The organism is Rhizobium sp. CC-YZS058 (genome assembly GCF_034720595.1).
Classification (GTDB): Bacteria; Pseudomonadota; Alphaproteobacteria; order Rhizobiales; family Rhizobiaceae; genus Ferranicluibacter.
The window spans coordinates 59,191-169,438 of record NZ_JAYESJ010000001.1 but is presented as its reverse complement, the minus strand read 5'-3'; the positions used below and the strand labels follow the sequence as shown (position 1 = coordinate 169,438).

Genomic DNA, 110,248 nt, shown 5'->3' with positions numbered 1-110,248 from the left:
GCGGCAGGCGGACGACGGCATTGGCAAGCTCGGTCATCGCCTCGGGCCGGGCCTCGTCGGTGATGAAGCCGTCGACGATGCCGTCCTTCGGCCAGGCCATCCAGCGCAGAGCATCGGCGGTGATCCGCGATCCGACCGAGAGGCTCTTGGCGGCGACGAGAACGTTCAGCGTCGGCTCACGCTCGACCACCGGCCGATCCGCCTGAACCACGGTCGTGCCGGTCAGGTTGAGTGCCAGGAGGCCCGCGAGCCCGGCCGAGACCACGGCCACCGTCAGAATGAGAACGCGCGCCGGCTTCATCGTCTTTCCCGCATCCTTGCCTTGCTGTTGTTGAGGCGAGAATGAGGCGCAAAGGTATAATTAAGGTTAACGAGGCACTAACGGACGACCTTAAAAATCAATAAATTTACGGATTGCGGAGGATGCGTCCTGTAACGCAGCCGTGCCGAAACCTGCACAGAGCCCGAGCAGGTGGGTTGGATCGACGGTTGCGCGGCGTCTGTCAGCCGAGCGCCAGATGCATGAGCGGCGACTCGGGGAAAGCCAGGAAGCCGCCGGAGGCGATGGCCAGCGCATAGGGCACCTTGCGTGTCTGCAGGAGCACGAAGGGAACGGGCAGGCGATAGGCGACGATCAGATCGCTTTTCGAGCGCAGAAACAGGATGGCGAAGACCAGGATCCCGCCGAAGAACGACACGGCAACCAGAAACAGAAGAAGCGAGGTGTTGAGGCCGAACCAGACGGCGCTTGCGGTCAAGAGCTTCGCATCGCCGCCGCCCATCGTGTTCGTGGCGAACAGCACGAAGCAGACGGCAAAGACAGCGAGCCCCGCCGCCAGGTGCTCCCCGATGGTGATCCAGTCCATGCCCGCCAGCGGCGCGATGACGAGGAAGCTCGCGATCAAGATCGCCGAGACGCGGTTCGGGATCGTCATCGTCAGGAAATCCGTGCAGGCGGCCAGCGCCATGCAGAGCGGAAAGATGACGAAGATGGCAGCCTGGATCATCGCGAAACTCCCTTGGACTCCGGCAAGCCTAACGCAGGCCTGTTAAGGAAAGGCGAAGCCGGTGTCGCCAGCGACGGTGCGGTTCACATCAAAAGAGCCGCCTCCCGTCGGGAAGCGGCTCCTTTATTGGTCGAACGAAGCGAAGGGGTTCAGGGCTTCGGCGTGCTGTTCGAGAGCTTGGTGGAGATGGCGTTGAAGGTGTTGCCGATCTGGTTGCCGAGGGCAGATGCGCCGCCGATGATGGCAACGGCGATCAGCGAGGCGATCAGACCGTATTCGATGGCGGTCGCGCCGGACTCATCCTTCATGAAGCGAGCGAGGATCGTAGTCATGGTGTCTCTCCTAGTTAAAGACCTGTGAGGTGTTCAGCATCACCGCGGCGTGTTCCCGTCCATCGGTTGACGCGAAACTAAACGGCCCTCCATTTCAATCCGCTTAAAGGTTTGAGTTACCGCGAACTTAATGACCGTCCGCTTCTGGGATGGTGATCAGTGACTTAAAGCATTGGCTAGATTCGACTCTACTCCGGCTTGCCAGGACGGATTTAACGCTTCATTCACCAAAACCGTGCACTGTCGGCCATCGGCTTACGAGGTCCTGTCATCATGTCGCTATCGAAACTCCCGAGCATGGCTCTCAAGCCCGCCTTGCTGGTGCTTTCGGCTTCGTGCCTCCTTACGGTCTTCGGCCTGGCTGCGCCGGCCGCAGCGCAGGAGGAGGAAGACCTGATGCATGTCTATCTCAACCACGCGCGGGTGCTGAGGCTCGACCGGCCGATCAGCAAGGTCATCGTCGGCAGCGCCGAAGTGGCGGACGCCACCGTGGCGGACCAGAAGACGATCGTGCTCACTGGCCGTAAGCTCGGAACGACCAATCTTGTCATTCTGGATAGCCAGGACAATCCGATCCTCGACCAGCGCATTCTCGTCTCCACCGATGAAGGCCGGACGCTCAGGGTCTTCCGCTCGACCTCCCGCGCCATCCTGACCTGCACGCCGGACTGCGAAACCCATGCCGACTGAGGCTTGGGCCGACTGAGGCTTGGGCCGACTGAGGCTTGAGGCCAACTGAGGCTTGAGGCCGAAGACGGCGAAGCACACTCACGAAATCTAAACCGTTGCCAGCATAGGCTTACGCATCGACAATCACTCGGTGCCATGATGGCTGACGACCTTCCCCGCTCTTCCCCTTCGCCCGTCCTGCCAGACCGGGGCGAGACGCGTACCCGTCGTCCGCAGCTGCTGCTGCGGCGGTTCCTCCGCGCGCGCCAGGGCGGAACGGCGATCGAGTTCGCGCTGCTCGTCCTGCCCTTCCTCACCGTCATCTTCGCCTCGATCGAAACCTTCGTGGCCTTTACCGGCGAGCAGCTGCTCGCCAATGCCACGGAAACCATGGCACGGCGGATCCGCACCGGCGAGGTGATGACCAAGGCGCAGTTCCGCCAGCAGTTCTGCAACGAGATCTCGGTGATGATGCCCTGCTCGGCGGCCGAACTCTCGACACCGAGCAAGCTCTATCTCGATGTCCGCTCCTTCACGAGTTTCGCCGATATTCCGGTCGCCGTCCCACGCAAGACCTCGGCCTCGAGTTCGGATCTCGACACTAGCGGATTTGCCTATGCACCGGGCGGCGCGGGCACCATCAATGTGGTGCGTGCCTATTACCGCTGGACGGTGATTACCGATCTGGTGCGGCCCTATGTCACCAATCTCCGTCCCGCCGGTTCGTCCATGCCGTCGGACTTCCTGATGGTCTCGACGACCACCTTCCGCAACGAGCAGTTCTAGGATCCGCATGATGGAGAGGACAGGGATCGCTTTCACGCGGCACTGGCGCCGGTTACGGGCCGACACGAAGGGCGTTGCCGCCATCGAATTCGCCATGCTGGCGCCGATCCTGTTGATGATCTATCTCGGCGCCTTCAATCTTTCGATCGGCTTCGATCTCGATCGGCGCACGGCACGGGCCGCGAGCACGGTGGCCGATCTGCTGACCCAGCGCGACCAGACCGACAAGGCGACGCTGGACAGCATGAAGACGGTGACCGAGAGCATCCTGGCGCCCTTCACCGTTACCAACTACACGCTGAAGATGACCGCCATCAAGGTGACGGCGGCCGGCGTCGGCACCGTGCTCTGGTCGCGCGACCAGGCGGGCAACAAGCCCTATGCCAAGGGCGCGATCGTGGTGGTGCCGACCGACCTGTCCACCATCAACAGTGTCCTCGTTCATTCCGAGCTGACTGTCCCCTACCAGCTGTCCCTGTTCACCCCCATGCCCTCGGCTGCCAATTCGGTCAGCATCATCAATCTGTCCAAGGACTACTACTTCCGCCAGCGTGTCGGCGACGACATCAAATGCCCGGATTGCTGACGCGGTGCTGAAACGGCGCGATTGCCGATTTGCAAAAAGCCCGCGTCGGCCATAATCAGAGCAGACAACCAGCCTCCGGGAGTGCACCGTCCATCGTGAGAGCCATTCTCTTCGTTCTCGACTCCTTCGGCATCGGCGGCGCGCCGGATGCGCAGGCCTATCAGGATCTGGGCGCGGATACGCTCGGTCACATCGCCGAGTTCTGCGCGGCCGGCGCGGCGGAGCGGGAGGGTGTGCGGTCCGGCCCCCTTCATCTGCCGAATATGAGCATGCTGGGGCTTCTGGAAGCCGCGCGCCTTGCCAGCGGCCGCCTGCCGCCGGGCATGGCGCAGCCGGATCGCCTGACCGGCCTCTATGGCGCCGCGACCGAGATTTCGGCAGGCAAGGACACGCCTTCCGGCCACTGGGAACTGGCCGGCACGCCGGTTCTGTTCGATTGGGGTTACTTCCCCGCTGAGGGCGACGCCTTCCCGCCTGCGTTGGTCGAGGCCATCTGCCGGGAGGGCGCGGTGCCGGGCATTCTCGGCAATTGCCATGCCTCGGGCACCGAGATCATCGCCCGCCTCGGCGAGGAGCATATGCGCAGCGGCAAGCCGATCTGCTACACCTCCACCGACTCCGTCTTCCAGATCGCGGCGCATGAGGAGACCTTCGGCCTCGAGCGCCTGCTGGAGCTCTGCCGCACCGTCCGCCGCCTGCTCGACGAGGCCAATATCGGCCGCGTCATCGCCAGGCCCTTCCTCGGAACCTCCCCTTCGACCTTTGCCCGCACCGGCAACCGCCGCGACTTTTCCGTGCTGCCTCCGGAGCCGACCTTGCTCGACCGGCTGAGCGAAGCCGGCGGGCAGGTGCATGCGGTCGGCAAGATTGCCGACATCTTCGCCCACCAGGGCATCGGTCGCATGATCAAGGCCAATGGCAATGAAGCGCTGTTCGACGCCAGCCTCACCGCCATCCGCGAGGCGGAGGATGGCGACCTCGTCTTCACGAACTTCGTCGATTTCGACCAGCTCTACGGTCATCGCCGCGATGTGGCGGGCTATGCCGCCGCGCTGGAGGCCTTCGACCGACGCCTGCCGGAGCTCGATCCCCTGTTGCGGCCGGGCGACCTCGTCATCCTCACCGCCGATCATGGCTGCGACCCCACCTGGCGGGGAACGGACCATACGCGCGAGCGCGTACCGGTTCTGGCCTTCGGCCCTCGTCTGTCGCCGCGGCCGCTCGGCCACCTGCAGGGCTTTGCCGCGGTCGGCGAGACGATTGCGGCGCATCTCGGCCTCAGGCCGGGTCCGCATGGACGGAGCTTCCTATGACCCGCCACCTGAAGAAGGCCGAACTGCACTGCCATATCGAAGGCGCGGCGCCTCCGGCGCTCGCCCTCGCCCAGGCGCGGAAATACAATGTCGATGTCGGCGGCCTGATCGAAGACGGCGCCTATGTCTGGACGGCCTTCTCCGATTTCCTCCTCTGCTACGACCGCATTGCCGGCCTGTTTCGCAGCGAAGAGGATTACGCCGCCTTGGCCGAGGCCTATCTGGTCGCGCTTGCCGAGGCCGGAACGATCTATAGCGAGATCATCGTCTCGCCCGATCATGGAAACACGATCGGTCTTGGCGCGGATGCCTATCTGCGCGGGCTCGGCGCCGGCATCGAGGCAGCCAGGGCGCGCACCGGCATCGAAGGGCGGATGATCATCACCCTCATCCGGCACCTTGGTCCCGAACAGGCCGAACGCACGGCGCTCTATGCCGCCACCCGACCGCACCCGCTGGTCACCGGCATCAACCTTGCCGGCGAGGAGCGCATGCACCGTGTCGCGGATTTTGCCCGCGCCTATGACATTGCGCGTGACGCCGCTCTCGGCATCACCATTCATGCCGGTGAGATGGCCGGTGCGGACAGCGTGCGCGATGCGCTGACCATCGTCCGGCCGAGCCGCATCAGCCATGGCGTGCGCGCAATCGAGGATCCTGGGCTGGTGGCCCAGCTGGCCGAGGCCGGGGTCGTGCTCGAGACCTGCCCAGGCTCCAACATCGCGCTTGGCGTCTTTCCGAGCTTCGACGCCCATCCGCTGCGGGCGCTGCGCGATGCCGGCTGCCGCGTGACGCTGAATTCCGACGATCCGCCCTTCTTTAACACCTCGCTCGCCCAGGAATATGAGATCGCCAGCGCGGTCATGGGCTTTGCCGATGCGGAGATCGACGCCATGACCCGAACGGCGATCGACGCCGCCTTCGTGGACGAGACGACACGCGCCCGTCTGTTCGCCGCACTCGACGCCTGAGATGGGGACCGGGCCCTGCCCGGCCTTGCGGGACGTGACGGAACTGTGAAACAAGGAGGTCTCACTTTCCTTACGCGCAAGGAGCCCCGCATGGACGGCGTCACTGTCATCAACCACCCGCTCGTTCAGCACAAGCTGACGATCATGCGCAAGAAGGACACCTCGACTGCCGGCTTCCGGCGGTTGCTGCGCGAGATCTCCGTCCTGCTCTGTTACGAGGTGACGCGTGATCTGGAGCTGACCAAGGAACGGATCGAAACGCCGCTGGAAGAGATCGAGGCGCCGGTGCTGGAAGGCAAGAAGCTGGTCTTCGCCTCGATCCTGCGCGCTGGCAACGGCCTTCTGGAAGGCATGCTGGAGCTCGTGCCCTCCGCCCGCGTCTCGCATGTCGGTGTCTACCGCGATCATGACACGCTGGAAGCGGTCGAATATTTCTTCAAGGCGCCGGAAAACATGGCCGAGCGCCTGGTGATCGTCGTCGATCCCATGCTCGCCACCGGCAATTCCGCCATTGCCGCCATCGACAAGCTGAAGGAACGCGGCGCCAAGTCGCTGCGCTTCCTCTGCCTGCTCGCCGCGCCCGAAGGCATCCGCAATTTCCAGCATGCCCATCCGGATGTGCCGATCTTTACGGCCTCGATCGACCGGCATCTGAACGAGAAAGGCTATATCGTGCCCGGACTTGGGGACGCCGGCGACCGGATGTACGGCACCAAGTAAGAGGGACTCTCGCTGACAGGAACCGACAGGTCTCGACCAGCGAGGTACCGTATCAGCGCACCGACCATTAACCGAACCTCGAGAAAGCGCGCCCTGTCGGCGCGCTTTTTGCTGTTCCTTCAGCCCTTCTGCGGCATGTCTTGGGCAACGCCGACCAAGACCGGAGCCGATCGGGTGCACCGCTTTCTGTTTCTCGCCGCCGTGCTCGGCCTGCTTGCCATGGCCATGCCCTCGCTGACGCAGACCATGCTCACCCGGGTTGACCAATCATCCACGCCATCCGCGCCGCGTCCGGCCAAAGCCTCCGGCCGTGAAGTGGTCGTTCCCGCCGCGGCCGACGGTCATTTCTACGCACGGTTCGAAATGAACGGCCGGCCGGTCGAAGGGCTGGTCGATACCGGCGCCTCGACGGTGGCACTCAATGACAGCACCGCCCGGCGCCTCGGCATCCTGCCCGGCAGCCTGACCTACAGCCAGAGCGTGACGACCGCGAACGGCGTGGTGATGGCGGCCCCGGTGACGCTGGAGCGCGTCAAGCTCGGCAGCATCGCGGTCGACAGCGTCGAGGCGCTGATCCTGCCGGATACGGCGCTCTCCGGCGCCCTGATCGGCATGAGCTTTCTCTCCAAATTGAAGAGCTATGGCGTGGAGCAGGGCGCGCTGCGGCTCAGGCGGTAAGCCGCGAGACGATGACAGGCGCGGGCGCAAGGCTCTCGGGGCCGATCCGGTAGCAGGCCTGGAAAGCGCTGATCCCCGCCTCCGCCTGCGCCTCGTCCGCCGCGTGGATCCTTGCCATGGGCGTCCCCTCCTCCACCCGGCTTCCGAGCGGCAGGATCGCGGAAAAACCGACGCGGGGATCGACCGCATCCGTTGCGCGCAGGCGCCCGCCCCCGAGCGCGATCACGGCAAGGCCGATACCGCGGGCATCGCAGGCGACAAGCTTCCCTCCGACCAGTGCCGGAACATCGCGGATGACTGGTGCCTGCGGCAGGCTGTCTTTCGCCCATGCGGTAATGTCGGCCGGTCCGCCGAGGCCGGCGACCATGCGCGCAAAGCGCTCCAGTGCCGCGCCGCTTTCCAGTGCACGACGCGCCTTGTCCTGCGATTCCATCGGCCCGGAGGTGAGTCCTGCCACCAGCAGGTTCTCTGCCGCCAGGGCCATGACCACCTGTTCGAGCCGCGACCCGGCCTTTTCCCCGCGCAGGAAAGCAAGGCAGGCTGCAACCTCGACGGCATTGCCGACCGCATCGGCGAGCGGCTCGTTCATATCCGTCACCAGCGCCGTCGTCTTCAGCCCGGCGCCGTTGGCGACATCGACGAGGGTGCGCGCCAGACCCTCGGCTTCCGTCTGGCTCTGCATGAAGGCGCCGCTGCCGAACTTGACGTCGAGCACCAGCGACTGCAGCCCGGCGGCCAGCTTCTTGGAAAGGATCGAGGCCGTGATCAGCGGGACGCTGTCGACCGTCGCGGTGATATCGCGAATGGCGTAGAGGCGCCGATCGGCGGGCGCGAGATCATCCGTCTGACCGATGATGGCGCAGCCTGCTTCGGCGATGGTTCGGCGAAGTCTCTCCGCCGACGGAGCGATCTGATAGCCGGCAATCGATTCCAGCTTGTCCAGCGTGCCGCCGGTGTGACCGAGGCCGCGACCGGAGATCATCGGCACTGCCAGGCCGCAGGCGGCAAGTATCGGTGCGAGCATCAGCGAGACATTGTCCCCGATACCCCCGGTGGAATGCTTGTCGGCCACGGGGCGGCCGAGCGACCTCCAGTCGAGCACGGTGCCGCTGTCGCGCATGGCCAGCGTCAGGGCCACGGTCTCCTCGCGGCTCATGCCGGAAAACCAGGTGGCCATGGCGAAGGCGGCGACCTGCGCCTCGGCCAGGCTGCCGTCGGCGATGCCGGACACGATCGCGCGGATCTCCGCCGAAGACAGCGCCTCGCCATCCCGTTTGCGGCGGATGATCTCCTGCGGCAGCATGCTCAATAGGCCGCGGCAGGGGTGGCGGATTCGCGCCCGTCCAGCGTCGCGAGAATATCGCCGAGCAGGCCGGAGGCACCGAACCGGAAGGTCGAGGGCATGGGCCAGTCCGGCCCGAGAATGGTGGCGGCAAGGTTCAGATAGAGCCTCGCTTCGGGCACGGTCCGCACGCCGCCGGCCGGCTTGAACCCGACCCGCTTGCCGCTGCCGCGGATCGTGGTCAGCATGACGTCGGCCGCCTCGAGCGTGGCATTGACGGTCACCTTGCCGGTCGAGGTCTTGATGAAATCGGCGCCTTCCTCGATGGCGATTTCGCAGGCGCGGCGGATCAGCGCCTTGTCCTGCAACTGCCCGGTTTCGAGAATGGTTTTCAAAAGCGCCGGCGCCGGGCAGGCGGCGCGCACGGCGCGGATCATGCTGCGCACCGCGGCCTCATCCCCCGCCTTGAAGGCCTTGTAGGGAATGACAAGGTCGATCTCGTCGGCGCCATCGGCAAGAGCTGCCTGCGTTTCCCCGACCACTTGCTCCACAGGCAGATCGCCGGAGGGGAAATTGACGACGGTGGCGATGCGAACCGGGCTCTGGGTCCCCAGGATTCCGCGCGCCTGGCGCACGAAGCGCGGCCAGATGCAGATGGCGGCGACAGGGCCATGGCTCGTTCGCGCCTTGGCGCACAGCGCCTCGATCGCTTCCGGCGTGCAATCGTCTGTCAGGTCGGTGAGGTCGAGCAGCGACAGGGCAAGAGAGGCGATCTGTCGGTTGTTGGCTTCCAGCGTCATGAGCGTCCCTCTTGCAGCTTCCGGCGGCGGTCTTTGCCTTTGCCCCTTGGCCTTGGGTGTAGCGGTTTGCGCGGCCTCTGCAAAGGCGAACCTAATCGGGCAGTCCGCTGCGGATCAACTCGGTCAGGATGGCGGCCAGGCGCTTGCCGCCAATCGGCGCCATGTCCTTGGTTTCCGCGTGGCTGAGCTCGCCCCCTGTCATGCCCGCACCGAAATTGGTGATCACCGAAGCGGCCGCCACCCTCAGCCCGGCATGGCGGGCCAGGATGACCTCCGGCACGGTGGACATGCCGACCGCATCGGCGCCGAGGATCCGGGCCATGCGGATTTCGGCCGGCGTTTCGAAATTGGGGCCGGAGAACCACATGTAGACCCCTGCGCCGAGGGGCACCCCTGCACGCCCGGCCGCGGCTGTCATGGCCGCGCGCAGGCCAGCATCATAAGCAGTGGTCAGGCCGACGAAGCGGCTGTCGCTGTCAACGCCGATCAGCGGGCTGGTGCCGGCATAGTTGATATGGTCGGTGATCAACATCACCGAGCCGGGCGGCAGATCCTCGCGCAGCGATCCGGCGGAGTTGGTCAGGAAGAGGTCCGTAATGCCGAGCGCCTTCAGGGTTTCGATCGGCGCCTGCATCGCCTTTGCATCGCCCCGCTCGTAATAATGCACGCGGCCGGACAGCATGACGACCGGTACGCCGGCGAGCCTTCCGGCCACCAGCTCTCCCGCATGGCCGGAGACGGCGCTGACGGGGAAGCCGGGGATATCGGCATAGGACCGCCGGAACACCGGCTCGACGGCATCGACCAGCGTGCCGAGCCCGGAGCCGAGCACGATGGCGAGCCTCGGCGCGAGCGTGCCGAGCCCCTCGCGCAGCATGGCCTGCGCCGCGCTCATCCGATCACATCCGTCGCAAAACTGTGCGGCAGGATCTCGGCGATCGTCATGGTCTTCTTCACGCCCGTTTCGTCACAGAGATAGAGCTTCGTGCCCGCATCGGAAAATTCCGCGAGCCGCTGACGGCAGCCGCCGCAGGGCGGGCAGAGCGCCAGCTTCTCGGCAATGACGGCGACCTCGACGATCCTTTTCGCGCCGCCCATGATCATATGGCTGATCGCCGTCGTCTCGGCGCACCAGCCCTCGGGGAAAGAGAGGTTCTCGATGTTGGCGCCGGCATAGATCGCCCCATCCTCGGCGCGGATCGCCGCGCCGACCGGGAACTTCGAATAGGGCGCATGCGCCCTGGCCATGGCGCCGCGGGCGGCTTCGAACAGATCCTGCATGGGATCAGCGCTCCTTCACATAAGGGATGCCGCCGGCCTTGGGCGGGATGGCCTTGCCGATGAAGCCGGCAAGCAGGATGACGGTGAGGATATAGGGCAGCGCCTGCATGAGCTGCACCGGCACCTGGCCGATCAGCGGCAGGGGATTGCCCTGCAGGCGGATGGCGAGCGCATCGAGAAAGCCGAACAGCAGGCAGGCCAGCATGACATTGACCGGCTTCCACTTGGCGAAGATCAGCGCGGCGAGCGCGATATAGCCCTTGCCTGCCGTCATGCCCTTCACGAAGCCGGCGGTCATGGCGAGCGACAGATAGGCGCCGGCCAGCCCCGTGAGGATGCCGCAGCAGATGACGGCGCGATAGCGCAGCCAGATCACCGAGATGCCGGCCGTATCCACGGCACCCGGATTCTCCCCGACAGCGCGCAGGCGCAGGCCAAAACGGGTGCGGTACAGGATCCACCAGCTGAAGGGCACCATGGCGAAGGCCAGGTAGGTCAGCAGGAAGTGGCCGGAGAGAATGTCGGCATAGATCGGCCCGATGATCGGGATCGGCCGGATCTCGGCGGCGAAGGGGAACTCGATGACCTGAAAGCGCGCGCCCGCGCTCAAGGCCGGCGTCCGCCCGCCCTGGCGGAACCAGGCTTCCCCCAGGATGACCGTGGCACCGGCCACGATGAAGTTGATCGCAACACCCGAAACGATCTGGCTGCCGCGCTGGGTGATCGAGGCATAGCCGTGGACGAGCGAGAGAGCGACCGAGATGAGGATGGCGGCCAAAAGCCCCATCCAGACCGAACCGGTGACGGCTGCGACTGCGCCGGCTGCGAAGGCGCCGGCCAGCATCTTGCCTTCAAGCCCGATATCGAAGACGCCCGCGCGCTCGGTGAAGAGCCCTGCCAGTGCCGCGAAAATGAGCGGCACGGAGACGCGGATGGTCGATTCCAGAAGCGCGATCAGCGTTTGGAACAGGTCCATGGCTCAGGCTCCCTTGGTTTGGGCAGAGGCCGCGCCATCGCGGCGGGAAAAACGGGCAAAGGCCTGGCCGATCGCCGGGCGGAACATGTTTTCCAGCGCGCCGGCAAACAGGATGACGAGGCCTTGGATGATGACGATCATGTCGCGCGAGATCGTCGGCATTTCGAAGGCGATTTCCGCCCCGCCCTGGTAGAGCATGCCGAACAGGATGGCGGCCGGAATGATGCCGGCCGGATGCGAACGCCCCATCAGCGCCACGGCGATGCCGACGAAGCCTGCACCCTGAACGAAGTCGAGCTGCATGCGGAACTGCTCGCCCATGATCGGGTTCAGCGCCATCATGCCGGCCAGCGCGCCCGAAATCATCATGGCGATCACGGTGATGCGCTGGTCGCGGATGCCGGCATAGCGCGCCGCGGAGGGGCTGTGGCCCATGACGCGCATCTCGTAGCCGAGCCGGGTTCGCCAGATCAGCAGCCAGCAGCCGAAGGCGGCGACGAGCGCCAGCAGGAAGGAAATGTTGAACGGCGCGTTGCCGACATCGAGACCGAAAAGGGCGAGCAGCCAGTCGAGCTTCGGCAGTTGCCCGCCGGCCTCGAAGGTCCGCGTCTGCGGCGCCATGGAGCCGAGCGGCTTCAAGACCCGGGTCAGGAGATAGACCATCAGGCTCGAGGCGATGAAATTGAACATGATGGTGGTGATGACGATGTGGCTGCCGCGCTTGGCCTGCAGCCAGCCGGGCAGGAAGGCCCAGAGCGCGCCGAACAGCGCCGAGCCGAGAATCGCCAGCGGAAAGACCACGAACCAGGGCAGCGTGCGGTCGAACCAGAGACAGACGAGCGCCACGCCGATGCCCCCGATATAGGCCTGCCCCTCGCCGCCGATGTTGAACAGGCCGGCATGGAAGGCAACGGCAACGGCAAGCCCGGTGAAGATGAAGGTCGTCGCGTAATAGAGCGTGAAGCCGATATATTCGCCGCGACCGAACGCGCCGTTGACCATGTGATAGGCGGCGTTCAGCGGATTTTCACCGACGAGCAGCACCACGAGGCCGGCAACAAGGAAAGCGACCACCAGATTGATGAAGGGGATGAGCCCATATTCGGCCCATCCCGGCAGCTTGGCATAAGGGTTGCTCACTCGGCCGCCTCCATGCGGTTTTCGATGCCGGCCATCAACAGGCCGAGGTCGCCTTCACCGGCATCCGCGCCGCGCTCGCCGACGATCCGGCCGGCGAACATGACGAGGATCCGGTCGGACAGGGCGCGGATCTCGTCGAGCTCGACGGAGACGAGCAGCACGGCCTTGCCCTGGTCGCGCATTTCGATGATGCGCTTGTGAATGAACTCGATGGCGCCGACATCGACGCCGCGCGTCGGCTGGCCGATGATGAGCACCTCCGGCCCGCGCTCCATTTCCCGCGCCAGAACGATCTTCTGCTGGTTGCCGCCGGAGAAATTGGCGGTCTTCAGCCGCGGGTTTGGCGGGCGGATATCGTAGCGGCCAATCTTCTCTTCGGCATCGCGGCGAATGGCGCCGACATCCAAGAGCGCCCCCTTGGAAAAGCGCGGATCCCGGTGATAGCCGAGGATCGCGTTCTCGCTTTCCTCGAATTTCAGCACGAGGCCCACATGGTGGCGGTCTTCCGGCACGTGGGCGAGCCCGCGCTGGCGCAGCTCGGCCGGATCGGCATGGCCGGTGACATCGACCGCACTGCCGTTCAGCGTCACGGTTCCGGCGCTCGCCCGGCGGATGCCGGCAATGGTTTCGAGCAGCTCCGACTGTCCGTTGCCCGCCACGCCGGCAATGCCGACGATCTCGCCGGCACGGATCTCGAAGGAGACGTTGTCGACCATCGTCACCCCACGCGCATCCTTGACGGTCAGTCCATCCACCTTCAGCTTGACGGCGCCGGGATGCGCCTCGCCCTTTTCCACCCGCAGGAGAACACGGCGGCCGACCATGAGCTCGGCCAGTTCCTCGACGGAGGTTTCCTTCGTCACCCGCGTCGCCACCATCTCGCCACGGCGCATGACGGACACGTCGTCGGTGATCGCCATGATCTCGCGCAGCTTGTGGGTGATGAGAATGATGGTTTTGCCCTGCGCCTTCAGCTGCTCGAGAATGCGGAACAGGTGGTCGGCCTCGGGTGGGGTCAAGACGCCGGTCGGTTCGTCCAGGATGAGGATATCGGCGCGGCGGTAGAGCGCCTTGAGGATCTCCACACGCTGCTGCAGGCCGACCGGCAGATCCTCGATCAACGCATCGGGATTGACCTCCAGCGCATATTCGCGCTCCAGCCGCTTGAGCTCGACACGCGCCTTCGAGATGGAAGCAGTGAGGATCTGGCTGTCCTCGGCGCCGAGCATGACATTCTCAAGCACGGTAAAGTTCTCGACCAGCATGAAGTGCTGGTGGACCATGCCGATGCCGGCGGCAATGGCCGCGTTCGGATCCTTGATCGTCTGGACCTTGCCGTCGATCAGAATCTCGCCTCGGTCTGCCTGGTAGAAGCCGTAGAGGATCGACATCAGGGTCGATTTTCCGGCTCCGTTCTCGCCGATAATGCCGTGAATGGTGCCCTTTCGGACCTTCAAGTTGATGGCCTTGTTGGCGTGGACAAGGCCGAAGCTCTTGTCGATGCCGCGAAGCTCGATGGCAAAATCGCTCATGACGGCGCGTCCTGCTCCCTTCGCCCTGCCGGACCAGTCCGCAGGGCCTGCCTCTTTCCTGTTCGGGCAATCACCCGAACGGCCTTGTCATTTCAGCTCGGCAATCTGCGACCGGGCCAAGCATTCCTTCAAGGAACCACAGACGGATCCGTCGCCATGCCCTTAACTTTCGCCTCTCTTTGCCTCTATAGCAGGGAAATGAGCGAGCAGAAGGGCAAAGACATGACCAGCAGCGAGGCCGAGCGCATTATCCGGCTGGAGGAAACGGTGGCCCATCAGGCGCGCATCATCGAGGATCTGTCCGCTGAACTTGCCAAGCAGTGGACGAGCGTGGCGCAGATGCGCGCCAAGCTCGACCGCCTCACCGAACGATTCCTGACGCTCGAGGAACAGACGCTCGACGCGCCGGCCATCACGCGACCACCGCATTACTGATCGAGGACCCGGCGCTTTTCGCATCGGGCCCTCGAACGCGGGAGCCGGCAAGGGCCCCCGCGTTGCGCGATCAGTAGGGGCAGGCTTCGTCGGCCATGTAATCATGCACCTGGAGGGTCCCGGCGATGATATCGGCCTTCGCCTTATCGACGGCGGCCTGCATGTCCGGCGTGATCAGCGCCTTGTTGTTGTCGTCCAAGGCGAAGCCGACGCCGTCTTCCTTCAAGCCCAGATTGGAGACGCCGAAGGCGAACGTGTCGTTCTTGGCGCTCATGAAGCTTTCGTAGACGGCCACATCCACGCGCTTGAGCATCGAGGTCAGCACCTTGCCCGGCTGCAGGCCGTTCTGGTTGCTGTCGACGCCGATGCCGAGCTTGCCTGCATCGGCCGCCGCCTGCAGAACGCCGACACCCGTGCCGCCGGCTGCGTGGTAGACGACATCCGAGCCCTGGTCGAACTGCGACTTGGCGATTTCGCCGCCCTTGACCGGATCGTTCCAGGCTTCCGGCGTGGTGCCGGTGAAGGCTTCGAGAACCTTCACATCCGCCCCGGTGGACTTGGCGCCACCGGCGTATCCACAGGCAAACTTATGGATGAGCGGGATATCCATGCCGCCGATGAAGGAGACGGTCTTGGACTTGGACGCCATGCCGGCCAGGACGCCGACCAGGTAGGAGCCTTCCTGTTCCTTGAAGACGATCGACTTCACATTCGGCTTTTCGACGACCATGTCGATGATGGCGAACTTGGTGTCCGGATACTCCGCGGAGACCTTTTCCAGCGCCGCCGCCCAGTTGAAGCCGGCCATGACGATCGGGTTGTTGCCATCGCCAGCGAAACGGCGGAGCGCCTGCTCGCGCTGGGAATCATTGGCGATTTCGAAATCGCGGTAGGCAATGCCAGTCTCTGACTTGAACTTTTCCGCCCCGTTGAAGGCGGCTTCGTTGAACGACTTATCGAATTTGCCGCCCAGATCGTAGATGAGTGCCGGCTTGACATCGGCCGCCAGCGCCGTCGCCGACATCATCGAAAAGGCCAGGAGACCAAGGAGAGTTTTCTTCATTGTGCAGCCCTATTTGTTGCCACGGATTGTTCTAGGTCCTCCCGCACGCTCCGTTCTTCGGGAGCATGTCTGCGGGCCCGGCCGTCCGCACAGGCGTGGCCGGGCTGGGCCGCATCCTTGCACGCCAATTTGAAAAGTACACCCGAAATTTTTCTCAACTGGTAAATTTTTGAGGGGGCGAAGGTCGGCCAAGCCCTTGGATCGTAAGGCTTTGCCGACACAAAGCCTAGAATGTCTTGCTCAGCTTCAGCGTCACGGTTCGCCCTGCGCCGTAGCCGCAGGTAAATTCTCCTTGGCAACCTTGAACATAGTCCTTGTCGAACAGGTTGGCGACATTGAGCGCCGCACCCCAGCCGTCCTTCTCATAGCGGATAGCGGCGTCGGCGAGCACCGCGTCCGGAACCTTCAGCGTGTTGAGAGTGTCGGCATAGGACGAACCCTGATAGCGCACACCGCCGCCGATGCTCATGCCCTCGAGGCGGCCTTCCGTCAGCGTGTAGTCCACCCAGAGCGCTGCCTGGCTCTTCGGAATGAGGTAGGGCCGCTTGCCGATCAGCGCGGAATTGAGATCCTCGGTGATTTCGAGGTCGGTATAGGAGTAGGAGGCAAGGAGCTTCCAGTTTTCCGTCAGATTGACCTTGCCCTCGAGCTCGAAGCCGGTCGAGGTCACCTCACCCAGTTGCTCCTGCAGAAAGTCCGGCCGCGTCAGCGCCACGTTCTGCTTGACGATCCGGAAGACCGAGGCGGTGAGGAGGGCATCGAAACCGGTGGGGGCATATTTGACGCCGCCTTCCAGCTGGTGGCCTTCTTCCGGCTCCAGCGCCCCGCCATTGGCGGCAGTGCCGATCAGCGGGTTGAAGAACGTCGCAACGCTGACATAGGGCGTCACCCCATTGTCGAATTCATAGCCAAGCCCCGCACGGCCGCTGGCCGCGCCATCGCTGTCCGAATAGCTGGTGCCGATCCTTGCATCGCTGTCGGTATGCACCCAGTCGTACCGGCCGTTCAGCGTCACCAGCCAGCCTTCCCCGAAGCGCAGTTGATCCTGTGCATAAAGGCCGAGCTGCTGCAGGGTCAGGACCTGGTCGCTGTAGACGCCGTCGATCGGCGGTTGCGGCAGGCCATAGAGAGGATCGGTCGGCGAGATGGGCGTTGCCGTGGCCGGAAAGCGCGGCACCGCCTGCACCTGGTCCAGCCTGTAGTGCTTGTAGTCCAGGCCGACCAGCGCCTGATGGGCGACCGGCCCCGTGTCGAACGTGGCCTCGGCCCGGTTGTCGACCGCAAAGCTGTTGACGGCCGTGGTGTGCTCGAAGCCGATCCGGTTCAGCGCATAATAATTCGGCGCGGCAGGATCGGTCGTGTTGACATAGCCATAGGGGTAGAAGAGCACCTCGTGCTTGTCGAGATGGCTGTAGCGCAGCGTCTGAGAGAGCTTGATGCCGCTGTCGAGGCGATGCTCCAGCTCGTAGCCCACCATCTGCTGATCGGAGCGGCCGGTGTCGAGATCCGGCTCGGAAAAGAAGCCGTCGCGATCGATCTTGCCGTAGGGTGCATCGACGACCGTGCCGACATAGGGCAGGAACCCATTGCCCGTATGCCGCTGGTCGAGCCCCGAAGCGATGGCATAGACTGTCAGGCTGGTGGCGTCATCGGGCTTGAAGCGCACCTGCGGCATGAGGAAGCCGCGGAAATCATTGGTATAGTCGGTCTCGGCCTCGCCACCGGCGATCTTGCCGGTGATCCGTGTTGTCACTGCCTCGCTGAGCGGCGTGTTGACGTCGAAACCGGCAAAGGCATTGCCGAAGCTGTTGATGCCGATCTCCACCGTGCGCGACGCGTCGTCCTGCGGGCGCTTGCGGATCAGGTCCACGATGCCGCCGGGATTGGCGCCGCCATAGAGCACCGAAGCCGGGCCTTTCAGCACCTCGACCCGCTCCAGCATGAAGGCATCCGCCTGAAATCCGCCGAAGCCGTAGGAGTAGAGGTTGAGCCCATCCAGAAAGACACCGTTCTGGGTGGCGTCGAAGCCGCGAATATAGAACCAGTCCGTATCCGGATCGGCACCGAAGGGTTCGGTGGAGACACCCGCCGTATAGCGCAACGCCTCGTCGATCTTGCTCACCACGCCCCGATCGTCGAGCTCGGCACGGCCAAGGACCGAGACGGATTGGGGGACGGCTGTCACCGGCAAGGCTGCCTTGGAGCCGGTGGCCGTGTCGCGCGCGACATAGCCTTCGACAGGGCCGGTTGCCGACTGGCTGTCGCCGCCGCCATCCACCGTCAAGGCTTCGAGCTGGGTGGGAGATGCGGCATCCTGGGCCGAAGCGAGGCCCGCCATGCCGGATAGCACGGCCGTGCCGGCCAACCACGCCATCATCCGCGCCGTGCAAACTCTCTTCATCCCGATCCCCTGTCTCTCATAGGCCGTCGCTATAAGATGACCCGATAAATCAAGTTTAACGCCGAGGCTTGTCTCTTCCTGCGCTTTTTGAAGATTTTTCCGCTCCCGCCATGAAAGCAGGTCCGGTGCGGCACTCCGGCAACGCCTGCCCCATCGCCGCGCAGGATCAACCGCGCTCCTGACGCAGCCACTGCCCGGGTGCCAGACCGACCCGCTGGCGGAAGACACGGGTGAAATGCGGTTGATCGGCAAAGCCACATTCGGTCGCGACATCCGACAGGCTGAACCTGCCGGTGGCGAGCAGGCGCTTGGCGCGCTCGATACGCGCAACCAGTTGATAGCGATGCGGCGGCAGCCCGGTGGCGCTCTTGAACGCCTGACTGAAGTGCGAGGGCGAAAGCCCCACAAGCGCCGCCAGCTCGTCCAGGCGAATGGCTCGCTGGCATTCCGCCTCCAGAAACGCGGTCACCCGCCGCACTTGCCACGGCGCCAGCGCGCCGGCCTTGGGCGGCTCGACCCTCGGCAGTTCGAGCACGGCGGCAAGCAGGGCATGGGCCAGCCCCTCAGCGTAGAGATCATGCAATGGCGCCGGGCCCGCGCAGTCGGCGGCGAGCAGGTCCGCAAGCTGCAGCAGACGCGGCTCCATTCGGCAGAAGCGCGGCACTTCGAGTTCCGCCGGATCGAGTGCGGAGCCGAGACGGCGCGAGAGTGCGGCTGCATCGATATGCAGATCGAGATGGCGAAGCGCGCGCACGCCGTTCAGCTCGAGATCGAGCGTCATGCCGGCGGGAATGAAGGACATATGGCGAAGCACGGCCTGGGGTGGCGACCGCCGCCGACCGTGCGGGCTGAGCGCCATATGCCGCCCGCTCTCGCCGGCACTTTCGAGAACGATGAACAGGCGGGGGTCGGAGGCGACATACTGCCCGCCAGCGAGCGGCGAACAGGAGACATCCCACAAATCCGCCACCACCCCACCGAGCGCGCGCCGCGTCCAATGGCCGATCCGCTCGAAGCCGGAAATGCTGTTCGTCATGCGTGGTTGGAAGGTCATGGCCGGCCCGGCGCCAAGCGGCGCAAGAGAAACTTGTATCTAAGAGTTATGTTTCATAGAGGCGGACCGCCGACACGGCAAGGGCCGCCGACGGCACACCATCGACGGCCCAAAAAGTTCTGTACCGGAGGGGATCGCTCAGGAGGCGATGCGGTTCGGCACAGGGCAGGAAACGCCGGTGCCACGCAGCCCGCAATAGCCGCCGGGGTTCTTTTCCAGATATTGCTGGTGCTCGGCCTCCGCAAAGTAGAAGGGTCCGGCAGGTGCGATCTCGGTGGTGATCGGCGCAGCATGGCCGGCCCGCTTCAGCGCGGTCTGGAACGCATCGCGCGCAGCCTCGACCTCGGCAAGATCGGCCTCGTCGGTCACATAGATCGCAGAGCGATAGGTCGTGCCGACATCATTGCCCTGGCGCATGCCCTGGGTCGGGTCGTGCTCTTCGAAGAACACCTTGAGCAGCGTTGCGAGACTGACGACCTTCGGATCATAGACGACCAGTACCACCTCGGTATGGCCGGTCAGCCCCGTGGTGGTTTCGCGATAGGTGGGATTGGGCGTGAAGCCGCCGGAATAGCCGACGGCCGTGACATAGACCCCATCCATCTGCCAGAACAGCCGCTCGGCACCCCAGAAACAGCCCATGCCGAAGAGCACGGTCTTCATGCCTTCAGGATAAGGTCCTTTGAGGGCATGGCCGTTGACGGCGTGGTGGGTGGACGTGGCGAGCGGCGTCTCACGGCCGGGCAGCGCATCGGCCGGCGACGGCATCGTGGTCTTCTTGCCGAAAAGCTCGGTCAGGAACATGGGCAATCTCCTTAAAGGACGGCGAGATGCAAGGACGAAAGGTCCGCCCGGCTTGCCGCTGGATGGGCCAATGCGACTGTCTCGCCTCTCTCCTGTCCAAAGATGGTTGCTCCAGGCCGCAACGCCAAGGGGCATGCCATGCCAGGGCCTCACAATTGCGCGAGCGCCGCGCAAAAGAGCGACCCTTGCCGGCGGCGATGCCGCACCAACTCAGGCAAAACGGTTGGTGGAGCCGCGGCGATAGCCGATCATCCAGAACAGCAGGGCCATCATCAGAAAGATCGCAAAGGCCGGCTGGGAGAGAACCCAGCGTGCCACCGGGGCAAAGGCGGCCCAGCTACCATCCGGGCTCTCCAGCTTTTCCATCGCCTCGAAAGCCGAAACGCTGAAGGACGCGACCGCCGTGCCGAGCGGGGTCAGCACCGGCGTCGATTCCGAAATCGAGCGAATACTATCGACCGTACCAGCCACGATGGCCGCCACGAGCGCAATGAAGCTGGCAAAACGCACCAGGAATCCCATGCTCCGACCCTCCCTGCAACAGCCGGTCGAGGCCCTGGTTCCCAAGGCCGCTCGCCGGGCTTTTCTTATCGAGAAAGGTAGGCCTCAGCTGACCGAAACTCAAGGACAGCGGCCGGTCGTCCCGGTGAATCTTTCGCGGTTCGGTAAACCGCGGAAGGAGCCTCTGTCGGCGCGGCTGCAGCCCACACACCTGCCTGGTTTGAACGACCAAACGAGCGCCTCTGCGAAAAAATGCGCCAGCCCAGTTGATCCGGCAAAGCGCATCGGTATATATCGCGCCGTCCGACCGATCGCGCCGGACGCGGCTCGCGCCGCCTCACCGCTTCAAACCATCGGTGAAGACTTTTTAGGACAGGTGGCCGAGTGGTTTAAGGCGCACGCCTGGAACGCGTGTGTACGTGAAAGCGTACCGAGGGTTCGAATCCCTCCCTGTCCGCCATTAAATTGGCTTAACGCTTTGTTTACGCATCAAAATTCGAAGTCAATTCCCTCGTCTCCCCATTTTCTTCCCCACTTCATATTCTGGTGACGTGCGAATTTGTGCGAACAGCAGTGAATTTCGACCGGACGAAAACCTATCAAGGACCATCCTAGGCTGCAGGGACTAGTGTTGGGGAAAACGTGGTTCTTGCTGAGGCTGATCCCCACTCATTCCTCTAGCTTCAGCAATGGCTTGCAGAGCTGACTTGTCCACTCGGGCGTGCGTACTGCTATGATAACCCTACCTCTTGAGCGCCGAGTCAAAAGATGCGGACACCGCACTCAGCTCTCATGATCAGCGCGCTCTACAGAAGCCAAGCTATCAAAGCCCGACGGATCGTCAGGATTGGTGCGGTACCGGTCACGAATCCTCGCGATTGCCGCCCGAACACACGTGCGGCATTCCTCAACCCATCGCAAATCAGCAGCAGTGTCGTGCGTCCTGCGTCGGTCGAATGGGTCTATCGGAATGCGCAAATTCTTCTTCGACTTCGAGGTTGGTAACGTACTCTTTCGGGATTGGCACGGGGTCGTGTTGCCGGGAGATGCTGAAGCGTCGGCGGCGGCAGCCACTTCCCTCCGCAACCTTGCCAGCGCCTACGCAGATGAGGGGAAGTCCTTTGCCATTACCTCCGTTCGCATCAGGGATAACACTCGGCAGCATGTTGGCGAGGTGTGCTTTCAAAGAGCAGTAAGTCGATAAAGCCGAGCAGATGGACTGCCTACAGTGCCGAAATATTATTTCGATCTTATTTCAGATAATGACCATTTGCTGGACGTCGAAGGCACCGAGTGTGTTGATGACGACGCGGCCCATGCGAAGGCGAAAATTGACCTTCGTTGCATGGTAGGGGAAATCCTGAAATCTGGAGAGGTTGTCGACATAGTCGGCGTGAGATTACACTCCGAGGATAAGCGCGACATAGGCTCCGTTGATGTGGAGGCGGCAATCTCCCCGTATTTTGCCCAAGCATTTTTCGCGGTAAGGAAGAAGGACTGGTAACCAAGTGCTGGTTGTTTGATTGCCGAAATAGCTACGGCTTCATCCGCCGATCGAGCCCTGCCATTCGGGCGCTGAAGAGCCGGTCCACCGCGTCCCGATAGCAATTGACGCCCTTTTCGCAGGCTTTAGCACGCTGCTCCTGATCGTATGGTTGCGTTAGTGCTATTTGGAACAGGAAAGTCGCCGTTCGAAAGTCGGCAACTAGGCTCATTGCGATGGGCAATCTGAAGTCGTCGCCCTCAGCCACGGCGGTATCCGCAACAGACGACAGCCATTCGATCTGCAGCTCGGCACGTTGTTTGAAATCGCGCGCCAACTGCAACAGGGGATCGTCGGACATAAACTACTCACCCCTAAATTCGAAAACTCTGATATAGCATTGGGCGGTCGCTCGTGGCCGCAGTCGTTAACGAGGAACGCTGTCGTATACCTGTCAAATTTAGTTCTGATCATGATTCGAGTCTAATAATCTAATTGAGACTATGATTCGGAACTGTCGGGCTGGATGGATGGAAAGACGTGAAGTTTCACAGATGCTGATCGATGAGTACCTGATCGCGGCCAGGGCGCTGCTCGATGAAGTGCGACGGCAGCAGCGAAGTGCACTGGATGACCTCAGCACGAATTCATACGTCCACTTGCTGCGAGCACTAGCAGACCTGTCGAAGGCCGTCGGCGACTTCGAAGCCTTGGCAGCAAAGGGAGTGCCGGCTAATGAGGTTGCAGGTCGGTTTATCGCAGCGTGCCGTTGTTACGAAAAGGGGCGTGTCAGGCTGTTTGGGAGCGAAGGAGGTAGAGAGGGTGTCACGCTGCATTGAACGATACAACAGCGGAGCCGTTCATATTGGCAAAAGCCGCGCGGTGGCATCGATCGACACTCACCACACGGCAGGGGAATATTCACGGTCAACGTGAGGTTTTGTTAGGTCGACTCTGGCGATAGTGCCGCTCGTAGTCGTCCATCATCCTTTCTGCCTTGACGAAGATCCACTTGGACAGGAGGAGGAGCTGATGGGCGGTGTAGATTTGCAGCAGCCTCATGGGCGAACCTCCTGCATAATCCGATCCGTTCGGGCCTGATGGCGTTCTGCGACCGTGGCGACTGTCACTACGAAAGCAAAGGCGGTGAGGCTGGCGAGCGTAGCCAGGGCGATGCGTGACGCCCTGGCATGAGCTGCAGCGATGGCGGCAGCGTTGCGCATCATTCGCCCCCCTCGCTGATAGTCTGCGAGATCAAGAGCCTCTTTCATCAAGTCCGCGTCGATTTCGAATGCATCGGCCGTTGTGCTAACGATGACTTTCATCGCGAAGTCACGCGCCGTGACGGCAGGCATCTTTAGGAGGCGTTGCCCAACCTCGTAGGCCGCATCGGAGGCCGTGTTCACCGCCGCCTCGTCGGCAGCATCTGCCATGGCGACGGCAGCGCGGTGCTGCTTCCAAATCCCGAATAGTTCAGCAATCGAAGGGGCGGGCTCGGCCGCATCATCAGAGCCGCCGTTGACCAGACGAGCGCCAAGCATCGCGTGTTCGTTCACAGCGCGAAGGAAGCCAAGCATAAGCCCGTTTTTCGGTGCGCCCATGTCCTGAACGATGCAGCCCAGCAACGTTGCATTGAAGGTCGTGGAATGCCGGCCAATGTAGGCGAGGTATTCGGAGCCGAGCCGAGCGCCGCGTTTCCAGTCCTCGACATAATCGCCGGCCGTGGTCACGTCCCAATGGTCGATCCCCTGCCCCCTGCCTTTGCGGCGCATGAAAGACAGGTCGAGTGCGGGATGAGGTGCCTTGATCATCGTACTTCCTCCAAAGCAATGCCGGCGTGGGAAAGGCGCTCGTCAGCGGAGAGCCAGGGATTGAGGTGCTGGTATTCGAAGCCGATAGCTTCCGGCTGGAAGGCGCAAACGCTGCGCAGGTAGTCGATGACGGAGAACGCCAGCCGGTTTGCGGCGCGAATGTCCTCATCGAATTGGCGCTGCTGGTCGCGGTCGTTGCCGTACTCGCCAAGGCGAATGAAGCTATCAATCAATAGGCAGGCTTGGACCAAAGCCCCTTCCGCGGTGCAGGCCTTGTGCTGAGACAATGCGGTCTCAAGCGCTGCGTGCTTGTCGCCAGCTTGCTCCATTCCTTCCGCATAGTAGCGGCCGGCTGCATTCTTCTCGTGCTTGGCCGCGAGGTGGCAGAGGCGGTCATATTCGGACACCGCTTTTCTCATGTCCTGAGCGAGGCGCACAACGGTGTCAGTCTCCGCGAGGCGGGCGATAGCGGCCATAGCTTCGACATTGGCCGGAACGGTATCGTTCGACATGGGTCATTCTCCAGTGGTGTTGCGAGGTGTGAAAGGGGCGGTCAGCCCCCGGAGTGTCAGGCTGTTGCGGGGCCGAGACTGCGAAGATTGGCAATGTCGGTCAGGATCGCGTGAGGCTCCTGCAATGCCAGATGCGCGCGGGCCTTCACGGCAAGGTCGTCGATCGACGCGACCGGATGGCGGGCAATCTCCAGCGCCAGCTCTTCAAGGTCCATCTTCAGGCTATCGGCCGTGCGGATCGCAGCGCCGCAGGTGGCAAAGCGTCTGCAGCTCCAGGCCGTCGAGCCGTACGCGATGCCGGCCTGCTCAATCTCCTTTTCGCTCTGAGCAATGAGAGCGGAGCAATGGGCGGAGGCGTGGTCATACTCTGCCGAGAGCTGGTCGAACTGCTGTCCGAGGCTGGCGAGCGACGGAAGGACCGTCGAGGCGTGCAGTGCCATGTTCATGCTGCTTCTCCGATGAGTTGATTGATTGCCTGTTCGATGCGGGCGCGCTCGTCACCCTGGCTGAAGCGGAAGGAGAGGTAATTGCTGGACTCCAGAGCGTTGAGGAGGCCGTGGAGGCGTTCGCCGTTGGCAGTGGTCAGCATCGCGTCAATGCGAGCCTGACGGGCCTTTGCGGCTGCCTGCTTTTTGGCAACGCGCCAGGCGATGACGAGGCAGGCCGAGAACGAACCATCCACAAAGCCGCGCTCAATCTGCTTAGCCGAGTACCGCACGCGAATGTCACGGTAGCGCGCCCATGCGTCCTTCATGATTTCAGAGCGGTTGAACATCTCAAATGTCCCTTGGCATTAACCACGTTGTACGTTAGGTATAATGGCCGTATTGCTAGGTGTCAACCGCCAGGATACGGAGGATGTACAAAAAGTGACATGAAGGATATGATCAGGTGATCGACGCAAACCAAATGAAGGCCGCAAGGGCGCTCGTCGGTATGACGCAGGAGGATCTGGCGAAGGCTACTGGCCTCTCCGCTCAGACAATCAAGCGCATGGAGAGCATTGGAACGGAGCGCAGCGCGGCCGGCAATGTGGACGCAATCAAACGAGCGTTGGAAGCCGCAGGGGTTGTCTTCATTCCAGAGAATGGGGGCGGTGCTGGGGTGCGACTGGCGAAGCCGAAGGCCAAGGGTGATTAATGGCGAAACACAACGCGACCGGGCGAACTGTTGGCGACGGTCACTATATCCAGATGCATGAATGGTTCTTCAAATGCGCCGCTTGGCAGGCTGCGTCTGTCTATGAGCAGGCGCTCTATATCGCCATCAAGCGCCGATACAACGGCCGGAACAATGGCGACATTCCCGTGTCACATCGCTAGGCCGAGCGGCTCCTGAACTGCAGCAACAAGCCCGTTGCGGCTGCCTTCACTGGCCTGCAGGAGAAAGGCTTTATAAAGCCAGGGGTCAAAGGCTCTTTCGATTGGAAGGTCGCGAAGCAGGGCAGCAACTACGGTCGCTCGACACGTTGGGAGCTGACCGATCTGCCGCGCGATTTGCCGCTCCGAGTGCTGACCGGAGGCACGAAAGAGTTCATGAACTGGAGGCCTGAAGAAGAAAACCCGGCATGCCCAGAGCATACCAATGGTGTGCCTAGGGCATACGATAAACAGAGCATGGTACGCCCAGAGCATACCATAGACCGCCAAGTGTATGTCCAGGGCATACGATAGAGCCTGTTTTTAGACTCTGAGTGTATGCTCTAGGCATACAGTTATAGTTACCATGTATATGGCTACCGGAGGCCCCGCCGTGCCCCATGCTAATCTAAACCACTGCCTCAGTCACTTCGAGTGTTCTTTCATCGCGTCCTCGCTCGCAAAAAAGGACCGCCGGTGACCGTCACCCCATTCCCAGCTAGTCGCCGCCATGGTCATGCCCTGCGGATCGCCTTGCGCCTCAAGGCAGCCAGGACGCAGCGAGAGGCCGAACACATCATTAGGCAGACCGGCCAGACCGCACGAAAGCAATTGACCGCGGCCGGCTTATCGGAGGAGATCATCAGCCGCGAAGAAAAGGCCTTTCTCGTCCTCGTCCGCATGGCTTGCTATGCCTGTGGCTCTCGATGGGCTCCGGAGCCGTCGACCGCTCGTCAGGAAGGCTGACAGCAGCTTCAATAGAGGAACGAGTTTTGCTGCTCCACCACATGGTCACGCAGGGATTTTTCCGCAACCAGGTAGGAGTTAACCGCTCTCACCAGCGGCTTGGCATCAAGAGGACCGGTTACCTTATCGGACTCATGCTTGAGTTCAACGGTAGCCAATCGATAGCCGGCAATCACTCTCTCGTCCGCCTTCAGGCGGCGCTGCAGATCCTCTGCGGCACTCACGGCAGCAATTAAGCGATTCTGAATAGTGTTCACGTCCTCGTCAGACTTCTTCGTTTCACCACTGGCGATGTCTGCAAATCGGATCAGGGATTCCTGGACCGCCGATGCAGCGGTATCGAAGCGCTCATAATTCTCGCCAAGGCTTTCCTTGTATGCTGTGCGATAATCCATCCACTGACTACCCAGCCAGCCACCAACACTGCCCACCAGCACCAGGATGCCGTTGCGCAACCATTCAGGTAGACTTGAAAACCATCTAAACATTAGTTTTCGACACCGACTGAAGTTGATATCCCGGTTCGTTCCGAGGCAGCACGGGCGACTTCGCAGGCTTCGGCCCACCGATCGTACCCGAGAAGTTGTAGTTGAGTAATGACTTGCTGGCTGACTTCCAATGTGCACGCATCATTAGCTGGTGCTTGCGAGTTGCCGAAAAGGATCATGCCAGCTTCAGCTTGGGCATATGCCTCGGGTCCCACAACTATCGCCAGGGTGAGCATCACCGAGATTACAATAGGCGTGATTATGCTGGATTTCAACGAGAGACCGCCGGGAGAGTTAACGTTCGTATAGAGCTCAGGGGGAATGCGGGAGCTTGCAAACGCGGCATCCTTCAGCGGAAGGACCCGGCCTGCACCGTCAGCGACCAGCTCTGTGTTCTTCGTAACGAAGCTAAAGAACGCTTGTATTCTGAAGTCATCGACTGTTTGGAAGCCGTCCGAGGTGATTTCGAACCGGGCGGCATACTCGTTCGGCATCGAGTACGAGCCGTATGCACGCCGGAAAATTGACGGCCAAGCCTCTCTCGTTACCAAGAAAAGTGGTGAGGGTTTCTGCAGCGCGTCGAGGGTTTGGGCCGGCAGCTTATTTTTCTCAATATCAGCCCGCCATACCACATTCCGCCCATCGAGCGGCTTACCGTCATACTCGACCGGTCTGACGCTGGCGACTTCGTTTGGCAGGCCGGTAAGTTCTCCAATCATCGCGCGGCCACGAAAAGCTGCCGGCGGGACAATAACTAGGTCGCCGGCTTTCATTGTCCGGAAGTACGCTCGAACGACGCCTAGTAGCTGAGATATAGCGCGGTTGTTCGGGCGGTCACGATAATATTCAAGTTCTTCTACCGGCGGATCGATGTCCCGCTCGCCACGGAAGATGTACTTTCTCGTATCGTAGGATCGTTTAACTCGCTCCTCCAAGTCTTCAACCTCTGAGAGGTCAGCGAAGTGCGGGAGCGCAAGCCCGGGCAAGTCCGGTCCAACAAAATTTCGTTCCACGAATAATTCGAAGAATCGATACTTTCCACCGGGCCGAGCTACGAAAACTTTCGTTTCTGGCGATATCTGACGAGTGTGAATGTCAATCCGAATCATATGGCCTCCCTAGGTTATGTTTGGACACCATGTTCTAGCTTTTGGCGAGTCAGACTTAGATGCAAACATCAATCCGCAGGATTGAAAGACTTGTGCTCTTCAGGTGCTAAGGGTGACCCTACGGTCTGTATGAGCAGAAAGGCGAAGTGGTATGAACGACGCGCCGGAAACCCGACAAAATTGGCAGTTTCCAGAACTGATCACGCCGGAAGCACTTGTGGAGAGATTCGCCGCGAACGGCATCATTATCTCGGAGCGGACCCTTCGTGACATAGCCAGACGTCTCGGAGCATTCCGAGTCATCGGGAAGTCGATGTTCTTCATGCCAGAGGATCTGGAGGCCATTCTAGAAGATGCCCGCCCCAAGCCGAGAGGCCAACAAAAAAGCCAAGCTTCAGACCTTCACTCCGATCTATCTAGCAAGCGTGCAAACATGGGCTCTGAAGCGAGACCGCTAAAACCGGTCTATGACGAGGCCAGGAAGGTATTCACGCCCGCCATGGTCGCGAAGCGCTGGGGGTGCTCTGAGCGCCACGTTCGCAATCTTATAGAAAGTGGCAAACTTCCCTCCTTTCGGCTTGGCGGTAAGCTCATTCGCATCAGGGCAGTAGACGTTGAAACTGTCGAGAAGCTGCTTGAAGACTCGCATTTGGCAGAAGCCGATGCTGATGCCTCAACGACGGGCCAGGCTGCAATCTCAACTGTCCAGACTGCAGCGAAGAGGCCTAGAGCTAAGAGGCTCGATCGATGACAGCACAGGCACGGGTGCGATGCGCGCGGGTGTTCCCAGGGTAGCAGGCGCAGTAAACGCGGCATTGTATCTTCATCGACGAACACGACTGCTTCGGCAGGGCAAAGGCTAACTTCGGAGATTTCTTATGCGCAACCTTAAAGTTGCAGCACTGGTTATAGCGCAGGCGCTTCTATATGGGTGCCAAGGGGCAATGCCGCCGAGTGCCCAGGTACAGAAGCTTACAGCGGCCGACTACAGAAATGCTAAGCCGGCCACGGCGGAGGAAGAAGCAAGGTTTCTGGCGGCGGGCGAACGCCAGAGCAAGATGGCTCCAGCTTACGTGGCGTCATCGCTTGATCCAACAGGTCTGTCTCAGAACGCAGTTCAGGCCGCCTCCCAGCCCGATATGCAGGAAATGCAGCGACTTATGCCTGCTGTGATGGCGAAGAACAGGCAAAGGACTGCTGAGTTCTGCAGCAAGCGCCCCGAAATGACTGAGTGCAAGGATTATGCGCGGCTGATGAATGACGCGAGACAGAAGGGACTCGTAGACTAACAGCTAGCGGCAAGCTTTGTTTTGCTTCGAGGCACCATCCTGCCGATTACTCTCCTAAGAAAAGCTCGCGACGGAGCTTGTGAGGAGAGTGCAAAGGTGTAGGCTGCCAAAAGTTCGGTGGGAGGGGAGAAACCATGCCGAGTCGTTTAGCCGTAACGCTTCTGACCGCTATGACACTACTTGCTGGTCCGGCAGCGCTCGCACAAGACGCACCTAAGATAGTTGAGCTGCAGCCTGGCGTAAGTGCCCGGGTCATAGACCTCAAGCGTGTCCCGGGACAGGAAATCGTCCAGCTCGACTACGAGGTAACGAACAACAGCAGCGCGGCGGTCAATCTGGCGGAAATTGGCATCGGTCGCGCTGCCTACGGCCTAAACGAAATCACGCTCTACGACTTTCCCAACAAAATCAGCTTCAGGATTGGTGTGGCAAGTGAATGCTTGTGCACTCAGCCGCCAGAAGCGCCGCTCAATCCAGGCGAGACGTTCAAGGCTTGGGCTTGGTTTGCTCCACCCGTCACCAACCCTGGACCGTTCGCTGTCAGGTTCGGTTCTACACTGCCCGTAATGGACGTACCTGTCGAATGATTGGCCGTCTCGTACTTGGGAGTGCACTTGCGATGTCAATGGCGGTCGGCGCTATCGCACAAGAAGCGCCGTCAGCCGTTCCGCCAGGTTTCTCGGCGTCGTCGCCAAGCATCAGTTTCTCATCGCCGTCGATCGGCTTCGTGTCGCCGCGGATTGAGTTTACGTCTCCAGCGATGACGGAGGAGGAATTAGCGTTAGGGCCGAAGACGGCTCCGCCGCCACCACCTGCAGTGAAAGGTCTTGATGTTCAGGAGGTCGAAGGTGGCGTGCGATATACGCTTTCAGCCGATATCCTCTTCGACTTCGATAAGGCGATTCTCCGCCCCAAGGCGACACAGGCCCTCGAAGCCATGTCCAAGGATGTTCGAGAGCGGTTCGACAAGGCTCGCTTCTTGGTTGATGGATATACCGACAGCAAAGGCAGTGACGGCTACAATCTCAAGCTCTCCTTTCGTCGCGCCGATGCGGTGAAGGACTTTCTGACAAAGAAAGAGAGTTTCGAAGCCGCGTTAATTGATACCGAAGGACGCGGCGAAGGTAATCCGGTCGCACCAAACGAAACGCCAGAGGGAAAAGACGATCCAGATGGCAGGCAAAAAAACCGTCGTGTTGAGATCCTTGTTCGGCCAGCGGAATGAGCGAAAGAACACGAAGCGTCATGATCAAAGACTGCCGGCACAATTTAATTGTGTTCGCTAGAATGGTAAGTGACTCGGCGTCTCACGAGGCCTCAGCGAGAGAGCGTGGGCTTCTGCCTCCTCTAGTGTTTCAAAGTCACCGCCGACTGGATGGTCGTAGTCGTAGACCTGCCACAACATAGCTTTTTCGGTTCCGAAGATGTCGTAACCATTTACCCTATAGCTCTGAAGTTCCTGCGTCATCTCACACTTGCTCCTACTTAAGGTGTAAAGAAGCTAGCGGCTTCACTGGTGCTTTCAAGAAGCACGTGACGATATAGATGACGCCAGAGGGTTGCGAGGCTGTTCGGAGCGGCGCATATGTGACGCTAGCAAGAAAACCGAAATTGCTCAATTACCATCTTCTTCCTCAACATAATGGTCAGGTATGCCCGGTACAGCTGCGACAGGCATACTAAAGGCAGCACTTATGATCATTTCAGGCATCTCTATCGCAGGCACTCCCCAATCGACGGCACCCTCCTCTTCGGGATCGAGCGCGGCCTCTTCGCCCAGCTCTTCTACCACTCAGACCACCTCTTCGGAGCAGCCAGCACAGTCAGCGCCGCCACCATCTGCTGTGTCCGCTGAAGAGCAATCTCCGGCTGGGCCAGAGCGGACGTACGAGCCAAGCGGTCAGCCAACACCCTCCAACTCTTCGACCGTGAACGGAAGTTCAGGTTCGACGTCCCAGTCGAATGCCGCAGTCGAGCCACAGCAATCCACGCCGGTTGAGAACTCAACCGACCAACCAGCCGCCAAACAAGAGCAGCAAAGACCTGAGCCTGCTAGCAGCGCAATGCCAGCCAGCTCGCAAAAGGCGGAGACCGCGCAGAAAGGGCCCAGCCAAGAATCAACTCAGATTGCGGGCCATAGCGAGCAATCGTCCCTTTCTAACGAGGACGACTTATCCGACCTAGATCGTTCTCGGGCCACCGCCAAGGCAATGCGATACGAGTATGTTTCCAGGAGGTCGAAGGCGGAAAAGAGTACAAGTGATGGACTAAGTTCGGCCGCCGGACCGAAGGACGCGGCTGCACTGGAGCGAGACCGCGCTTTCGCAACCTCACGCGAGACCCGGTCACTTGCTCTCCTGTCGGCTCTATTTAAATCGCCGACCCCCGACATTTTCGGTGCATCAGGCCTTGTCGAAGCGGAAGAACCGAAGAACCTGGTTTCGATCTTATACAAACAGTTCTAGCGCCTTGAACTAGAGGAGAGCCAGTTTCCGATCACCAAAGCTGGCTCTTCATTCATTGCACTAGGGGGGGGGGCCGGGGAGCCCTTGAGCAAGCGCGTCTTTAGACTGGTACAAAAGAAGAGTGGTCCAGTCAGGTTGCCGAGTTCGCAGCTATGACTCCTACTGAAACCATCTCGCCACTGGTCGGGATGCCCCCAATTCTTACTTGATCACGCCCTCCTGCCTTCGCGCGATAGAGCTCGCGGTCAGCATCTTCGATCAGGTCAGTGATGCGGCGGCCTTGTCGGCGGCTCATCATCGCGACGCCAACGCTTGCCGTGACGATGCCTTTTTCGCTTGTCTCATGCACGAGACCAGCCGACCGGATGGCAGTGCAGATCCGTTCACCTGCGCGCAATGCGCCGTCCGCATCCAAATTCGGCAAAATGACAGCGATTTCCTCGCCACCGTAGCGCGCAACATGCGCTTTCGGAAAGGCCGCCGCGACGTTCTTCACGCATGATGCAACGCTCTGCAGGCACACGTCGCCGGCTTGATGCCCATAGGTGTCGTTATAGGCTTTGAAGCAATCCACGTCGATGAGGAGCAAGGCGACATCGTGCCCTCCTCTGCCCGACTCAAGAGTATTCTCAATGAGAGCCTCGTCAAATGCACGACGATTGGCCAAGCCTGTTAATGCGTCGGTTGCGGCTAGCCTCGTGAGAATTGAGTTCTGCAACTGCAGCTTTGTCTCGGCATCCTTGATGTGGGTGATGTCGGTGAACACGACCAGCGCACCGTTCTCAGCTGTTTGACGCGTCCTGGTCTCGATCCATCGACCATCCGCCAATTGCATCTCGCGAACACCTACCGTGAGAAGTGCGGCGAACGTTCGCTCGATCATCGTGTCTTCACAGCCATGAACCATCGGGTCCTCACCGCGAACGATTGCAGCCTTGATTATAGTTCTAAGCGATACGCCCACTTGCCTGACATCGGCTGTGAGGGGAAACATCTCCAGATACTGACGGTTACAGAACGCGAGTTTGCCTTCAGCATCGAACATTGCAAGGCCGTTCGCCATCGTGGAAACGGCTTCCTTTAGCCGCTGCTGAGCAAGGGCCAACTGTGCTTCAACCTGCTTCTGAGCTGTAATCTCGCGGTTGTGGGTGACAATGCCGACGACGGCGCCTGCTTCGTCCCGAATGGGTGCTTTCAGTGTCGACAACCAGGTTTCGTTTCCGCTCGGAAGAGTGAATCTCTGCTCGATCGTTATCGGCTCAGCGCGTTTCAGAAACTCAAGCTCCACATTTCGAAATTCACGCGCGGTGTCCGGCGGGTAGAAATCAACGTCGGTCTTACCGAGTAAGTGCGTGATAGTGTCAGCGTGCATAAGCTCTGCAGTTGCTGGGTTTGCTGCTATAAAACGACCGTTCAGGTCCTTCGCGTTGAGGCAGTCCGGGAGCGCTTCAATAATTGCACGATAGATCAGATTCTCATTCGTGACCGCGCGGCGCCGACGCTCCTGCACGATGGCAAGGGACGAGATAAGGGTCGAGACCATCAGGGCTACGGCGACCGGGGCGACCACTGATTCGAAGACGACTGGCCAACGCTGTGGAGCGATCATGTATGCAAAACCGACAGTGCCGCTGAAAGGCACGGTGATGGTGAGAGCAAACAACCCATGTTCAAGCGAACGCCGTTTGCTGAACAGGGAGCGGATCGTCAGGACGCTGACGGCAGTCAGCAGGATATGGAAAACCCCGATCCACAGACCTGTTCCACCGATGTAGTAGCGAGTAACGAGCGCAGCCACTACAGGCATCGCAATTGCGAGCGGCCCTCCAAAATACCCCGCTACTGCAATGAACGTGTAGCGCAGATCGAGATAGACGCCAGGCTGCAGCTCAAACGGCATCAGCATGACGGCAACAGAACCGAGAGCCATGAAAAGGCTTAGCAGCACTGTCGATAATGATGACGACCGCCGAGCTGCCCATTGGTTGCAGAACGTCCACAAGGACGTCCCAATAGCGACTACAGCAAGGTTGCCGAGGAGATCATTCCAGAGATTCATCGCACGTGTCCAAAAGCAGAAGGCTTCTTTTAGCGCACAAAGGATCAAGGAATCCTTGAAGGCATCTAGGTGTCAGCGACAAGTCTCCAACGACGATCCAAGGCCGAAAACTAAATCCGTCCGATTGCCGGCTGAGCTAATTGTCCCTACGCTCCAGTCATGTCTGTTCGGGAGATTTAGATGGCCCAAACCCGCCTTAACGGCTTCATCGTCGTGCTCATCGCAACTGTGCTTTGGAGTACAGCGGGCTTGTTCGTGCGGTTAGCAGCTCTTGATACATGGTCAATCGTCGCGTGGCGTTCTTTGTTCGCGTTCATCACGCTCGGGCTTTTTTGGTTGGTCGTGGAGAGAGACAAGCCCGCCGCCATCAAAGCTACATTTTCGCCTCCAGGCTTCCTTGCAGTCGCGATTGGCGTTGTGTCCGGTATCAGCTACGTCGTGTCGCTACAGCTGACCACTGTCGCAAACGTCATGACGGTATACGCTGCGCTACCGTTCATCGCGGCGATTATAGCATTCTTCGCTTTCAACGAACGCGCTACCTATCGCTTTGTCATCTGCGGTTTGGTGGCTTCAGTCGGGGTGGCCGTCATGATGATGGGCGTTATGACCACTCAGGATTCTATCGGAATATTGGCTGCCTTCGTGATGACTGCTGGTTTCGCAGCGTCCCTCGTGCAAGCCAAGCGATACCCGGAACTGGATATGACGCTCGTGACGGTGGCAGCCGCCGGCGTTAGCGCAATGATAGCGTTTCCGCTCACATCGTCGGCAGCGCCACCAAATGCATCTCAGCTTCTCGCCTGCGCACTATTGGGCGCGCTAACCACCGGGGTGGCAAACGTGATGTCGATGGTTGGTGGACGCATGATCCGCTCTGGTGAAGCTGGCTTGATCTCCCTGCTCGATGTTCCCCTTGGTCCGTTGTGGGTGTGGCTCTTCTTCTCAGAAAGCGTTGAGACGAACACGATCATCGGCGGCAGTATCGTGCTAGCTGCGGTCGTATCGTACCTGGCACGAGCACGTCGTGACTATCAGTTGCTCGGGGCGGACCCTAGAGCCTGACCGCCACATCATCATTCGATGTGGTCATCTACTAGATGCCGTCGTCTGGAACGGTTGTCCACACTTGTCAGAGAGCGAGCGTCTCGGCACATACCCGTTTCTCGTGCGAATTGGATTGCATGCCCATGAGAAACTCCGAAATCGTTTCCCTGCTCGCGACGCATGTACCCTTCGTTCAAGTCGAGCTTGGCTCCGAAAGTGAGCCGTACCTTCCGTTCGAAGACGCCGCAGCCGACGAGCGGATCGTGGCATCCTTGCTTGGTCACCCTGACCGCTTCGAGGAGAGTCTCACTCCTAAAGCCAGAGGTGCTCATGCTGTGGCTATCCTTAGTTTTCAACTCGCAAAGGTTCTTGCAATCCTGGCTTTGGCGAACAAATGCGAACCGCCTTTGGACACCTACGTAGCATCGATCGAATGGCGTAACTGCAACAGCGCTGACGGGCCGCATATCAAACTTCATTTAGCCATGCTCATCCCAATCGTCGAACCCAGCAACGCTGCTCTGATACTGAACGGATGGATGCAACCGTTCGTATTCTCCATAGCGGAGACAACCGGCCTAGAACCGACCATGCAGTGGCGGCTTGTTGCGGACAGCGTCGCTTTGGCGTTTCAGCAGATGGGTGATGCCGTGGGGCGTGGGTATGAAGGTCGGAAGGCGGGGTTGGCCATCGTAAGGGACGAGCGGGCCCTGTTTCACTCGCTTGACACGGACTTCATCTGTATGAGCAGGTCAGGCAGCGAGCAAGACCGCTATTTTCTTCGGAGGGCAGGATGTTGTCTCGCTTACCAGGCTCCCGGCGGCACCGTATGCGATAACTGCGGGTTGTTTCCGACTGCCGTTCAGAGGAAAAGACTGGCGGCTTTCGTCGATGCGCTGCCGCCAGCGTAGTCGTTGCCCTAGGCTGCTTTGCCGTAGCGGACGTTAATCCAACCACTGACAAGGCCGAGCACCAGCCAGAAAGCCAGAGTCGTTCCGAGGGCTGCTACTGCGAACTCCGCCCCAAGAACAGCCGGCACTGGGCTAGCAATATCACTTGGCTGGGGCGCGCCCCAAAGGTGTGGTAGAACGATAAGCAGTAGACCACCAACCTGCAGGCCTGACTCTCGCCGAAGCGCCAACATGCCTAAACCTACGGCTGAGATGAACACAGTTGCGATCCACCAAATTTGGCGGGCCGTCAGATCCGCTGCAGGGAAGCCCGGCAGTTCGGGTGGTAGTCCTAGGGACGGCAGAAGATGGACTGCCAACCAGCCAAGCGATCCCCAGATCAAGCCGTTGGCAGCTGTCAAAGGGTGACCAATAACGACGCTAACGCCCGCCATCAGCAAGCCAAACCCAGCCCCAGCCACAAGGTTGGCAAGAAGGGTGCCAGAGAACCGATCAAGGCCAAACAGCGTTCCGCCGGCTTCTTCCTCAGCATTGTCACTGTGGGCGTGAGCCGGCGTCACGAGCAGATACTGCGCAAGGGCTTCGACAGGGTGTTGGAAGACAGCTGCATGGTCTTCATGAGGACCGGAAGCGCCTTCGTAAGTCTCAGCTTCCAGGATGAGCGGGACGAGCCGCAGTTGTTGCAGGCCAGTCATAAAGACGCCTGCTATAAGCCCGGCCACGAGTGCGACCAGTAGAGTTCTTACAATCATATTTTGATCCTCTGCCCTCTGCAGCGCAAGCCAAAGCGCGTCCGCCACTGCTGAGGTGGCGGGCTGGGTTATCGCTGAAGAGGGACGCTGTCGTTAGTGGCAGGGAAACCCGAAGGAATGGCGAACATCATGCGCTGTGTCGTGCAGCGTCGATGAATTGGCCAATCCTGCCGCGAAGATGAGGGCAGCGCCGAGAAATAGGGAGAATACGCCGGCGATAAGACGGTCGCTCAGCGGCAAAGCCGCAGCGTTGGAACGAGAATGAGCCATAACAACCTCCGTGATGGCGCGTACGGGGATGAACCCCGGTCGGAGCACGACGCTCCTATCGCTCGGCAGGTTTCCTGGCTCATGGCGTCGGGCGATATGCATTCGCCTTCGGAATACTCTCGTCTTCCCGCGTATCTGAGGCCTTCGCCGTTCCAACGCAGTGACTTTAGCCGGGGTGCCGGCTCGATAATTCCTCGCCACTCTACAGTCGCGGGGTCGGCCGTGATATGGGCGCCGAATATTGGTCCGCCCGTCACGTTCCCATTTACACCTCGAAGGCGTCTGCCTCTCTCGGTACCGATCGATGCCTAGACGTAGGCTCGCCCAGGACGTGTTGTCAATCCACAAGGCCTACTGATGCAGGATGCAACGCGGACGCTAGACTTGTTCGTGCTCTGACGTGCACCCAATCTCCCCACAATGATCTGATAGGGCCACGCGCGGTGCTGGCGGCCTACGCCAGTAATGCTTTGAGCATGGGGAATAGGACGATCCCATACACCAAGATGCTGACAATCGCGCCGAGGATGTAGCCAGCGCGATCAGCGGTTCTGTAGCTTGCGTCATTGGTCATGATGGTCTCCGGGTCGTGTCTGACAGGCTCTTCCAAGCGCCATCGGTAGTCAAGATGTGGGGCCGCTGCGTTTCGCGGTTGAGCTATGTAACGCTGTTCATCCTGGACAAATGCGACGCTGCTCCTACCAAAGCGGCATCTACGTATCTTTGAGCAGCTAGGGTTGGCAGCGGGAGCACCTGGCGGAGGGCAACACTTGAAGCTGCAAAACGACGACGGAAGGCGTCTAGCTCGCTCGTCGTGGTGAGGGAGTGAACTTCCCCAGCAAGAGCGCGGAACGCCTCAGCATGCGTCACCTTCAACGCTTGGAGCTCTTCGATCGATTTGGCGGGCCGGATCACATGATAGCCCTGAACCATGCCAAGTGCGGACGTTTCTTCCACCAGCTGGATCTCGATCGCAAACGCGTTCACAGCCTGCTTGAGTTCGTCCAGCATATCGAGAATCCTTGACACGAGGAGCTGCAGTTCGCATCCACGACTGTGGGTGTATGTCCCATACCGCGCAAAAGCTAGTGGCGGCCACGACTGAATCTATTGTGGTCAACCCTGCTGGATGAGGCCGCGTCGTCCCGTTCTTGTATTTCGGTCCTATATCGACAAAGCCGAGCCGCGGAAGGAGTAGGGCAAATCGCCATCGTCTTGTGCAACGAAAAGCGCGTGGCGCGCACTGGCCATTCTCATCTGCGCTGCCTGCCATACAGCGTTTTCGTTCACATCAGCCTGACCAAGCGAGCGTAGTTTTGCGAGAAGGATAAGGGCAGATGCCAGCTCGAAAGATATGGGAGTAACCACCGCGACAGTCTTGCGACGTGTCTCAAGGGTAGCCTCGTCCACGAGCTGATGGACCGCTTCCAGAGCTTGCGTGCATTGTGAGATACGATGATAGAGCTGGCTCGGGAAATCTGCACATCGGGGATGAGTGGAGTTTCTGCCTGACTTCGGCTTAGATGCCGGGAACAGGAGAGACCATGACGAGACGACTGCGCCGGAACCATAGCCCGGCTTTCAAGGCGAAGGTGGCACTTGCCGCCATCCGAGGTGAGCAGACGCTGGTGGAGTTGTCCCAGCAGTTCGATGTGCACGCCAACCAGATCAAGCAATGGAAAGACCAGCTCCTTGAGGGGGCGACGGGTGTGTTCGGCGATGAAACGAAGGCGGAGCCGTCGGGTCCGACCATCGATGTCAAAACGCTGCACGCGAAAATCGGCGAACTGACACTGGAGAACGATTTTTTATCCGGTGCGCTCGGCAAGGCGGGATTGCTGGGCGGAAAGAAATGATCGACCGCGAGCACAAGCTATCCGTCGTGCGCCAGGCGAAGCTTCTCGGCTTCAGCCGTGGCAGCGTCTACTATTCTCCACGTCCGGTGTCTGACGGCGATCTGGCCCTTATGCGCCGGATTGACGAACTGCATCTCGACTACCCCTTTGCCGGAAGTCGGATGTTGCAGGGGCTCTTGAGAGGAGAAGGTCTGGAGACCGGGCGACTACACGTCGCCACGCTGATGAAGAAGATGGGCATCGAGGCGATCTACCGCCGCCCGAACACCTCGAAACCGGCGCCAGGGCACAAGATTTATCCCTACCTCCTACGAAAGCTGGCAGTCACCCGGCCCAATCAGGTCTGGGCAATGGACCTGACCTACATCCCCATGGCGCGGGGATTTGTCTATCTGTGCGCCGTCGTGGACTGGTTCAGCCGGAAGGTCTTGTCATGGCGCTTGTCGATCACGATGGAAGCAGCCTTCTGCATCGAGGCGGTGGAGGAGGCACTTGCCCGTCATGGCAAGCCGGAAATCTTCAATACCGACCAGGGATCGCAGTTCACCTCCATCGACTTCACCGCCGTGCTGAAGAGGTCGCAGATCGCCGTCTCGATGGATGGCAAGGGTGCCTGGCGAGACAATGTCTTCGTCGAGCGGCTCTGGCGTTCGATCAAATACGAGGAAGTCTACCTCCATGCCTACAAGACTGTGTCCGAGGCACGCGCTGGCATCGGCCGATATCTGAACTTCTACAACACCAGACGCCCACATTCATCCCTTGGCCGGCAGACGCCGGATCAGGCCTACTTTAACGCGCTGGCACCGATGATGGTGGCGGCATAATCGAGGCGGAAATCCACTTAGCAAAACGCCCGAAACTGTTCAGACAAACCGAACCACCTCTTTCGGAACGCATTCTGTTACGGCTAAGGCTCCAACGAACTATAGCTCGCTGATGGTCCCGAAGGCATTGTGAAGATTAGTTGCTTAGGCTGTCGCCAACTCGAATGACGCAACTCCCTTGCGTCATCAGTCGCTGATTGAAGGGCTCGCACTTCACTGAGTTGGAATCTTCAGGCGACTATCTCGAAATCTAGCGCCGACAACGTCAGATTCTTACTCATCTGCGCAATCTGAACGGCGCTCGCTGCTCCGTTGCCGTCTTGATCGTACCATAGCGTACCAGACTTTTTGTCATAGACGATGCGGTCGTTCGCATCATGCGCTTTTGCGCCTGTCCAGAATGCTGAGGAAGCGAGGTCGCCAATTTTGCCGACTTTTTTGAATATGTCGTCGTCAAGCTGGATAGAGTCGCTACGGACAGTGAAATCCGTTATCTTATCAATGTTCGTTGAACCCAGCTTCGCATTGAAGACAAACGTGTCCTTTCCGCTGCCGCCGGTTAGAACATCAGAATTAAGACCACCAATCAGTCTGTCATTCCCCGCCCCTCCCAAAAGTTTATCGTTCCCCTTACCACCGGACAGCACGTCACTTTCAGAAGTGCCCCTGAGGACATCATTCTTTGATGAACCGCTAAGCGTCAGACCCGATTTGTCTTTCACAAGCACACTCAGGTCCTGCTGATCACTCTTCGCCCCATTGCTAGCGATGACCGTCACGTTGTAAATGTTATCTCGTCCGCCGTCGCGTGGCGTCTCGAAATCAGTTGTCCTTTTAAATGCGAGCACTCCAGTTACAGAATCGATTGTAAACAATGCCGCATCGTCACTGCTGGAAAGGGAAAAGCTAAGCTTACCTTGCTCTGCTCTAGCTTGAACCTTCGTCACGGAAGTTCCACCCTCCACTAGTCTGATGAGTGCAGTGGCACCGCCACCATTCGAGGTAATCACGGGTGCCACGTTGACGAACGTGTTCAGGTCGATTGTGCCATCAGAAAACGCGAGCTTTTCGATCGAAGAAAGGGTGTCGGTGCCATCTTCGGCGCGTTCGCCTATGCCGCGGACTGTCACACTACCATTCGCGTCCTGCGTCACGACGTAGTTAGCTTGGTTACCTAAATAGACCGCTGTGTCGATGCCGGCGCCACCTATCAATGTATCCGCTCCACCCGCCCCCTCTAGCCGGTCGTTGCCATCTGCGCCGTCCAGGAAATCCTTTCCCTCGCTACCGTACAGTGCGTTATCGAGACTGTTGCCGCGCGCCTTTCCTGCAGAAACACCCATAAGTATCAGATCTTCTACGTTTTCGAATATCTGAAATACGCCGGTCAAATCGTTTATGAAATCCTCGGTAAGGATTACCGTATCGACCCCCTCACCTGCGTACTCGATTGCGTTGTAGAGGCCTGTCAGCGGACCTCCGATCCCGCGGACCGTGCCTCGATCCAGAATGAAGGTGTCGTCGCCAGCTCCCCCGAAAACAAGACCACCCATGTATCCGCCATTGTTGCGGAAAATATCGTTGCCCGCGCCGAAGCGGACGTCGTCGGCGATAATGTGGTTGTTGATAATTATCTCTGCTGCACTGCTCCCTTCAAACGCATTGAGTTTGGTTGAAGAACCCGAGTTATTAAAACCTCCCCATTCCCCATCGTTCACCACAGTAGTCAGATTGCTGGTTCGGAACGTCCCATCCATCACCGTGACCTGGCCTAGTTGGCCGTTGTTAGCTATGCTCATTTCAACACTCATCTCGATTTTCGACATGAGGCCGAAATTTGAAACTAGATTCCCTGGGCCGCTAATGCGGATATCCTCGCGGTAATCAAGATTGGCGTAATTGCTTATGAAGTTATTGGAGCCGTTGACGAATATCGCTCCGGTCTCAACGTTTGGGTTGTCTTCGGAGAACCCAAAGCTAGTTCCGACATTGAGTGCGTTTCCATTCCCACTCACTTGGACACCGTACGAGCGTGCATAGGTGTCGCTAATTGCAACAAATCCGTCGAGATTTAATGTTAGGTTCGTGACCGAACTCGCAAGAATGCCTGCACCGCGGCTCGCATTTATGACCGCTCCACTGAGAAAGTTCACTGTCTCGTTCGATATGTTGCGAAGCTGATATGTGCCTGATCGGGTGCCGGAAATATCAACAGCCATTTTGAAACCAATCTATATTATAACATGTTAAATCTGAAGGGCGCTAGGATGAAGCACTCTTTCTTGTCTCTCTAGCATGAGCACCCCAAACGGCGAATCACGTGTCAATCTGCCTGCTCCACGGGCGAACTTTCGGCTACTCGGAAGCGAGCAGGTTTCGGACTCAAACCTTTGAGAGCATTGCACGGGTTATTTCGCCCGTTGGCCCCCAAGTAAAGACATACGAGCCGTTCTGCGACAGGGTAAATGTACTGCCGTTCGTACCTACGGTCGCGGAAACCCGGGAGCTCGTGATCATCACGTTCTGGAGCGTCTGTATTCGGCCTTTGAAATAGTAGCTCACTCCCCCTGCATCAGTGACCACGACGCGAACGGGCGTCCCACTTGGAAGCTTGCCGTCCCAAGTACCTGCGAAGGAGCGTTCAGAGGTAGATAGCGCAGCGCCGCCATTTGCCGGAGTGCCCCCACCTGGCACACATGCGGAAAGAGACGCGATAGTCAGGAATAATACGATCAGCTTTTTCAAGTTTGCCCCCTGTAATGAATTAGGGATCATTGGCATACGGCGAAAGCTACAAGTCTTCCCCAATGTTGGGGAGGAGGAGGGTTTATGCGCCTGCCGTACCTGCTCGTACTACCAAAGGTGGGCTTGAAAATTGCGGTTCGCTTAGGGGCGATCCATTCAGGGAGCTGCTGAACGCAGTCCTATTCTGGTCTAAGTGAGTAGGTGAGGTTTTGCACCTTCTGAATTTATTGCGAATCGATCAGCATGTGGCATGCTGCGCTTTTTTTCAAATTTAAGTGACCAGTATGCTTGAACACGACGCTGATCTCGTAAATCGCATCTATACCGCCGCGCTCATTCCAGATGAGTGGAGCGGTGTTATCGACAGGTTCTCGGATCACATGAACGCGCGCGGGGGGTCGCTTTTCATTTTAGCAGACGGCGAGCTGTTCTGGGACGCACCGTTTGCAACGCGCGAAATAATGGAGGAGTACACTGCAGGGGGATGGAATAAACGGAATCCGCGGCTAGAGGATCTTATTAGACGTGCTCACCCTGGATTCATACAAGACAGCGATGTGTATGCCGGCGATTACGATAGTTTACCAATTGTCACGGACTTTTTGCGCCCCCGTAATATCTTCTATACAGCAGCTACGGTGATTAACGGCGCCCGAGAGGACCTTGCCGTCTTTTCAGTAGATCGCGGCCAAATGGCAGGCAGCTTTACGCCGCATGAGATTGCTTGGTTAGACTACTACCGACCACACCTCGCGCGTTCGATTGCACTCTCTAGCCGATTGAAAATGAAGCAGGCGTCAACTGCGACGGCAGCACTTGGTATGGTGGGCATTCCCGCTGCAGTGATTGCTAGGAACCACTCCGTTGTCGCAACCAACGGGCTCTTCGACAGACTTTCCGGATCAGTTTTCCTACCTTCAGCCTTTGGAGGGGTTGTGCTCGCGGATCCGCGTGCGAATCGTTTTTTGAAGGAAGCATTATCACCCGTGGCGAGGACTAGTCCGAAGGTTCGTTCGATACCGTTGTCTGGTGCAGATGGCATCGTAGGTGTCCTCCACGCGATTCCAGCCTGCTTCCATGCGCGCGATATCTTGGGCGACGGCGGCACGCTTTTGGCTCTGGCACAACCAAAAGAGAGTGCAGTAATAGAACCGGAATGGCTTCGTTGGCTGTACGACCTTTCCCCCGTGGAAGCTCACGTCGCAGTTCTGCTCGCAAAGGGAGATACGGTTGAGGATATCGCGATACGACGTCGCACTTCAATTTCAAGTGTTCGTAGCCATGTCAAAAGCTTGCTAAGAAAGACCGGGCTGAATCGTCAAGTTGATTTCGTCCGGTCGGTTGCCAGCATCGCCGCTATAAGGCCGGCTATTTAGGTGCCTAAACAAAGCTGGAATAGGGTCCCGATAGTGCGAGCTATTCAGCTCTGAACCTGGAAGCCTCCGAAAGTCGGCTTCGGTAGGTCCTCCAAACCATCACGTAGAAGCATGCGAACCCAGCAGACATTCCCCAAAAACACCACGTCACTAGAGGCACTAACTGAAATTGCCATTTCCTGACTCACAGGAGGCCGTGGACGGGGTTCCTGACTTTGCCGCTGTCTTGTTGCTCAACGCCGTAGATCCTTCTCCTTGGCCTTCCCTGAGTCATCCTGAGCCCGCTTAGCTCTTCAACAAGCTGGTGACTGCGGCGAGTGCTTGGGTCTCCGTGAAGTCCTCAATCCTCATCACCACGCCAGCGGACCTCAAAATCGCCACCGAGGGCGACAACTGCCCGCCGGATGGCTTTGAAATTCGGATACCGACCATCGCTTCCACGCGTCTGAAAGTAGCGCTTGGTGCGGGCTTCCTCGTCTAGATCCCGCATGATCCATCTCATTTCAAAGCATCGCGAACGGACCTGATCCAACGCCGCTACGCCGGTAATCTTATATGGCTTCCGGTCGCGCCTGTACCCGTATCGTTGCGCTGCAGAGCAGATGCTGAGCCAAGAGACACCGGGGAAAGCCGCGCATAGCTCTTCTCTTGTAGAGGAAGGATAGAGCCGCCGCAGCTTCTGCCTCTCGACAGCGGGCCATGATGCATACTTGCGCACGAGACCCAGCTTTGCACACCTGTGTCTGACAGCCACCCGGGAACGGTGCGGCAGAAGCCTGCCGAGAGCGAAATAGTCGGGATAGAAGAGCCGGCAGGCAAGATCCTCTTCCTCGGACCAGACCTTATGCCCGCTGGGGGTAATCCCCTCACGCAACATCCTTGCACGTGCACGTGCAGCAGACTGCGCGTTTTTAGTTAGCGTCCTGAGGTCCATCGCTGACAAGACGAGCGATGTTTAGCCTTCGGCTTTTCGAACTCTCATAACCCGATAGGCATTGAAAGTTCCAGCCTTGTCAGTGAACAGGTCCACCAGTGGCCGAGGAAGTGCATCGACAGCACGCAGCTTCGTTGCCAGTTCAGCGAACTGGACTTTCAGACCCTCTAAAGCCTCGGCTTTGACCTGCACAATTTTCGCGTCGAGTTCGGCTCTTTGACGAAGCAACTCATCCAGTTCAGTCATTCTCGCCTCCTTGTGATCGAACGCATTGATATGACTCACAAATGACAGGCCGGTGACAAGTCGCTTCGCAGGGGACTGCTGCAGCCCACCTGGGGCTTTCTCAGCCACCCTTTTTCGCGCACAATGCGCTGCCTAATGGGAGCACCTCACGGCATGAATGAGCATCAGCTGAAGCTAGACATTGCCCGGGCACAACTCGGCACAGCGACCGAGCTATTCATCAGAGACAGAGACCCGATTTCGGTTCAAGTGCTGGCCTGCGGCGCCTGCGAGCTCCTAGAGAGTGTCGGCCAAATGCGAAACGCAGACATTCTTTCAGCGCTCATCAAGAGGCTGCATCCGGATCTCAAACCGTCAGGTATCCCCCATCTGAGAAACAAGTTTTGGAACGCGATGAAGCATTTCTACAATGCTGACAAAAAAACCGTGAGGGAGGATACGGAACTGCTGGCAGCGTTTTCAGACGCCCAGAACGACGTGGTTCTTTGGGAGGGCTGGCACGACTATATGGCGCTTGGAATGCCGCTACCGATCGAAGCGCAGGTTCTGCAGGTTTGGTATTTTACGGTGAACGAGGACAAGCTGGCTCCTGACGTTGATCGCGAGTCATATCGTAAGTTCTTCCCCAATATCCGAGCAGCTGAACGTACTGAGCAGAAGCGTCGCTTACGTCGCGCAGTCGAGAAGTTCCGGAAGGATCGCGTCCTGATGGCCGACCCCAAGACAGAAGCGCGGCCATTGATGAACAGGCGGCCCTGACTAGCGTCACAGCCTCTAGCTCGCTCCCGGCACCTTGTCCTGCTCCGAAGCGCCTACTGGCTGTCTCCGCTTCATTACGCGGTGAAAAGAACCACGGGCCATTCGGCAGAGAATGGCGAACACGACCGTCATCACACAAAATGCGGCCCACCGCTCAGATGGCGTCATCTCTTCTCGTTCGCCTCTTCATCTTGCCGAATGGCCAATGTCTGCACACCGAACCTCATGCAAGCGTTCGTTCTAGCCCATCGCGCTTTGAAGCTCTCGAAACAGCTTGATCAACGACCGGGTCTCTGCGGCGCTTTCCTTCGCTTCGACGGTTGATCCGCCGTGTCGGTAATTGCCATTCCTCTGCCCCTTCGGTGCCCCGCCTCGGGCCCCGTGCATTCGGCAGACGGCGAAGCCGGTCACGGCCGGAGACTGGCACTTGAGCCCACTCCTCTTCGAACGAGCGGTGCAGCGTGGCGACTTGTGCATTGCCAGCGATCCGTTGCATGAGGTTGAACCGGTCAATTCACTCACCCCCCTTACCCCTCCCCTGGACATTACCGACGATGGCCTGGCCGCCCTCGTGCACATGGACGTGCTTCACCTTGACCGTTTGCTTGCCTCCCGTCCGATAGCGCTTCAGCGCCTCGGTCTGCGCTGCGAACGTCCTCATGAGCTGGTTCGTCTGCCGGTGGTAGACCTCGGACTTCGGGATGTTCTCGGAGCGCTTCGCACGCATCGCAACAGTCATGGTCAGCTGATGAACTGCTGCCATTTGGGTGGCGAGGAGCATCTCGATGTGGTCGCGAGGAGCAACCGCCATCACCGTTTGTGTGAGGAAGTCGAGCTCCTTCTCGCTCACGATGTTGCCCGAGTTTCCAGCAAATGTTGCCAGTTGCACCGCGATGTATTCTGCGGCCTCCACCTTGTCGGTGCCAATCGACTCCATCCAGGCCGGATGGGAAATCTGCAGCCCACCGTCAGCCGAGCAATGCACTGGCTTCTCCTTAGAGACCTTCGCCCGTTCGCTCGTTTGGAGCTTCAAGGTCGTGACCTTCTCTGCGTTTGAGGCAAGTGCTGTCACAGGCGCCTCCTACTTTTCGGACGATTGGTCAGTGGTTGTCACGGCTGCACCGGCCACCACAGCGTTTCGGTAGTTCCGGGCCATGATTTCCGAGATTGCGCCTTGATTGGCAGGCGTGGCTTTCTGCAGGAGGATGCGGGCTCGTGCTGGATTGAGTAGAGCGTCCGCAACAATATCGTTCACCGTTTCCAGCCCATATTCCCGCATGGCTGATGCCGCCTTTGCCCCGACGATCCCTAAGAATCCTCCCGTTGCTCCATTCGCTGCAAAGCCTCCTGTGGCAGCTGCACCCATGGCGATGCGGCCGAGCATGGTCGCAGGAGCGTCACCCGCCTGGATCTTGTAGACATCCTGAGCGGTGTTCGATTGGCCGGGAAAACGAACTGCCGTCAGGGAGCGGTTTGCCCGCTGCAGGTCTTCGGCAACCGCGGTCATGTTCTTCACCTCATCGGCGGAGAAACCGGCTACGCGGAGCGCGTTGGCATTGTCACGGATGAAGGTTTGGAACTGGTTTGACTTGATGGCTCCTTGCCCGCTCGTGCCTACTTCCGTGTTCGAGACGAGACGGCCGGCGATATGATCGACGATTGCCTTGCGCAGCCCCTGCTTCGCCTCCGGGTCTTTGCCGGCGACAGAGGCGAGCTTTGCCATTTGCTGCATGCGGTCCTGGCGCTGGAATATCGAGCCCACGACGCGCGTCACGTCTGAGGGGTCGCTCAGCTCTAACAAAGCACCCAAACGGCTCTGCCTGGCCTCGTCTGTGGCAAAGCGGCGCTCCTTCGAAACTTCAGCAAGGGTACGCGATGCGACGGAGGCATTCTGCAAACGGGCATCAAGTTCGGGCAGAGCCTTGAGGGCGTCGGAGTGACTGCGCCTCCAGCTTTCCAGCTTGGCTGGATCGAATGTGCCGTCAGGATTGAGCGCCGTCTTGCGCAGGCGATCGACCGCATAGTCCTCGATCTGCCGAAGCGCCGTCCGATCCCCGACCGCCTGCCTTAAGGCAGCGATAGCTTCGACGCTGTCCGGACGTGCCGAGAAGATGCGGGCCGGGATGGAAGCTGCCGGCATGTCATAGGGCGCCACCGTAGAGGGGCGCTTGCTGATCGGAGCGAGCGTCTTGTTGTCGAAGACATCTGCACGGCTTCGCGTTGCGGCCTGCGCTGCTGCTAGGCGCTCTGCGGCGGCTCTGTCGAAGTTCGGGAGGAGGCTCTGTCCGCTCGATAGTCCTTGATAGCCCTGAGCTGGTCCAAATCCCCGGTCAGCTTTGCCCGCTGCTCCAGATATGCCAGGAACGGCAGATGTTCGCCCGGGTCCATACCGTCCAGCACCCGCGCCACCGCTCGAATCCCTTGCGACCGTTTGTCGTCCACTTTTCCAGTTTTCCAGTTCTCGCTGAAAACTCGCGGCAAGAGTCTCTTCGAAACTCAATTCGCCGCGGGCAACCGCCTGGGCTTGCTGCTGCATCTTGCCGGCAACCGCCTGCTCAATGTCAGCCTGCAACGCCCCGTTCAGTTGCGAGAGCCGACGATAAGCGGGGCTCTCGCCATTGGCAAGGCGCTCGGCCCTGAGCTCCGTCTTCACGCGGCTCTGAAGTGCAGTCACCTCGGAGAACGGCATCACGTCGCCGTAACTGTTCACGGCGCTGTAGATCGCAGCCTCTTCCCCCTGCGGTGGCTTCGCAGACTTCGGGAAGGTGCTCAGTGTGGTCGCCACCTGTTGCCGTGTCTTGCCGGTTCCGAGCGCCAGGCTGCCATCAGGATCGACCGTTGACCATAGGTTCCGCTCAAGAGCCTTGGCAGATGCCCTCCCTTCTTCCAGAGCAGCTCGCAGGCGCTCGCCTGCGATTTCCGGAGCGACACCTTGGCCAACTGCATCGGCGCTGTCTCGTGCCCGCTGTAGGCCTAAATCATAGGCTTGTTGCGTCATATCCTCGATAGAACGGACGTACCCCCTTGCGGCTTCAGCGACTTTTTCAGGGGCTCCGAATGGTTGAAGGCTTTCGAGGGATGCCAAGCGTGCGCTGTTCTGATCGGCACGACGCTGGTTGAAGGCTTCAGGCTTACGAGTCTGTGCGGCCCGCTCCAGTCCGCCCAACCCCATATCTCCCGTAAGCTGGAACGTGGTCGGCTGAGAGCCTGGCACCAACTCCGGCGGGATATCGGCAATCGCTGCCCGAACTGCAGCCGGATCGGTAGCAGCATTCGCTAGTTGATCAGCCGCAAGCCGTTCCCTGCCGCCTGCCGTAAAGGGGGCGGCAAAATCGGCAACGCTCCGACCCGCTGCTTTTGCGATTTGCGGTGAGGTGGAAGCCAAAGCCCCTGCAAAACCGCCTCCCATGCCTCCAGCAAGGCCGGCCAGCGGCTTCCATTGATCTGGGGCGGCTTCCATGGCCCCGGTCGCTCCAGCGCCTGCAGCGCCGCCTGAGACAGCATTCGCCACCGTACTACCGGCGCTAGAGCCGGAACCAAACATCCGAGCCGCAGCCTCGCCAAGCTGGCCTGTGAGTGTGCCGGTTCGCATAAGCCCACCGATCGCTGCTTCAGGAGCGACCGCGTAGCCAACCCCCTCGCCAGCGCCGCGAGCGATCCGCTCGCCCGTCGTCTCTGCCCGAACGTCCTTCGGCTCTGGAACACCGATGGCCCCGAACATGCTGGAGATGCTTTCCGAGCCGCCGAACGAGTCTGAGGGCACTTGAGCAAGGTCACTGCCCAAGGCGTAATTCGTACCCCTGATCCCCATGTTGATTGCTCCTCGGGCAAGATCCACTGGAGCCCCAAGGGTCGTGTAGAGCGCGCTATTGAGGCCGGCCCCTGCATTGAGCGCAACTCCGTCACCCTGGGGAATGAGGTCGTCGAAGCTCAAGTCCTGAGGGCTAGCGGTCTGGCGCTTGTCTTGCGGAATGAGGTCGTTGAATGTGATATCGGCCATCACAGACCCTCCGGGTTGATGCCGTTTTGGCGAAGTCGCTGGATGACTGCATCGCGCGGTGCTCCCCTTGCAATGGCAGCCTTGGCCGCTGCGAGCGGGTCGCTGCTCGATGCAGGAGCGGCACCAAGGCCGCTTGTGCGAGCGCCAATCGCGCCTTCACGGGTCGCCCTTAGGTCGCGTTCAAGATTGTTGAGTTTCGAGAGCATGGTTTCGGCTCTGTCGGTCGGCTCAATCTGGTAGCGCGCCGCCTGATTTTCGGCTTCCGATTGCGACATGCCCGCGCCAGTCAGGTTGCGCACAAGTGCATCCCGGCCGGTCTCGATATTGCGCCAGATATCCGCGGGCTTTCCGACGCCCATCTTCAGCATAAGGCCGTCTATCGGGCCCGAAGCATCGCCGCGTGTAATTTGCTCGCGAAGGTTCGGAAGCTCCTTGAGGAAGGCATCCCCCAAGCCGATCCGAGCTCCCATTTCCGCAGGCAACTGCCCCGCGGTGTTCTTCGGAGCAGTGAGCGGAATGAGGCCGGCGTTCCGGCCAAGCGCTGGAGCGATGCCGCCCGGAGCCGCAGGGGGAGTGGCTGGCGCGGGCGTTGTCGTGCCGCTCATCGGGACCGGAGATCCGCTCGCCTGACCTTGCGACGGCTGGCTGAAGACGCCGTTGGGGGTCATGAAGATGATCTCCCCATTTGTGCCCGTGATGGTCTTTCCTGCGCCAAGCTGCTGTGCCTGCTCAGGAGTAAGCCGTCCGCTTTCCATCAAGCCGTTAAGCGACTGCGCCTCTACGGAGTTACCGCCATATCGGAACGGTCGAGCACCATTCGGGCCGGTTGCCGCAAGGTCACGTGTGTCGCCGGTCGAGGGGTTGAACAGGGTGTCATCATCCAGTTTCTGCCACTGCACTTGCGGTTTGGCCCTGAGCGCATCGATTTGCGCGCGCTTGTATTCATTCTCAAGCGCTGCGTTCGGGTTGTTCATCTGCTGGAGATAGTCGCCAAGCGCCTTCGGATTGCTGGCCATCATCTTTGCGCCTTCGGCATCCATGCCACGCTTCTGCAGCCAACTGACGGTTTCGTTGGTCTGCCTGCGTTCGCGCTGGTTAGCCCCGGCCAACTTCGCACCCATGGCCAAACTTTCGCTTGGACTAGAGCCCATCGCCCAACCTGCGAACATGTCGTTGAGGTACTGACCACGGTCGCTGTTCGAAAAGTCGTTGAAGGCCTGGAAGATTGATTTCTTCGGCTCAACTGCGCCTGGAGAGGATGCCCGACCGGCTCCGTCAGAACCGATGATAGGCATTCCCGCTGTATGAGCCTGGGTCGGCCCCACCTGGCCACCGAGCAGCATGTTCTGTGGCTTAGGCGTGGGGACAGGAATGCCACCCGTCTGCGTGAGCATGTTTCCGTCAACCACCTGAGGAGCAAGGCCGAGGAACTGGAGCATGTTGAAGGCCATGACGTGCCCTTTCTATTGATAGCCCTGAAGGCCGGCCTGCAGTGATGTGACGAAGGTTTCGAGCGCGAGGCGGTAATGAGCTTCGGAGCCGCCGTGCATCGCGACATGCTTCTCGATCGAGTGCATCGCGTTCGAGACCACATCTTGGAAAATCTGTCGCCCGCGCTCCTCATCCACCTCATGCGTGACAGGATCACGGAGAGACAGGGCGAGAGGTGTCAAAGCCTCATGCACGTCGGCTGGTGTCACGATGAAATTGAGGGCGTCGAGCGGGTCCACTAGGCGAGCTCCATTTCGATACCGATGCGGTCGTAAAAGACGCCTAGAAAGCCGTCTTCGTAAACCCCGACTGCTTCGGGCATGACCGCAAGCACATCTTGCGCCATCACGCCGCGGTATCGCAGGCCGTCTCCGATGTAGTTCCATTCGTAGATCGGCAGGCCATTCTTGGAGCCCACGGGGCTGATGTTCTCTTTCAGGCGGTAGTCGGAACGCTTCATCCCGCCGATACCCGAACCAACTGCGCCGACGTCCTGCAAAAAGTTTCCGCTCGTCCGTTGCGTCGTCGTATTGAGGCCGTAGTTGCCGGCCGAACCAGCCGCTGCTGACTGAAGCAGCCCAAGGCGGTTCCAGCCCTCGTTGTCCTTGGCGATAAAGCGGTTCTGCGCCGCGTCGAGCTCAGCTTGCCGGGCAGCGTCCTGAAGCTTGCCTGCGTCGATCTGCGCTTGACCACCGAGAATCCTGTTCTGGAACAGGTTGGAATTGGCGGCGTCAATCTGACCGTTAGCCGCGAGCATGTTGTTCATCAGACCCGCCCGCGTCGAGTCGATCTGACTGTTGGCACTCAGCATGTCTCCGCGCAGTCCAGCACGTGCCGCATCGATCTGACCATTCGCGGTCAGCATGTTCTGCATATCGCGATTGTACTGGTCGGACATCGCGCTTGCACGGATGTTGCCGAGTTGGCTGGTCAGAACACCTGTATTGGCTCCTGAGCCATACCGCCCACTTCCGGCGAAGGACGACTGCACCTGATCAGCGGTGTCGTTCAGTTGAGCCTGCAGGGCGTCCTTGAAGTACGGGTTGCCGCTCGCCAGGTACTTGCCCGACGCCACGTCGGACAGGTTCTTCTGTGCGAACGAACTATCCAGCATGTTACCGGAAGCCATACCGGCCAGATTGTCCTGCGAGAAGGAGTCGTTGAGGTACTTGCCCTTCGCCATCCCGCGGAGGTTCGACGCAGACATGGTTTTGTCTGGCAGGTAATTGTTTGCAGCTTGGATGTCACGAATGCCTCCGATGGTCGTGCCGCCAAGACCGGCCGTGGTGTCGCCAAGGTACGGGTTTGCGCCCTTGCCGGCATTGTAAAGCTTCTGAGCCTCCATAGCGGACTGCTCGAAAAGCGGCTTGGACCATGCTGGCGGCTTGGACTCTGTCTGCTGCGTTGAGGTTTGACCGCCCATTTAGAGATCCTTCCGATAAACGACCCGATCGATCCGATACCCAAGAGGAGCAAGCGGCTTTTTCCAGCCAACCCGCCCGATTGGAAGGACGCAGTTAGCTCCCTCTTCAGCAGCCCAGGCTTCGATAGTTGCGATGTGCGGGGCGAGCTCGATGCCGTCTTCACCGGCAAGACCCGTAACCATGACCGACTTGTGCCCCGTGGCCTCTACGGTCTTCATCTCGGTGAGCACGATGCCCTTGAAGTCGTCGCCGTCCAGCATCAGCCAGAGCTGCAGAGCGCCAGAGAAAATCTCATCCGCAATGCTCTTGAGCGTGGCTCCTTCGGGATACATGCCGATGAGCTTCCGCAGCGCCGCTGTGATCAGCGGGCCGTAGATGTAGATTTCGTCGATGCTCCAGTTTGTCGTCAGGTGGAGGCGCGGGCCGGTCTGTGCGTCGCTCAAGCGCCGAGCCCTCCGTTGAGTTGGGAAAGGTCGCCTTTACGGAACACGCCTGAGAACCTGCGGCCGGAGCGCATGAGCTTTTCCGCTGCCGCCTCGATGACAAACTCGTTGGGGGTGATGCCGGCACGGTTGGCAGCGTCGAACAGGCTCTCGCGAAAGCTCTCCATGACATTCGCGCCCCGTAGCATGACGGGAACGCGAAGCTCGCGTGCCTTCTGCTCCATTACATCGCTCATGATCGTTCCTCGACTAATGAGGCCCGATCATCTCACGGCTAAGAATCGCTGTGAATCCGGCATGTTAAGCACTGTGCAGCATCCGTTGGCATTCAGGCGGGACGAAATGCTAGAACGCGCGCGACATGATCCAAGGCGCGGCGAACACGCGGGTTATCCCTGTCGCCTTCTCGCAAGGCTTCCAACCCTTCAAGGTCGCCATGGTGCGCCAACACAAGCCCGGGAGCGGATATATCCCAAGGGGCATTCGGTAGAGCCTGATGGCCGATACCGTGCTTTCGACACAAGGCCCGGATGGTCCGCGGATCTTTGCCGCATAGGACGCCGGCTTGCTTCATCCCGATCACCTCCTCCGGCAGCATCAGAATAGGCAGGATGGTGGCTCGATGAGCGATTACAGGTTGCTCTTGCAGCGGTCTAATCATGCGCGGCTAGCCTCCAGGGCGGCGATAGCGTCTGAAGCGAGACGATCGGCGCGCTCGTTGCCGACGATGCCGGAATGACCGCGAACCCAAATCAAGCTGACCGGCTGCGCTTCAAGCCTTCCGTCCAGCTCTCGCCAGAGATCCGCGTTCGGCATATCCGCGGAACCCTTCTTCCAGCCCTTGGCCATCCACCGACGCCGCCATTCATTGCAGCCTCGCACGACGTACTGAGAATCCGAGTGCAAGAGGGCTTTGGAGGGCGCGTTTACGGAGATCCAATCCAGAGCCCTCAGGACCGCCGTCAGTTCCATGCGGTTGTTTGTGGTGTGAAGCTCCGCCCCTGCTTCGGAATACTGCTCTATGCCGTTCCTGTAGACGACAAAGGCCCATGCTCCGGTTCCTGGGTTTGGCTCACACGCTCCATCCGCATAGACGCTGAAGGTCGGCTCTTCCTCCAAAGCCAAACCACGTTCAATCTTAGCGATCGGTTGGCTTTTGAATTTAAGCGATTCCGCGGATGATCCTCTTTTGTCTGAGTTCCTCTCTGAGTACCTCTTTCCCTCTCTCGTCTCCCTCTCAGTCTCCCTCTCTTCTCTCTTGTATATCGATACGGTTTCCATACCCTTCCGATACGGTATCATGAGCGCCCCCTGGTCATATAGTTAGACGAGGCTAATCTGTCCATCATCTCCAACACGTTGCCACCGCCTGACTTCGACGCGCGGGCCTCTTTCAGTTCCTCAGAGCGCTGAAAACCTTCTTCAGCAGCCTCGCGGACAACGCCGCTGTCAATTTTGGCAATCGCAGCCTCGATCGAGCGTGCGTGCTTCGGATTCATGGACGGGTTTTTGCTGAACCAGCCGCTGATAAAAAGCTCGTCAGTGTCCTCGTCGAAGACGATAAGGCCGGCCTGTACGACAAGATTACGGGCCTCGACATACCGGGTGATGGTCCAGTTCAGATCCGCGGCAGCGTATCCGTCAGGCACACAATAAGAGCCGGCGCTGTTCTGATGGTCGCAGGTGAGAAAATACAGAAAGACGAGCTGAGCATCGTTCGTCGGCAAGGCGCGGAACTGCTTATTCCGCCATACCTTCGGAGAGACCTTGGAAAACTCACGCATTGTCGCGCCTCCCATGCTGGCGATAGTGGCGGGCCAGAGCGCAGGCGTTGCAGGCCTCGATAGCGGTGAGGTGAAAGCGCTCGCGGATGCTCGGAACCACCCTTGCGGGTGGCTCCTCTTGGGCGGCGAGCCACTTCGCAGCGGCCACGGTTTGAGGGTCGAGGTCGACTGTCATGCGGCAGCCCTCCCGCTCTCGTCGACAACTTCGACCTGTGTACGCAGGACGTAACGAGCATGGGTGCCGGCATAGGGCCCGCCGTGTTTCTCTTCGATAGTTTCGATGATGAGGCCGGATCGACGCAACTTAAAGACATAGTGCGCCCAACGAGGGCCAGGCTGATCTATGGGCGTGCAGCCGACCGGACCAGCGCTAACAAGATTGCGAAGCGCCCAAGCATCTCTGCCTTTGACGGTCACGATCCGGCTATCAGGGAGAATGCGTGCGGTAAGGGTGTCAATGGTACGGGGCATCAAAAGCCCTCCTTTTGCAGGTGGCCTCTGAGCGCAGTGAGAGCGGGCTTCCTGGCCGGAGTGGAGATGGGGGAGAGTAGGGAGAGGGCAGCGGTCATGCGGCACCCCCGATCCCGGCAAGCTCGCAAACCGTGCGAGCGTGGCTGAGCGACAGATGAAATCGCTGAGCGATGCGGCGAACCGCTAGACTTTCGGAGGGTGAGGCTTTAAGTTCCTGAGCATCTACTCCGCCAAGAGTTTTGATGACTTCAGGAGCCCTGTCCCGCACCCGCGCGACGGGGTTCTTCGTTTTCATTGATCCGCCCCCTACGCTGCCGACTTCATGTCGGGCAGGGAGCGGATATACGCATCGAGCTCTTCGGTGATGATGAGGGTGCGGGTCCCGAGCTTCTTGGGCGTCAGCTGACCCAACTTCACCAGCTCATAAAGCTTGGTGCGGCCAATGCCGCTGTAGGCAACGGCATCGTTTATCGTCATGGAAATTTTTGGCATTTGCCTTGATCCGCCGGGGTGCCGCCCGGTACGCATTCAGGGCTGTCCGCCCTGAACGGTCCAACTATTCCGCGACCGGCCGCTTAGGTCTTGGGGAGTTTTTCAACGGGATTTGTCCGAGGTTTACTCCCCATCTGTTGGCTTTGCTCGGCGGCGCTTTCTGACTTCAAGGATACGGGCGCTGACGGATGCTACCTCGCTGGACTTGAGCGAGCGGACATCTTGAGGCGATAATTGGTCGATTAGCAAAACAAGTGCGGGGTAAGGCCATTTCGCACCAGATGCGCTGCCCTCGTTGCTGTTCTTGCTAACTCCGTGAGGAAGCTCGTGCTTCTTCGCCCATGCCTTCAGCTGGCTATCCAGGAACAGAAGTGCATCACCACTGCGAATGCTTGGTGAAGTTGCGAGACGGCCCCTCAGTCGCGAAATGGCTCCGTCTACAGATTGGCTAACGGCTCGCAGCAATTCGGCGTCCAAAAGGACGGCTATTGGCTCAAGATACTCATCGGAAAGGGCCCGAGTGTAGGCGTTCTCATCTGAAACCGCTAAAAGCTTCCGCGGGTTCATGTGAACTGGAAGCGATCGGTATTCCTGTGTCAGCGGCTGAGCAACACTTGCGCTCACGTCATCTGCTGCACCTCCGTAGCGGGAGAGGAAGCGTAGCCCCTTCGCAGCGTCCTCCACCAAGGCAATTTCTTGTTTAAGGGCGTCCTGATTGGCGCCTTTCTTTTCGGCATACTGCCAAACTAAATAATGGCCACGGATAGTTTCAAGCTCTGCACGGGCTTCCGATGCCAATGGCGTTCCCCGTCTATGGGCAGCGAAGAGCTCTTGCACTCGGCTCCAGTCGGCATCAGATACGGCCCCATTCAGGTTCGAAGGTGGGCTGAACCTCCCGAGCTTGAGTTTGGTCATGTGGAAGCGTTGCCTCGTCTAAGCGGCACTACGACGCCCTGCCTCGTTTGACCTGACCAAACGAAACTTGCCCATGCCTCCATAAGTTTACGCCGGCGCGCAAGAGCATCGGAGCGGCGATAAGCTCTCTCGGTCTGGTCTCCCACTGTGTGCGCCAGCGCAGCCTCTGCGACTTCGCGGGGGAATGTTGTCTTGTCTCCTGCCCAATCACGAAAGGCGCTGCGGAAGCCGTGGACAGTGACGCCGTCGTGCTTCATGCGGCGCAACAGCATAGCCATTGCCATGACAGAGAGCGGGCGGCCTTCCTTCTGACCTGAAAAAACGAGGCCGTCGTTCTTTCGAGCCCCATACAGGGGCAGGAGGATAGCCAGGGCCGGATCGGTCAAAGGAACGCGATGCACACGGCCGGCCTTCATCCGGTTCGCAGGAACGGTCCAGACCTTGGCTGCAAAGTCGATCTCGTTCCACTGCGCTCCAAGAGCCTCTCCGGAGCGAGCCGCGGTGAGGATAACAAATTCAAGGCAGCGTGCCGCCATTGCGTCGGATTCCTTGAGCTGCGCCATAAACGCCGGCACCGCATCGAACGGCATAGCCGCGTGATGGCCTCTGGATAGCTTCTGACGAGCTGGGAGAACGTTTTTGAGATGGCCGCGCCAAACAGCGGGATTTTCGCCCTCTCGCCAACCCTTGGCTTTTGCAAAGTCGAGGACGCGCTCAATGCGGCCTCTCACGCGGCTGGCGGTCTCGTTCTTCGTCGTCCAGATCGGCTGCAGAACTCCAAGCACATCGGTCGTCGTGATGGTCGAGACCTTCTTTGCGGCTATGCTCTGGCAGTAATCGTTTAGGGTGGATCGCCATTGCGCCCGGTGCTTCTCGTTTCGCCACTGCGTTTCCATCGACGAGAGGAACTGGTCGCAGCAGTCTCTGAAGCTTGGCTCCTCGATTTTCGCCTTCTCGGCTATCGGATCGCTGCCGGCCGCGACCATCTCTCGATAGGAGGAGGAGAGACTGCGCGCCTTTGACAGCGTGACGGCTGGGTAAGAGCCCATACCCATTTCACGCCGCTTTCCGTCCCGGCTCCACATGAATAGCCAGGATCGGGAGCCGGTAGGCGTGACGTTCAGGTAAAGGCCTCCACCGTCGCTGTGGCGACCCGCCTTGAGCTTGGTAGACTTGACGATGGCATCAGAAAGTTTTTGCAGCGAGCGCGCCATGCTTCCCCACTTCCTTCCCCACTTCGACAAGCGGGCATCTGAGAACAGATGCGAACGACATTGGACGACAGGAAAACGAATATCAAGCGGAACAGTGAGTTAGGGCACGACCGTGAACAGCTGCGTACAGGGGTTAGACGGACTCCCTGTCCGCCATCTGCCTTCGTCCGACTGTTGATCCAGAACCGCTCGTCCCGCACTCTGTCCACAACCGCCTCTCTGCGCAGACAGGCGGGAACCCGTGTCTCGTTGTTGAATTACCACGAGGGCATGCCATTTTGGTCATGCGCAGGCGCAAGGGGATCGGGTATGCAGGATGTGAACGCGCAGATCGCCATGCTGATCAAGACAGCCAATGGTGCGGGTGCGCCACCGCAGGTGGTGAAGGCGCTTCTGGAAGAAGCCGTGTCCTCCATTCGGGCCATGCGTGACGAGATCGAGCGCTGGCCGAGCCCGAATGTGAAAGACGCGGTCTTCGGGCTGGAAGAGGTGGCCGCCACGATCGAGGATGGAACGCTGGATCAGCCGACCATCGCCGCGACCCTGATCGACGCGGCCGACATGCTGCGCGATCTCCACATCGTCCTCGACTCCGGCACCGAGATCGAGGTGAAGGAAACAATCCCGCTCGAGCCGCCGAGCAACCGCTACCCTGCCTGAGCGCTCTTTATCCATGCGGACGATGCTTCCATCTTCAGGCCCGGCAGGATGCGGGCGGGAGCGGTCTAGCCGCCGGATCCCGAAGGCCCGGCCGGCGCAATGACGCTCTCCTTCGGATCGATCCGCCCCGCCTCGTCGCGCACGACGAGCGACAGCGCATAGACCGCGCCGACGCACAGAGCGCTGACGGCAAGGACGACGAGGAGAATGCGGGGACCGGTATGGATGTTCATGCCGGCAAAAGCGGCCGTGCGGCCGAATGTTCCGCGAGAGAGGGACGCCAACTGCGAAGGCCGTCCCATGACCCCGGCGGGCTCGCCAGCCTTTCATTGTCCGCGAGTGAGCCGTCTTGCATACCATCCGCTGAGCCCCACGAGCGGCAGGGAGAAGGCGACGAAGGTGAAGGATCCGAAGCTGTGGTATCCGAGGACACCCAGCATGCCGCCGAAGGCGAAGCTCGCAATGGTGAAAAGATGCAGTGTCAGCCGGAAACGCAGCTCCTCCCGCTCGCGTCCACGCACCGGCCCCAGCAGACGGGCAAGCTCGATGCCGAGATCGGTTGCCGCGCCGGAGACATGGGTGGTGCGGACCCGGTTTGCCGAAATACGCGAGGAGGCGGCATTCTGGATGCCCATGGCAAGGCTGAGCGCCCCGACGACGAGCACGGCATGGCTGGGTGGAACGCCGAGGGCTGAGACGAGCCCTGCCGCGGAGAGGATTGCCGCCTCCAGCAGAAGCGCCATTGCGTAGACGGCGCCCCAGCCGCGCCGCTTGCCATGGTCGATGAGCAGCGTGGCGAGCACGGCGCCGAGGATGAACAGGGCGACGACGGTCAGGAAGGCGAGCGCCAGGTCGAACGGGCCGGCCACCAGGAGCTCGGAGGCCATCGAGACGTTTCCGGTCATATTGGCCGAGAAGAACCGGAAGGCCATGAAGCCGGCGCTGTTCACCCCGCCGGCGACCAGAGCCAGCAAACAGGCCAGCATCAGATCCGCCCGCGGTGTCCGCCTGTCGCCCTCATTGATCAGCATCGCCGTCTCACCTGGTTGCGTGGACGCCAGCTGGGCGCCCGTATCCTGCACGAATGGATGAGCAAGGCAGCCTGCACTCTTTCTGGAGGCCGCATCAAGGCTTTTCGAAAAGGATCATCGTTGGTGTGGGTGAGGACGCGCTCCGGGCAGGCGAACCGGGAAGGGTGTGAAGACGACGGATCCGCCAGCCGGCTTGAGATGCCGGCCTCGAATGGCTATGTGCGTCCTTCACGCCGCGCTGCGGTTCTTATCTTCTTGCAAGGCAGTCTGCGCATGACCCCCTCTTTTCTCGTCACCCATTCGGGTGGCTTTCATGCCGACGAGGTGTTGTCGAGCGTGATCCTGACGCGGCTCTTTCCCGATGCCACGCTGGTGCGCAGCCGCGCGCCTGACTGGATCCGGCCTGGCCCGGACCGGATCGTCTATGATGTCGGCGGCGCCTATGATCCCGATGCTTGCATCTTCGATCACCACCAGCGCGGCGCACCCACCCGCGCGGATGGCGCGCCCTACAGTTCCTTCGGGCTCATCTGGAAAAGTTTCGGTCGCGATTATCTGGCCCTTTCCGGCATAAGGGATGCGGAGATCGATGGGGTTCACGCCGCTTTCGACCAGGGTTTCGTGCTGCCTGTGGATCTGGTGGACAATGGCGCGCTCGATCCGTCCTCGGCCGGGCCGCTGGCCGGACTGACCCTGCCGGCGCTGATCGAAACGCTGAAGCCGGTGTTCGACGATCCGGATCCGGAGGCAGACCGGCGCTGTTTTGACAGTGCCCTCGATCTGGCCCGCCGCTTCGTCGAAGCCGAAATCGGCCGGGCCGCCGCGAAGCTGCGCGCCGAGGCCCTGGTGACCGCAGCGATCACGGAGGCCGGCAAGAACCGGATCCTCGAACTGCCGCGGGGCATGCCCTTCCGCGCGGCGATCGTGAAGGCGGGTGCCGACCATTTGCTCTTCGTTGTTCATCCGCGCGACAGCGACTGGTGCGTGACCGGCATTCGCAAGAACGAAGACGGCTTCGAGCTGCGGGCAGACCTGCCGGCGCACTGGGCAGGGCTGACCGGCGCGGCGCTGGAAGCGGCCTGCGGCATCGAGGGAGCGAGCTTCTGCCACAAGGGTCTCTTCGTGGCCGCCGCCGGGACGCGAGACGCGGCGCTTGCACTTGCCGAACTCGCGGTTGCGGATGCGCAGGCGCGCGACGTGTCGCGCCCTGTCTGACCCCCTGCTCGGTTTTGCGGCTTGGCCGCCCTATCTGAGACGGGACGTCGCATGCCCATGAGGAGGACTGAGCTTTGAGCGTGGCGTTCATGAAAGAGGAGAGTGCGGAAACGGCTGCGGAAACCCTGCTGCCCGACCGTCCGATCTCCGCCGAACCGAACCTCGTGACCGAAAGCGGCCTCAAGGCGCTGGAACGCGCGCTGCAGGCGGCGCAGGCGGCTTACGCAACCGCCAATGCCATCGAGGATGTGAACGAGAAGCGCCGGCAGACGGCCGCGCCGCTGCGCGACATCCGCTATTTCTCCGAACGGGTCCGCACGGCCCAGCTTGTGCCGCCGCCCGCTGCGACCGACATCGTCTCCTTCGGCGGCACGGTTACCTTCGCACGCGAGGACGGGCGGGTGCAGACATACCGGATCGTCGGCGAGGACGAGGCGGATCCGAAGGCCGGTTCGATCTCCTTTGCCGCGCCGGTCGCGCGGCTTTTGATGGGGAAGGCGGTCGGCGACGTGGTCAGCCTGGGGGGGCAGGACCTCGAAGTGATTGCCATTGGCTGAACCTTCGCCACAAAGCCGGATGGAGACCGCGCTCTATCGGCCGGTCAAGGCCTTCCTCGAGCAGGCGGGCTATGCGGTCAAGGGCGAGATCGCCGGCTGCGACGTCGTGGGCCTGCGCGAAGGCGAGCCACCCGTGGTGGTGGTCTGCGAGCTGAAACTGACGTTCAACCTGGAGCTCATCCTGCAGGCGGTGGATCGGGCGAGCGTGGCAGACGAGGTCTGGATCGCGGCGCGGATCTCGGCGCGGGGTCGCGGACGCGAGGCGGACAAGCGCTACCGCGATCTCTGCCGGAGACTCGGGATCGGCATGCTCGGCATTTCGGAGGCAGGCCATGTCGATGTTCTGGTCAGCGCCGTTTCTCCCATGCCGCGCAGCAATCCCAAGCGGCGAACCCGGCTTCTGCGCGAACACCGCGGCCGCAGCGGCGATCCGGCTCTGGGCGGCTCGACCAAGGTGCCGATCCTCACCGCCTATCGCCAGCAGGCGCTGGCCTTGGCCGCGGCGCTCGCCACCGGCCCCTTGCGCCCCCGTGATCTGACGCCGCTTGCCGCCACCGCCGGCCAGATCCTGCGCAGCAACCATTATGGCTGGTTCGAGCGCATCGACCGCGGGCTCTACGGCCTGACGGCGGAGGGTCGACGGGCGCTGGAGCAATGGACGCAGGCCTAGAGAATCTCCACCCGAAGCCGGATCGCTTGCGCATGGACAATGCGACAAGAACGGATGCCGAGGGTCCGTCCGCACAGGGACGCGCTCAGCGCGCCGCCACAACCGCCACGCCGGCGCCGACCATGACTCCGCCTGCCGTCCGATTGACGCGGCGCACGATCCGGGGCGTGCGCAGCAGGCGGCGGGCCCGGCCGGCAAGCAGCACATGGCCGCCGACAACCACCGCCTCCACCATCAGAATGACGATCGCCAGCGCCAACACATCGTTCGGCGCCAGCCCGGTCCCGACGACGGTCGGCAGCAGGGCGACATAGAAGAGCGGCATCTTCGGATTGCCGAGGTTCAGCGCCACGCCCGTCGCGAAAACGGAGACGAGCCCGCGCCGGCTGCCGACAGGCTGCAGGACCGGGAGAACCGGCTCGGCCACCCAGAGCGCGACACCCATCCAGATCAGATAGGCCGCGCCGGCGCATCGCAGAATGGTCATGACCACACCCATCTCCTCGGCCAGCAACGAGAGCCCGAGCGCGGCGAGGATCAGGAAAATCAGGATACCGACCACCGTGCCCGCCCCATAGGCGAGGCCCGAGGCCGCGCCGTGCGAAAGGGTGCGGGCAACGATCGTCATATTGTCCGGCCCGGGGCTGGCAGCAAAGACGAAGAAGGCTGCGGCAAAGGCAAGAAGGGTCGATGCATCCATGGCTGAGGCTCCCGTGCATATCAGAGCCCGATCATACGCCGATTGCCGGTCAGCGGAAGCCGGCTTACCGCCTCAAGACGAGCGCGAACGCAAGCGATGACCGGACACGTCGGCGCCGGCACGCCGGTCGAGCGTCAGATAGCGCAGTGCCGAGACGAGACCGGTGGCACCGATGGTGAGAAAGGCCCAGCGAAAATCGAGGAGCGTCGGCGCCGGCGTGGCATGGATGAGGCGGGACAGGGTGAGCACGGCGGCAGCAAGCGCAACGCCGAGCACCATGGAGAGCTGCTGCAGCATGGAAGAAAGCGTGGAGGCGGAGGGGCGCTGCGCCGGGGTGATATCGGCAAAACCGAGCGTGTTCAGCGCGGTGAACTGCATGGACCGCGACAGCCCCGCCACGAACAGCAGGCCATAGACAAGGAGATCCGGCGTGGCCGGCGTCAGCCAGCCGAAGGCCATGATCGAAAGCGCGGTGAGGACACCGTTGACGGTGAGGACCGTGCGAAAGCCGAAGAGCCGCAGCATCGGGGTCGTCACGGTCTTCATGGCGAGATTGCCGGCGAAGTAGACGAGAAGATAGGGCCCGGTCTCGATGGTCTGCAGGCCGAAACCGAGCTGGAAGAGCAGCGGGATCAGAAAGGGCGTCGCATTGATGGCAAGGCGCGTCGCCGTTCCCGCCGAAAGCGTGGCAATGGCGAAGGTCGGAATGGCGAAGGCCGAAAGATCGAGCAGAGGGTTTGGCACTGTCCTGAAGTGCCGCACGGAAAGGGCGGAGAGAACGAGACCGGCGACAAGCAGCGCCGCGATCGGCAGGGCCGCACCGCTGCCATGGACCGAGCTTTCGAGACCGGCGAGGATCAGCGTCATGCCGAGGCCCGACAGCAGGAAACCCACCATGTCCAGCGGGCGCGCGCTCTCGCCCTTCTGCTCCGGCACGAAACGCCAGACAAGCAACAGGCCGAGCACGCCGATCGGCAGGTTGATGAAGAAGTTCCAGTGCCAGCTGGCATAGGTGGTGATGACGCTGCCGAGCACTGGGCCGATGACCGGGGCGATCAGCGCCGGCCAGGTGATGAGGGCCACCGCCCGCACCAGGTGCGATTTCGGCGCATTGCGCAGCACGATCATGCGGCCGATCGGGTTCATCAGCGCGCTGGCGAAACCCTGCAGGGCGCGGGCGGCAATGAAGGCCGACAAAGAGCCGGACAGCCCGCAGAACAGGGAGGCAAGCGTGAAGAGTGCAATGGCAGCGAGGAAGACCCGCCGCGCGCCATAGCGTTCGCCGAGCCAGCCGGAGAGCGGAATGAAGGCGGCCATCGTCAACAGATAGACCGTGAGACCAATGCTCATCGCCACGGGCGCAACGCCGAAGGACTGGGCCATCTGCGGCAGCGAGGTGATGACGATGGTGGAATCGAGCATCTGCATGAAGAAGGAGACGGCGACGACCAGCGCCACCAGTCGGGCCCGGCCGCTGTCCCTGTCTGCGGGCGTTGTCACGTCCATATCTCAATCCCTCTCTTCGATCATCCTCGACGTCGGTCGCCGAGCGATCGCTATCCGCACCCGTGCAGCGGACTGCAGCGCCCGGCCGTGACACCACCTTGTCCGGCGGCAGTCCCGCAGCAGATGGAGGAGATGAAGCCGCGATCCAGCCCCGGTCAGACCGTGTGTCGCGCAGCCAGAGGGAGGCTTAGGGCACCCCACCGGTGGAGACCAGGCGTCAACCCTTTCGTCGCTATCGGACGCACAGGCTTTTGCGGTGAACTATTTTCGATTCCGGAGGTTGAATTTCGAGAGAGCGGCGACGAGCGATGAAGGTCCAGCGTGCGATATTTCCTGAACATCATCCGGGGTGACGAAACGATCCGCGATGACGAGGGCGAGGAGTTCTCGACGCTCGATCTGGCGGTCGAAGCGGCACAGCAGAGCCTTCGCGACATCGCGGCCGAACATCTGCTCCAAGGCAGCCGGATGACGATGAAGGCGATCGAGATCTACGATGAGGACCGGCACTACCAGACGACGGTCGATGTGGTCACGGCGATTTCGGAATGTCTTCCGCCGTGGCAATGAGGCTTTGAAGTCAGCGGCTTAATGGCCTCGCCATTCGCGGCGAGGCCTGAAAAAGACAAAACATTTTTCCGTGCTGAAACGGCGCGCGATCGTCTGCGGCCGGCACATGAACGAATGCTGCCGACTTAAGTTTCACTCTGTTGAACACAGTTTTTTAGCTGCGGCAAAATTGCAACAGACTTACCTAGGGACGGATGGCAATCCGTGGGCCTGCACGGGAGAAAGATCCCCCTGCAGAAGCCGCTCAAAGGGCCGCGGCGCCAGCTTCCCCGGGTTCGAGTAGGGATTTCCGAAAGCGAAGATGAAGAACAGGATCACCCCTGAATAGGCCCCGAACAGGCTGAGCAGCAGGAGGTGGGTTCGGGTTGGACGGTAGACGTAGAAGGCGGCGGAGACGATGACCAGACCGATGATCGCGGGCCCCCAGAACAGGCCGGAGAAGCGGCTGACCGTCGGCGCTTCGCGCAGCTCGCGATAGCGGGCAATTGCCGTGACCCGGTCTTTCAGCCGTGTGCTCAGATAGCGTTCACGATCGGTGACCGGTGCCAGATCGAGGACGGCCTCATAGACCGACTCCCATTCCTGCCAGGCCTTGGGAGAAAGCCCATCGCCCTTCGCGAGCAAAGCCCACTCCTCATCGATGACGATCGAGACATAACGGGTCAGCCCGGTCTGGACTGGAAGCGTGATCGTGCCGCCGTAGCGCCGGGCGTCGTTGTAGACATCCGAAATCGCCACCGCCTCATCGATGACCGTCGACCGGACGCCCTTATAGTCGTCGAGTTCCTGCGCATAGACGAGGCCGAGGATGAGGCTGTGCAGCGTGGCCACCCGCACGGCGACGTTCCCCGCCACTTCGAAGGTTCGGTCACCCTCCCGGCCGGGCTGCAGCAGCGCACGGGCGAAGTAATAGCTCGAGAGAACGATGCCGACGGTCCCCAGCATGAAGGTGAGGCCGCCGGCGATCGACGTCAGGATATCCGTGGTCGTTTCCATCGGGCCAGCATCCGGCATCCGCCGGAAAGACGCAACGGCTGCGTTCGCCGCTGCGCACGCTGTTTTGCCTGCAGCGGGGCGCGGCAGTTCACATGCGTCAGGCTATTTCTCGAAGGCGCCGGTTGCAGACAGGGCATCGTCGCTGACCGCGCCGCCCTTCTTCAGATCCTGATGATGGGCTTCGGCCTTCTTGGCGAGGGCGTCGCGATCCTGATCGGCCGATGGGCCTGTTCGTGCAGCGTCGCTCGAGGTGTTGGCGCTCTTGTCGGACATGGTCGTCTCCTTGCTTATCGGACCCAACCGAGGCTGCGCCCCATTGTTCCGAAGACTGGAGAAGACGATACGGGCCTGAGCCGGCCAGCACCTCTTTTGCGTGTATGCCCGGCATCGAGCCCAGCATCTGTCTGCATTGAACTCGGCCGGCGTGCCGCAGGGGCAAGCCGGCCGAAGTTGAAGATTAGAAGCTCTTGCGGAAACCGACGAGCACGGCGTGGGACGAGAAATCCGTTTCCGAGCGGCTGCCGTCACGCGCGGTGAAGGAGAAGCCGTCGGCCGCGGTATAGCGATAGCCGATATCGAAGGTGGTGTTGTCGAACAGCGCCACCGAGTTGAACAGGCCGAGCTCCTGCAGCTTGATGCCGACGCCGGCATCGAGGTGGTAGGCGAAGCGGGTGTCGTCGTCATCCATGACCACGCCGGTGCCCGAAACGCCCTGGCGACGCAGCTCGAGATTCATGAGACCGACACCACCGCCGATATAGGGCGTGACGGCCGACATGCCGCCGAAAGGCATGTCGAGATAACCATTTACGTAACCGGCGATCTGCCGGGCGTCGCCGAAGCTGTCGACCGAATCGACCCGCACGCCGTTGACGCGATGCTGATCGACCGAGGCATTGCCATAGCCGACTTCCAGTTCGATGCGGGGGGAAATGAAACCCATGTCGCCGAAGCTGTAGCCCGCGCGCACGGCGCTGTAGTAGCCGACGTCGTAATCCGTATCGATATCGGCGCCAGCCGCGTCGAAGGAAGTGTCGTCGAGGAAGGTCAGCGTGTTGACCGAGCCGAGATAGAAGCCGCCGCTCGTTTCGACCACGACCGGGCCGACCGGTTCCGTCAGGTCCGCCGCACCGGCAAAGGAAGCGGGGGCAGCCAGCGCGATGCCGGCGAGGAGAAGCTTGGTAAACCGCGTCATGGCGATCTCCTTCAACAGAGAATCGACGCAAAGTTGCATGCGTCGGATGCCGGGGAGATAGATCGCTTCAGCCGGTTCAGACAGGGCAAGAGGATGGAAATCGGCGAGATCGCGTTCGGCAAGCCGCTCGCTGTTGCAACAATGACACCCTGCCGGGCGCCAACGCGTTGCGCCGCGCGACACAAATGAGCTGTGGGCCATGCGCTCCGAACCGGGATAACCCCCGGCCCGGAGCCGCAGCGGGACGGCCTAGATCATCACCTCGCCGCCGGTGACCGGAATGACAGCGCCGGTCATGTAGCTGCCATGCTCGGAGGCCAGCAGCACATAGGCGCCGGCGAGTTCCGCGGGTTGGCCGGCGCGGCCGATCAGCGTCTGCTTGCCGAAGCTTGCCGCTTTTTCGGCCGGCATGGTGGAAGGGATCAGCGGCGTCCAGATCGGGCCCGGCGCCACGGCATTCACGCGGATGCCTTTCTCCGCCAGCATCTCGGCGAGGCCTGCGGTGAAGTTGAGGATCGCACCCTTGGTCGAGGCATAGGCCAGCAGCTGCGGCGAAGGCTGGCGCGACTGGATGGAGGTCGTGTTGATGATGGAGCTGCCCGGCCGCAGATGCGGCGTCGCTGCCTTGGCGAGGAAGAAGGAGGCATAGATATTGGTGCGGAAGGTCGTATCCCATTCCTCCGCCGTGATATCGGCAATGTCGCCATAGGTCCGCTGGAAGGCGGCATTGTTGACGAGAATATCGAGGCGGCCGAGTTCGCTGACGGCGCGCTCCACCAGCGCCTTGCAATGGTCCTCGGACTGGATGTCGCCCGGCGCCACGATCGCCTTGCGGCCGGCCTCGCGCACCCAGCGCGCCGTTTCCTCCGCGTCCTCGTCTTCGTTGAGATAGGAGATCAGCACATCCGCGCCTTCGCGGGCATAGGCGATGGCCACAGCCCGGCCGATGCCGGAGTCCGCACCGGTGATCAGCGCCACCTTGCCCGTCAGCAGCCCGCTGCCGCGATAGGTCTGTTCACCATGATCGGGAATGGGATCCATCTTCGCGGTCAAGCCAGGCGGAGCCTGCTGCTGCTCGGGCTGGGGCGGGGACGGACGGCGGGCATCGGACATGGGTCTCTCCTTCAGTGATTGCGTTGGCTAACGGAATGCGACCCGGAGGGTTCCCTGATCCTGCTTTTCGATCTGCGCATGCCGCACCCCTGGGAGAGGGCGCGGCATGGAAGGGCGCGAACGGTCAGCACGCTCAATCGTCGAAAACCGGGAGTTTCTCGGCGGCAGCAGCATCGAGATCGACACTCAGGCGCAGGCCATCCTGCTTGAGGTCGCGTAAGGCCACGACACGGGTTTCCCGCCCGAGGCCGGACGCGCGATCGAACTCGATGGCGACCCCGGTCGCCGCTGTTCGGTCCGTGCCGACGACATCTTCGACCTCGCCGATCTTCTTGCCGGCTGCATCATGGATCGCCATGCCTTCGAGCGCGTCGGCCGTGATGTTTAGCCCGGTCACCATGGTGTCGTCCGCCACTTTGACCATGGCTGGCGCCTGAGCTGCCACAGGACCGGCCAGCACAAGGGCTGTCAGGCCCGCGGCGGTGACGAAAGAAGGAATCCGCATCTTGTAGTCTCTCCTGAAAAGCGGCTTTGGAAGCCGCGTGAGGGAAGGCCGCCCGCACGGGGTGCAGGAGTGGTGCGAAGCGTTGGTTCGCTCAAACGAACAGGAAATCGGAGGCTTTGAGGTCGGCGAGGCGCGTATCATCAAGGCGCAGCTCGTGGCGGCCGAAATCGATGATCAGGTCCTCGCCGCCATCTGCTGTGCGCGCGAGTTCGCGAATGTCGCCGAAATCCGAAGCGCCGAGGGAAGTCGAGATCTGCAGCGTATCGACGCCGGAGCGGAAGTCCTCGATTTCGGTGAGGCCGGATTTAAAGACGAAGGTGTCGGCGCCAGCGCCGCCTGTCAACTCGTTGCGGCCGGTGCCGCCATCGAGAATGTCGTTGCCCGTGCCGCCTTCCAGCTCGTCATCGCCCGATCCGCCATAGAGCTTGTCATGGCCGCTCCCGCCTTCCAGCTCATCGTTGCCGGCATCGCCATAAAGCCGGTCGTTGCCCGCGCCACCATAGATCTCGTCATGGCCGCCGTTTCCCTTCAGCGCATCATTGCCGGTACCGCCGTAAAGATCGTCATTGCCGTTTTTGCCGAACAGACGGTCATTGCCGTCAAGGCCATAGAGGCGGTCGGCAAGACCGGTTCCATTGAGAACATCGGCGCGGTTGGTGCCCTTGAGAACTGCCACAGTCATCTCCTTTGCTTTTCTCGGTTCGTCACTCTGGCCAGCGCAAAAGCTTACGGTCAGAGCGTTCGCCGGCTACAATGCGCGGGACTGCAGGTCGGGTGCGGATGGACGCTGTCAACTCTTCGTCAGATCGGCCGTGATCGCGGGCGCCCTTGGCCTGCCCACAAGCCGCCATCGCCCAGCCGCCCAGGAACTTTCCTGCTCGGAGTCAATTCGATGGCCTCTTCATCAAGATGCAGGAAAGAGGCAGGACGTGCGGGCAGGACAGAGCGGGAACAGCCAGGACGGGCCGGCGAGCCGCGTCGTCGTCATCACCGGCGCATCGAGCGGGATCGCCCGGGCGGCGGCGCGGCTCTTTGCCGAGGAAGGCTATTCGGTGGTGCTTGCCGCACGCGATGCGACGGCGCTGGACCATGCCGCGGAAGAATGCCGCGCCCGAGGCGCGCGTGCGCTGGCCGTGCCCACTGACGTGGCGGACGAACAGGCCGTCAAGGCGCTGGCGGCAACCGCGATCGAGAGCTTCGGGCGGATCGATGTCTGGGTCAATTGCGCCGCGGTGCTGATGTATGGGCGGGCAGCGACCCAGCCGACGGCTGACTTCCGTCAGGTGATCGACACCAATCTCTTCGGCTATGTCCATGGCACGCAGGCAGCCCTGCGGGCCTTCAAGGCCCAGGGGGGATGGGGTTGCCTGATCAATGTCGCCTCGATGCTCAGCCTGGTCGGCGATCCCTATCTCAGCGCCTATGTGACCAGCAAGTTCGCAATCCGCGGCTTCACCCAATGCGTGCGCCAGGAGATGCGCGCCCAGCCGGGCATCCATGTCTGCACCATTCTGCCGACGGCCATCGATACGCCGATCTATCAGAAGGGCGCCAACCGCATGGGCCGGAAGATCCGTTCGATCGCGCCGCTCTATGCGGTGGAGCGTGCGGCACGCGCGATCACCACCGCTGCCCGCCATCCGCGGCCGGAAATCATCGTTGGCACCTACGGCCATCTGATGGCGCTCGGTTTGAGGATTTCGCCGTCCCTGATGGAGGCGGTGGTGGGATGGGTGGCGCCGAAGATCCAGTTCTCGCGCCGCCGGCAGGCTGCCAGCCGCGGCAACCTGTTCACGAGCACGGGCCCGCATCAGATCAATGGCGGCTGGCGCGACTTCTGGCTGCGCCGCCTCTGGCGCCGGTGAGGCCTTGCCTCTTGCGCAGATGGGTCACGTCGCGACCAGCACGAGCGTGACGATGACTGCGGCACCCACAAGGAACAGGCCAACGAGCCGCAGGATGAAGCCGGGGCTGGTGCCGCCCTGGGCCTTCGTGTCGAGCGATGCCGGCTTGCGCATGGCCGTATCGTAATTGTGCTGATCCTCCTGGCGGCCCGGCCGGCGCTGCGTGTCGAGCGCGATCTGCGCCTGCTCGGGCGACATGGGGGAGCCCGCCGCTTCGCCATCCGTCTCCATCGGAGCGGCGGCGGGGTCGAAGCCTTCGCGGATATCGCCGGTCTCGCCGGCCTGGATCGCCCCGCGCACCTGCGCGGCGGTCGGTTCGTTCTCGTTGCGCATTCAAGTCCCTCCTGGCGTTCAGCCCATGGCGACGCAATCGGGCAAACCGGCGGCAGAACCGATCGTTCCAGACGATACCGCGGCCAAGCGGCGCCAGTGTCCGATAGCGAACAAATGCGTCGGCGGCCCGGAACCCCGCCAGATAGCCCCGGTTGCAAGCTCCATGCAGCTTTTCCGCCTCTCCAACCTTCCCCCCTCCTCTCACCTCTCCTCTCCGCCCCAGCGCGGCCGGATGATCGCGTTCGCAGGCCACAAGACCCATCTGCTCGAGCAAGGCTCAGGCGAGGCCGGTGCGCCGGTGCTCCTGCTGCATGGATGCGGCAGCCTGGCGGAAGAGGTGCTCCGACCCTTCGCAGGTCTTCACCACCGCCTGATCGCCCCGGACCGGCCTGGCTATGGCTTCAGCGCGGCACCCGCCGCGCCGGAGGCAGGACCTGCCGGACAATCGATCTGGCTGGAACAATTGATCGCCGCGCTCAGCCTTGGCCGGATCGTGCTGGCTGCCCATTCGATCGCGGCCGGCCCCGCGCTTCTGCTGGCCGCGCGCCGACCGGATCTCGTTGCCGGACTTTTGCTCATGGCTCCGTTCTGTCGGCCGACACCGCATCAGGCGATGCCGCTCCTGCGTGCAGCCGTGGCGCCGCTGATCGGGCCGCTGCTTCGCCGGCATCTGGCGGAACCCCTGGCACCGGTGCTCGGGCGGCGCGCCTTGCAGGCCTGCTTCCATCCTGAGGCGGTTCCTCGCGATCTTGAGCTCCCCTTCCGCCACATGGTGGCGGCGACCGCGCTGCCGAGCATGGCGGGCGAGCTGCTGGCCTTCAACGATGACATGGAGCGGTTCGACAGCCTTGCACCGCACGTCCCGGTCACCGTCCTTCAGGGGCAGGCGGACGCAACGGCCGACCCAGGCTGGCACTGGCCCTGGCTGGCCGAGCGGGCAGCGCAGGCGCGCCTGGTCTTGGTCCCGGGCCTCGGCCATATGCCCCATCATAGCCGGCCCGCCCTCGCACGGCATCTCATGACGGGCCTGGTGGCCGGCGAAGGACGCCGGGCCCCGGCACGACAGCTGGCCCGGCAGGCAGAGCTGGTTGAGGAGCCGGCCTGAGGTCTAGGTCAATCGTCGGGGTCGATCCGCTGGCGGCTCAAAAGCGTCAGCGAGCGATCGGCTTCGACCCGGTAGATCTCTTGGGAACGGCGACCGTACGCGTCCCGCATCTCATGGGTGAAGGTGCTGCCGGCCGGAGCGCGCTGCAGCTTGGAGCGCGGCTGACCGCCGTAGGTAATGCTGCCTGGAATGGGATCGATACCGCCGCCGCTCGTGCAGCCGGCAAGCAGGACGATGGTGGCGAGCGCCATAAAGGCGGGGCCGGCAGGGCGCTTGGTCAAGATGATCCCCAATTGAAACAAGCAGACGCGACGACAACCAGCCAGTGGCCGGCACGCGGTCCTGAGGGTGGTTGAAGGCCGGAAACGCGCGGCCGCGCGTCACGGTGTGGTGGATGACAGCGGCGTCGGAGGCGCAGGGTCCGCGCGGTTGAACTTGGACCAGCTGACGCCGCCGGCAATGATGGCGCAGGCAACGATGCCGATCAGCGTGAGATAGACCGCCATGTGCCGGCGGTTGCTCGGTTGATCCATCGTGGTCCCCTTTGTTGCGCATGCGCTTGACTGAGGTCAGCCCCAGCGTTCCTCCGTCCAACCGGCTGGTGCAGCCGGGGTTCCTTCCCGCCCCGCATCTTGACCTTCCTTTCTGCCGTTCGTGCGCAAGCGGACATAAGCGGAACCGAAATTACGCCGTCCGGTTTGCCAGGCCTGAAAGGGAGGTGCTGCAATGAATGGCGAGATTATCGAGATGACGGGCGAAGTGCGCTGGGGCGAACCAGTGTGGGTTCGGGTCGGCTATGGCATTCCCGATGCCGTGCGCGGACCGAGCCAGGCGCTCGCCTACCTCGATACGCGCTGGCCGGCCGCACGCGGCGCTGCGTTCCACCGGGCGCGCACCGGCTGCGTGGCGGCGCTCAACAGGCGAGCGAGCTGCGAGGCCGCGCGGGAGGCGTTTCTGCATGCCGCCGGCGAGGCCAGGATGCTGGCACTGTAGAGGCTGGAGGGAAAGTTTGCGCCGTGCCGGGAACCGTCTTCAGGTTTCCGGGTTCGGGCGCCGCATGCGACCATTGATTGCCGCTGTGCGGCAGAGCGGGACGCGAGGGGGATGCGATGAACGGCGACGACACATGGACGAGCCTGATCTTCGGGCGCTTGAGCTGGGCGGCGCTGCCGCTGCATGAGCCGATCCTGGTCGCCACCTTCTGCGCCGTGGCGCTGGGTGGCGTCGCGGTGATCGCGGCACTGACCTATTTCCGGCTTTGGGGCTATCTCTTCCGCGAATGGCTGACGAGCGTCGATCACAAGAAGATCGGCATCATGTATCTCTGTTTTGCGCTGGTGATGATGCTGCGCGGCTTTGCCGATGCGATCATGATGCGCTCGCAGCAGGCGATCGCGGTCGGCGCCAACGAGGGCTTTCTGCCGCCGCATCATTACGACCAGGTGTTCACCGCCCATGGCGTGATCATGATCTTCTTCATGGCCATGCCCTTCGTCACCGGTCTCATGAACTTCGCCGTCCCGCTGCAGATCGGCGCGCGGGACGTCTCCTTTCCCTTCCTCAACAATCTCTCGCTTTGGCTGAGCGTGGCGGGCGCGGCGATCATCATGATCTCGCTCTTCGTCGGCGAGTTCGCCCGCACGGGGTGGCTCGCCTATCCGCCTCTGTCCGGCGCGGATTACAGCCCGGGCGTCGGGGTGGACTATTACATCTGGGGCCTGCAGGTGGCGGGGGTCGGCACGACTCTCTCCGGCATCAATCTCATCGCCACGATTCTCAAGATGCGGGCGCCGGGCATGACCATGATGAAGATGCCGATCTTCACCTGGACCTCGCTCTGCACCAACATCCTGATCGTCGCCACCTTTCCGATCCTCACCGCCACGCTCGCGCTCCTCTCGCTCGATCGTTACGTGGGTACGCACTTCTTCACCAACGACCTTGGCGGCAATCCGATGATGTATGTGAACCTCATCTGGATCTGGGGTCACCCGGAAGTCTACATTCTCATCCTGCCGGCTTTCGGCATCTTCTCGGAGATCGTGGCAACCTTCTCCGGCAAACGGCTCTTCGGCTATGCCTCGATGGTCTATGCCACCGTCGTCATCACCATTCTGTCCTATCTGGTCTGGCTGCACCACTTCTTCACCATGGGGTCGGGCGCCAGCGTCAATGCCTTCTTCGGCATCACGACGATGATCATCTCCATCCCGACCGGCGCCAAGGTTTTCAACTGGCTCTTCACCATGTATCGCGGCCGCATCCGCTTCGAGCTGCCCATGTTGTGGGTCGTCGGTTTCATGGTCACCTTTGTGATCGGCGGCATGACCGGCGTCCTGCTCGCCGTTCCGCCAGCGGATTTCGTGCTCCACAATTCGCTGTTCCTCGTCGCGCATTTTCACAATGTCATCGTTGGCGGCGTCGTCTTTGGCGTCATCGCCGGCACGATCTACTGGTTTCCAAAGGCGTTCGGCTTCGCGCTCGACCGGTTCTGGGGGCTCGTCTCCTTCTGGTGCGCGCTCATTGGCTTCTGGGTCACCTTCATTCCGCTCTATGCCATGGGCCTGATGGGCGTCACCCGCCGCGTGAACCAGCTCGCCGACACCTCGCTCCATGTCTGGACCATCATGGCCGCCATCGGCGTGGCGATCAGCGCCATCGGCATCGGCGCCACCATCATCCAGCTGGTCGTCTCCTTCCTGCGCCGCGAAGAGTTGCGGGACGTGACGGGCGATCCCTGGGACGGGCGGACGCTCGAATGGTCGACGGCCTCGCCGCCGGCCGACTACAACTTCGCCTTCACCCCGGTCATCCACGACCGCGACGCCTGGTACGACATGAAGCAGCGCGGGGCCGCCTTTCCGACGGATGGCTTCCGGCCGATCCATATGCCGAAGAACACGGCCACCGGGCTGATCATCGCCGGGCTCAGCGTGCCGCTCGCCTTCGGCCTCGTCTGGTACATCTGGTGGATGGCGGCCTTGAGCACGCTGGCGATCCTCGTCGTCGCGATCGGCCACACCTTCAATTACAAGCGCGATTTCCACATTCCTGCCGAGGAGGTGGAGAGAGCGGAGCGCCGCCGGATGGAAAGCCTGCCCCAGCCGGCCGAATGACGACGAAACATTCCGTCGCAGGCCGGGTTCGTCTCTCGCAACAAGGAGTAGACCCATGATTACCGGAACGCAGATGATCTCCGAGGTCCGCGGTGCGGGCATCACCGTGGAATATATCGACGATGCAGACAATGTCGTGTCCGTGCGTCTTGCGGCCCGCAACGGCGCCGTCAACCGCAGCAATGCCGTGGCCGAGGCGCGTGCCCTGCTCGAACGCCTGGTGTCCAGCGGCGCCCTGCCGGACCGGCTCGAAAACCCGCAGAACCAGGATGGCCGCGCGGCGACGCTCGCCTCTTCCGAACCGCGTGCCGGGCAAGGCGAGAATGCGGACCGGACGGCGGAAGACGATGTGGCCCATGGCCGCCGGCCGGGGAGCGAACGTCCTGCCTCTTCCGGCGGGGGCGACGCGCCGCTCAACAGCGAGCGGAGCGAAACCGACCCGCGCCGCAACAATGCCGACAGCACGCCCGGCACGGGCATGCTGCCCGAGCTCGGCAGCGAGGATTCCAACGCGCAGCCGTCCGGCTAATGCCGGCTTAAGCTCTTGAAGCTCGATCAGGCCGCGAGCGGCTCGGCATGAAGCGGAATACGGGCGCCATCCGGCCCGAAGAGATGAAGACGCTCCGGTGGGAAACCCACCGTCAGCCTTTCGCCTGGCACAAGCATCGCACGATCCGCAGTGAAGACCTTGAAGGCGACGCCGTGGACGGTGAGGTGCAGGATGATGCCGAGCCCCGTCGGCTCGACCAGTTCCACCGTCGCCTCGACCCCGCCCGTCGCAGGGCGGATCGCCACATGTTCCGGCCGGATGCCGAGCGTCACCGGCGCGCCATCGGCAAGCCCCGGATTGCGGCCGAGCGGCACCAGCGTGCCATTGGTCAGCCGCACGGCGCTCTGCATCTCCTGGCCGGACATGCGGCCTTCGAGGAAATTCATGCCCGGCGAGCCGATGAAGCCGGCGACGAAGAGATTGGCCGGACGGTCGTAGAGATCCAGCGGCGCACCGATCTGCTGCACTTCGCCGGCATTCATGGCGACGATGCGGGTGGCGAGCGTCATCGCCTCGATCTGGTCGTGGGTGACATAGACGGAGGTTGCGCCGAACTCGCCATGCATGCGCTTGATCTCGGCCCGCATCTGCTCGCGCAGCCTCGCATCAAGGTTGGAAAGCGGCTCGTCGAACAGGAAGGCCTTGGGCTGGCGCACGATGGCGCGGCCCATGGCGACGCGCTGGCGCTGGCCGCCGGAAAGCGCCTTGGGCCGACGGGCCAGATAGGGGTCGAGGCCGAGCTTCGCAGAGGCGGCCGCCACCGCAGCGGCGATCTTCTCCTTCGGGCTGCGGCGCAAGCGCAGGCTGTAGCTCATATTGTCCGCCACGCTCATATGCGGATAGAGCGCATAGGACTGGAACACCATGGCGATGTCGCGGTCCTTGGGCTTCAGGTCGTTGACCGCGCGGCCGTCGATCTTCAGCGTGCCGGACGAGATCGATTCCAGCCCGGCGATCATGCGCAGCAGCGTGGACTTGCCACAGCCGGACGGGCCGACGAGCACGATGAACTCGCCATCGGCGATCGACAGATCGACGCCGTGCAGGACAGGGTGATCGCCATAGGTCTTGACGATGCGGCTGAGCTCGATGGAGGCCATGGTTTATCCTTTCACCGCGCCGGCCGTCAGGCCCTGCACGAGATACCGCTGGATGAGGAGGAAGAAGAGGCAGGCCGGAATGAGCGCCAGGACGCCCGCCGCCATCATCTGCCCGAAATCGACCGAGAACTTGGACACGAAGGTGAGCAGCCCGACGGGGAAGGTGGCGCTGTCATTGCCGGAGATCAGCATCAGCGCGAAGAGCAGCTCGCTCCAGGCGGCCGTGAAGACGAAGCCGAGCGTGGCGGCGATGCCGGGCAGCGTCAGGGGCAGGATGATCTGGCGAAAGGCGGTGAAGCGGCTCGCCCCGTCGATCATCGCCGCATCCTCCAGATCCTTCGGAATGCCGTCGAAGAAGGACTGCATGAGGAAGGTGGCGAAGGGCACGTTGAAGGCGGTGTAGACGATGACGAGCCCGGTCAGGCTGTTGGTGAGCCCAAGCGGCGAGAGCATCTTGAAGATCGGCGCAACCAGCATGACCAGCGGAAACATCTGGGTGATCAGCATCAGCGCCACCACCGCATATTTGCCGCGGAAGGTGAAGCGCGACAGCGCATAGCCCGACAGCGAGGCAATCAGCGTCACCGCCACCGCGGTCGAGCCGGAGACGATCAGGCTGTTCTTGAAGAAGGTCGGAAAGGCGCTGTTCTGCAGCACGAAGCGATAATGCTCGAGCGTCGCCTCCGAGGGCCAGAGCCGCACACCCTCGCTATAGAGCAGCGAATTGGGCGTGACCGAGACCTTCAGAAGCCAATAGAGCGGGAAGAGCGCGAAGACGACATAGGCGAGGATGGCGAGGCGGTGGGCGATGATGAGGAGAAGGCGCATGGTCAGTCCTTCTCGATCAGCTTCTGGCGGATGACGACGATCACCATGGAATAGGCGAGCAGCAGGGCGAGCAGAACGAGGGCAATCGCCGAGGCATAGCCGAAATCGAGCCGCTTGAAGGCCTGAGTGAAGATGTAGCTGGCGACGATCTGCGTGCGATCCGCCGGGCCGCCATTGGTCATGACGATGATGAGGTCGGCGAAATTGGCGATCCAGACGGTGCGCAGCAACACGGTGATGGCGATGGTGGGCGCCAAAAAGGGCAGCGTGATCGAGGTGAAGCGCTGCAGCGGATTGGCGCCGTCGATCGCGGCCGCCTCGTAGAGGTCCCGTGGGATCGCCTGCAGGGCAGCAAGCAGAGTGATGGCGAAGAAGGGAATGCCCCACCAGACATTGGCGATGATCGGCCCCCACATGGCAAGCTGCGGATCGGCCAGGATGTTGTTCGGCGCCGAAAGCAGTCCGAGCGCCGCCATCCAGTGCGGCAGCGGGCCGATGACCGGATTGAAGAGCCAGGCCCAGTTGAGCCCGGCAAGGAAGGTCGGCACCGCCCAGGGCAGGAAGACCAGCGCCTGGGCAAGGCCGCGGCCGGCAAAGGGCTTGTCGAGCAGCAGGGCCAGGATGAGACCGAACAGGAACTGCAGGAAAACGGACGCACCGGTCCACCACAGCGTGTTGCGCAGCGCACGGTAGAAGGCCTGGTCTTGCGCAAGCTCGCGAAAATGATCGAGACCGACGAAGCCGCCGGAAAAGGGGTTGAGCAGCTGGATGTCCCGGAAGGCGTAGGAGAGGCCGAGGACAAGCGGCACCAGCATGACGGCGATGATCAGCACCAGCACCGGGGCGCTGTAGAGCCAGGGCTCTGCGGCATCCGCCAGCCGCTTGGCCAGAGGCTTGGGCCGGCGCCGCGCACCGGCCGGGTCGATCGCTGTCATTCTGAAGTCCTTGTTCGGGCCATGCGGGGTCCGGTCCATGCGAGCGCGCCAAGGCGCGGAGAAGGGCGGTTGCGCAGCCGGCGGAGAGGACCGGCTGCGCGGTTGCATTCGGCCAGGTCGGGGACGGGACAAGCCGCCGCCCTGGCCGGTCGTTCGCTTACTTGGAGGCCAGGAACTTCTGCTGGGCCTTGGTCATGTAGTCGGCCCACTGCTTGGCGAGTTCCTCGGGCGTGATGTCGCCGAGCAGGGCTTCCTGCGAGGTCTTGATGACCAGCGAATCCTTGAAGAAGGCGAATTCCTCAAGATAGGTCGGCATGGTCGTCGGCACGGCGTCCTTGTCGGCCAGCTCGTTAAACCAGCCCTTGAACTGCTCGCTGGCGTAGAAAGGATCCTTCTCGGCCGTCGTGTGCACGGGCAGCGCGCCGGTCTTCTTGTTCCACTCGATATTGCCTTCCGGCGCTTCCAGCGTCGAGATCAGCTTCCAGGAGAGGTCCTTGTTGGCGGAGGCGGCCATCATCGACCAGCCGGCGAAACCGATCGTCGGGAAGGTCTTGCCGTCCGGGCCCTTCGGCATGGTCATGATGCCGAAATCTTCTGCCTTCATGCGCTGGGCGATCGCGATCAGCGCATCCGGATCCTGGTCGAGGAAGGCGCAGGTGCCGGAATAGAAACCGGCGACGATCTCGTTGAAGCCCCAGTTGACGCTGTCCTTCGGCGCCAGGCCGTTCTTGTAGAGATCGACCACATAGGTCAGGCCCTTCACCCAGCCGGGGCTGTCGAAGGTCGAGGTGCCGTCCTCGTTGAAGAAGCTATTGGAGCCGGCCATGCTGGCGCCGAACATGACCCAGCCATTGAGACCGCCCGGGCCGCCGCGCAGGCAGTAGCCATATTTGCCGGGAATGGCGGCGACCTTCTTCGAGGCTTCGGCGAACTCATCCAGCGTCTTCGGCGGCGTGGTGACGCCAGCCTGTTCGAGCAGCTTCTTGTTGTAGAACATGGCGCGCAGATAGAAGCCATAGGGCAGCATATAGGCGGTGTTCTTGACGTCACGGCCGAGTTCGAGCGCGCGGTCGCTCAGGCTCTTGGTGTGCTCCCAGTCCTTGAGGTAAGGCTCGAGGCTCTCCAGCATGCCGTTGTTGGCATAGAGCGACAGCCAGGTGTCCGGCATCTCCATCACGTCCGGCACGTCGCCGGCCGAAACCATGGTGGCGAATTTCTGGAAGGCGTCGCTCCAGGGCAGCGAGATGATCTCGACCTTGGTGCCCGGATTGGCGCTCTCGAACTTGGCGACGATTCCCTTCAGCGTTTCCGTGCGCTCGGGGCTGGTGATGACCTCGACGAGTTTCAGGGTCGTGTCGGCAAGAGCGGTCCCGGCCATCAGGGTGGCGAGGACGGTGGCTGCGATCAGGCGTTTCATGCTGTTCTCCCTTTTATCCTTGGATGCAGTCTGGTCTTCTCAGGCAGCGGCGGCCGGAGCCGCCGCTGCAATCGCGTGTTCGAGATCGCGCCAGAGCGCCTCGGTGCCTTCGAGCCCGACATGAAGGCGCACCGAGCGGGCGCTGATGCCGAAGCTCTTGGCAGAGTTGGGTTCGGCCTTCTGCTGCAGCACGACCTCGCCGGGCACGATCAGGCTTTCATGCCCGCCCCAGGAAACGCCGAGCTTGAAGAGCGACAGCCGGTCGGCAAAGGCGCGGACATCCACACCCTCGCGGAAGATGAAGGAAAAGAGGCCGGACGTGCCGGAAAGCCCAGGCGGCAGCCGGTTGGCAAGACCCGGATGGCAGACCGTTTCCACTACATCGAGGGCCTGCAGACGCGCGGCGACGGCGAGCGCTGATTCCTGATGCTGCTTCATGCGGATCGGCAGGGTGCGCAGGCCACGCAGGATCAGCCAGGCATCGAAGGGGGAAAGCTTGCCGCCCATATAGGGATAGGCCTCGGCGCGAAGCCGGTCGATCATCGGCTTGGAGCCGGCCACCACGCCAGCCACCACGTCTGAATGGCCGCCCAGATATTTGGAGGCGGAGTGGAGCACAAGATCGCAGCCGAGCGAGAGCGGCTTCTGGAAGATTGGCGTCGCCCAGGAATTGTCGATGACCGAAATCGCGCCATGGCGCCGGGCAATCGCAGCGAGCGCGCCGACATCATGGGCCTCCATCACCCAGCTGGTCGGGCTTTCCATGTAGAAGAGCTTCGCGCCCGGCATCGCCTTCTCGACAGCCGCCTCGTCGCGTCCGTCCACATAGGTCACCTCGACCTTCATGCGCTTGAGCAGCGTGCCGAACAGGCGGAAGGCATCGGGATAGACATGGCGCACGGCGACGATCCGATCGCCCGGCTCCACGAAGGTGAGGACCGTGGACGAGATGGCGGCCATGCCGCTTGCAAAGCCCAGCGCATCCTCCGCGCCCTCGAGCTTTGCGAGCATCTCCTCGAACAGCCGAACGGTGGGGTTCAGCCCGCGCGTATAGACCGGCCGGCTCTTCTCGCCGCGATAGGTCTCGACCATTTCATCATAGCTCGAGAAGGTGAAGAGCGAGGTCTGCACGATCGGCGGCACGACGGCATCGAAGGCGTGGCCGGCATCATGGGCGACGATCAGCTGGGCGAGATCGAAGGGATCCTGGCCTGAACTCATTGGGACATGTCCTTGATATCTTCCTCGACGATGGCGAGGATCTTCAGCGTTTCGCCACGCGCACCCTCGGCATCGCCGGCGGCGATGGCATCGAACAGGGTGCGGTGGAAGGGAAAGGAGCGGGCCGCGAAATCGGGCCGGTCGAAGGGTTTCGACCAGAACCTCTCGAATCCGCCGCGCATCTGCTCCAGAAGCTGGCGAAAGAGCGGATTGTGGGTCGCGTCGTAGATCGACAGGTGAAAGGCGAGATCGGCTTTGCCGGACGTGCCTTCGGCAAGATGCACGGCCTCCATCTCGTCGAGCCGCGCTTCGATGATCGTCAGATCCTCCGCCGTTCGCCGGCGCGCGGCCGCCATGGAAGCCTCCGCCTCTATGCCGCGGCGGACCTCCAGCGTCATCAGCAGCGCATCGCGCAGATTGGCCGCCTCGAAGGAGAGCGGCATGTGCACGGTGCCGGCGGAAATCGGCTTCAGGAGATAGTTGCCGCTGCCCTTGCGGCTTTCGACCACGCCCAGCGCCTGGAACTTGCCGATCGCCTCGCGGATCGTCGAGCGGCCGACATTGAGCGCGATCATCAGTTCGCGTTCGGCCGGCAGACGCTCGCCAGCCTTGAGGCCGGCTCGCTCCACATAATCCGCCAACGCCGCCTCCACCTGCTGCGCCCGGTTGATCGGGGGCAGGGGCGCAATCTGGGGCCTGTCTGCAGAAGAAGCGGGCATGAGGGCACGTGTTAGAATTGGTCTGACATCTTGCCAATTGAGGGGATCGTTCTCGTTCTGTCAAGCAGGAACACGCAGGCTCGGCTCCTCGCGACGTGTCGCCTGCAGGCGAACTCGCGCCGCGCGGCGTTGAAGCACCATCGTCCCCGACCTATATTGTGCAGCGCAACATGGATCGTGCCCGGAAGCCCCCGGGACGCAGGAGACCGCCATGCGAAGCCTCGCCGATACGATCCAGCGCCTCAGCCAGTTCCGGCTCGACCCCTTGGGTGACGAAGACGACGAGACGCGCCTGTCGCCGTTTCTCTTTCCGGGGCGCAACCCGGGCCAGCTGAAGGCCTGGACCTATGTGCCGGACATTGTCCGCCGCCCGCCGCTGGTCGTCGTGCTGCATGGCTGCAAGCAGACGGCCGCGCGCTACGATCGCGGCGCCGGCTGGTCCCAGCTTGCCGATCAGGCCGGCTTTGCCCTGCTCTTCCCCGAGCAGCAGCGTCAGAACAATCCGAGCCGCTGCTTCAACTGGTTCATGGAGGCCGATGCCACGCGCGGCGCCGGCGAGGTCGCCTCGATTCGCGAAATGATCGAGGAGATGATCCGCACGCAGGATATCGATCCGCGCCGCATCTATGTGACCGGGCTTTCCGCCGGCGGCGCCATAGCCTCGGCGCTGCTGGCCGCTTATCCCGAGCTCTTTGCCGGCGGGGCGATCATTGCCGGCCTGCCCTCCGGCGTCGCCTCCACAATCCCCCAGGCCTTCGATCGCATGCGCGGCCACGGCCTGCCTTCGGCGCCCGATCTGCAGGCGAAGCTCTCCGCCGCCTCGCCGCATCATGGCCCCTGGCCGGCCGTTTCGGTCTGGCAGGGAACGGCGGACCGGACGGTGGCGGAAAGCAATGCCATGGCGATCGTCGACCAATGGCGCGGCGTCCATGGCCTTGGCCCGCAACCCGACCGACGCGAGGAGGGCGCGCTGCGCACCCGCATGGTCTGGAAGGACCGGACGGGTCGGGACGCGATCACCCTGCACCTGATCGAGGGCATGGAGCACGGTACGCCGCTCGACGTCGCGAGCGGCTTCGGCGAGGCAGGGCCCTTTATGCTCGATGTCGGGATTTCCTCCACGCTGGAGATCGCCCGAAGCTTCGACCTGGTCAAGGGCCCGACCCGGCGCCAGACGACGCGTGACACGAGCGAGCGTGCCACCAAGACCGAAGCGCCGGTGCTCTCCCGCGTGCAAAGGACGATCGAAAGCGCGCTGCGCTCGGCCGGGCTGCTGCGCTAGGGCCGCGGCTCAGAACTGCTGGATATCGCCCGATTCCGATTGGGCGAGCGTCAGCGGATAGCGGTCGGGATGGTGGACGAGCGTGGTGAGATTGACCGCGCGGTTGCGGGTGTCGAAGGCGATCTGATCGACGGTCAGCACGGCGGCCGGCGGACGCATCTCCAGCCGCTCCGCCTCCTCCGTGGTGGCGAGCCTGGCGCTCAGCGTGTTCTGCCCGCGCACTGGACGGAGATGATAGCGCTCCCGCAGCTCGCCATAGAGCGAGCGGTTGCCGGTGCTCCAGTCGAGCTCCAGGAGACCCGGAACACGGGCCGCCGGCAGCCAGTCGGTCTGGATGACCACGGGGCGCCCGTCGAGCAGGCGCAGGCGGGAAAGCACGATGACCTCCGCGCCGATCGGCAGAAGCAGCGGCCGGCTGATCTCCAGCGGCGCCTCGGCGATCCGCGCGTCGATCAGCCGGTTTTCCGGCCGACGCCCGTTGGCGAGCGCCGTTGCGGTGAAGCTCTTCAGGATCTGCAGCTCGAAACCCCGCCAGGGATCGACCACATAGAGGCCCTTGCCCGGCTGGCTCTGCACCACGCCCTGCGCCACGAGATCGCGGATGGCGTGGCGCACGGTGATGCGGCTGACCCCGAAAATATCGACCAGCGTCCGCTCCGAGGGCAGCTTGCCGTTGCGCGGCAGCCGGCCGGCCTCGATCGCTTCGAGGATGGCCGCATGCAACTGACGATGCAGCGGACGCGGATCTTCCCGATTGAGAATCCCCTCGCCGCCGAAGGCCCCCATCGCATCCGCCATCATCGCGCAGTCCCCGGTTTGCCTGCTTTCGAGCAACCGTTGCACGAGAATTAGCAAGCGTCAATTTTCTCTCATAACCGATGTTGACATGACTGGATATATCCAGTCGTATGCAGAGGCAGACAAGAAGCCGAAGAGCTTTCTGCCGACCGGCGGGGCCAACCCCCGGCGACGCCAACCAGGGGAACTGACATGACAAAGACGATGACGCGCCTTGCGCTCGGCACCAGCCTGATTGCCGGCCTGCTGATGAGCGGTGCCGCCCGGGCAGAAACGATCTCCGCCTTCTGCGCCGCCACCGAATACGACTTCTGCGCCAAGGTGGCCGAGCAGTGGAAGGAAAAGACCGGCAACGAAGCCAAGATCAACAAGATGCCGGCGACGCTTGACGATGCGATCCCGCTTTACCAGCAGCTGCTCGCCGCCCAGTCCACCGATGTCGACGTGCTGTTCCTCGACGTCATCTGGCTTGGCATGTTCAAGGCGAACCTGCTCGACCTGAAGAGCGTCGTGCCGGATACCGACGTGAAGAAGCATTTCCAGTCCACGCTCGGCGCGGCTGAACTCGACGGCAAGCTGGTGGCGCTGCCCGCCTATATGGATGTCGGGCTGATGTTCTACCGCAAGGATCTGCTCGAGAAATACGGCATGGCCCCGCCCAAGACCTGGGACGAGCTCGCCACCCAGGCCAAGGAAATCCAGGACAAGGAACGCGCCGCCGGCAAGGCCGACATCTGGGGCTATGTCTGGCAGGGCAAGAGCTATGAGGGCCTGACCTGCGATGCGATCGAGCTGATCGCCTCGAATGGCGGCGGCACGATCATCGACCCGGACGGCAAGGTGACGATCGACAATCCGGCTGCCGCCGAGGCGATCGACAAGGCCCGCGGCTGGGTCGGCACGATCAGCCCGGAAGGCGTTCTGAATTATGACGAAGAGGCCGGCCGCAACATCTTCGAAGCCGGCAACGCCGTCTTCCACCGCAACTGGCCCTATGTCTGGGGTACCTCGCAGACGGACGGCGGCGCGATCAAGGATAAGGTCGGCATGATGCCGCTGCCGGTCGGCAAGGACGGCCAGAAATCCTCGGGCTGCCTGGGCCCGATGTATTACGGCGTATCGAAATTCTCGGCCCATGCGCAAGCTGCGGCCGATTTCGTCAACTTCATCACCTCCGAACAGAGCCAGAAGCTGCGCGCGGTCGACTACGCCTTCAACCCGTCCATTTCCAAGCTCTACGAAGATCCGGACGTGCTGGCAAAGCTCCCTTTCCTGAAAGACACGGTCCAGGCCTTTGCCGATGCCGCCGTCCGCCCGTCCGGCTATACGGGAACCAGCTACAACCGCGTTTCGCAGGCGTTCTATCGCTCCGTGCATGACGTGCTGTCCGGCGGCGAGGCCGGCCCGGCGTTCAAGACGCTTGCTGCCCGTCTGGAGAAGCTGAAGGAAAGCCGCTGAGCGAGGGCCCGGTTCGGTTGCGCGGCGGCCTCTGCCGCTGCCGCGCGCCGATCGGCTCTCTCCCCAGCCGGCCGCGCATCATCAAGGCGCGGCTGTTTTCGACCGTCTGACAGCCAAGAGGTCCGCATGGCTTCCGTCACGCTTGCTGCCGTCGCCAAGAGCTATGGCACCCATCCGGTCATCCAGGGCGTCGATCTTGAGATCCGCGATGGTGAATTCGTGGTCTTCGTCGGCCCCTCCGGCTGCGGCAAATCCACCCTGTTGCGACTGATCGCCGGCCTTGTGCCGGTGACGAGCGGCATCGTCTCGATCGGCGGCGACGATGTGACCGACGTGCCGGCCTCCAAGCGCGGCATCGCCTTCGTCTTCCAGTCCTACGCGCTCTATCCCCATATGACGGTGGCCCGCAATATCGGCTTTGCGCTGGAAACGTTGGGGCTGAAGCGGGATGCGATCGCCGCCAAGGTAGCGGGCGTCGCCCGCATGCTGAAGGTTGACCACCTGCTGGCCCGCCGCCCGCGCGAGCTCTCCGGCGGCCAGCGCCAGCGCGTGGCGATCGGCCGGGCGCTGGTTCGCCAGCCCGACGTCTTCCTCTTCGACGAACCGCTCTCCAACCTCGACAGCGACCTGCGCATGGAAATGCGCATGGAGATCGCCCGCCTGCATGGCGAGCTGGCCACGACGATGATCTATGTGACTCACGACCAGTCCGAGGCCATGACGCTCGCCGACCGGATCGTGGTCTTGAACCATGGCCGGATCGAGCAGGTGGGCACGCCGCAGGAGCTCTACCACGCGCCTGCCAACCGCTTCGTCGCCGGCTTCATCGGCAGTCCGCGCATGAACTTTCTGACGCTCTCTGGAGCCGAAACGCCTGGCCTGCTGCGGGGTCCGGGTGGCCTCGATCTTCAGGTCGGCTTTGCAGAAGGAACGGCCGCTCCCGCCTCGCTCGGGGTGCGACCGGAGGGCCTCAGCCTTGCGCCCGCCGGCACCGGCCGCCTGCGCGGCCGGCTCGAGCGGCTGGAGGATCTGGGCCATGAGCATTTCGCCTATGTCCGGATCGATGCGGACACGCTCTGGGTCACCCGCCTTTCCGGAACGCCGCCCTACCACCTGAAGGGGGAGATGGTGGATCTGGCCTTTGCCGATGACGACCTCTTCGTCTTCGACGCCGAGGGCCGCAGGCTCGATCATGGGGCGAGCGAGACGCGCAACGCGCTTGCCCGCTTCGTCGGGAGCCGGGCATGACAGCGCCCGTCGAGCTCGCTCCGTCCCCCAGCGCAAGGCGGCCCACGCGCCAAGGCCTGAGCCGGCTCATCATCGCCGACCGCCGCGCCGCCTGGGCCTTCCTCGCACCGATGATGCTGGTGATCGCCGCAGTCGCCCTCTGGCCGCTCGGGCGCACCTTCTTCTTCTCGATCACCGATGCCTTCCTCGACGATCCGCGCAATTACTCGATCGTCGGCATCGCCAACTTCCTCGAGATCCTCGACGACCGGTCCTGGTGGGTGGCGGTGCGCAACACGCTCACCTTCACCGTGATCTCCGTCAGTCTCGAGACCGGGCTCGGCCTGGCCATCGCGCTCCTCGTCAACCAGGCGATTCCCGGCCGCGGGCTGGTGCGGGCGGCGGTGCTGGTGCCCTGGTCCATCCCCGTGGTCGTCTCCGCCAAGATCTGGGAATGGATGCTGAACGACCAGTTCGGCATCATCAACACCCTGCTCGTTGGCATCGGCGTCCTCGACAAGGGTGTCGCCTGGACCGCCAATGACGGGCTGATCATGGGTGTCGTCATCTTCATCGATGTCTGGATGACCACGCCCTTCATGGTGCTGTTGATCCTGGCCGGCCTGCAGATGATCCCGGGCGAGCTCTTCGAAGCGGCCGAGGTGGACGGGATTCCGGCCTGGAAGCGCTTCTGGTCGATCACCCTGCCGCTGCTGCGCCCGGCGCTCGGCGTCGCCATCCTCTTCCGCGTGCTCGATGCGCTGCGCATGTTCGATCTCGCCTATGTGCTCTCCGCCAGCAACGAGAACATCATGACCGTCTCGATCTATGCCCGCGACCGGCTGATCTCCTTCCAGGAACTCGGCACCGGCTCGGCGGCCTCCAGCCTCGTCTTCCTGCTGGTGGCACTGATCGCCATTCTCCTGATGGGGCTGCTTCGCCTCGACCGGGCCGCGGGAGCCTGAGATGACCGACATCACCGCACCGTCTCTCAAGACCCGCCGTCGCTCCAGCCAGTATTACCGGACCATGCGCCGCGTCCGCCAGGTGCTGCTGGGTCTCGCGACCGTGCTCGTGCTTGTCTACATGCTGTTTCCCTATTACTGGGCGATCGTTTCCTCGACCAAGCCCGGCGCGGCCCTGCACAACGGCTCCATGCTGCCGCAATGGGACTTCACCTATTACCGACAGCTGGCGGACAACACCGTCTTCATGGGCTCGCTGCTCAACTCCGCCTTCGTGGCCGGCTGCACCACCGTGCTGTCGCTGGCGCTCGGCATCAGCGCTGCCTATGCGCTCGGCCGCATCGATTTTCCGCAGAAGCCGTGGATGCTGACAGCCGTGCTGATCGTCTCGATCTTCCCGCAGGTGGCGGTGCTCTCCGGCATGTTCGAGCTCATCTCCTTCCTCGGCCTCTACAACAGGCCGAGCGGTCTGGTGCTCACCTATCTGCTCTCCACCGTTCCCTTCACCACCTGGATTCTCACCGCCTTCATCCGCGAATTTCCGCGTGAGCTGGAGGAGGCCGCGCGCATCGATGGGTGCTCGCACTGGCGGATCCTGACGACGATCCTGCTGCCGCTGATGGGCCCCTCGCTCGCCTCGACCGGCATCCTCGCCTTCATCCTCGCTTGGAACGAGTTCCTCTTCGCGCTCACCTTCACGCTGACCGACGAGAACCGCACCGTGCCCGTGGCGATCAGCATGATCACCGGGGCAAGCCGCTATGAATATCCCTTCGGCCAGATCATGGCGGCGTCCGTCTCCGTCACCCTGCCGCTCGTCGTCCTCGTGCTCATCTTCCAGCGCCGCATCGTGGCTGGCCTCACCGCGGGCGCGGTGAAGGGCTGAGCGCGACGGCTCTTATTCGCATCTCGAACAAGGATCAAACCCATGGACATGCTGGTCAAGCTCTACGAGCTCTCGCCCGATCCCAAGGTCTCGGCGCGCATGGAGGCAGAAGGGGTTACCATCCGCCGGCTCCTTGCGCCGGAGCTGAAAAGCCTGACCGACTGGCTGGTGCCGCGCTTCGGCCATGGCTGGGCAAGCGAGGCGACCGTTGCCGCCACCCGCTCGCCGCCCACCTGCTTCATCGCCATCAAGGATGGCCAGCTGCTGGGCTTCGCCTGCCATGATGCCACCGCCAAGGGCTTCTTCGGGCCGACCGGCGTCGACGAGGCGGCGCGCGGCAAGGGCATCGGGCACGCGCTCCTGCTCGCCACCCTGCTCGACATGCGCGACCAGGGCTATGGCTACGGCGTGATCGGCGGCGCCGGCCCCATGGGCTTCTACCGCACGGCCGTCGGCGCCATCCCGATCGAAGGCTCGATCCCCGGTATCTACAAGGGCATGCTGCGCACCGCCGTGCCGGACGGCGTCGATCATTCGGACTGACCGCCGCCCCCGTGCGACGTCTGGCCGCCGGCTTTTCCGCCCTGCCGCCATGGCGTTGCAGGGCCCGGGCTGGTAAGCCCGGCCGATCACGGCAAGGAGCAGGCCCATGGCGAAACAACGCAAACCCGAGGACGAGGGACGGCAGCTTCCCAGGACGGCGATGATCTTCGCCGTCGCGCTCGTCGTGCTCGGCACGATCGGCAGCCTGTTCGTCTCAATCGTCCTCTACATGAAGAGCCCTTGAGCGGCAGGCGAAGCGAAGAGGACGTCTCGCTCGCTACGGCATGGTCCGCCACGCCGCCGCGATGCCGGCCATCGCGTCGGCAACCGCCTTGGCCTGGACGCGGATGTCGGGCACGGCAGTGATTTCCCAAAAGCGCCCGGCGGTGAGCGCGCCGACGGCGAAGAGGCCTGGTTGCGGCTGCCCTGCTCCATCCAGCACCTGAGAACGGTCATCGACGACAAGCCCGAGGCCGAGCGGATCGAGGCTGATCATGGTGCGCGCCGCCATGTCGCTCAGCAGCGGCGAGTGGCCGAGGCCGGCGCGCTCCATGCCGGTGCAATTGATCACCCAGTCGGCCGGAAGCCGCATCTCGCCCTGCCCGCCGCGCGGCCGGAAGCGCAGCGTCACGCCCTCATGCGCCGGCTCGATCACCCTGAGGAAACCGGCATGGACCGTCACCGTTCCATCCTCCATGAGCGCGGCGAAACGCCGGTGGACGGACGGGGCGATGCGGTGGCGGTGGATGTTCCACCAGGCGAGCGCATGGCGCAGGAAGCGCGCGCGCTCGGCTTCCGGCAGGCGCTGCCACAGTGCCTGCGTCTGCGGCCGAAGCCCATCCATCACCGCCCGCCACTCCACGCCGGCCCGCACCTGCGCACGCAGACCGGCAAGCAGGCGGGAGAGGGTCAGGCTTCCCTCGAGCAGCGCAGGCTCGACCGGCGGTACCGGGTCTGCCGCATGCGGATGCGGCACCAGCCCGCGTCGAGAGAGGACATGGATCCGCCCGCGATGGCCCTTGGCCTTAAGCGTCAGCACCTGATCGACCATGGTGAGGCCCGACCCCAGGATGCAGATTTCGTCCTCCCGCCCGATCTGCGACAGCCAGCCGAGCCGCCAGGGATTGGCGATGATGCGCGGCATGGCCGCCGTGCTGCAGCGCCCGGGCGGCAGCGGCAGGCCGGCATTGCCGAGCCCGAGGCAGAGCGCCACGGCGCGCGCCTGCAGCCGCTCCCCGGTATCGAGCGCGAAGGTGGGGCCACCGGAGGCACAGGTGATGCAATCGACCGCCTTGGCTTTGACGAAGTCGAGACGCGCACGCTGGCCGCGGCTGCGCAGGAGGCTCGCCAGCGTGTCGCGCAGATAGAGCCCGTAATCCCCCCGCGCGGCGAAGTCGCCGGCCTTGACGGCGCGGCCCTGGCGCGTCAGCCAGTCGAGAAAATGATCGGGCTCGTCCGCAAACAGGCTCATCCGCCCGGCCGGCACGTTCAGCCGGTGCAGGTGAAACTCGGTTCGATACGCCGTACCGCGGCCAAAGCCCGGATCATCGCTGATAACGGCGATGGAGGCCTCGGGCGGCAGGGTCCGCAGCAGGTGAACCGCGACGGCAATGGCGGAAAACCCCGCGCCGACGATGGCGACATCCGCTTCCATCCGTTTTGTCTCCGCTCCTGCACCGCATTCAATCTACTGTCTGAATAGACTAAATCCAGGGACGATCGCGGCAGAAGCGATCAGCGGAGCCGGTCCCGGACAAGGGAATAATAGCGGGAAAGGCCGGGCAGGCGCGCTGGCAGCTCAATGAAGGCCGGATCGTCGGCCGCAAGACCCTCGTCGTATTTCCGGGCCAGGAAAGCGGCATGCGCGTCCAGCGCCGAAGGATCGGCACCGGGCAGAACCGTGAAGACCGGCGAGAGGATCGTGCGGCCCTTGACCTTGATGCTGTCGAGCTCGGCCACCGGCAGCCTATCCCTGACAGCCTCGGCGGTGCTGGCGCCGATCAGCAGCGGCACGCCGTAATTCTTCGATTCCCCTTCCAGCCGCGAGGCGAGATTGACGGAATCGCCCAGCACGGAATAGTCGAAGCGGCGGGCCGAACCCATATTGCCGACCACGCATTCGCCGGTGTTGATGCCGATCCCGATCTTGAGCGCCGGCGGGGCTGCGCGGCCCGCCGCTTCCGCTTCGGCCAAGAGCTCCGCGTTCAGCACCTCGATCGCGTCCAGCATGGCGAGTGCGGCATTCACCGCGCGCCTGCCATGGTCCGGCACGTCGAGCGGGGCGTTCCAGAAGGCCATGATGCAATCGCCGATATATTTATCGATCGTGCCCCCGGAGGAGAGCACGATCTCGGACAGCGGCGTCAGCAGCCGGTTGATCAGGGTCGTCAGCTGCTCGGGATCATCCTTCAGCGTCTCGGAAATGGTGGTGAAGCCGCGCACGTCGCCAAAGAGGACGGAAAGGGTGCGCCGCTCGCCGCCGAGCTTCAGGCGCGTCGGATCGGCCGCCAGCTGGGCGACGACGGCGGGTGAAAGATAGCTGGCGAAGGCCGCGGTAATATCGCGCCGCCGCCGCCGCTCGGCCGCGAAATCGAGGCCGGACTGCGCGCCGACGACCAGCAGATAGGCGCCAACCGGCCCGGCCGGGGAAACGAATACCCCACCGAGCCGCATCAGCGCCAGGCACCCCGCCACCATCAGCGGCAGGAACAGGATGGTCAGCGCCGTGCTCTGCCAGCCTGTCGCGCGGAAGACGACGAGGGCTGCAAGCAGCGCCCCGAACAGGATCGACAGGATGACGGTTGCACGCGTACCTTCGGTGATGAACAGGCGATTGGCGAGATTGTCGTAGATCGTCGCCTGAACCTCGACGCCGGCCGTCAGGCGCCCGGTATGGATCGTGTCCGCGGTGACGAAGGTATCGGCGCCGCCCGCATCGATGGTGGGCGCGTTCTGCAGGCTGAGCCCGACCATGACCACCCGGTCCTTCAGGAAGCCGGGCGGCAGGAAGAGCGCGGGCTCCAGCGCCTGATAATAGGAAATCGTCTGGTAGGTTCGCGGCGGGCCGAAGGTCTGGATCAGCGCCGGACCATCGGGAACAGTCGGGGTCCGGCCAGCGACCTCGGCCAGACGGCGGGCGAAGCCATCTTCGAAGGACGGGATGTGGCGCAAGACGCCGTCGGCGCTGATCTGCACCGAGGCGATGCCGATCTTCGCCCCACTGGAAACGAGCGCCGGCAAGGGTTCGGTGCGGATGAACTGGTCGGCCTGGGGCGAGCGGATGGTCGTTTCGTCGCCGGCCAGCACCACGTCCGGCCCCAGCGCTGCGGCCAGTGCGGCATCATTGACGGGATCGGACGAGGGTTCGGCAAAGATGATGTCGAGCCCGATCGCCTTGGCGCCGGCCGCCCGCAAGGCCGTGACCAGCCGGGCATGGAGCGCCCGCGGCCAGGGCCATTGCGCTGCAACCTCGGACATGGAGGGCTCGTCGATCGCCACCACGACAGGCCCGTCGGCAGGCGGGTTCGGGGCGCTCAGCGTCGAGAGGAAATCATAGCTCCTCAGCTCGATCAGCCGCCATGGCGGCGTCAGCGCGGCAAGGGCGAGCAGAAGGACCGTGAGCGGGACCAGCAGAAGCAGGCCGAGCCGCCGGCGCCGCTGGTCACCGCCGGTCACATCCGGCGCGCGGGCGGCCTTGAGAACCTTCGCCTCCGTGACGGCCATCAGAACCGCACCTTGAGGAGCGCGCGAACCGAGCGCCCCGCGCCCGGCGCACCCGGCTGGATCGTAAAGTCGGGTCCGATGACCCCCGGCAGGCCGCGCGACAGCGTGATATCCTCATTCAGCAGGTTGAAGGCCGCGACCTCGAGCGAGACGCGCTTGTCGAGCGGCTCCCAGACGAAATTGGCATCGAGCGTCCAGGCGTCGCCCACCGACCGGGCCTGGCTGTCCTCGCGCGGGCCGAAATAATTGGCGGCGATCTGCGCACGATACTGCCAGTCGCTGACATAGGTCAGCGCCACCTGGCCGGCACTTTCCGCCACATAGGGAACGGCCCGGCCGTCCGAAGGGCTGGCGGGATCATCGACCTTCGAGAAGGTCCGCGCGATCGTGCCGGACAGGCCGAAGCCCCCGCCGAGCCACAGATTGGCGGTCAGCGCCGCCCGGTCGATGCGGCCCTGTGCGAGATCCGTGGTAACATGCGACGGCAGGCTGGCCGGATCGTCGATCGAGAGGCCCCGCGCCTCCTGATGCTGCAGATCGAGCGCCGTGAAGAACCGGTCGCTCCACTGCGCATCCCAGCGCGCCGCCAGCGTATCGAGCCTCCCGTCGAGACCCAGCCCCACCGCATTGGGCTGAATGCCGACCACCGTGGTCGGCGAGAGGGTAGGAACCTCGAAGCCATAGCTCTGGCGGAGAAAGGCCGCACGCAGCCACTGCCCGTCCGCCGGGCTGAAGGCCAGTCCGGCACGCGGCTCCAGGCGGCCCACGGCGGCGATATCGCCATCGAGACGCGTTCCGGAAAGACCATATTCCGCCTGCAGCGCCGGTGTGATCGCCTGCAGACCGTCCACGTAGAACCGGCCGATCGTCAGGCGGTCCTCGACACGGTCGGGCGCGAGCGGCGCGAACTGCGTTTCCGCCTCGACATCCAGTACCCCACCCTCGACCCCGTAGCGCCATGTGACATCGCCGGCCTCGACCATGTGGTTGAGGGCAAGGATGGTCGTCTGCTGTGTCGCGCGCTCCGTCGCGGAAAAATCCGAGCCGTCCTCAAGCGTGACCTCCAGCGCCTGGCGGCTGCGCAGTCCCGCATGGAAGAGGCCGAGATTGACCGCGTTGCGGTCGCCCAGACTATGGCTCCAGGCAAAACCCGCCTCCGTTGAAACCGCATGCGTATCGAGGGCCGTGCGGACCGAGAGCACATCGCCGAAGAGCAGGGAACTGAGGTCGGACTGCGACCGAACGGAGGACCCGTAGGCGACCAGCCTGTCATCTGCCGTTGGGCTGGCCGTCACATAGGCCGTGCCGCTGCGGATCCGGCCCGATTGATCGAAAAGGCCGCCGCCATCGCTGTAGAGCCCGCCGCCCGGCGTCTGTTCATACTCGAACGTCGCGTAGAGGCTGATCGGAATGGGCGCTATGCCGAAAGCCTGCACCTCGGCCGTGCCGATCGCTTCCGTCTCCCCATCGACATCCGACACGCCGATGCCGAGCGAGGTTTCGAGGAAGGGGGTCGGAATGATCTGCCGCCGCCGCTCGCTGCTGGCGAGCGCCTGCGGGTCGAGCAGCAGGCCCTGGATCAGCGAGGAGCTGCTGGTGGGCGAGGAGATCGCATCGATCGCATTGGCGCCGAGACCGGCGCCGGTGACGAAGGGATTGACCGTGCCGCGGATCGCCTGGTCGAAATAGCCGGTCGACTGGAAGGGGTCGAAAACGACGTCGCCATAATATTGTCCCCAGGCATCGAGCCCCTGGAAGCGGAAGGCATCGTTGAGCACCGAGCCGGCATCGCGATTGGCGCTGATCGTGCCGAAATCGCCGCCCTGCGCCCTGCCGCGCTTGAGGAACTCCTGCGCCTGACGGATTGCCGTATCGGACTTGTAGTCGTCGATGGCGGCGGCGGCGCGGATTTGCGGGACCAGCGGGTCGTTCGGGTCCAGCCGGTCGGCATTGTCCAAAGCCTGCTCGAAGGCCACGCGCTCGCCACGTTCCAGATGCGCAGCCGCCAGCAGCGATTGCCCGAAGCTGACGCCCGGATTGGCGGCGGAGGCCGCCAGCAGGTCTTCGAGCGCCGCATCCCTCTGGCCGGTCTGCAGATGGTAGCGCCCGCGCGCAAAGAGCACCATGTCGAAACCCGGATCGGCGGCCATGGCGAGGTCAAGCTCCGCCTTGGCATCCGGAAAGCGCATCTGCTCGAGATAGAAGAGAGCGAGGTTGGCGTGGTAGAGCGCGTCCTGCGGGTCGAGATCCCGCGCAGTCTGAAACGCGCGGAGCGCTGCATGGCTGTTGCCTCGCGCGCTCTCCAGGAGGCCCAGCGTGTTCCAGGCGTTGGAATCGCCCGGCTGGGCTGCCACGGCTGCCCGCAGATCGGCCACCGCATCCTCCAGCCGCCCCTCGACGCTGGCGCGATAATCGCCACGCGTGTCGAGCGCCAGCGACTGGGTGGGGTCGAGCGCCAGCGCGCGCTCGAATGCTTCGCGGCTCTGGGCGCGGTCGTTGATGACCAGCGCGATCTTGGCGCGGGCGGCGGGCAGCAGGGGATTGTCGGGATAGCGCGCCTCGGCGCGCTTGAGGGAGGCGGCGGCCTCGCGAATGCTGGAAAGGAAGCCAATCGTATAGGCTTCCCCGAGCGCGCCATAGGCGCCGCGCGGTCCCTTGGGCGCGGCCTCCACATGGGCTGGGTCGGCCAGGGCGCGGGTGTAATAGGCCGCATAGTCGGCAACCGACCGCCGCTCCGCATCGAGCCCCGGCCGAGCGCGGGCAAAGAGCGCGAGCGCGTGCTCGAAGCGGTTTTCGGCCGCGGCGATCATGCCGTCGAGAAAATCCGCCCGGGCAGCCTCCCCATGCCTGAGCCCTTTCGCCCGCGCAAAGGACAGGGCCGATGCGGCAGCGGCTCTCCCGGACAGGGTGAGCTCCACCTCCGCCAGCGTCAGCCAGTCCTCGGCCGTGCGGACGCTTTCGGGGCGGCCGAGGATCCGGCTTTTCGCGGCTTTCATGGCCTGGGTCGTCAACGTCGAGGCCGGTAGCAAGGAAAAGCCGTCGCGCAGCGGCAGGTAATAGAGCATCTGCTCGCGGTCGTCGGAATTGACGATGATGACCTTGCGCGGCGCCTGGCCGATGGCCGCGACCGCCGCTTCGCCGCGCCGCACCCGCACGCTGCCCTGCGCATTAGAGAGCTCGACCTCGCCATCGAGCACGGTGAGCGAGGTCTTGCCGCCCTCGCCGATCGACAGCGTCCAGTCCGTGCCGCGAATGGCGGCCGTGGCCGCGGGTGTAGCAACCGACAGCCCCTGCCCGCCGCGCTCGGCGCGGGCCCAGATCGTGCCGGATTCGAGGCTGAGGGCAGCATCGGCCGTTCCCGCCCGCATATCCTTGACGCGCAGCGCCGTGTTGCGTCCCAGCCGGATCTGGGTCCGATCGTCGAAGAGAAGCGCGAGTTGGCCGGTCGCGTTGGTCCGCAGCACGTCGCCTGCCACCACATCCTGGCGCAGATCGACAGACCGCCAGTCGCTGACGTCGACGAAGCGGATCTCCTCGCCATATTTGCGGGCGATCACCGCGCCGACGGTGCCTTCGCCGCGCTGGACAGGATCGGCCGCTGCCGGCCGAACCAGGACCGGCGCCGCCAGCACCATGCATGCAACCCGGATTTTCCAACCCATGACAGCCCCCGCTTGCCAAGATGCCAGTGGAGCGCCTCGGCTTGCAAAGTCAAGCTTGGCGCGTCGGAGCGCCTGTTTCAAACCGGACGTTTCGGGTCGGATGTTGCTTTCGGCTCGCGTTCGTGGTGAGAAAAGCCGTGGACGAGGGGAAGACGAATGGACGTGGACCTGATGGGCGAGCCGCGGATCGGGGCGGACATGCCGCCTTCTGCCGCAGGCCGTGAATATTTCGATCACATCAAGACCGTGAACGACATCTTCTACGACCAGATCAAGATTTCCGACCAGAAGGCCGCCTATATCTTCACCTTCATGCTCGCCTTCCTGATCTCCTCCAGCGAGGGGCGCGGGGTCTTCACGCTCTCGCGCTACTTTACCGCCGCCTGGCTGCCGGCCACCGTCTCCGGCATTCTGGCGGTCGCCTCGGTCTTCTCCATCATCTGCGCCATTCTGGTCATCCTGCCGCGCCACGCGGCCAAGACGACGACGCTCTTCTGGGGCGGCTGGCCGCGCCACCGCGATGCCTTTCGCGAGGCCGCGCTGCGCAGCGATCTCGATTATCTCTTCGAGCAATATATGGACAATGTCGACGTGCTATCGGGGATCGCGCGGCAGAAATATCGCTTCGTCGGCTTCGCCTTCCGCGGCCTGGTCGTCACCGTGCTCGCCTATGTCTCGCTGCTGATCGTGTCCTGATCAGGCCGGCTGCAGGCGCTGCCGGGTCTCGGCCGCGCCGAACTGCGGATCGCGCCGGGAAAGCTGCTTGTGCAGATGCACCATCAGCCCTGCGGCAAAGAGCGGCGTGGTCAGGTTGAGAAGCGGCACGGCCAGGTAGGCGGCGAGCAGCAGGCCGGCGAGGAACACCCGCCCCTTGTGCCTGGCGCGAAACTGCCGGGCCTCGGCGGGACTGCGATGGCGCATGGCGGCGAATTCGAAGAACTCCCGGCCGAGCAGATAGCCATTGACGAGGAAGAAGGCGACGAGATTGACGCCCGGCACCAGCAGCAGGAGGAGAGCCAGCAGGTTGCCGAGCAGCACGACGCCCAGGAACTTCAACCCCTCGATGAGCGCCGTGCCGAAAGGGAGCGCGCGGCCCGGCGGGTCGGCCGGAAAATCGCGCCGCTCGATCACCTCCGCCACATCGTCCAGGAAGAAGCCGGCGATCAGCGCCGTCACCGGCGCCAGCACGAGCGCCAGCGCCAAGGCAAGGCCGATGCTCGCCAGAAGCCCGATGAAGAAGGTGAGCCACCCCGCCCAGTCCGGCGCGCTCGGCATCATCTGCGTCACATAGGGCGTCAGGACGTAGAGCACTGTCTCGCGCAGCGCGAGCCAGAGAAGCAGGAGGGCCGCGAGCGTGAGGCCGAGCACCTTCCAGAAGGTGGAGCGCGTTTCCGGCGCAACGAGATTGGCAAGGCCGGCGCGTGCAGCATCGACGATCATCGGCAGCGTTTCCTCTTGCCCATCACCCACCACGCAAGGCCCGCCCGCTTTCGTTCGTGAAAGCTTGCGGGCTTGTTGCGGCACCGCCCAGCATGTATGTCGCCAGAGGCGGCGCCGCAAGAACGGCAGCGCCGCGGGCCTGAAATCAAGCCGACGAGCCACGCCATGCCGCATTCGATCACCGGCCGTTCCGCCGCCAGCCTGTCCGTCCTCCTGCAGTCCGGCCCTCTCGACCCGGTGACGCTTCTGGAGGCCGTGCTGGAAGCGGTGGAAGGGGCCGATCCGGCCATCTTCACCGCGCTTTGCCCCGAGCGCGCCCGCCGGGAAGCAGACGCCGCACGACGTCGCCTGGCCGAAGGACGCGCGCTCGGTCTTCTCGACGGGATCCCGCTCGCCTGGAAGGATCTGTTCGACATGGCCGGCATGGCGACGGCAGCCGGATCCGCCGTCCTGCGCAGCGCCCCCGTTGCAACGGCCGATGCCCCGGTCGTTGCCGCCCTTTGCGCGGCCGGCATGGTGGCCGTGGGACGCACCAATATGAGCGAGTTCGCCTTTTCCGGACTCGGCCTGAACCCGCATTACGGAACGCCGGAGAACCCGCGGGCCACGGGCGAGGCGCGGGTGACCGGCGGCTCCTCCTCCGGCGCGGCGGCCGCCGTGGCGGCAGGCCTCGTTCCTGTCGCGATCGGCAGCGATACCGGCGGCTCGGTGCGCATACCCGCCGCCTTCTGCGGGCTGGTGGGTTACAAGGCCAGCCGTTGCCGCTATCCGATGGAGGGCGTCTTCCCGCTGTCCACCAGCCTCGATACGCTGGGACCTCTGACCCGCAGCGTGCAGGATGCGATTTGGGTCGATGCCGCCATGCGTGGGATGACCGCACCGGCGGTGGAGCGGACGACGCTTTCCGGCAAGACCTTGGTCGTGCCGACGAGCGTGATCTTCGACGAGGCCGAGGCCGGCGTCGTCTCAGCCTTCGAGAGCGGCCTTGCCCGCCTGGCTGCCGCTGGCGCGCGGATCGAGCGGCGCACCTTCCCACTCTTCGACGAGGTTCTGGCGCTCGGTGCCCGCCATGGCGCGCTCGTGACCGCGGAGGCCTATGCCCTGCATCGGGCTCGGCTGGAAACCGACGCTGCGGCCATGGATCCGCGCGTGGCGAACCGCGTCGCGCTCGGCAGCCGCATCGCCATGGCCGATTACGTGGCCCTTCTCGCCGCCCGGCGGCGGATGGTCGCCGCCTTTGCCGAAGAGATCGGGCCCGACAGCCTGCTCGTTCATCCGACGGTCGCCCATGTCGCGCCGAAGATCGCCCCGCTGCTTGCCGATGACGCCCTGTTCGTCGCCACCAATATCCGCACGCTCCGCAATACGATGCTGACCAATTTTCTCGACGGCTGCGGTGTCTCCCTGCCCTGCGGCGCGGGCGAGGAGGGCATGCCGGTCGGGCTCCTGCTCTCCGCCCCGCATGGGCAGGACGACCGCCTGCTGTCCGCCGCGCTGGCGGCCGAACCCCTGTTGATGGAGCTCTGATGATCGTCTGTTTCGATATTGGCGGATCGGCGATCCGTGGCGCGGTGGCCGCCTCGCCCGAAGAGATCCGCCCCCTGTCTCGCCGGCCCACACCGCTGCATGATTTCGAGGCTTTCGTGGGCGTGCTCGCCGATCTCATCGCCGAATCCGGCACGCAGCCGGAGCGGATCGCGCTGTCGATCGCCGGCGTGGTCGATCCGGACAGCCAAGCCGGCAAGGTCGCCAATATTCCCTGCATCGACGGACGCATCCTCTCGGCCGACCTGCAGGCGCGCCTGGGCATGCCGGTGCTGGTGGCCAATGATGCCGATTGCTTCGCCCTTGCCGAAGCCGGGATCGGCGCGGGACGCGGCCATCGAATCGTCTTTGGCGCGATCTTCGGCAGCGGCGTCGGCGGCGGGGTCGTGGTCAATGGCCGATTGATCAACGAAGCGGGCGGCTTTGCCGGCGAATGGGGCCATGGCCCGGTCGCCGCCGCCTTTGCCGGCGATCCGCCGGTCGCCATTCCCGCCTTTGCCTGCGGCTGCGGCCAGAAGGGCTGTATCGACGCCGTGGGCAGCGCGCGCGGCATGGAGCGACTGCATGAGATGCTGCACGGCCAGAGGCTGGAAAGCCGCGCCATCACCCAAGCCTGGGAAGCCGGAGACGAGAAGGCGGCCCGCACGATCGAGATCCTGGTCGATCTCGTCGCGTCGCCCTTGGCGCTCGCCATCAACATCACCGGCGCGACCATCGTGCCGACGGGCGGCGGCCTGTCCTCCTCCGCGCGGCTGATGGCGGCGATCGATGTCGCCACCCGCGCCCGCACGCTGCGCCGCTTCGACCGGCCGCTGGTGGTCCAGGGTCTTTGCCCGACGCTCTATCCCGGCATCGAACCGGGCCTGATCGGCGCCGCCCTGCTGGCGCTCGGAGCCGGGCCGCAATGAGCGCCGTTCTCCTCGAAGTCTGTGTCGACGATGCCGAGGGGCTGGATGCGGCGATTGCCGGCGGGGCCGACCGGATCGAGCTGTGCGCGGCCCTGGCGCTCGGCGGCCTGACCCCGTCGATCGGCCTGATGAAGCGGGCAGCGGAGGCCCCGATCCCGGTCTTTGCCATGATCCGCCCGCGCGCCGGCGGCTTCGTCTTCAGCCAGGACGAGATTGGCCTGATGGAGACGGAGATCGACGCGGCTCGGGCGGCCGGCCTTTCCGGCGTCGTGCTCGGCGCCAGCCGGCCCGACCATGGCCTCGACCTGCCGACGCTGGCCAGGCTGATCGAACGCGCGGACGGGCTCGGTCGCACGCTGCACCGCGCCTTCGACCTCACCCCGGACAAGGAGGCGGCGCTGGAGCAGGCGATCACGCTCGGCTTCGACCGGGTGCTGACCTCCGGCGGCGCGATGAAGGCGATTGACGGGCTCGCGACGCTGAAAGCCCTTCATGCCCAGGCTGCAGGCCGCATCAGCCTGATGCCCGGCTCCGGCGTCACCGCCGCCAATGCCGCTGCGCTTCTGGAAAGCGGCGTGCGCGAACTGCACGCCTCCTGCGCCCGCCCGCTCGAAGAGGGCGACGCGACGCTTCTGCGTTTCGGCTTTGCCTCCGAGGCCATGCGCCGCACCGACCGGGAAACGGTGCGGACCTTGAAGGCCGTGCTGTCAGGCTGAGAAGACCGCCTCGCCGCCTATATAGGTGGCGATCATCTCCAACTCCGTCGTGAGCAGAAGGAAGTCGGCATCGAGCCCCGGCAGAAGCCGGCCCTTGCGCGCCGACAGGCCTATCGCATCCGCCGGATAGGCGGACGCCATGCGAAGCGCCTCTTCGAGCGGCAGATCCAGTGTCTGGTGTGCAAAGCGCACCGAGGAGATCATGTCGATATCCGCACCGGCCAGCGTGCCATCCGCCGCCGTCAGCCGGCCATCCTTGCGCAGGATGGTGCGGCCGTTCAGCGTGAAGGACTGCTGATCCGAGCCGATGGTCGACATGGCGTCGGTGACGATGAAGATCCGCCCGGGCCCTGCCTTGGCGCGCAGCGCCACCGACATCGACACGGGATCGACATGATAGCCATCGGCGATGATTCCCGCATGGAGCGTGCCGAGATCGAGCGCCGCACCGACCGTGCCCGGTTCGCGCGAGCCGAGCGGGCTCATGGCGTTGAAGAGATGCGTGACCATGCGCGCGCCGGCCAGCGCATAGGTGGCGATCGTCTCGTAATCGGCGTCGGTATGGCCGAGGCTGACGGTGATGCCGGCACGGGTGAGCGCGGCCACCTGTTCCAGCGTCACGTTTTCCGGCGCGACGGTCGCCAGCACCGCATCGAAGAACGAGGCGCAGGCGAGATGGGCATCGAGATCGTCGGCCTGCATCGGCCGGATCAGGGACGGATCATGCACACCCTTTCGGGCGAGCGAGAGATGCGGGCCTTCTAGATGCAGGCCGAGGAAGCCCGGAACGTCAGCCTGTCGCGCGGCGCGGCCGGCCGCGATCGCCGCCGTTCGGATCTCCGGCGTGTCGGTGATCAGCGTGACCAGCAAGGCCGTGGTGCCGAACCGGGCATGGGCAGCGCAGATGGCCTCGATCGCATCCGGCTCCGGGCGATCGTTGAAGAGCACGCCTCCGCCGCCATTGACCTGGAGATCGACGAAGCCCGGCACCAGCAGCGCGCCACCGGCGTCGATACGCTCGATGCCGTCCGGCAGATCGGTAGCCGGCACAAGGCCGGTGACAAGACCCTGATCGACAAGAAGCGCCCGGTTCTCGGTCCAATCCTGGCCGTCGAAGATGCGGGCGCCGGTGACAGCGAAGGAGCGGCTCATCGGGTTTCCGTCACTTTCTTCAGCGCGACAGGCTGATCCGGGTTGAGGCCGCGGGCCCGCGAAAACGCCTCCACGAAGCCGTAGAACGGCAGGACAAGCGCCAGGGCATCGGTGAGCGGGTGGCCGGTCTCGACGAAGGGAAGCGGCGCGGCCTTGCTGGCGTGGCTGGAAGTGACGAAGGCGCGCGCGCCCTTGCCTGCAAGATCATTGAGGATAGCGGCCACCGAGCTTTCCGCCTTGTCGCGGGCGGCAAGCCCCAGCACCGGGAAGGTGCGCTCGACCAGGGCCACCGGCCCGTGCAGCACTTCCGCCGCCGAATAGGCCTCGGCATGCAGGCCGGAGGTTTCCTTGAACTTCAGCGCCGCCTCGCTGGCAATGGCCAGGGCCGGGCCGCGACCGAGCACGAAGAGCGAATCCGCCTCGCCGATGCCATCGGCGAGCGGCTGCCAGTCGAGCCGGACGGCGCGGGAGAAATGCTCCGGCAGGGCGTTGACGGCTCGGCCGAGCGCCTCGTCCTTCGTCCAGGCGGCAAGGATGGCAAGGCCGGCGACGATTGAATTGACGAAGGATTTGGTTGCGGCCACCGCGATCTCCGGGCCGGCCGCAAAATCGATCGCGTGCCGGCTGGCAGCGGCGATCGGCGAGGGCAGCGTGTTGGTCAGCGCGATGGACACGGCGCCGGCATCGGTCGCAGCCTGCGCCATGGCCACGATGTCGGGGCTCTTGCCCGATTGGGAGATGGCGATCGAGGCCGCGCCCGAAAGCCGGATCGGCGCCGCGTAGATGGAGGCGAGCGAGGGTCCGAGCGAGGCGACCGGCCGGCCGGTCGTGAGCTCGATCGCATATTTCAGGAACAGGGCGGCATGGTCGGACGAGCCGCGCGCGATGGTGACGAGGAAGGCGGGGTCAGCCTCGCGCAGAGCGGTACCCGCCGCATCGAGGGCCCCGCCTGCAGCCTCAAGAAGCCGGGCGGCCGCCTGCGGGATCTCGTCGATCTCGCGACGCATATGGGTCGTGTCGGTCATGGTCTGTCCTTCCTGTCATGTCCTCTCGCCGAGGGTCAGCTCCGCGACGAAATCATAGGCATCGCCGCGAAACAGCGAATGGGTGAATTCCACCGCCCGGCCGGTGGCGAGATAGGCGACACGCTCGATCGACAGGCAGGCAGAACCCGGCGCGATGCCGAGCAGAGCCGCATCCGCAGGCCGCGCAGCCTGCGCCGACAGCCGCTGCACGGCGCGCACCGGCCGGGCGCCCGCCTGGGCAAGCGCGGTGTAGAGCGATCCCGTGACCTCAGCCGGATCCGGGAGAACGCTGGCGGAGACGCTGGCCCGCTCGACAGCTAAGGGCACATCGTCGGCGATCCGCAGCCGCCCGAGACGGGCCACCATGGCATCGGCCGAAAGCCCGAGCGCCATCATTTCGGCGGGCGCAGCGGGAAAGAGGCCGCGCTCCAGCCATTCGGCTCTCGTCGCAAGGCCCCGGCGGGCCATGTCTTCTGAGAAAGAGGTGAGCCGGGAAAGCGACTGCTCCATGCGTGTCGGCGGCGCGGCGACGAAGGTGCCGGACCCCTGCCGGCGCAGAAGCAGGCCATCGCGCACCAGATCCTCCACCGCCTTGCGCACGGTGACGCGGCTGATGCCGGCCTTGGCAGCCAGATCGCGCTCGGCCGGCAGCGCCTCGCCCGCCTTCAGTCGCCCGGCCCGGATCGCCTCCTCCAGCGCCTGGCGCAGCTGCAGATAAAGAGGCCCGGCGCTGGCGGGAAAGCCCTTCGCGGGCAAACAGTCTGCCGGGGTAACCGCCATGGGCGCCTCTTGTCCTGCTGCACGCGCCGAAGCGTGAGCCATCATCGACGCAGACGATACCAAAAAAAGACCATTGCGCCAATAGCCGGCATGCAGCCATTAATCAAACGATATTGGTAGATACCATTACCTGTGAGACTGCTCTTGGCAGAGGCGAGTGATTTCGCTAACGCTCCATCGTGGGAGGCACGTCATGACCATTTCGAATCTCATCGCCTACGCAGGCGCCCTGTTCGTCGCCGCGGCCATTCCCGGCCCTGGCATGACCGCCATCGTGGCGCGGGCCTTGGGCTCCGGCTTTCGCGAGACCTTCCTGATGGGACTCGGCCTGATCCTCGGCGATCTCGTCTATCTGACCGGCGCCGTGCTCGGCCTTTCCTTCCTGGCGCAGAGTTTTGCGACGGTGTTCTTCATCATCAAGATCATCGGCGCGCTCTATCTCCTCTTCATCGCCTGGAAACTGTGGACGGCAGGTCTCATCAGCGAGCGGATCGAGGCGCGGCCGCCCGCAGGCGCGGTCTCGGCCTTCCTGTCCGGCCTCTTCGTCACGCTCGGCAATCCGAAGACCATGCTCTTCTACCTGGCGCTGCTGCCGACGCTGATCGACCTCGAGGCCGTGACGCTGCAGGATTATGTGGCGCTGGTGGTCATCACCTTTCTCACGCTGCTCTCCGTCCTGCTGCCCTATATCCTGCTCGCTTCCCGCGCACGCCGCCTGCTCGGCCGCCCTTCGGCGCTGAAGGCGCTCAATCGCAGCGCGGCCGGCGTTCTCGGCGCCACGGCCGTCTATATCGCGCTGCGGCCCGCCTGATCGCCTCTTTGCCGCTCAGGCGACGGGGCGCGGGTGGAAACCGTCGAGCAGGATCAACAGGGAAATGCCGATGGCACCGGCCGCTCCGCCGATGATCGAGGCGAGGGAATAGGTGCCGACGGCGGTGCCGAGCGCGAAGAGCAGCGCGCCGAGCCCGGCACTCAGGAACATGTTGACCGAAATCAGCGCGCTGCCGAGGCCCGGGCGGTCGGCGATCAGATCCTGGAGATAGGTGATCGGTATGCTGATCAGCGCCGCTGCCCCTGCCCCGCTGATCAGCGTCAGCGCGTAGAGGTGCCAGGGCGCCGTGGAAAGACCCAGCAGGACCAGATAGAGCACGTAAAGCCCCGTGCCGGCGGCCAGCACCGGCATGGCGCCGAAGCGGCGCACGACCCGCCCGAGCACGAGGATGAAAGCAACCTCCAGGAGCGCGACGATGCCGACGAGCACGCCGATATCGCCGACCTTGCCTCCGGCCGGCCCGACGACGATCAAGGGCTGCACCACGCCGTTGACATGCAGCATGCCGGTGACGAGCGCGACGGCCAGGACCCGCACCGCAATCCGCGGCGACATGACATGGGCGAGCGCTGCCCAGTAGCTCATATGGTTGATGACCAGCATCTCGGTCGGTTTCACCTTGGGCATGGCGAAGGCGATCAAGCCGAGACAGGCCACCACGGCGAGTGCGGCGAAGAGATAGGCCGGCAGCATGGTCGATGATTGCGCCAGCAAGACGCCGGTCAGCCCCGGCACCAGAACCCAGGAGAGCGAGATCATGGCGCGAACGCCGGAATTGACCTCGGCGATCGTTTCACCCGGCATGTCCCGCGTAACAGCCCGGACATTGGCGAAAAGCAGCGAATTCAGCGCCCCATAGACCGGCAGGACGAGAAGCGCCGCGCCGACGAAGACGGCCTGGGTCGGCACCAGATAGATCGCGCCATAGCCGAGGATGCCGAACAGACAGACGACCAGCATCATGCGCCGATATTCGCCCAGCCGATCGGCAAAATTGCCGACGAGCAGGCTGACCAGCACATTGACCGCCGCGGCCGATGCCATGATTGCCGAATAGGCGCCATCGCCGAGCCCCAGCTCCTTGATGCCGACCACCGACTGGTAGGGCGAGGTCGTCGCGCCCGAAAAGCCAAAGGCGAAGATGGCGAGCATGCTGGTGCGCACGGTCGGGTGACGGTAGATGTCGGGAATGGGGAAAGCCATGGGACGCTGTCTGTTGCGGCCAAAGCCATCGCAGCGCCGCCCGTGCCTTCTGGGAAGGCCGGATCGGGTGTTCTGCAGGACGGGCCGAAGAACGGGAATCACGCGCAGCCCGTTCGGCTGCGCGCGACATTAAGCAGAAGCGCCTGCACCACACAATCGCCCGCCCGGCCCGCAAGCCCCGCGAAATCCAGCCCTTTCGCGTGAGATGCTCAAGACCAGCGCGCGGAAAAGCGGACCTCCGGCTCGAAGGTGAAATCGCGGTCGAAGGGGTAGGCGGGCCGGCTGCGGCGATGGCTGGCCAGCGCCGGGATATCCTGGTTCACCACGCCCTCGGTCAGGGCCATGAGGTTGGGATTGGCGATCGGCGCGAGATCGGGCGAGAGATAGCCGGACTTGACGACGAGGAGCCGCACCTGCTTCGGATCAAGGCCGAGCCGGGCGAAATCGGAGAGAGTGTGGTAGGGACGGCGCCGGGCCGAGAGCACGATCGTGATCCCGCCTGCCCGCACCACCGCCTGGCGCTCCGCCGCGCCGCCTGGATCATCGAGCCCCAGCACACGCGCCTTAATCACGGCCGGCCTACTTGATGGGTCGAGGCTGCCGCCGATGCGCAGGGACAAGCTTGCGCCTTCTCCCGCCGCAAAACAGGCCTCCACCGCGGGCCGGTCGCAAATGCCGGCCAGGAGCGCATCGTCGAACCCGCGGGAAAGCAGCGCATTCAGCACATCTGCCCGGTCCCCGACACCGCCGCCGGTCGGGTTGTCGGCGGAATCGGCCAGGATCACCGGCCGTGTCTCGGCTTTTTCCGCCGCATCCAGCATCGCCTCCAGCGGGCCGGTCACAGGGCCGAACGCGAAAGCATCGCGCGCCGCCCAGTATCCGGCGGCAATTTCCCGTGCGGCGTCGGCGGCGGCCTGCCTGTCCGTGCCCGTCACCACGGCACAGGCCGTCGCGCGCGGTTCGTCGGCCCAAACATAGCCGACCATCAGATTGGCATCACGGACGCCCGGCTGCCGGTCATAGGCGGGAAGAGCCTCGTAAAGCCCCTTGGCTGGTTCGTCCTCGGTCGACGTCCGCTCGCCCGGCAGAAGGACCGGCACCTTGGCCCAGGCGACACCTGGCCGCGGCCCGCCCTTCAACGCATCGACCAGCATGGACCAGGCGCGCAGCATGGTCTCGCGCACGTCGATATGCGGGGCCGTGCGATAGGCGGCGAAGATGTCGAGCTGATCGACGATGCGCTGGCTGACATTGCCGTGCAGATCATAGCTCGCGGCAACCAAACATGCCGGCCCGACCACGGCGCGGGCGGCGGCGATCCAATCGCCTTCGGCATCGTCCATGCCTTCGACATTCATCGCGCCATGCATGGCGAGATAGAGACCGTCGAGCGGCAGGCTGGCGGACAGTCGGGCGAGGAAGTCCGCCTTGAAGTGCTCATAAGCCACCCGCGAAACCGGCCCGCCCGGAACGGCACGGGCGTGCAGCAGCGGCAGGAGGGTGACCCCCTCTGTCGGCAGGAAGTCGAAATAGTCGAAGGAGAGCATGTCCTCTCCCGCGATCAGGCGAAAATCCTCGACCGCCATCAGCACCGGCGAATAGGTGCTGCATTCGGTATGGATACCGCCGAAAGCGATGCGCAGCATGGTCTCTCCTCAAAGCTTCGGGCAGAGGGGAACGATGGCGGCGAAGCGCTGCCAGTCCTTGTTCGCCCGCGGGGTCCAGGCGGCCTCGGCAATCGCCGGCAGGCGCGGGAAGACCAGGCGGTTGAAATAGCCGCGCGAGAGGAAATGCTCGCTCCAGATACAGGCCTGCACGCCCTTCAGCCTGTCCTGCAACGCGTCCGGAAAGTCGCCTGCTGCTTCATAAGCATAGGTATGGCCGGGCGGCACCGTGCCGGCCCAGCTGGCGCCGGGCTCCTGGAAGGCATCGTCCTGCACCATGTCGAGATAATAGGCCTGGCCAGGGGTCATCACCACCTCGTAGCCCTGTTCGGCGAGCTCGATGCCGACCTTCGGGTTCTCCCAGGCCATCAGCAGCGTGCCCTCCGCTCCGACGCCGCCGCCATGAGCGACCTCGTTCCAGCCGGCAAGCTTCTTGCCGCGCGCCGTCAGCATGGCCTTTACCCGCTTGAGGAAATAGGATTGCAGCGCGAAGGTGCCGTCGATCCCTTCACGCTCCATCAGCGCCTTGGCCTGCGGCGAGGCGAGCCAGGAGCCATGCGCCACCTCGTCGCCGCCGACATGCAGGTATTCGCTCGGAAACAGCGTCACCATCTCGTCGAACACGGTTTCGAGGAAGGTGTAGGTGAAGTCGACCGCCGGGTTCAGCGCATTGTTGGGGAAGCCCTGGACCGAGTGATAGCTGTCCGGCGCCTCCTGCCCATCGACCAGATCCGGCAGCGCCACCAGCGTCGCCGCATTGTGGCCGGGAATGTCGATCTCCGGCACGACCTCCACCGAAAGCCGCGCCGCATGGGCGACGATGGCGCGAATATCGTCCTGGGAATAGAAGCCGCCGACAGGATCTGCGCCATTGCCGAGCTGTGGCAGCAGCGGTCCCTGCGGCGCGCGCAGGACGCCGGTGGTGGTCAGCTGCGGAAAAGCCTTGATCTCCAGCCGCCAGGCTTCGTCATCGGTCAGGTGCCAGTGGAAGATGTTGAGCTTCAGCCAGGCGAGGATATCGATCAGCCGCATCACGTCCGCCACCGGATAGAACTGGCGCGACACGTCGAGATGGCAGCCGCGCCAGCCATAGCGCGGACGGTCGGCAATGGTGCCGGAGGCGGGGAAGCGGAAGGTCTCAGGCTTCGAGCGCGCCCCTTCCAGAAGCTGGGCGAGCGTGGTGAGGCCATATTGCCGGCCGGCGGCATCGCCGAAAGCGAGATCGACAGCGTCATCCGTGAAGCGGATCCGATAGGCCTCCTTCCCGAGATCGGCCTGATGGGTGAGCGAGAGCGCGCGCCCCTCCGGCGCCCTGATCAGCGAGAAGGGCGCATGCGCGCTTTCGAAAAGGCGCCGGATGAGGGCGGTGACGGCGGAGATCGCCTTCAGGGAGTCCGTCGAGGTGCCTTCCACCGGGTAGAGAACGACCGGGAACCCGTCGCCGGGGACGGCATCGATCTCGGCCGGCCAGGGCTGCAGCGCGAAGGGCAGGTCGAGCTTTCCCTTCGGCAACAGCACCGGCGGCGGCAGGCTCGGCGCATCGGCGAGCAGGAGATCGGACACCGCGACATCGACAAAGCTGCCGTCAGACAGGGTGAGATAGGCGGACTTGGCGCCTTCGGTGCAGTGCTTGGCCGGACGATGCAGGCCGGACACCGTGAAGGTCCAGCCCTCACCCGGCGACAGCGACAGGCCGTCCGGCGGCGCGAATTCATGAAAATTGGCGTTGCGGCGCAGGAAGCGGGCATTGGTGACGGCCTCTGCATCGATCACCCGCGTCAGCGACGTATAGGCAAGCGAGAAATCGGCGATCGGCTGGTCGGAGAGATTGAACAGCGTGAAGGTGAAGGCGCCATTCGCGCCGCCCTTGGGCGACCAGGTACCGTCCAGGCGGTAGAGAGCGGGGGCATAGGTCGGGGCCATGGTCTGTTCCTTGCTGCTGTGACTGTGCGTGGTCAGTAATCGTCGGATTGCGAGAAGGTGCGGGCGAGTTCGGCCGAACCGGCGGTCAGCCCGCAATCGACCGGCAGGCAGACGCCGGTGATGGCGGCGGCAAGCGGCGAGGCGAGAAAGCCGACGGCCTCCGCCACGTCCTTGGGATCGACGACGCGGCCGAGCGCATACCAGCGCTTGGCTTCCTCGAAGACATTAGGGTTGGCATCGGCCCGCGCATTCCAGGCCTGCGTGCGCACCGTGCCCGGCGCCACCGCGTTGGAGCGGATACCGAAGCGGCCATATTCCACCGCGGTCAGCCGGGTGAAATGCAGGAGAGCCGCCTTGGCCGCGCTGTAGGCCGGGTGGCCGAAGACCTGCAGGCCGTTGACCGAGGCGATGTTGACGACCGAGCCCCGGGTTTCCTTCAACATGTCTTCCACCGCCCGCAGGCAGAGGAAGGCTGCTTCCGAATTCAGCTGCGTATCGCGCCGCCAGCTTTCCGCGGTGGTCGACTGGAGGCTGACGGAAAAGGCGGCGCCGGCATTGTTGACGAGCGTGCGCACGCGCCCCAGCCCGCGCGCGCTCTCTGCCATGGCCGCGACATCGGCTTCGTCGGTCACGTCGCAGCGCAGGGCAACGAAGCGCTCGGCCGGCCCCAGGGCTTTCGCCGCAGCGTTCGCCGCCTCAAGGTCGAGATCGACCAGGAGCACCCTGTCATGATCGGCGGAAAGCCGGGCGGCGATGGCGCGGCCGATATCCCCGGCGCCGCCGGTTACGATGGCGAGTGTGTTCATCAGCGCTGCGAGGTCCTGTCTGGGGAAAGGGATGGCATGGCTCAGTCTCCGAGCGGCTGTCGATCGTCGCCGTCGCGGTGCTTGACGAGCTGCTCCTTGATGCGGCGCAGCGTGGTCGCGGCCTGGGCCTGGACGCCATAGGCGACGAGGCTTGC

121 protein-coding genes, 1 tRNA gene and 1 riboswitch (2 of these 123 running past the window's edge) are annotated in these 110,248 nt (G+C 62.9%); of the genes, 46 read left to right on the top strand and 76 right to left on the bottom strand.

The features are described 5' to 3' along the window. From cpaB to U8330_RS00880, 3 genes are all read right to left on the bottom strand, one after another. On the bottom strand, positions 1-301 hold the 5' portion of the coding sequence (gene cpaB / locus U8330_RS00890) for a Flp pilus assembly protein CpaB (RefSeq protein WP_323103230.1). 518 nt of this gene lie to the left of the window's left edge; only the first 301 of its 819 coding nucleotides appear in the window; the start codon lies at positions 299-301; its stop codon lies beyond the left edge, outside the window. 202 nt (positions 302-503) lie between these two features. Next, complete coding sequence (locus U8330_RS00885) at positions 504-1,007, bottom strand: prepilin peptidase (protein ID WP_323103228.1); 504 nt, start codon at positions 1,005-1,007, stop codon at positions 504-506. Positions 1,008-1,156: 149 nt separating this feature from the next. Continuing rightward, on the bottom strand, positions 1,157-1,339 hold the full coding sequence (locus U8330_RS00880) for a Flp family type IVb pilin (protein WP_323103226.1): 183 nt from the start codon (positions 1,337-1,339) through the stop codon (positions 1,157-1,159). Positions 1,340-1,636: 297 nt separating this feature from the next. On the opposite strand from U8330_RS00880, the gene U8330_RS00875 reads away from it, so the two are divergent. The 7 genes from U8330_RS00875 to U8330_RS00845 all read left to right on the top strand — a co-directional run bounded on the left by U8330_RS00875 (position 1,637) and on the right by U8330_RS00845 (position 7,062). Next, complete coding sequence (locus U8330_RS00875; protein ID WP_323103224.1) at positions 1,637-2,029, top strand: pilus assembly protein N-terminal domain-containing protein; 393 nt, start codon at positions 1,637-1,639, stop codon at positions 2,027-2,029. A 138-nt stretch (positions 2,030-2,167) separates the two neighbouring features. Continuing rightward, positions 2,168-2,794 carry a TadE/TadG family type IV pilus assembly protein gene (locus U8330_RS00870; RefSeq protein WP_323107073.1) on the top strand — a complete coding sequence of 209 codons (627 nt, stop codon included), beginning with the start codon at positions 2,168-2,170 and terminating at the stop codon, positions 2,792-2,794. Positions 2,795-2,801: 7 nt separating this feature from the next. Next, entirely contained in the window at positions 2,802-3,380 is a 579-nt protein-coding gene (locus U8330_RS00865; protein WP_323103223.1) for a TadE/TadG family type IV pilus assembly protein, read from the top strand. Between the two features lie 92 nt (positions 3,381-3,472). Then, positions 3,473-4,693, top strand: a complete 1,221-nt coding sequence (locus U8330_RS00860) for a phosphopentomutase (protein WP_323107072.1) — start codon at positions 3,473-3,475, stop codon at positions 4,691-4,693. After that, on the top strand, positions 4,690-5,664 hold the full coding sequence (locus U8330_RS00855; protein WP_323103222.1) for an adenosine deaminase: 975 nt from the start codon (positions 4,690-4,692) through the stop codon (positions 5,662-5,664). The genes U8330_RS00860 and U8330_RS00855 overlap by 4 nt, the downstream gene beginning before the upstream one ends. A gap of 90 nt (positions 5,665-5,754) precedes the next feature. Continuing rightward, positions 5,755-6,384 carry a uracil phosphoribosyltransferase gene (gene upp, locus U8330_RS00850; RefSeq protein ID WP_323103220.1) on the top strand — a complete coding sequence of 210 codons (630 nt, stop codon included), beginning with the start codon at positions 5,755-5,757 and terminating at the stop codon, positions 6,382-6,384. A 174-nt stretch (positions 6,385-6,558) separates the two neighbouring features. Next, positions 6,559-7,062, top strand: a complete 504-nt coding sequence (locus U8330_RS00845) for a retropepsin-like aspartic protease family protein (protein WP_323103218.1) — start codon at positions 6,559-6,561, stop codon at positions 7,060-7,062. On the opposite strand, the gene deoA is transcribed toward U8330_RS00845, so the two are convergent. From deoA to U8330_RS00810, 7 genes are all read right to left on the bottom strand, one after another. Then, positions 7,052-8,371, bottom strand: coding sequence for a thymidine phosphorylase (gene deoA, locus U8330_RS00840; protein ID WP_323103216.1), 1,320 nt, complete (start codon positions 8,369-8,371; stop codon positions 7,052-7,054). The genes U8330_RS00845 and deoA overlap by 11 nt on opposite strands. Beyond that, positions 8,368-9,144: a deoxyribose-phosphate aldolase gene (deoC, locus tag U8330_RS00835; protein ID WP_323103215.1), complete on the bottom strand. Its 777-nt coding sequence runs from the start codon at positions 9,142-9,144 to the stop codon at positions 8,368-8,370. Before deoC ends, deoA begins: the two co-directional genes overlap by 4 nt. A gap of 91 nt (positions 9,145-9,235) precedes the next feature. Continuing rightward, a complete protein-coding gene (locus U8330_RS00830; RefSeq protein WP_323103213.1) occupies positions 9,236-10,039 on the bottom strand; it encodes a purine-nucleoside phosphorylase in 804 nt (267 codons plus the stop codon). After that, positions 10,036-10,425: a cytidine deaminase gene (locus tag U8330_RS00825; RefSeq protein ID WP_323103211.1), complete on the bottom strand. Its 390-nt coding sequence runs from the start codon at positions 10,423-10,425 to the stop codon at positions 10,036-10,038. The genes U8330_RS00830 and U8330_RS00825 overlap by 4 nt, the downstream gene beginning before the upstream one ends. A 4-nt stretch (positions 10,426-10,429) precedes the next feature. Then, on the bottom strand, positions 10,430-11,401 hold the full coding sequence (locus U8330_RS00820) for an ABC transporter permease (protein WP_323103210.1): 972 nt from the start codon (positions 11,399-11,401) through the stop codon (positions 10,430-10,432). A gap of 3 nt (positions 11,402-11,404) precedes the next feature. Beyond that, the gene (locus U8330_RS00815) at positions 11,405-12,541 is read right to left on the bottom strand and encodes an ABC transporter permease (protein WP_323103209.1); all 1,137 of its coding nucleotides are present in this window, start codon (positions 12,539-12,541) and stop codon (positions 11,405-11,407) included. Then, positions 12,538-14,073 carry an ABC transporter ATP-binding protein gene (locus U8330_RS00810; protein WP_323103207.1) on the bottom strand — a complete coding sequence of 512 codons (1,536 nt, stop codon included), beginning with the start codon at positions 14,071-14,073 and terminating at the stop codon, positions 12,538-12,540. The genes U8330_RS00815 and U8330_RS00810 overlap by 4 nt, the downstream gene beginning before the upstream one ends. A 222-nt stretch (positions 14,074-14,295) precedes the next feature. Between U8330_RS00810 and U8330_RS00805 the strand changes: the two genes are divergently transcribed. Further along, complete coding sequence (locus tag U8330_RS00805) at positions 14,296-14,508, top strand: SlyX family protein (RefSeq protein WP_323103206.1); 213 nt, start codon at positions 14,296-14,298, stop codon at positions 14,506-14,508. 70 nt (positions 14,509-14,578) lie between these two features. Here U8330_RS00805 and U8330_RS00800 read toward each other — a convergent pair whose 3' ends face one another. The 5 genes from U8330_RS00800 to U8330_RS00780 all read right to left on the bottom strand — a co-directional run bounded on the left by U8330_RS00800 (position 14,579) and on the right by U8330_RS00780 (position 20,352). Then, on the bottom strand, positions 14,579-15,571 hold the full coding sequence (locus tag U8330_RS00800; RefSeq protein WP_323103205.1) for a BMP family ABC transporter substrate-binding protein: 993 nt from the start codon (positions 15,569-15,571) through the stop codon (positions 14,579-14,581). Between the two features lie 226 nt (positions 15,572-15,797). Next, on the bottom strand, positions 15,798-17,972 hold the full coding sequence (locus U8330_RS00795; RefSeq protein ID WP_416236786.1) for a TonB-dependent siderophore receptor: 2,175 nt from the start codon (positions 17,970-17,972) through the stop codon (positions 15,798-15,800). Between the two features lie 166 nt (positions 17,973-18,138). After that, positions 18,139-19,026, bottom strand: coding sequence for an AraC family transcriptional regulator (locus U8330_RS00790; RefSeq protein WP_323103203.1), 888 nt, complete (start codon positions 19,024-19,026; stop codon positions 18,139-18,141). Positions 19,027-19,164: 138 nt separating this feature from the next. Beyond that, positions 19,165-19,830 (bottom strand): peptide-methionine (S)-S-oxide reductase MsrA, encoded by a 666-nt coding sequence (gene msrA / locus U8330_RS00785; RefSeq protein WP_323103201.1) that lies wholly within the window; start codon positions 19,828-19,830, stop codon positions 19,165-19,167. Positions 19,831-20,040: 210 nt separating this feature from the next. After that, on the bottom strand, positions 20,041-20,352 hold the full coding sequence (locus U8330_RS00780; RefSeq protein ID WP_323103199.1) for a hypothetical protein: 312 nt from the start codon (positions 20,350-20,352) through the stop codon (positions 20,041-20,043). A gap of 349 nt (positions 20,353-20,701) precedes the next feature. Between U8330_RS00780 and U8330_RS00775 the strand changes: the two genes are divergently transcribed. From U8330_RS00775 to U8330_RS00770, 3 genes are all read left to right on the top strand, one after another. Further along, positions 20,702-20,791: transfer RNA gene (locus U8330_RS00775), tRNA-Ser, on the top strand. Positions 20,792-21,301: 510 nt separating this feature from the next. Further along, the gene (locus tag U8330_RS22400) at positions 21,302-21,535 is read left to right on the top strand and encodes a DUF6894 family protein (RefSeq protein WP_416236785.1); all 234 of its coding nucleotides are present in this window, start codon (positions 21,302-21,304) and stop codon (positions 21,533-21,535) included. A 24-nt stretch (positions 21,536-21,559) separates the two neighbouring features. Beyond that, complete coding sequence (locus U8330_RS00770) at positions 21,560-21,835, top strand: DUF6894 family protein (RefSeq protein ID WP_323103197.1); 276 nt, start codon at positions 21,560-21,562, stop codon at positions 21,833-21,835. A gap of 31 nt (positions 21,836-21,866) precedes the next feature. Here U8330_RS00770 and U8330_RS00765 read toward each other — a convergent pair whose 3' ends face one another. Continuing rightward, the gene (locus U8330_RS00765; RefSeq protein WP_323103195.1) at positions 21,867-22,175 is read right to left on the bottom strand and encodes a hypothetical protein; all 309 of its coding nucleotides are present in this window, start codon (positions 22,173-22,175) and stop codon (positions 21,867-21,869) included. Positions 22,176-22,368: 193 nt separating this feature from the next. On the opposite strand from U8330_RS00765, the gene U8330_RS00760 reads away from it, so the two are divergent. Beyond that, the gene (locus U8330_RS00760; protein ID WP_323103193.1) at positions 22,369-22,653 is read left to right on the top strand and encodes a hypothetical protein; all 285 of its coding nucleotides are present in this window, start codon (positions 22,369-22,371) and stop codon (positions 22,651-22,653) included. A 219-nt stretch (positions 22,654-22,872) separates the two neighbouring features. Here the strand turns inward: U8330_RS00760 and U8330_RS00755 are convergent, their stop codons facing one another. Genes U8330_RS00755 through U8330_RS00740 form a run of 4 tightly spaced genes read right to left on the bottom strand, consistent with a single transcriptional unit; the run spans position 22,873 to position 24,912 of the window. Next, positions 22,873-23,625, bottom strand: coding sequence for a hypothetical protein (locus U8330_RS00755; protein ID WP_323103192.1), 753 nt, complete (start codon positions 23,623-23,625; stop codon positions 22,873-22,875). Next, on the bottom strand, positions 23,622-24,137 hold the full coding sequence (locus U8330_RS00750; protein ID WP_323103190.1) for a hypothetical protein: 516 nt from the start codon (positions 24,135-24,137) through the stop codon (positions 23,622-23,624). Before U8330_RS00750 ends, U8330_RS00755 begins: the two co-directional genes overlap by 4 nt. Positions 24,138-24,193: 56 nt before the next feature. Beyond that, on the bottom strand, positions 24,194-24,583 hold the full coding sequence (locus U8330_RS00745; protein WP_323103189.1) for a hypothetical protein: 390 nt from the start codon (positions 24,581-24,583) through the stop codon (positions 24,194-24,196). Continuing rightward, a complete protein-coding gene (locus tag U8330_RS00740) occupies positions 24,580-24,912 on the bottom strand; it encodes a hypothetical protein (RefSeq protein WP_323103187.1) in 333 nt (110 codons plus the stop codon). The genes U8330_RS00745 and U8330_RS00740 overlap by 4 nt, the downstream gene beginning before the upstream one ends. 116 nt (positions 24,913-25,028) lie before the next feature. Here U8330_RS00740 and U8330_RS00735 point away from each other — a divergent pair, with 116 nt between their 5' ends. The 3 genes from U8330_RS00735 to U8330_RS00725 all read left to right on the top strand — a co-directional run bounded on the left by U8330_RS00735 (position 25,029) and on the right by U8330_RS00725 (position 26,242). After that, a complete protein-coding gene (locus U8330_RS00735; protein WP_323103186.1) occupies positions 25,029-25,277 on the top strand; it encodes a helix-turn-helix transcriptional regulator in 249 nt (82 codons plus the stop codon). After that, complete coding sequence (locus tag U8330_RS00730; RefSeq protein ID WP_323103185.1) at positions 25,277-25,459, top strand: hypothetical protein; 183 nt, start codon at positions 25,277-25,279, stop codon at positions 25,457-25,459. Before U8330_RS00735 ends, U8330_RS00730 begins: the two co-directional genes overlap by 1 nt. A gap of 513 nt (positions 25,460-25,972) precedes the next feature. Further along, a complete protein-coding gene (locus U8330_RS00725) occupies positions 25,973-26,242 on the top strand; it encodes a DUF6074 family protein (protein WP_323103184.1) in 270 nt (89 codons plus the stop codon). An 8-nt stretch (positions 26,243-26,250) separates the two neighbouring features. On the opposite strand, the gene U8330_RS00720 is transcribed toward U8330_RS00725, so the two are convergent. Both U8330_RS00720 and U8330_RS00715 read right to left on the bottom strand, forming a co-directional pair. Further along, on the bottom strand, positions 26,251-26,730 hold the full coding sequence (locus U8330_RS00720) for a hypothetical protein (protein ID WP_323103182.1): 480 nt from the start codon (positions 26,728-26,730) through the stop codon (positions 26,251-26,253). Beyond that, positions 26,730-27,839: a hypothetical protein gene (locus U8330_RS00715; RefSeq protein WP_323103180.1), complete on the bottom strand. Its 1,110-nt coding sequence runs from the start codon at positions 27,837-27,839 to the stop codon at positions 26,730-26,732. Before U8330_RS00715 ends, U8330_RS00720 begins: the two co-directional genes overlap by 1 nt. Before the next feature lie 151 nt (positions 27,840-27,990). Between U8330_RS00715 and U8330_RS00710 the strand changes: the two genes are divergently transcribed. The 4 genes from U8330_RS00710 (at position 27,991) to U8330_RS00695 (ending at position 30,353) form a co-directional block, all read left to right on the top strand. Beyond that, positions 27,991-28,590, top strand: coding sequence for a helix-turn-helix domain-containing protein (locus U8330_RS00710; protein ID WP_323103179.1), 600 nt, complete (start codon positions 27,991-27,993; stop codon positions 28,588-28,590). 127 nt (positions 28,591-28,717) lie between these two features. Continuing rightward, a complete protein-coding gene (locus U8330_RS00705; protein WP_323103177.1) occupies positions 28,718-29,128 on the top strand; it encodes a hypothetical protein in 411 nt (136 codons plus the stop codon). Positions 29,129-29,262: 134 nt separating this feature from the next. Beyond that, the gene (locus U8330_RS00700) at positions 29,263-29,715 is read left to right on the top strand and encodes a hypothetical protein (protein WP_323103176.1); all 453 of its coding nucleotides are present in this window, start codon (positions 29,263-29,265) and stop codon (positions 29,713-29,715) included. Beyond that, positions 29,712-30,353, top strand: a complete 642-nt coding sequence (locus tag U8330_RS00695) for an OmpA family protein (protein WP_323103174.1) — start codon at positions 29,712-29,714, stop codon at positions 30,351-30,353. The genes U8330_RS00700 and U8330_RS00695 overlap by 4 nt, the downstream gene beginning before the upstream one ends. A gap of 390 nt (positions 30,354-30,743) precedes the next feature. On the opposite strand, the gene U8330_RS00690 is transcribed toward U8330_RS00695, so the two are convergent. Together U8330_RS00690 and U8330_RS00685 are read right to left on the bottom strand one after the other, a co-directional pair. After that, positions 30,744-30,920, bottom strand: coding sequence for a hypothetical protein (locus U8330_RS00690; RefSeq protein WP_323103173.1), 177 nt, complete (start codon positions 30,918-30,920; stop codon positions 30,744-30,746). 803 nt (positions 30,921-31,723) lie between these two features. Next, positions 31,724-33,652: a diguanylate cyclase gene (locus tag U8330_RS00685; RefSeq protein ID WP_323103172.1), complete on the bottom strand. Its 1,929-nt coding sequence runs from the start codon at positions 33,650-33,652 to the stop codon at positions 31,724-31,726. A 180-nt stretch (positions 33,653-33,832) separates the two neighbouring features. Between U8330_RS00685 and U8330_RS00680 the strand changes: the two genes are divergently transcribed. Together U8330_RS00680 and U8330_RS00675 are read left to right on the top strand one after the other, a co-directional pair. Continuing rightward, a complete protein-coding gene (locus U8330_RS00680) occupies positions 33,833-34,717 on the top strand; it encodes a DMT family transporter (RefSeq protein ID WP_323103170.1) in 885 nt (294 codons plus the stop codon). Between the two features lie 125 nt (positions 34,718-34,842). Beyond that, entirely contained in the window at positions 34,843-35,610 is a 768-nt protein-coding gene (locus U8330_RS00675; protein ID WP_323103168.1) for a (2Fe-2S)-binding protein, read from the top strand. An 8-nt stretch (positions 35,611-35,618) separates the two neighbouring features. Here U8330_RS00675 and U8330_RS00670 read toward each other — a convergent pair whose 3' ends face one another. The 3 genes from U8330_RS00670 to U8330_RS00660 form a co-directional block, all read right to left on the bottom strand. Then, positions 35,619-36,362 carry a CbtA family protein gene (locus U8330_RS00670; protein ID WP_323103166.1) on the bottom strand — a complete coding sequence of 248 codons (744 nt, stop codon included), beginning with the start codon at positions 36,360-36,362 and terminating at the stop codon, positions 35,619-35,621. A gap of 93 nt (positions 36,363-36,455) precedes the next feature. Beyond that, positions 36,456-36,632: a CbtB domain-containing protein gene (locus tag U8330_RS00665; protein WP_323103165.1), complete on the bottom strand. Its 177-nt coding sequence runs from the start codon at positions 36,630-36,632 to the stop codon at positions 36,456-36,458. Positions 36,633-36,678: 46 nt separating this feature from the next. Then, positions 36,679-36,949, bottom strand: a riboswitch (cobalamin riboswitch). A 340-nt stretch (positions 36,950-37,289) separates the two neighbouring features. Continuing rightward, positions 37,290-37,643, bottom strand: coding sequence for a hypothetical protein (locus U8330_RS00660; RefSeq protein ID WP_323103164.1), 354 nt, complete (start codon positions 37,641-37,643; stop codon positions 37,290-37,292). Positions 37,644-38,176: 533 nt separating this feature from the next. Between U8330_RS00660 and U8330_RS00655 the strand changes: the two genes are divergently transcribed. Continuing rightward, positions 38,177-39,315 (top strand): IS3 family transposase gene (locus tag U8330_RS00655; RefSeq protein WP_323103163.1). Its coding sequence is split into 2 segments (ribosomal slippage): positions 38,177-38,435 and positions 38,435-39,315, totalling 1,140 coding nucleotides; the frame shifts between segments, so codons are not numbered across the junction. A gap of 230 nt (positions 39,316-39,545) precedes the next feature. Here U8330_RS00655 and U8330_RS00650 read toward each other — a convergent pair. Then, positions 39,546-41,534, bottom strand: coding sequence for a hypothetical protein (locus U8330_RS00650; RefSeq protein WP_323103162.1), 1,989 nt, complete (start codon positions 41,532-41,534; stop codon positions 39,546-39,548). 810 nt (positions 41,535-42,344) lie between these two features. Between U8330_RS00650 and U8330_RS00645 the strand changes: the two genes are divergently transcribed. After that, positions 42,345-43,436 carry a hypothetical protein gene (locus tag U8330_RS00645; RefSeq protein ID WP_323103161.1) on the top strand — a complete coding sequence of 364 codons (1,092 nt, stop codon included), beginning with the start codon at positions 42,345-42,347 and terminating at the stop codon, positions 43,434-43,436. Positions 43,437-43,776: 340 nt separating this feature from the next. On the opposite strand, the gene U8330_RS00640 is transcribed toward U8330_RS00645, so the two are convergent. Next, positions 43,777-43,926: a hypothetical protein gene (locus tag U8330_RS00640; protein ID WP_323103159.1), complete on the bottom strand. Its 150-nt coding sequence runs from the start codon at positions 43,924-43,926 to the stop codon at positions 43,777-43,779. A 465-nt stretch (positions 43,927-44,391) separates the two neighbouring features. Next, on the bottom strand, positions 44,392-44,616 hold the full coding sequence (locus tag U8330_RS00635; RefSeq protein WP_323103157.1) for a hypothetical protein: 225 nt from the start codon (positions 44,614-44,616) through the stop codon (positions 44,392-44,394). A gap of 153 nt (positions 44,617-44,769) precedes the next feature. On the opposite strand from U8330_RS00635, the gene U8330_RS00630 reads away from it, so the two are divergent. Next, positions 44,770-45,375, top strand: a complete 606-nt coding sequence (locus tag U8330_RS00630) for a hypothetical protein (RefSeq protein ID WP_323103155.1) — start codon at positions 44,770-44,772, stop codon at positions 45,373-45,375. 514 nt (positions 45,376-45,889) lie between these two features. Here U8330_RS00630 and U8330_RS00625 read toward each other — a convergent pair. The 14 genes from U8330_RS00625 to U8330_RS00560 all read right to left on the bottom strand — a co-directional run bounded on the left by U8330_RS00625 (position 45,890) and on the right by U8330_RS00560 (position 57,609). Further along, the gene (locus U8330_RS00625) at positions 45,890-46,447 is read right to left on the bottom strand and encodes a hypothetical protein (protein WP_323103154.1); all 558 of its coding nucleotides are present in this window, start codon (positions 46,445-46,447) and stop codon (positions 45,890-45,892) included. A gap of 9 nt (positions 46,448-46,456) precedes the next feature. Next, positions 46,457-49,375 (bottom strand): hypothetical protein, encoded by a 2,919-nt coding sequence (locus U8330_RS00620; RefSeq protein ID WP_323103152.1) that lies wholly within the window; start codon positions 49,373-49,375, stop codon positions 46,457-46,459. Further along, positions 49,375-50,826: a hypothetical protein gene (locus U8330_RS00615; protein ID WP_323103151.1), complete on the bottom strand. Its 1,452-nt coding sequence runs from the start codon at positions 50,824-50,826 to the stop codon at positions 49,375-49,377. The genes U8330_RS00620 and U8330_RS00615 overlap by 1 nt, the downstream gene beginning before the upstream one ends. Positions 50,827-50,838: 12 nt before the next feature. Then, a complete protein-coding gene (locus U8330_RS00610; RefSeq protein ID WP_323103150.1) occupies positions 50,839-51,105 on the bottom strand; it encodes a hypothetical protein in 267 nt (88 codons plus the stop codon). After that, the gene (locus U8330_RS00605; RefSeq protein WP_323103148.1) at positions 51,105-52,289 is read right to left on the bottom strand and encodes a tail fiber domain-containing protein; all 1,185 of its coding nucleotides are present in this window, start codon (positions 52,287-52,289) and stop codon (positions 51,105-51,107) included. The genes U8330_RS00610 and U8330_RS00605 overlap by 1 nt, the downstream gene beginning before the upstream one ends. Further along, positions 52,290-52,733: a hypothetical protein gene (locus U8330_RS00600; protein ID WP_323103147.1), complete on the bottom strand. Its 444-nt coding sequence runs from the start codon at positions 52,731-52,733 to the stop codon at positions 52,290-52,292. After that, positions 52,730-52,969 (bottom strand): hypothetical protein, encoded by a 240-nt coding sequence (locus tag U8330_RS00595; protein ID WP_323103146.1) that lies wholly within the window; start codon positions 52,967-52,969, stop codon positions 52,730-52,732. The genes U8330_RS00600 and U8330_RS00595 overlap by 4 nt, the downstream gene beginning before the upstream one ends. A gap of 421 nt (positions 52,970-53,390) precedes the next feature. Further along, positions 53,391-54,014 (bottom strand): ribonuclease H, encoded by a 624-nt coding sequence (locus tag U8330_RS00590; RefSeq protein WP_323103144.1) that lies wholly within the window; start codon positions 54,012-54,014, stop codon positions 53,391-53,393. A 17-nt stretch (positions 54,015-54,031) separates the two neighbouring features. Further along, positions 54,032-54,517, bottom strand: coding sequence for a hypothetical protein (locus U8330_RS00585; protein WP_323103143.1), 486 nt, complete (start codon positions 54,515-54,517; stop codon positions 54,032-54,034). Next, positions 54,510-54,692 (bottom strand): hypothetical protein, encoded by a 183-nt coding sequence (locus U8330_RS00580; protein WP_323103142.1) that lies wholly within the window; start codon positions 54,690-54,692, stop codon positions 54,510-54,512. The genes U8330_RS00585 and U8330_RS00580 overlap by 8 nt, the downstream gene beginning before the upstream one ends. Next, a complete protein-coding gene (locus tag U8330_RS00575) occupies positions 54,689-54,988 on the bottom strand; it encodes a winged helix domain-containing protein (protein ID WP_323103140.1) in 300 nt (99 codons plus the stop codon). The genes U8330_RS00580 and U8330_RS00575 overlap by 4 nt, the downstream gene beginning before the upstream one ends. A 306-nt stretch (positions 54,989-55,294) precedes the next feature. After that, a complete protein-coding gene (locus tag U8330_RS00570; RefSeq protein ID WP_323103139.1) occupies positions 55,295-55,465 on the bottom strand; it encodes a helix-turn-helix domain-containing protein in 171 nt (56 codons plus the stop codon). A gap of 138 nt (positions 55,466-55,603) precedes the next feature. Then, entirely contained in the window at positions 55,604-56,395 is a 792-nt protein-coding gene (locus U8330_RS00565) for a hypothetical protein (RefSeq protein ID WP_323103138.1), read from the bottom strand. Next, positions 56,392-57,609 carry a tyrosine-type recombinase/integrase gene (locus U8330_RS00560; RefSeq protein ID WP_323103137.1) on the bottom strand — a complete coding sequence of 406 codons (1,218 nt, stop codon included), beginning with the start codon at positions 57,607-57,609 and terminating at the stop codon, positions 56,392-56,394. The genes U8330_RS00565 and U8330_RS00560 overlap by 4 nt, the downstream gene beginning before the upstream one ends. A gap of 309 nt (positions 57,610-57,918) precedes the next feature. On the opposite strand from U8330_RS00560, the gene U8330_RS00555 reads away from it, so the two are divergent. Further along, positions 57,919-58,269, top strand: a complete 351-nt coding sequence (locus tag U8330_RS00555; RefSeq protein WP_323103136.1) for a hypothetical protein — start codon at positions 57,919-57,921, stop codon at positions 58,267-58,269. A 65-nt stretch (positions 58,270-58,334) separates the two neighbouring features. On the opposite strand, the gene U8330_RS00550 is transcribed toward U8330_RS00555, so the two are convergent. Together U8330_RS00550 and U8330_RS00545 are read right to left on the bottom strand one after the other, a co-directional pair. Next, complete coding sequence (locus U8330_RS00550) at positions 58,335-58,502, bottom strand: hypothetical protein (protein ID WP_323103135.1); 168 nt, start codon at positions 58,500-58,502, stop codon at positions 58,335-58,337. Positions 58,503-58,595: 93 nt separating this feature from the next. Next, the gene (locus U8330_RS00545; RefSeq protein WP_323103134.1) at positions 58,596-59,300 is read right to left on the bottom strand and encodes a YoaK family protein; all 705 of its coding nucleotides are present in this window, start codon (positions 59,298-59,300) and stop codon (positions 58,596-58,598) included. A gap of 273 nt (positions 59,301-59,573) precedes the next feature. Between U8330_RS00545 and U8330_RS00540 the strand changes: the two genes are divergently transcribed. From U8330_RS00540 to U8330_RS00530, 3 genes are all read left to right on the top strand, one after another. Beyond that, the gene (locus tag U8330_RS00540; RefSeq protein ID WP_323103133.1) at positions 59,574-60,515 is read left to right on the top strand and encodes an MYG1 family protein; all 942 of its coding nucleotides are present in this window, start codon (positions 59,574-59,576) and stop codon (positions 60,513-60,515) included. Between the two features lie 74 nt (positions 60,516-60,589). Then, entirely contained in the window at positions 60,590-61,072 is a 483-nt protein-coding gene (gene greA, locus U8330_RS00535; protein WP_323103131.1) for a transcription elongation factor GreA, read from the top strand. A 19-nt stretch (positions 61,073-61,091) separates the two neighbouring features. Continuing rightward, positions 61,092-61,742 carry a DUF2161 domain-containing phosphodiesterase gene (locus tag U8330_RS00530; RefSeq protein ID WP_323107070.1) on the top strand — a complete coding sequence of 217 codons (651 nt, stop codon included), beginning with the start codon at positions 61,092-61,094 and terminating at the stop codon, positions 61,740-61,742. An 85-nt stretch (positions 61,743-61,827) separates the two neighbouring features. Here U8330_RS00530 and U8330_RS00525 read toward each other — a convergent pair whose 3' ends face one another. Then, positions 61,828-62,442 (bottom strand): LysE family translocator, encoded by a 615-nt coding sequence (locus tag U8330_RS00525; RefSeq protein WP_323103129.1) that lies wholly within the window; start codon positions 62,440-62,442, stop codon positions 61,828-61,830. Positions 62,443-62,514: 72 nt separating this feature from the next. After that, positions 62,515-63,948, bottom strand: a complete 1,434-nt coding sequence (locus tag U8330_RS00520) for an MFS transporter (protein ID WP_323103128.1) — start codon at positions 63,946-63,948, stop codon at positions 62,515-62,517. 321 nt (positions 63,949-64,269) lie between these two features. Between U8330_RS00520 and U8330_RS00515 the strand changes: the two genes are divergently transcribed. Further along, positions 64,270-64,518, top strand: a complete 249-nt coding sequence (locus U8330_RS00515) for a DUF6894 family protein (protein ID WP_323103127.1) — start codon at positions 64,270-64,272, stop codon at positions 64,516-64,518. Between the two features lie 180 nt (positions 64,519-64,698). On the opposite strand, the gene U8330_RS00510 is transcribed toward U8330_RS00515, so the two are convergent. The 6 genes from U8330_RS00510 to U8330_RS00485 all read right to left on the bottom strand — a co-directional run bounded on the left by U8330_RS00510 (position 64,699) and on the right by U8330_RS00485 (position 69,003). Continuing rightward, on the bottom strand, positions 64,699-65,514 hold the full coding sequence (locus U8330_RS00510) for a hypothetical protein (protein ID WP_323103125.1): 816 nt from the start codon (positions 65,512-65,514) through the stop codon (positions 64,699-64,701). Between the two features lie 102 nt (positions 65,515-65,616). Continuing rightward, a complete protein-coding gene (locus U8330_RS00505) occupies positions 65,617-65,787 on the bottom strand; it encodes a hypothetical protein (protein ID WP_323103124.1) in 171 nt (56 codons plus the stop codon). A 184-nt stretch (positions 65,788-65,971) separates the two neighbouring features. Next, positions 65,972-66,709 carry a porin family protein gene (locus tag U8330_RS00500; RefSeq protein WP_323103123.1) on the bottom strand — a complete coding sequence of 246 codons (738 nt, stop codon included), beginning with the start codon at positions 66,707-66,709 and terminating at the stop codon, positions 65,972-65,974. A 249-nt stretch (positions 66,710-66,958) separates the two neighbouring features. After that, positions 66,959-67,822, bottom strand: coding sequence for an SDR family oxidoreductase (locus U8330_RS00495; protein WP_323103122.1), 864 nt, complete (start codon positions 67,820-67,822; stop codon positions 66,959-66,961). A gap of 133 nt (positions 67,823-67,955) precedes the next feature. Beyond that, entirely contained in the window at positions 67,956-68,327 is a 372-nt protein-coding gene (locus U8330_RS00490; RefSeq protein ID WP_323103120.1) for a hypothetical protein, read from the bottom strand. Positions 68,328-68,418: 91 nt separating this feature from the next. Continuing rightward, entirely contained in the window at positions 68,419-69,003 is a 585-nt protein-coding gene (locus U8330_RS00485; RefSeq protein ID WP_323103119.1) for a calcium-binding protein, read from the bottom strand. A gap of 253 nt (positions 69,004-69,256) precedes the next feature. Between U8330_RS00485 and U8330_RS00480 the strand changes: the two genes are divergently transcribed. After that, positions 69,257-70,192, top strand: a complete 936-nt coding sequence (locus tag U8330_RS00480; protein WP_323103118.1) for an SDR family oxidoreductase — start codon at positions 69,257-69,259, stop codon at positions 70,190-70,192. Positions 70,193-70,216: 24 nt separating this feature from the next. On the opposite strand, the gene U8330_RS00475 is transcribed toward U8330_RS00480, so the two are convergent. After that, positions 70,217-70,564: a hypothetical protein gene (locus U8330_RS00475; protein WP_323103117.1), complete on the bottom strand. Its 348-nt coding sequence runs from the start codon at positions 70,562-70,564 to the stop codon at positions 70,217-70,219. 232 nt (positions 70,565-70,796) lie between these two features. Here U8330_RS00475 and U8330_RS00470 point away from each other — a divergent pair, with 232 nt between their 5' ends. Continuing rightward, positions 70,797-71,669: an alpha/beta hydrolase gene (locus U8330_RS00470; RefSeq protein ID WP_323103115.1), complete on the top strand. Its 873-nt coding sequence runs from the start codon at positions 70,797-70,799 to the stop codon at positions 71,667-71,669. An 8-nt stretch (positions 71,670-71,677) separates the two neighbouring features. Here U8330_RS00470 and U8330_RS00465 read toward each other — a convergent pair whose 3' ends face one another. Then, positions 71,678-71,920: a hypothetical protein gene (locus U8330_RS00465; protein ID WP_323107069.1), complete on the bottom strand. Its 243-nt coding sequence runs from the start codon at positions 71,918-71,920 to the stop codon at positions 71,678-71,680. A gap of 129 nt (positions 71,921-72,049) precedes the next feature. Next, entirely contained in the window at positions 72,050-72,202 is a 153-nt protein-coding gene (locus tag U8330_RS00460; protein WP_323103114.1) for a hypothetical protein, read from the bottom strand. Positions 72,203-72,395: 193 nt separating this feature from the next. On the opposite strand from U8330_RS00460, the gene U8330_RS00455 reads away from it, so the two are divergent. The 3 genes from U8330_RS00455 (at position 72,396) to U8330_RS00445 (ending at position 75,314) form a co-directional block, all read left to right on the top strand. Next, positions 72,396-72,662, top strand: a complete 267-nt coding sequence (locus U8330_RS00455) for a DUF982 domain-containing protein (RefSeq protein ID WP_323103112.1) — start codon at positions 72,396-72,398, stop codon at positions 72,660-72,662. A 116-nt stretch (positions 72,663-72,778) separates the two neighbouring features. Then, entirely contained in the window at positions 72,779-74,785 is a 2,007-nt protein-coding gene (gene cyoB, locus U8330_RS00450) for a cytochrome o ubiquinol oxidase subunit I (protein ID WP_323103110.1), read from the top strand. Between the two features lie 55 nt (positions 74,786-74,840). Further along, positions 74,841-75,314, top strand: a complete 474-nt coding sequence (locus U8330_RS00445) for a hypothetical protein (protein WP_323103108.1) — start codon at positions 74,841-74,843, stop codon at positions 75,312-75,314. Between the two features lie 26 nt (positions 75,315-75,340). On the opposite strand, the gene U8330_RS00440 is transcribed toward U8330_RS00445, so the two are convergent. The 6 genes from U8330_RS00440 to U8330_RS00415 all read right to left on the bottom strand — a co-directional run bounded on the left by U8330_RS00440 (position 75,341) and on the right by U8330_RS00415 (position 81,555). Continuing rightward, positions 75,341-76,435, bottom strand: a complete 1,095-nt coding sequence (locus tag U8330_RS00440; RefSeq protein WP_323103107.1) for a sn-glycerol-3-phosphate ABC transporter ATP-binding protein UgpC — start codon at positions 76,433-76,435, stop codon at positions 75,341-75,343. Positions 76,436-76,438: 3 nt separating this feature from the next. Further along, positions 76,439-77,263, bottom strand: a complete 825-nt coding sequence (locus U8330_RS00435; RefSeq protein WP_416236784.1) for a carbohydrate ABC transporter permease — start codon at positions 77,261-77,263, stop codon at positions 76,439-76,441. 2 nt (positions 77,264-77,265) lie between these two features. Beyond that, positions 77,266-78,198, bottom strand: coding sequence for a sugar ABC transporter permease (locus tag U8330_RS00430; RefSeq protein ID WP_323103106.1), 933 nt, complete (start codon positions 78,196-78,198; stop codon positions 77,266-77,268). A gap of 157 nt (positions 78,199-78,355) precedes the next feature. Next, positions 78,356-79,615 carry a sugar ABC transporter substrate-binding protein gene (locus tag U8330_RS00425; RefSeq protein ID WP_323103105.1) on the bottom strand — a complete coding sequence of 420 codons (1,260 nt, stop codon included), beginning with the start codon at positions 79,613-79,615 and terminating at the stop codon, positions 78,356-78,358. A gap of 39 nt (positions 79,616-79,654) precedes the next feature. Further along, a complete protein-coding gene (locus tag U8330_RS00420) occupies positions 79,655-80,836 on the bottom strand; it encodes a PLP-dependent transferase (protein WP_323103104.1) in 1,182 nt (393 codons plus the stop codon). Then, positions 80,833-81,555, bottom strand: coding sequence for a FadR/GntR family transcriptional regulator (locus tag U8330_RS00415; protein WP_323103102.1), 723 nt, complete (start codon positions 81,553-81,555; stop codon positions 80,833-80,835). The genes U8330_RS00420 and U8330_RS00415 overlap by 4 nt, the downstream gene beginning before the upstream one ends. Positions 81,556-81,766: 211 nt before the next feature. Here U8330_RS00415 and U8330_RS00410 point away from each other — a divergent pair, with 211 nt between their 5' ends. Further along, positions 81,767-82,837, top strand: a complete 1,071-nt coding sequence (locus U8330_RS00410; RefSeq protein ID WP_323103100.1) for a PHB depolymerase family esterase — start codon at positions 81,767-81,769, stop codon at positions 82,835-82,837. Positions 82,838-82,846: 9 nt separating this feature from the next. On the opposite strand, the gene U8330_RS00405 is transcribed toward U8330_RS00410, so the two are convergent. Continuing rightward, positions 82,847-83,638: a GntR family transcriptional regulator gene (locus U8330_RS00405; RefSeq protein ID WP_323103098.1), complete on the bottom strand. Its 792-nt coding sequence runs from the start codon at positions 83,636-83,638 to the stop codon at positions 82,847-82,849. Between the two features lie 189 nt (positions 83,639-83,827). Between U8330_RS00405 and U8330_RS00400 the strand changes: the two genes are divergently transcribed. The 6 genes from U8330_RS00400 (at position 83,828) to U8330_RS00375 (ending at position 88,958) form a co-directional block, all read left to right on the top strand. After that, positions 83,828-85,093, top strand: coding sequence for an ABC transporter substrate-binding protein (locus U8330_RS00400; protein ID WP_416236783.1), 1,266 nt, complete (start codon positions 83,828-83,830; stop codon positions 85,091-85,093). 126 nt (positions 85,094-85,219) lie between these two features. After that, positions 85,220-86,341 carry an ABC transporter ATP-binding protein gene (locus U8330_RS00395; protein ID WP_323103096.1) on the top strand — a complete coding sequence of 374 codons (1,122 nt, stop codon included), beginning with the start codon at positions 85,220-85,222 and terminating at the stop codon, positions 86,339-86,341. Next, complete coding sequence (locus U8330_RS00390; RefSeq protein WP_416236782.1) at positions 86,338-87,285, top strand: carbohydrate ABC transporter permease; 948 nt, start codon at positions 86,338-86,340, stop codon at positions 87,283-87,285. Before U8330_RS00395 ends, U8330_RS00390 begins: the two co-directional genes overlap by 4 nt. Position 87,286: 1 nt before the next feature. Next, positions 87,287-88,171 (top strand): carbohydrate ABC transporter permease, encoded by an 885-nt coding sequence (locus U8330_RS00385; RefSeq protein WP_323103095.1) that lies wholly within the window; start codon positions 87,287-87,289, stop codon positions 88,169-88,171. Between the two features lie 42 nt (positions 88,172-88,213). Then, positions 88,214-88,714, top strand: a complete 501-nt coding sequence (locus tag U8330_RS00380; protein ID WP_323103093.1) for a GNAT family N-acetyltransferase — start codon at positions 88,214-88,216, stop codon at positions 88,712-88,714. A gap of 106 nt (positions 88,715-88,820) precedes the next feature. Continuing rightward, positions 88,821-88,958, top strand: coding sequence for a hypothetical protein (locus tag U8330_RS00375; RefSeq protein ID WP_323103092.1), 138 nt, complete (start codon positions 88,821-88,823; stop codon positions 88,956-88,958). A gap of 33 nt (positions 88,959-88,991) precedes the next feature. Here U8330_RS00375 and U8330_RS00370 read toward each other — a convergent pair whose 3' ends face one another. The 3 genes from U8330_RS00370 to U8330_RS00360 form a co-directional block, all read right to left on the bottom strand. Then, positions 88,992-90,368: an FAD/NAD(P)-binding protein gene (locus tag U8330_RS00370; RefSeq protein WP_323103091.1), complete on the bottom strand. Its 1,377-nt coding sequence runs from the start codon at positions 90,366-90,368 to the stop codon at positions 88,992-88,994. A gap of 80 nt (positions 90,369-90,448) precedes the next feature. After that, entirely contained in the window at positions 90,449-92,437 is a 1,989-nt protein-coding gene (locus U8330_RS00365; RefSeq protein ID WP_323103090.1) for an adenylate/guanylate cyclase domain-containing protein, read from the bottom strand. Next, a complete protein-coding gene (locus U8330_RS00360) occupies positions 92,437-96,099 on the bottom strand; it encodes a FecR domain-containing protein (RefSeq protein WP_323103088.1) in 3,663 nt (1,220 codons plus the stop codon). Before U8330_RS00360 ends, U8330_RS00365 begins: the two co-directional genes overlap by 1 nt. A gap of 171 nt (positions 96,100-96,270) precedes the next feature. Here U8330_RS00360 and U8330_RS00355 point away from each other — a divergent pair, with 171 nt between their 5' ends. Then, positions 96,271-96,795 carry a Pycsar system effector family protein gene (locus U8330_RS00355; RefSeq protein WP_323107065.1) on the top strand — a complete coding sequence of 175 codons (525 nt, stop codon included), beginning with the start codon at positions 96,271-96,273 and terminating at the stop codon, positions 96,793-96,795. Here U8330_RS00355 and U8330_RS00350 read toward each other — a convergent pair whose 3' ends face one another. Beyond that, positions 96,796-97,539 (bottom strand): sulfate transporter family protein, encoded by a 744-nt coding sequence (locus U8330_RS00350; RefSeq protein ID WP_323103087.1) that lies wholly within the window; start codon positions 97,537-97,539, stop codon positions 96,796-96,798. Positions 97,540-97,704: 165 nt separating this feature from the next. On the opposite strand from U8330_RS00350, the gene U8330_RS00345 reads away from it, so the two are divergent. The 3 genes from U8330_RS00345 to U8330_RS00335 are packed head-to-tail and all read left to right on the top strand — an operon-like array spanning position 97,705 to position 100,708. After that, positions 97,705-99,066: an amidase gene (locus U8330_RS00345; RefSeq protein ID WP_323103086.1), complete on the top strand. Its 1,362-nt coding sequence runs from the start codon at positions 97,705-97,707 to the stop codon at positions 99,064-99,066. Next, positions 99,066-99,992, top strand: coding sequence for an ROK family protein (locus tag U8330_RS00340; RefSeq protein WP_323103084.1), 927 nt, complete (start codon positions 99,066-99,068; stop codon positions 99,990-99,992). The genes U8330_RS00345 and U8330_RS00340 overlap by 1 nt, the downstream gene beginning before the upstream one ends. Next, on the top strand, positions 99,989-100,708 hold the full coding sequence (locus tag U8330_RS00335) for a copper homeostasis protein CutC (RefSeq protein ID WP_323103083.1): 720 nt from the start codon (positions 99,989-99,991) through the stop codon (positions 100,706-100,708). Before U8330_RS00340 ends, U8330_RS00335 begins: the two co-directional genes overlap by 4 nt. On the opposite strand, the gene nagA is transcribed toward U8330_RS00335, so the two are convergent. The 3 genes from nagA to U8330_RS00320 are packed head-to-tail and all read right to left on the bottom strand — an operon-like array spanning position 100,700 to position 103,665. After that, entirely contained in the window at positions 100,700-101,860 is a 1,161-nt protein-coding gene (gene nagA, locus U8330_RS00330; RefSeq protein WP_323103080.1) for an N-acetylglucosamine-6-phosphate deacetylase, read from the bottom strand. The two genes, U8330_RS00335 and nagA, sit on opposite strands and share 9 nt — an antisense overlap. Continuing rightward, positions 101,857-102,885 (bottom strand): SIS domain-containing protein, encoded by a 1,029-nt coding sequence (locus tag U8330_RS00325; protein WP_323103079.1) that lies wholly within the window; start codon positions 102,883-102,885, stop codon positions 101,857-101,859. The genes nagA and U8330_RS00325 overlap by 4 nt, the downstream gene beginning before the upstream one ends. Positions 102,886-102,900: 15 nt before the next feature. Further along, the gene (locus U8330_RS00320; RefSeq protein ID WP_323103077.1) at positions 102,901-103,665 is read right to left on the bottom strand and encodes a GntR family transcriptional regulator; all 765 of its coding nucleotides are present in this window, start codon (positions 103,663-103,665) and stop codon (positions 102,901-102,903) included. Between the two features lie 193 nt (positions 103,666-103,858). Between U8330_RS00320 and U8330_RS00315 the strand changes: the two genes are divergently transcribed. After that, entirely contained in the window at positions 103,859-104,476 is a 618-nt protein-coding gene (locus U8330_RS00315; RefSeq protein WP_323103076.1) for a LysE family translocator, read from the top strand. A gap of 15 nt (positions 104,477-104,491) precedes the next feature. Here U8330_RS00315 and U8330_RS00310 read toward each other — a convergent pair whose 3' ends face one another. From U8330_RS00310 to U8330_RS00290, 5 genes are all read right to left on the bottom strand, one after another. Then, the gene (locus U8330_RS00310; protein ID WP_323103075.1) at positions 104,492-105,700 is read right to left on the bottom strand and encodes an MFS transporter; all 1,209 of its coding nucleotides are present in this window, start codon (positions 105,698-105,700) and stop codon (positions 104,492-104,494) included. A gap of 209 nt (positions 105,701-105,909) precedes the next feature. Continuing rightward, positions 105,910-107,343: a M81 family metallopeptidase gene (locus U8330_RS00305; protein ID WP_323107064.1), complete on the bottom strand. Its 1,434-nt coding sequence runs from the start codon at positions 107,341-107,343 to the stop codon at positions 105,910-105,912. 12 nt (positions 107,344-107,355) lie between these two features. Next, positions 107,356-109,287 carry a beta-N-acetylhexosaminidase gene (locus U8330_RS00300; protein ID WP_323103074.1) on the bottom strand — a complete coding sequence of 644 codons (1,932 nt, stop codon included), beginning with the start codon at positions 109,285-109,287 and terminating at the stop codon, positions 107,356-107,358. A 32-nt stretch (positions 109,288-109,319) separates the two neighbouring features. Continuing rightward, the gene (locus tag U8330_RS00295; protein WP_416236781.1) at positions 109,320-110,093 is read right to left on the bottom strand and encodes an SDR family oxidoreductase; all 774 of its coding nucleotides are present in this window, start codon (positions 110,091-110,093) and stop codon (positions 109,320-109,322) included. Between the two features lie 41 nt (positions 110,094-110,134). Then, positions 110,135-110,248: the final stretch of a MurR/RpiR family transcriptional regulator gene (locus U8330_RS00290; protein WP_323107062.1), read on the bottom strand. Its footprint extends 750 nt past the window's final position; 114 of the gene's 864 nt are visible here — the last part of the coding sequence; the start codon falls outside the window, past its right edge; its stop codon occupies positions 110,135-110,137.

Coding starts and splice junctions, on each gene's coding strand:
- U8330_RS00540 (WP_323103133.1), top strand. CDS start 59,574: ATGACCCCCTCTTTTCTCGTCACCCATTCGGGTGGCTTTCATGCCGAC.
- U8330_RS00510 (WP_323103125.1), bottom strand. CDS start 65,514: ATGGAAACGACCACGGATATCCTGACGTCGATCGCCGGCGGCCTCACC.
- U8330_RS00300 (WP_323103074.1), bottom strand. CDS start 109,287: ATGGCCCCGACCTATGCCCCCGCTCTCTACCGCCTGGACGGTACCTGG.
- U8330_RS00675 (WP_323103168.1), top strand. CDS start 34,843: ATGAGAAACTCCGAAATCGTTTCCCTGCTCGCGACGCATGTACCCTTC.
- U8330_RS00865 (WP_323103223.1), top strand. CDS start 2,802: ATGATGGAGAGGACAGGGATCGCTTTCACGCGGCACTGGCGCCGGTTA.
- U8330_RS00660 (WP_323103164.1), bottom strand. CDS start 37,643: ATGCTGGACGAACTCAAGCAGGCTGTGAACGCGTTTGCGATCGAGATC.
- U8330_RS00630 (WP_323103155.1), top strand. CDS start 44,770: ATGAATGAGCATCAGCTGAAGCTAGACATTGCCCGGGCACAACTCGGC.
- U8330_RS00720 (WP_323103182.1), bottom strand. CDS start 26,730: ATGTTTAGATGGTTTTCAAGTCTACCTGAATGGTTGCGCAACGGCATC.
- nagA (WP_323103080.1), bottom strand. CDS start 101,860: ATGAGCCGCTCCTTCGCTGTCACCGGCGCCCGCATCTTCGACGGCCAG.
- U8330_RS00470 (WP_323103115.1), top strand. CDS start 70,797: ATGATCGCGTTCGCAGGCCACAAGACCCATCTGCTCGAGCAAGGCTCA.
- U8330_RS00325 (WP_323103079.1), bottom strand. CDS start 102,885: ATGACCGACACGACCCATATGCGTCGCGAGATCGACGAGATCCCGCAG.
- U8330_RS00405 (WP_323103098.1), bottom strand. CDS start 83,638: ATGATGGCGGATGCGATGGGGGCCTTCGGCGGCGAGGGGATTCTCAAT.
- U8330_RS00355 (WP_323107065.1), top strand. CDS start 96,271: ATGGGCGAGCCGCGGATCGGGGCGGACATGCCGCCTTCTGCCGCAGGC.
- U8330_RS00580 (WP_323103142.1), bottom strand. CDS start 54,692: ATGACAGTCGACCTCGACCCTCAAACCGTGGCCGCTGCGAAGTGGCTC.
- U8330_RS00710 (WP_323103179.1), top strand. CDS start 27,991: ATGAACGACGCGCCGGAAACCCGACAAAATTGGCAGTTTCCAGAACTG.
- U8330_RS00360 (WP_323103088.1), bottom strand. CDS start 96,099: ATGGGTTGGAAAATCCGGGTTGCATGCATGGTGCTGGCGGCGCCGGTC.
- U8330_RS00765 (WP_323103195.1), bottom strand. CDS start 22,175: ATGTCCGACGATCCCCTGTTGCAGTTGGCGCGCGATTTCAAACAACGT.
- U8330_RS00550 (WP_323103135.1), bottom strand. CDS start 58,502: ATGAACATCCATACCGGTCCCCGCATTCTCCTCGTCGTCCTTGCCGTC.
- U8330_RS00565 (WP_323103138.1), bottom strand. CDS start 56,395: ATGACCAAACTCAAGCTCGGGAGGTTCAGCCCACCTTCGAACCTGAAT.
- U8330_RS00320 (WP_323103077.1), bottom strand. CDS start 103,665: ATGGCGGTTACCCCGGCAGACTGTTTGCCCGCGAAGGGCTTTCCCGCC.
- U8330_RS00650 (WP_323103162.1), bottom strand. CDS start 41,534: ATGGCTGTTGATATTTCCGGCACCCGATCAGGCACATATCAGCTTCGC.
- U8330_RS00335 (WP_323103083.1), top strand. CDS start 99,989: ATGAGCGCCGTTCTCCTCGAAGTCTGTGTCGACGATGCCGAGGGGCTG.
- U8330_RS00790 (WP_323103203.1), bottom strand. CDS start 19,026: ATGACCTTCCAACCACGCATGACGAACAGCATTTCCGGCTTCGAGCGG.
- U8330_RS00495 (WP_323103122.1), bottom strand. CDS start 67,822: ATGTCCGATGCCCGCCGTCCGTCCCCGCCCCAGCCCGAGCAGCAGCAG.
- U8330_RS00800 (WP_323103205.1), bottom strand. CDS start 15,571: ATGAAGAAAACTCTCCTTGGTCTCCTGGCCTTTTCGATGATGTCGGCG.
- U8330_RS00680 (WP_323103170.1), top strand. CDS start 33,833: ATGGCCCAAACCCGCCTTAACGGCTTCATCGTCGTGCTCATCGCAACT.
- U8330_RS00560 (WP_323103137.1), bottom strand. CDS start 57,609: ATGGCGCGCTCGCTGCAAAAACTTTCTGATGCCATCGTCAAGTCTACC.
- U8330_RS00440 (WP_323103107.1), bottom strand. CDS start 76,435: ATGGCCTCCATCGAGCTCAGCCGCATCGTCAAGACCTATGGCGATCAC.
- U8330_RS00310 (WP_323103075.1), bottom strand. CDS start 105,700: ATGGCTTTCCCCATTCCCGACATCTACCGTCACCCGACCGTGCGCACC.
- U8330_RS00760 (WP_323103193.1), top strand. CDS start 22,369: ATGCTGATCGATGAGTACCTGATCGCGGCCAGGGCGCTGCTCGATGAA.
- U8330_RS00830 (WP_323103213.1), bottom strand. CDS start 10,039: ATGAGCGCGGCGCAGGCCATGCTGCGCGAGGGGCTCGGCACGCTCGCG.
- U8330_RS00590 (WP_323103144.1), bottom strand. CDS start 54,014: ATGGAAACCGTATCGATATACAAGAGAGAAGAGAGGGAGACTGAGAGG.
- U8330_RS00415 (WP_323103102.1), bottom strand. CDS start 81,555: ATGCCCGCTTCTTCTGCAGACAGGCCCCAGATTGCGCCCCTGCCCCCG.
- U8330_RS00315 (WP_323103076.1), top strand. CDS start 103,859: ATGACCATTTCGAATCTCATCGCCTACGCAGGCGCCCTGTTCGTCGCC.
- U8330_RS00350 (WP_323103087.1), bottom strand. CDS start 97,539: ATGATCGTCGATGCTGCACGCGCCGGCCTTGCCAATCTCGTTGCGCCG.
- U8330_RS00505 (WP_323103124.1), bottom strand. CDS start 65,787: ATGTCCGACAAGAGCGCCAACACCTCGAGCGACGCTGCACGAACAGGC.
- U8330_RS00575 (WP_323103140.1), bottom strand. CDS start 54,988: ATGCCCCGTACCATTGACACCCTTACCGCACGCATTCTCCCTGATAGC.
- U8330_RS00585 (WP_323103143.1), bottom strand. CDS start 54,517: ATGCGTGAGTTTTCCAAGGTCTCTCCGAAGGTATGGCGGAATAAGCAG.
- U8330_RS00435 (WP_416236784.1), bottom strand. CDS start 77,263: ATGCGCCTTCTCCTCATCATCGCCCACCGCCTCGCCATCCTCGCCTAT.
- U8330_RS00375 (WP_323103092.1), top strand. CDS start 88,821: ATGGCGAAACAACGCAAACCCGAGGACGAGGGACGGCAGCTTCCCAGG.
- U8330_RS00880 (WP_323103226.1), bottom strand. CDS start 1,339: ATGACTACGATCCTCGCTCGCTTCATGAAGGATGAGTCCGGCGCGACC.
- upp (WP_323103220.1), top strand. CDS start 5,755: ATGGACGGCGTCACTGTCATCAACCACCCGCTCGTTCAGCACAAGCTG.
- U8330_RS00740 (WP_323103187.1), bottom strand. CDS start 24,912: ATGTTCAACCGCTCTGAAATCATGAAGGACGCATGGGCGCGCTACCGT.
- U8330_RS22400 (WP_416236785.1), top strand. CDS start 21,302: ATGCGCAAATTCTTCTTCGACTTCGAGGTTGGTAACGTACTCTTTCGG.
- U8330_RS00460 (WP_323103114.1), bottom strand. CDS start 72,202: ATGGATCAACCGAGCAACCGCCGGCACATGGCGGTCTATCTCACGCTG.
- U8330_RS00605 (WP_323103148.1), bottom strand. CDS start 52,289: ATGGGCGGTCAAACCTCAACGCAGCAGACAGAGTCCAAGCCGCCAGCA.
- U8330_RS00370 (WP_323103091.1), bottom strand. CDS start 90,368: ATGGAAGCGGATGTCGCCATCGTCGGCGCGGGGTTTTCCGCCATTGCC.
- U8330_RS00730 (WP_323103185.1), top strand. CDS start 25,277: ATGGCGAAACACAACGCGACCGGGCGAACTGTTGGCGACGGTCACTAT.
- U8330_RS00615 (WP_323103151.1), bottom strand. CDS start 50,826: ATGGCCTTCAACATGCTCCAGTTCCTCGGCCTTGCTCCTCAGGTGGTT.
- U8330_RS00705 (WP_323103177.1), top strand. CDS start 28,718: ATGCGCAACCTTAAAGTTGCAGCACTGGTTATAGCGCAGGCGCTTCTA.
- U8330_RS00820 (WP_323103210.1), bottom strand. CDS start 11,401: ATGGACCTGTTCCAAACGCTGATCGCGCTTCTGGAATCGACCATCCGC.
- U8330_RS00340 (WP_323103084.1), top strand. CDS start 99,066: ATGATCGTCTGTTTCGATATTGGCGGATCGGCGATCCGTGGCGCGGTG.
- U8330_RS00620 (WP_323103152.1), bottom strand. CDS start 49,375: ATGGCCGATATCACATTCAACGACCTCATTCCGCAAGACAAGCGCCAG.
- U8330_RS00700 (WP_323103176.1), top strand. CDS start 29,263: ATGCCGAGTCGTTTAGCCGTAACGCTTCTGACCGCTATGACACTACTT.
- U8330_RS00685 (WP_323103172.1), bottom strand. CDS start 33,652: ATGAATCTCTGGAATGATCTCCTCGGCAACCTTGCTGTAGTCGCTATT.
- U8330_RS00525 (WP_323103129.1), bottom strand. CDS start 62,442: ATGGATGCATCGACCCTTCTTGCCTTTGCCGCAGCCTTCTTCGTCTTT.
- U8330_RS00465 (WP_323107069.1), bottom strand. CDS start 71,920: ATGGCGCTCGCCACCATCGTCCTGCTTGCCGGCTGCACGAGCGGCGGC.
- U8330_RS00380 (WP_323103093.1), top strand. CDS start 88,214: ATGGACATGCTGGTCAAGCTCTACGAGCTCTCGCCCGATCCCAAGGTC.
- U8330_RS00410 (WP_323103100.1), top strand. CDS start 81,767: ATGCGAAGCCTCGCCGATACGATCCAGCGCCTCAGCCAGTTCCGGCTC.
- U8330_RS00555 (WP_323103136.1), top strand. CDS start 57,919: ATGCAGGATGTGAACGCGCAGATCGCCATGCTGATCAAGACAGCCAAT.
- U8330_RS00430 (WP_323103106.1), bottom strand. CDS start 78,198: ATGACAGCGATCGACCCGGCCGGTGCGCGGCGCCGGCCCAAGCCTCTG.
- U8330_RS00885 (WP_323103228.1), bottom strand. CDS start 1,007: ATGATCCAGGCTGCCATCTTCGTCATCTTTCCGCTCTGCATGGCGCTG.
- U8330_RS00755 (WP_323103192.1), bottom strand. CDS start 23,625: ATGATCAAGGCACCTCATCCCGCACTCGACCTGTCTTTCATGCGCCGC.
- U8330_RS00645 (WP_323103161.1), top strand. CDS start 42,345: ATGCTTGAACACGACGCTGATCTCGTAAATCGCATCTATACCGCCGCG.
- U8330_RS00810 (WP_323103207.1), bottom strand. CDS start 14,073: ATGAGCGATTTTGCCATCGAGCTTCGCGGCATCGACAAGAGCTTCGGC.
- U8330_RS00780 (WP_323103199.1), bottom strand. CDS start 20,352: ATGGGATTCCTGGTGCGTTTTGCCAGCTTCATTGCGCTCGTGGCGGCC.
- U8330_RS00400 (WP_416236783.1), top strand. CDS start 83,828: ATGACAAAGACGATGACGCGCCTTGCGCTCGGCACCAGCCTGATTGCC.
- U8330_RS00345 (WP_323103086.1), top strand. CDS start 97,705: ATGCCGCATTCGATCACCGGCCGTTCCGCCGCCAGCCTGTCCGTCCTC.
- U8330_RS00635 (WP_323103157.1), bottom strand. CDS start 44,616: ATGACTGAACTGGATGAGTTGCTTCGTCAAAGAGCCGAACTCGACGCG.
- U8330_RS00870 (WP_323107073.1), top strand. CDS start 2,168: ATGGCTGACGACCTTCCCCGCTCTTCCCCTTCGCCCGTCCTGCCAGAC.
- U8330_RS00545 (WP_323103134.1), bottom strand. CDS start 59,300: ATGCTGATCAATGAGGGCGACAGGCGGACACCGCGGGCGGATCTGATG.
- U8330_RS00395 (WP_323103096.1), top strand. CDS start 85,220: ATGGCTTCCGTCACGCTTGCTGCCGTCGCCAAGAGCTATGGCACCCAT.
- U8330_RS00875 (WP_323103224.1), top strand. CDS start 1,637: ATGGCTCTCAAGCCCGCCTTGCTGGTGCTTTCGGCTTCGTGCCTCCTT.
- U8330_RS00445 (WP_323103108.1), top strand. CDS start 74,841: ATGATTACCGGAACGCAGATGATCTCCGAGGTCCGCGGTGCGGGCATC.
- U8330_RS00500 (WP_323103123.1), bottom strand. CDS start 66,709: ATGACGCGGTTTACCAAGCTTCTCCTCGCCGGCATCGCGCTGGCTGCC.
- U8330_RS00665 (WP_323103165.1), bottom strand. CDS start 36,632: ATGGCTCATTCTCGTTCCAACGCTGCGGCTTTGCCGCTGAGCGACCGT.
- msrA (WP_323103201.1), bottom strand. CDS start 19,830: ATGTTCCTGACCGAGCTTTTCGGCAAGAAGACCACGATGCCGTCGCCG.
- U8330_RS00295 (WP_416236781.1), bottom strand. CDS start 110,093: ATGAACACACTCGCCATCGTAACCGGCGGCGCCGGGGATATCGGCCGC.
- U8330_RS00390 (WP_416236782.1), top strand. CDS start 86,338: ATGACAGCGCCCGTCGAGCTCGCTCCGTCCCCCAGCGCAAGGCGGCCC.
- U8330_RS00750 (WP_323103190.1), bottom strand. CDS start 24,137: ATGTCGAACGATACCGTTCCGGCCAATGTCGAAGCTATGGCCGCTATC.
- U8330_RS00420 (WP_323103104.1), bottom strand. CDS start 80,836: ATGAGTTCAGGCCAGGATCCCTTCGATCTCGCCCAGCTGATCGTCGCC.
- U8330_RS00670 (WP_323103166.1), bottom strand. CDS start 36,362: ATGATTGTAAGAACTCTACTGGTCGCACTCGTGGCCGGGCTTATAGCA.
- U8330_RS00855 (WP_323103222.1), top strand. CDS start 4,690: ATGACCCGCCACCTGAAGAAGGCCGAACTGCACTGCCATATCGAAGGC.
- U8330_RS00520 (WP_323103128.1), bottom strand. CDS start 63,948: ATGGACGTGACAACGCCCGCAGACAGGGACAGCGGCCGGGCCCGACTG.
- U8330_RS00640 (WP_323103159.1), bottom strand. CDS start 43,926: ATGCGGGATCTAGACGAGGAAGCCCGCACCAAGCGCTACTTTCAGACG.
- U8330_RS00695 (WP_323103174.1), top strand. CDS start 29,712: ATGATTGGCCGTCTCGTACTTGGGAGTGCACTTGCGATGTCAATGGCG.
- U8330_RS00805 (WP_323103206.1), top strand. CDS start 14,296: ATGACCAGCAGCGAGGCCGAGCGCATTATCCGGCTGGAGGAAACGGTG.
- U8330_RS00795 (WP_416236786.1), bottom strand. CDS start 17,972: ATGAAGAGAGTTTGCACGGCGCGGATGATGGCGTGGTTGGCCGGCACG.
- U8330_RS00490 (WP_323103120.1), bottom strand. CDS start 68,327: ATGCGGATTCCTTCTTTCGTCACCGCCGCGGGCCTGACAGCCCTTGTG.
- U8330_RS00825 (WP_323103211.1), bottom strand. CDS start 10,425: ATGCAGGATCTGTTCGAAGCCGCCCGCGGCGCCATGGCCAGGGCGCAT.
- U8330_RS00385 (WP_323103095.1), top strand. CDS start 87,287: ATGACCGACATCACCGCACCGTCTCTCAAGACCCGCCGTCGCTCCAGC.
- U8330_RS00570 (WP_323103139.1), bottom strand. CDS start 55,465: ATGACGATAAACGATGCCGTTGCCTACAGCGGCATTGGCCGCACCAAG.
- U8330_RS00595 (WP_323103146.1), bottom strand. CDS start 52,969: ATGAGCGATGTAATGGAGCAGAAGGCACGCGAGCTTCGCGTTCCCGTC.
- U8330_RS00425 (WP_323103105.1), bottom strand. CDS start 79,615: ATGAAACGCCTGATCGCAGCCACCGTCCTCGCCACCCTGATGGCCGGG.
- U8330_RS00475 (WP_323103117.1), bottom strand. CDS start 70,564: ATGCGCAACGAGAACGAACCGACCGCCGCGCAGGTGCGCGGGGCGATC.
- U8330_RS00530 (WP_323107070.1), top strand. CDS start 61,092: ATGGAGACCGCGCTCTATCGGCCGGTCAAGGCCTTCCTCGAGCAGGCG.
- cyoB (WP_323103110.1), top strand. CDS start 72,779: ATGAACGGCGACGACACATGGACGAGCCTGATCTTCGGGCGCTTGAGC.
- U8330_RS00455 (WP_323103112.1), top strand. CDS start 72,396: ATGAATGGCGAGATTATCGAGATGACGGGCGAAGTGCGCTGGGGCGAA.
- U8330_RS00365 (WP_323103090.1), bottom strand. CDS start 92,437: ATGGCCGTCACGGAGGCGAAGGTTCTCAAGGCCGCCCGCGCGCCGGAT.
- U8330_RS00745 (WP_323103189.1), bottom strand. CDS start 24,583: ATGAACATGGCACTGCACGCCTCGACGGTCCTTCCGTCGCTCGCCAGC.
- U8330_RS00715 (WP_323103180.1), bottom strand. CDS start 27,839: ATGATTCGGATTGACATTCACACTCGTCAGATATCGCCAGAAACGAAA.
- deoC (WP_323103215.1), bottom strand. CDS start 9,144: ATGACGCTGGAAGCCAACAACCGACAGATCGCCTCTCTTGCCCTGTCG.